This window comes from Pseudomonas sp. ADAK2 TE3594 (genome assembly GCF_053628675.1).
Map to the genome: position 1 here is coordinate 436431 of NZ_JBRJGV010000001.1, position 113655 is coordinate 550085.

100 protein-coding genes (2 of these 100 running past the window's edge) are annotated in these 113655 nt (G+C 59.5%); 42 read left to right on the forward strand and 58 right to left on the reverse strand.

Features of this window, described 5'->3' with window-relative positions:
- The 3 genes in view from AB7M22_RS01900 to AB7M22_RS01910 are tightly spaced (at most 44 nt apart) and all read right to left on the reverse strand, a layout consistent with a single transcriptional unit that may run on beyond the window.
- Positions 1-113: the start of a cytochrome-c peroxidase gene (locus tag AB7M22_RS01900; protein ID WP_454185054.1), read on the reverse strand. The gene continues 847 nt to the left of window position 1, outside the view; 113 of the gene's 960 nt are visible here — the first part of the coding sequence; it begins with the start codon at positions 111-113; its stop codon lies beyond the left edge, outside the window.
- A gap of 44 nt (positions 114-157) precedes the next feature.
- The gene (locus AB7M22_RS01905; protein ID WP_454185055.1) at positions 158-2029 is read right to left on the reverse strand and encodes a putative bifunctional diguanylate cyclase/phosphodiesterase; all 1872 of its coding nucleotides are present in this window, start codon (positions 2027-2029) and stop codon (positions 158-160) included.
- Positions 2026-4332: an EAL domain-containing protein gene (locus tag AB7M22_RS01910; protein WP_454185056.1), complete on the reverse strand. Its 2307-nt coding sequence runs from the start codon at positions 4330-4332 to the stop codon at positions 2026-2028. The genes AB7M22_RS01905 and AB7M22_RS01910 overlap by 4 nt, the downstream gene beginning before the upstream one ends.
- A 254-nt stretch (positions 4333-4586) precedes the next feature.
- Here AB7M22_RS01910 and AB7M22_RS01915 point away from each other — a divergent pair, with 254 nt between their 5' ends.
- From AB7M22_RS01915 to AB7M22_RS01930, 4 genes are all read left to right on the forward strand, one after another.
- A complete protein-coding gene (locus tag AB7M22_RS01915; RefSeq protein WP_454185057.1) occupies positions 4587-5945 on the forward strand; it encodes an HD domain-containing phosphohydrolase in 1359 nt (452 codons plus the stop codon).
- Between the two features lie 208 nt (positions 5946-6153).
- On the forward strand, positions 6154-6588 hold the full coding sequence (locus AB7M22_RS01920; protein WP_454185058.1) for an NUDIX hydrolase: 435 nt from the start codon (positions 6154-6156) through the stop codon (positions 6586-6588).
- Positions 6589-6611: 23 nt separating this feature from the next.
- Entirely contained in the window at positions 6612-7250 is a 639-nt protein-coding gene (locus tag AB7M22_RS01925; RefSeq protein ID WP_454185059.1) for a LysE family translocator, read from the forward strand.
- A 2-nt stretch (positions 7251-7252) separates the two neighbouring features.
- Positions 7253-7768: an N-acetyltransferase family protein gene (locus AB7M22_RS01930; protein ID WP_454185060.1), complete on the forward strand. Its 516-nt coding sequence runs from the start codon at positions 7253-7255 to the stop codon at positions 7766-7768.
- Between the two features lie 408 nt (positions 7769-8176).
- Here AB7M22_RS01930 and metR read toward each other — a convergent pair whose 3' ends face one another.
- Positions 8177-9094 carry a transcriptional regulator MetR gene (gene metR, locus AB7M22_RS01935; protein WP_007898547.1) on the reverse strand — a complete coding sequence of 306 codons (918 nt, stop codon included), beginning with the start codon at positions 9092-9094 and terminating at the stop codon, positions 8177-8179.
- Between the two features lie 120 nt (positions 9095-9214).
- On the opposite strand from metR, the gene metE reads away from it, so the two are divergent.
- Positions 9215-11527, forward strand: a complete 2313-nt coding sequence (metE, locus tag AB7M22_RS01940; RefSeq protein ID WP_454185061.1) for a 5-methyltetrahydropteroyltriglutamate--homocysteine S-methyltransferase — start codon at positions 9215-9217, stop codon at positions 11525-11527.
- Between the two features lie 55 nt (positions 11528-11582).
- Here the strand turns inward: metE and AB7M22_RS01945 are convergent, their stop codons facing one another.
- Positions 11583-17165, reverse strand: coding sequence for a dermonecrotic toxin domain-containing protein (locus tag AB7M22_RS01945; protein WP_454185062.1), 5583 nt, complete (start codon positions 17163-17165; stop codon positions 11583-11585).
- A 269-nt stretch (positions 17166-17434) separates the two neighbouring features.
- Positions 17435-18325 (reverse strand): hypothetical protein, encoded by an 891-nt coding sequence (locus tag AB7M22_RS01950; protein ID WP_454185063.1) that lies wholly within the window; start codon positions 18323-18325, stop codon positions 17435-17437.
- A gap of 244 nt (positions 18326-18569) precedes the next feature.
- Between AB7M22_RS01950 and AB7M22_RS01955 the strand changes: the two genes are divergently transcribed.
- Entirely contained in the window at positions 18570-19604 is a 1035-nt protein-coding gene (locus AB7M22_RS01955; protein ID WP_454185064.1) for an alpha/beta fold hydrolase, read from the forward strand.
- Between the two features lie 124 nt (positions 19605-19728).
- Here the strand turns inward: AB7M22_RS01955 and AB7M22_RS01960 are convergent, their stop codons facing one another.
- Entirely contained in the window at positions 19729-20085 is a 357-nt protein-coding gene (locus AB7M22_RS01960) for a DUF6124 family protein (RefSeq protein ID WP_007898541.1), read from the reverse strand.
- Positions 20086-20648: 563 nt separating this feature from the next.
- Between AB7M22_RS01960 and AB7M22_RS01965 the strand changes: the two genes are divergently transcribed.
- Complete coding sequence (locus AB7M22_RS01965; RefSeq protein ID WP_454185065.1) at positions 20649-21317, forward strand: DsbA family oxidoreductase; 669 nt, start codon at positions 20649-20651, stop codon at positions 21315-21317.
- Positions 21318-21544: 227 nt separating this feature from the next.
- Here the strand turns inward: AB7M22_RS01965 and AB7M22_RS01970 are convergent, their stop codons facing one another.
- From AB7M22_RS01970 to AB7M22_RS02010, 9 genes are all read right to left on the reverse strand, one after another.
- Positions 21545-21874 (reverse strand): GlpM family protein, encoded by a 330-nt coding sequence (locus AB7M22_RS01970; RefSeq protein ID WP_454188748.1) that lies wholly within the window; start codon positions 21872-21874, stop codon positions 21545-21547.
- An 8-nt stretch (positions 21875-21882) separates the two neighbouring features.
- A complete protein-coding gene (gene aauR, locus AB7M22_RS01975) occupies positions 21883-23211 on the reverse strand; it encodes a two-component response regulator AauR (RefSeq protein WP_454185066.1) in 1329 nt (442 codons plus the stop codon).
- A complete protein-coding gene (aauS, locus tag AB7M22_RS01980) occupies positions 23208-25109 on the reverse strand; it encodes a two-component sensor histidine kinase AauS (protein WP_454185067.1) in 1902 nt (633 codons plus the stop codon). The genes aauR and aauS overlap by 4 nt, the downstream gene beginning before the upstream one ends.
- 199 nt (positions 25110-25308) lie before the next feature.
- Positions 25309-26043 (reverse strand): amino acid ABC transporter ATP-binding protein, encoded by a 735-nt coding sequence (locus AB7M22_RS01985; protein WP_007898528.1) that lies wholly within the window; start codon positions 26041-26043, stop codon positions 25309-25311.
- On the reverse strand, positions 26040-26711 hold the full coding sequence (locus AB7M22_RS01990) for an amino acid ABC transporter permease (RefSeq protein WP_032835350.1): 672 nt from the start codon (positions 26709-26711) through the stop codon (positions 26040-26042). The genes AB7M22_RS01985 and AB7M22_RS01990 overlap by 4 nt, the downstream gene beginning before the upstream one ends.
- Positions 26711-27457 carry an amino acid ABC transporter permease gene (locus AB7M22_RS01995; protein WP_008009324.1) on the reverse strand — a complete coding sequence of 249 codons (747 nt, stop codon included), beginning with the start codon at positions 27455-27457 and terminating at the stop codon, positions 26711-26713. The genes AB7M22_RS01990 and AB7M22_RS01995 overlap by 1 nt, the downstream gene beginning before the upstream one ends.
- Before the next feature lie 191 nt (positions 27458-27648).
- Positions 27649-28563, reverse strand: a complete 915-nt coding sequence (locus AB7M22_RS02000) for a glutamate/aspartate ABC transporter substrate-binding protein (protein WP_123719542.1) — start codon at positions 28561-28563, stop codon at positions 27649-27651.
- A gap of 263 nt (positions 28564-28826) precedes the next feature.
- Positions 28827-29657 (reverse strand): SDR family NAD(P)-dependent oxidoreductase, encoded by an 831-nt coding sequence (locus AB7M22_RS02005; RefSeq protein ID WP_454185068.1) that lies wholly within the window; start codon positions 29655-29657, stop codon positions 28827-28829.
- A 32-nt stretch (positions 29658-29689) separates the two neighbouring features.
- On the reverse strand, positions 29690-30694 hold the full coding sequence (locus AB7M22_RS02010) for a zinc-dependent alcohol dehydrogenase family protein (RefSeq protein ID WP_454185069.1): 1005 nt from the start codon (positions 30692-30694) through the stop codon (positions 29690-29692).
- A 94-nt stretch (positions 30695-30788) separates the two neighbouring features.
- On the opposite strand from AB7M22_RS02010, the gene AB7M22_RS02015 reads away from it, so the two are divergent.
- The gene (locus AB7M22_RS02015) at positions 30789-31667 is read left to right on the forward strand and encodes a LysR family transcriptional regulator (RefSeq protein WP_454185070.1); all 879 of its coding nucleotides are present in this window, start codon (positions 30789-30791) and stop codon (positions 31665-31667) included.
- Positions 31668-31760: 93 nt separating this feature from the next.
- Here the strand turns inward: AB7M22_RS02015 and glpD are convergent, their stop codons facing one another.
- From glpD to AB7M22_RS02035, 4 genes are all read right to left on the reverse strand, one after another.
- A complete protein-coding gene (gene glpD / locus AB7M22_RS02020; protein ID WP_454185071.1) occupies positions 31761-33299 on the reverse strand; it encodes a glycerol-3-phosphate dehydrogenase in 1539 nt (512 codons plus the stop codon).
- 326 nt (positions 33300-33625) lie between these two features.
- Positions 33626-34381, reverse strand: a complete 756-nt coding sequence (locus AB7M22_RS02025; protein ID WP_007898523.1) for a DeoR/GlpR family transcriptional regulator — start codon at positions 34379-34381, stop codon at positions 33626-33628.
- Between the two features lie 83 nt (positions 34382-34464).
- On the reverse strand, positions 34465-35970 hold the full coding sequence (gene glpK, locus AB7M22_RS02030; RefSeq protein WP_007898522.1) for a glycerol kinase GlpK: 1506 nt from the start codon (positions 35968-35970) through the stop codon (positions 34465-34467).
- A gap of 76 nt (positions 35971-36046) precedes the next feature.
- Positions 36047-36898 carry an MIP/aquaporin family protein gene (locus AB7M22_RS02035; RefSeq protein ID WP_095632278.1) on the reverse strand — a complete coding sequence of 284 codons (852 nt, stop codon included), beginning with the start codon at positions 36896-36898 and terminating at the stop codon, positions 36047-36049.
- Between the two features lie 369 nt (positions 36899-37267).
- On the opposite strand from AB7M22_RS02035, the gene ybaK reads away from it, so the two are divergent.
- Entirely contained in the window at positions 37268-37738 is a 471-nt protein-coding gene (ybaK, locus tag AB7M22_RS02040) for a Cys-tRNA(Pro) deacylase (RefSeq protein ID WP_007898520.1), read from the forward strand.
- A gap of 236 nt (positions 37739-37974) precedes the next feature.
- Here the strand turns inward: ybaK and AB7M22_RS02045 are convergent, their stop codons facing one another.
- Entirely contained in the window at positions 37975-39084 is a 1110-nt protein-coding gene (locus tag AB7M22_RS02045) for an ABC transporter ATP-binding protein (protein WP_095051346.1), read from the reverse strand.
- On the reverse strand, positions 39081-40001 hold the full coding sequence (gene argF, locus AB7M22_RS02050; protein ID WP_454185072.1) for an ornithine carbamoyltransferase: 921 nt from the start codon (positions 39999-40001) through the stop codon (positions 39081-39083). Before argF ends, AB7M22_RS02045 begins: the two co-directional genes overlap by 4 nt.
- A gap of 405 nt (positions 40002-40406) precedes the next feature.
- Here argF and AB7M22_RS02055 point away from each other — a divergent pair, with 405 nt between their 5' ends.
- The 3 genes from AB7M22_RS02055 (at position 40407) to grxD (ending at position 43379) form a co-directional block, all read left to right on the forward strand.
- Complete coding sequence (locus tag AB7M22_RS02055) at positions 40407-40697, forward strand: hypothetical protein (RefSeq protein WP_454185073.1); 291 nt, start codon at positions 40407-40409, stop codon at positions 40695-40697.
- Between the two features lie 134 nt (positions 40698-40831).
- The gene (locus AB7M22_RS02060; RefSeq protein WP_454185074.1) at positions 40832-42940 is read left to right on the forward strand and encodes a molybdopterin oxidoreductase family protein; all 2109 of its coding nucleotides are present in this window, start codon (positions 40832-40834) and stop codon (positions 42938-42940) included.
- A gap of 97 nt (positions 42941-43037) precedes the next feature.
- On the forward strand, positions 43038-43379 hold the full coding sequence (gene grxD / locus AB7M22_RS02065; RefSeq protein ID WP_007898513.1) for a Grx4 family monothiol glutaredoxin: 342 nt from the start codon (positions 43038-43040) through the stop codon (positions 43377-43379).
- 224 nt (positions 43380-43603) lie between these two features.
- Here grxD and bfr read toward each other — a convergent pair whose 3' ends face one another.
- Both bfr and AB7M22_RS02075 read right to left on the reverse strand, forming a co-directional pair.
- A complete protein-coding gene (bfr, locus tag AB7M22_RS02070; protein ID WP_019651359.1) occupies positions 43604-44077 on the reverse strand; it encodes a bacterioferritin in 474 nt (157 codons plus the stop codon).
- 198 nt (positions 44078-44275) lie between these two features.
- Positions 44276-44494, reverse strand: coding sequence for a bacterioferritin-associated ferredoxin (locus AB7M22_RS02075; protein ID WP_007898511.1), 219 nt, complete (start codon positions 44492-44494; stop codon positions 44276-44278).
- 314 nt (positions 44495-44808) lie between these two features.
- On the opposite strand from AB7M22_RS02075, the gene AB7M22_RS02080 reads away from it, so the two are divergent.
- Positions 44809-45411, forward strand: a complete 603-nt coding sequence (locus AB7M22_RS02080; protein WP_007898510.1) for a peroxiredoxin — start codon at positions 44809-44811, stop codon at positions 45409-45411.
- 120 nt (positions 45412-45531) lie between these two features.
- Here the strand turns inward: AB7M22_RS02080 and rnt are convergent, their stop codons facing one another.
- Together rnt and pyrC are read right to left on the reverse strand one after the other, a co-directional pair.
- Positions 45532-46209 (reverse strand): ribonuclease T, encoded by a 678-nt coding sequence (gene rnt / locus AB7M22_RS02085; RefSeq protein WP_007898509.1) that lies wholly within the window; start codon positions 46207-46209, stop codon positions 45532-45534.
- Positions 46206-47252, reverse strand: coding sequence for a dihydroorotase (pyrC, locus tag AB7M22_RS02090; RefSeq protein ID WP_454185075.1), 1047 nt, complete (start codon positions 47250-47252; stop codon positions 46206-46208). The genes rnt and pyrC overlap by 4 nt, the downstream gene beginning before the upstream one ends.
- Positions 47253-47409: 157 nt before the next feature.
- On the opposite strand from pyrC, the gene AB7M22_RS02095 reads away from it, so the two are divergent.
- Complete coding sequence (locus tag AB7M22_RS02095) at positions 47410-48318, forward strand: flagellar protein MotY (RefSeq protein WP_008009298.1); 909 nt, start codon at positions 47410-47412, stop codon at positions 48316-48318.
- A gap of 129 nt (positions 48319-48447) precedes the next feature.
- Positions 48448-49665 carry an argininosuccinate synthase gene (locus AB7M22_RS02100; RefSeq protein ID WP_008009296.1) on the forward strand — a complete coding sequence of 406 codons (1218 nt, stop codon included), beginning with the start codon at positions 48448-48450 and terminating at the stop codon, positions 49663-49665.
- A 142-nt stretch (positions 49666-49807) separates the two neighbouring features.
- Here AB7M22_RS02100 and AB7M22_RS02105 read toward each other — a convergent pair whose 3' ends face one another.
- Positions 49808-50416: a hypothetical protein gene (locus AB7M22_RS02105; protein ID WP_454185076.1), complete on the reverse strand. Its 609-nt coding sequence runs from the start codon at positions 50414-50416 to the stop codon at positions 49808-49810.
- A gap of 566 nt (positions 50417-50982) precedes the next feature.
- Between AB7M22_RS02105 and AB7M22_RS02110 the strand changes: the two genes are divergently transcribed.
- A complete protein-coding gene (locus AB7M22_RS02110; protein WP_007898495.1) occupies positions 50983-51609 on the forward strand; it encodes a response regulator transcription factor in 627 nt (208 codons plus the stop codon).
- A gap of 91 nt (positions 51610-51700) precedes the next feature.
- Here the strand turns inward: AB7M22_RS02110 and AB7M22_RS02115 are convergent, their stop codons facing one another.
- The 8 genes from AB7M22_RS02115 to metG form a co-directional block, all read right to left on the reverse strand.
- Positions 51701-51880 carry a PA3496 family putative envelope integrity protein gene (locus AB7M22_RS02115; protein ID WP_007898493.1) on the reverse strand — a complete coding sequence of 60 codons (180 nt, stop codon included), beginning with the start codon at positions 51878-51880 and terminating at the stop codon, positions 51701-51703.
- Positions 51881-51987: 107 nt separating this feature from the next.
- On the reverse strand, positions 51988-52626 hold the full coding sequence (nth, locus tag AB7M22_RS02120; protein WP_007898489.1) for an endonuclease III: 639 nt from the start codon (positions 52624-52626) through the stop codon (positions 51988-51990).
- 25 nt (positions 52627-52651) lie between these two features.
- Positions 52652-53242: an Rnf-Nqr domain containing protein gene (locus AB7M22_RS02125; protein ID WP_454185077.1), complete on the reverse strand. Its 591-nt coding sequence runs from the start codon at positions 53240-53242 to the stop codon at positions 52652-52654.
- Positions 53235-53846: an RnfABCDGE type electron transport complex subunit G gene (locus AB7M22_RS02130; RefSeq protein ID WP_454185078.1), complete on the reverse strand. Its 612-nt coding sequence runs from the start codon at positions 53844-53846 to the stop codon at positions 53235-53237. Before AB7M22_RS02130 ends, AB7M22_RS02125 begins: the two co-directional genes overlap by 8 nt.
- On the reverse strand, positions 53843-54835 hold the full coding sequence (locus AB7M22_RS02135) for an RnfABCDGE type electron transport complex subunit D (protein WP_454185079.1): 993 nt from the start codon (positions 54833-54835) through the stop codon (positions 53843-53845). Before AB7M22_RS02135 ends, AB7M22_RS02130 begins: the two co-directional genes overlap by 4 nt.
- Complete coding sequence (gene rsxB, locus AB7M22_RS02140; RefSeq protein ID WP_454185080.1) at positions 54822-55829, reverse strand: electron transport complex subunit RsxB; 1008 nt, start codon at positions 55827-55829, stop codon at positions 54822-54824. The genes AB7M22_RS02135 and rsxB overlap by 14 nt, the downstream gene beginning before the upstream one ends.
- Positions 55826-56395, reverse strand: a complete 570-nt coding sequence (locus AB7M22_RS02145) for an Rnf-Nqr domain containing protein (RefSeq protein WP_454185081.1) — start codon at positions 56393-56395, stop codon at positions 55826-55828. Before AB7M22_RS02145 ends, rsxB begins: the two co-directional genes overlap by 4 nt.
- Positions 56396-56524: 129 nt before the next feature.
- A complete protein-coding gene (metG, locus tag AB7M22_RS02150; RefSeq protein ID WP_454185082.1) occupies positions 56525-58576 on the reverse strand; it encodes a methionine--tRNA ligase in 2052 nt (683 codons plus the stop codon).
- Between the two features lie 341 nt (positions 58577-58917).
- On the opposite strand from metG, the gene apbC reads away from it, so the two are divergent.
- On the forward strand, positions 58918-60012 hold the full coding sequence (gene apbC / locus AB7M22_RS02155; RefSeq protein WP_454185083.1) for an iron-sulfur cluster carrier protein ApbC: 1095 nt from the start codon (positions 58918-58920) through the stop codon (positions 60010-60012).
- A 131-nt stretch (positions 60013-60143) separates the two neighbouring features.
- Here apbC and AB7M22_RS02160 read toward each other — a convergent pair whose 3' ends face one another.
- Positions 60144-60902, reverse strand: coding sequence for an SDR family oxidoreductase (locus tag AB7M22_RS02160; RefSeq protein WP_454185084.1), 759 nt, complete (start codon positions 60900-60902; stop codon positions 60144-60146).
- A 170-nt stretch (positions 60903-61072) separates the two neighbouring features.
- Between AB7M22_RS02160 and AB7M22_RS02165 the strand changes: the two genes are divergently transcribed.
- From AB7M22_RS02165 to groL, 4 genes are all read left to right on the forward strand, one after another.
- On the forward strand, positions 61073-61804 hold the full coding sequence (locus AB7M22_RS02165; RefSeq protein ID WP_454185085.1) for a HugZ family pyridoxamine 5'-phosphate oxidase: 732 nt from the start codon (positions 61073-61075) through the stop codon (positions 61802-61804).
- 66 nt (positions 61805-61870) lie between these two features.
- Entirely contained in the window at positions 61871-62347 is a 477-nt protein-coding gene (locus AB7M22_RS02170; RefSeq protein ID WP_454185086.1) for an FxsA family protein, read from the forward strand.
- A gap of 247 nt (positions 62348-62594) precedes the next feature.
- Positions 62595-62888, forward strand: coding sequence for a co-chaperone GroES (locus AB7M22_RS02175; protein ID WP_429545740.1), 294 nt, complete (start codon positions 62595-62597; stop codon positions 62886-62888).
- 49 nt (positions 62889-62937) lie between these two features.
- Positions 62938-64581: a chaperonin GroEL gene (groL, locus tag AB7M22_RS02180; RefSeq protein WP_008009270.1), complete on the forward strand. Its 1644-nt coding sequence runs from the start codon at positions 62938-62940 to the stop codon at positions 64579-64581.
- 181 nt (positions 64582-64762) lie between these two features.
- Here the strand turns inward: groL and AB7M22_RS02185 are convergent, their stop codons facing one another.
- Positions 64763-65506: a phosphatase PAP2 family protein gene (locus AB7M22_RS02185; protein ID WP_454185087.1), complete on the reverse strand. Its 744-nt coding sequence runs from the start codon at positions 65504-65506 to the stop codon at positions 64763-64765.
- Positions 65507-65723: 217 nt separating this feature from the next.
- Between AB7M22_RS02185 and colR the strand changes: the two genes are divergently transcribed.
- From colR to AB7M22_RS02210, 5 genes are all read left to right on the forward strand, one after another.
- Positions 65724-66407 (forward strand): two-component system response regulator ColR, encoded by a 684-nt coding sequence (colR, locus tag AB7M22_RS02190; RefSeq protein ID WP_454185088.1) that lies wholly within the window; start codon positions 65724-65726, stop codon positions 66405-66407.
- Complete coding sequence (locus AB7M22_RS02195; RefSeq protein WP_454185089.1) at positions 66397-67677, forward strand: sensor histidine kinase; 1281 nt, start codon at positions 66397-66399, stop codon at positions 67675-67677. The genes colR and AB7M22_RS02195 overlap by 11 nt, the downstream gene beginning before the upstream one ends.
- Before the next feature lie 140 nt (positions 67678-67817).
- Entirely contained in the window at positions 67818-68486 is a 669-nt protein-coding gene (locus AB7M22_RS02200) for a class I SAM-dependent methyltransferase (protein WP_008009262.1), read from the forward strand.
- A gap of 4 nt (positions 68487-68490) precedes the next feature.
- Positions 68491-69204 (forward strand): lipopolysaccharide kinase InaA family protein, encoded by a 714-nt coding sequence (locus AB7M22_RS02205; protein ID WP_454185090.1) that lies wholly within the window; start codon positions 68491-68493, stop codon positions 69202-69204.
- A gap of 2 nt (positions 69205-69206) precedes the next feature.
- Entirely contained in the window at positions 69207-69434 is a 228-nt protein-coding gene (locus AB7M22_RS02210) for a hypothetical protein (protein WP_026331876.1), read from the forward strand.
- A gap of 209 nt (positions 69435-69643) precedes the next feature.
- Here the strand turns inward: AB7M22_RS02210 and AB7M22_RS02215 are convergent, their stop codons facing one another.
- From AB7M22_RS02215 to AB7M22_RS02245, 7 genes are all read right to left on the reverse strand, one after another.
- The gene (locus tag AB7M22_RS02215; protein ID WP_454185091.1) at positions 69644-72670 is read right to left on the reverse strand and encodes a multidrug efflux RND transporter permease subunit; all 3027 of its coding nucleotides are present in this window, start codon (positions 72668-72670) and stop codon (positions 69644-69646) included.
- A gap of 13 nt (positions 72671-72683) precedes the next feature.
- Complete coding sequence (locus AB7M22_RS02220; protein ID WP_008009257.1) at positions 72684-73832, reverse strand: efflux RND transporter periplasmic adaptor subunit; 1149 nt, start codon at positions 73830-73832, stop codon at positions 72684-72686.
- A 206-nt stretch (positions 73833-74038) separates the two neighbouring features.
- Positions 74039-75136: a DUF1513 domain-containing protein gene (locus tag AB7M22_RS02225; RefSeq protein WP_454185092.1), complete on the reverse strand. Its 1098-nt coding sequence runs from the start codon at positions 75134-75136 to the stop codon at positions 74039-74041.
- A gap of 14 nt (positions 75137-75150) precedes the next feature.
- A complete protein-coding gene (locus AB7M22_RS02230) occupies positions 75151-76215 on the reverse strand; it encodes an imelysin family protein (RefSeq protein ID WP_454185093.1) in 1065 nt (354 codons plus the stop codon).
- A 27-nt stretch (positions 76216-76242) separates the two neighbouring features.
- Entirely contained in the window at positions 76243-77670 is a 1428-nt protein-coding gene (locus AB7M22_RS02235; RefSeq protein WP_454185094.1) for a di-heme oxidoreductase family protein, read from the reverse strand.
- 270 nt (positions 77671-77940) lie between these two features.
- Positions 77941-79284, reverse strand: a complete 1344-nt coding sequence (locus tag AB7M22_RS02240; RefSeq protein ID WP_454185095.1) for an imelysin family protein — start codon at positions 79282-79284, stop codon at positions 77941-77943.
- A gap of 184 nt (positions 79285-79468) precedes the next feature.
- Complete coding sequence (locus AB7M22_RS02245) at positions 79469-81520, reverse strand: putative bifunctional diguanylate cyclase/phosphodiesterase (protein WP_454185096.1); 2052 nt, start codon at positions 81518-81520, stop codon at positions 79469-79471.
- 823 nt (positions 81521-82343) lie between these two features.
- On the opposite strand from AB7M22_RS02245, the gene AB7M22_RS02250 reads away from it, so the two are divergent.
- Positions 82344-82712: a DUF6124 family protein gene (locus AB7M22_RS02250; RefSeq protein ID WP_454185097.1), complete on the forward strand. Its 369-nt coding sequence runs from the start codon at positions 82344-82346 to the stop codon at positions 82710-82712.
- A gap of 289 nt (positions 82713-83001) precedes the next feature.
- Here AB7M22_RS02250 and AB7M22_RS02255 read toward each other — a convergent pair whose 3' ends face one another.
- The 3 genes from AB7M22_RS02255 to AB7M22_RS02265 all read right to left on the reverse strand — a co-directional run bounded on the left by AB7M22_RS02255 (position 83002) and on the right by AB7M22_RS02265 (position 84785).
- The gene (locus tag AB7M22_RS02255) at positions 83002-83598 is read right to left on the reverse strand and encodes a superoxide dismutase (RefSeq protein ID WP_007898423.1); all 597 of its coding nucleotides are present in this window, start codon (positions 83596-83598) and stop codon (positions 83002-83004) included.
- A gap of 176 nt (positions 83599-83774) precedes the next feature.
- Positions 83775-84377: a LysE/ArgO family amino acid transporter gene (locus AB7M22_RS02260; protein ID WP_454185098.1), complete on the reverse strand. Its 603-nt coding sequence runs from the start codon at positions 84375-84377 to the stop codon at positions 83775-83777.
- Positions 84378-84383: 6 nt separating this feature from the next.
- The gene (locus tag AB7M22_RS02265; RefSeq protein ID WP_454185099.1) at positions 84384-84785 is read right to left on the reverse strand and encodes an ACT domain-containing protein; all 402 of its coding nucleotides are present in this window, start codon (positions 84783-84785) and stop codon (positions 84384-84386) included.
- 96 nt (positions 84786-84881) lie between these two features.
- On the opposite strand from AB7M22_RS02265, the gene AB7M22_RS02270 reads away from it, so the two are divergent.
- The 4 genes from AB7M22_RS02270 (at position 84882) to AB7M22_RS02285 (ending at position 88938) form a co-directional block, all read left to right on the forward strand.
- On the forward strand, positions 84882-85775 hold the full coding sequence (locus AB7M22_RS02270; RefSeq protein ID WP_427622945.1) for a LysR family transcriptional regulator ArgP: 894 nt from the start codon (positions 84882-84884) through the stop codon (positions 85773-85775).
- 75 nt (positions 85776-85850) lie between these two features.
- Positions 85851-86843 (forward strand): NAD-dependent epimerase/dehydratase family protein, encoded by a 993-nt coding sequence (locus tag AB7M22_RS02275; RefSeq protein WP_007898415.1) that lies wholly within the window; start codon positions 85851-85853, stop codon positions 86841-86843.
- Positions 86844-86959: 116 nt separating this feature from the next.
- Positions 86960-87829: an ATPase gene (locus tag AB7M22_RS02280; RefSeq protein WP_454185100.1), complete on the forward strand. Its 870-nt coding sequence runs from the start codon at positions 86960-86962 to the stop codon at positions 87827-87829.
- 260 nt (positions 87830-88089) lie between these two features.
- On the forward strand, positions 88090-88938 hold the full coding sequence (locus AB7M22_RS02285) for a cache domain-containing protein (protein WP_454185101.1): 849 nt from the start codon (positions 88090-88092) through the stop codon (positions 88936-88938).
- A gap of 108 nt (positions 88939-89046) precedes the next feature.
- Here AB7M22_RS02285 and AB7M22_RS02290 read toward each other — a convergent pair whose 3' ends face one another.
- Both AB7M22_RS02290 and pobA read right to left on the reverse strand, forming a co-directional pair.
- A complete protein-coding gene (locus tag AB7M22_RS02290; RefSeq protein ID WP_454185102.1) occupies positions 89047-90564 on the reverse strand; it encodes an MDR family MFS transporter in 1518 nt (505 codons plus the stop codon).
- 78 nt (positions 90565-90642) lie between these two features.
- Entirely contained in the window at positions 90643-91827 is a 1185-nt protein-coding gene (gene pobA / locus AB7M22_RS02295) for a 4-hydroxybenzoate 3-monooxygenase (RefSeq protein ID WP_454188749.1), read from the reverse strand.
- Positions 91828-92015: 188 nt separating this feature from the next.
- Between pobA and AB7M22_RS02300 the strand changes: the two genes are divergently transcribed.
- The gene (locus AB7M22_RS02300) at positions 92016-92927 is read left to right on the forward strand and encodes a helix-turn-helix domain-containing protein (protein WP_454185103.1); all 912 of its coding nucleotides are present in this window, start codon (positions 92016-92018) and stop codon (positions 92925-92927) included.
- Positions 92928-92936: 9 nt separating this feature from the next.
- On the opposite strand, the gene AB7M22_RS02305 is transcribed toward AB7M22_RS02300, so the two are convergent.
- On the reverse strand, positions 92937-93158 hold the full coding sequence (locus AB7M22_RS02305; RefSeq protein ID WP_032835336.1) for a hypothetical protein: 222 nt from the start codon (positions 93156-93158) through the stop codon (positions 92937-92939).
- Positions 93159-93213: 55 nt separating this feature from the next.
- The gene (locus tag AB7M22_RS02310) at positions 93214-94119 is read right to left on the reverse strand and encodes a LysR family transcriptional regulator (RefSeq protein ID WP_454185104.1); all 906 of its coding nucleotides are present in this window, start codon (positions 94117-94119) and stop codon (positions 93214-93216) included.
- Positions 94120-94233: 114 nt separating this feature from the next.
- Between AB7M22_RS02310 and AB7M22_RS02315 the strand changes: the two genes are divergently transcribed.
- Both AB7M22_RS02315 and AB7M22_RS02320 read left to right on the forward strand, forming a co-directional pair.
- On the forward strand, positions 94234-95115 hold the full coding sequence (locus AB7M22_RS02315) for an MBL fold metallo-hydrolase (RefSeq protein ID WP_454185105.1): 882 nt from the start codon (positions 94234-94236) through the stop codon (positions 95113-95115).
- A 155-nt stretch (positions 95116-95270) separates the two neighbouring features.
- The gene (locus AB7M22_RS02320) at positions 95271-95885 is read left to right on the forward strand and encodes an NAD(P)-dependent oxidoreductase (protein ID WP_454185106.1); all 615 of its coding nucleotides are present in this window, start codon (positions 95271-95273) and stop codon (positions 95883-95885) included.
- Positions 95886-96040: 155 nt separating this feature from the next.
- Here AB7M22_RS02320 and AB7M22_RS02325 read toward each other — a convergent pair whose 3' ends face one another.
- Positions 96041-96922 carry a LysR substrate-binding domain-containing protein gene (locus tag AB7M22_RS02325; protein ID WP_008010011.1) on the reverse strand — a complete coding sequence of 294 codons (882 nt, stop codon included), beginning with the start codon at positions 96920-96922 and terminating at the stop codon, positions 96041-96043.
- 159 nt (positions 96923-97081) lie between these two features.
- Here AB7M22_RS02325 and AB7M22_RS02330 point away from each other — a divergent pair, with 159 nt between their 5' ends.
- The 6 genes from AB7M22_RS02330 (at position 97082) to AB7M22_RS02355 (ending at position 104579) form a co-directional block, all read left to right on the forward strand.
- Complete coding sequence (locus AB7M22_RS02330) at positions 97082-98719, forward strand: 5-guanidino-2-oxopentanoate decarboxylase (RefSeq protein ID WP_454185107.1); 1638 nt, start codon at positions 97082-97084, stop codon at positions 98717-98719.
- The gene (locus tag AB7M22_RS02335; protein WP_454185108.1) at positions 98716-100164 is read left to right on the forward strand and encodes an aldehyde dehydrogenase family protein; all 1449 of its coding nucleotides are present in this window, start codon (positions 98716-98718) and stop codon (positions 100162-100164) included. Before AB7M22_RS02330 ends, AB7M22_RS02335 begins: the two co-directional genes overlap by 4 nt.
- 218 nt (positions 100165-100382) lie before the next feature.
- Positions 100383-101486, forward strand: coding sequence for an ABC transporter substrate-binding protein (locus AB7M22_RS02340; protein ID WP_367372720.1), 1104 nt, complete (start codon positions 100383-100385; stop codon positions 101484-101486).
- Positions 101487-101752: 266 nt separating this feature from the next.
- Positions 101753-102661, forward strand: coding sequence for an ABC transporter permease (locus AB7M22_RS02345; protein WP_008010019.1), 909 nt, complete (start codon positions 101753-101755; stop codon positions 102659-102661).
- The gene (locus AB7M22_RS02350; protein WP_454185109.1) at positions 102658-103506 is read left to right on the forward strand and encodes an ABC transporter permease; all 849 of its coding nucleotides are present in this window, start codon (positions 102658-102660) and stop codon (positions 103504-103506) included. Before AB7M22_RS02345 ends, AB7M22_RS02350 begins: the two co-directional genes overlap by 4 nt.
- 17 nt (positions 103507-103523) lie before the next feature.
- Positions 103524-104579 carry an ABC transporter ATP-binding protein gene (locus AB7M22_RS02355; protein ID WP_454185110.1) on the forward strand — a complete coding sequence of 352 codons (1056 nt, stop codon included), beginning with the start codon at positions 103524-103526 and terminating at the stop codon, positions 104577-104579.
- A 129-nt stretch (positions 104580-104708) separates the two neighbouring features.
- On the opposite strand, the gene AB7M22_RS02360 is transcribed toward AB7M22_RS02355, so the two are convergent.
- Positions 104709-105638 (reverse strand): AraC family transcriptional regulator, encoded by a 930-nt coding sequence (locus AB7M22_RS02360; RefSeq protein ID WP_007898362.1) that lies wholly within the window; start codon positions 105636-105638, stop codon positions 104709-104711.
- Between the two features lie 427 nt (positions 105639-106065).
- On the opposite strand from AB7M22_RS02360, the gene AB7M22_RS02365 reads away from it, so the two are divergent.
- Positions 106066-106419, forward strand: a complete 354-nt coding sequence (locus AB7M22_RS02365) for a putative quinol monooxygenase (RefSeq protein WP_008010026.1) — start codon at positions 106066-106068, stop codon at positions 106417-106419.
- A gap of 41 nt (positions 106420-106460) precedes the next feature.
- Positions 106461-106691 carry a hypothetical protein gene (locus AB7M22_RS02370; RefSeq protein WP_454185111.1) on the forward strand — a complete coding sequence of 77 codons (231 nt, stop codon included), beginning with the start codon at positions 106461-106463 and terminating at the stop codon, positions 106689-106691.
- Here the strand turns inward: AB7M22_RS02370 and AB7M22_RS02375 are convergent, their stop codons facing one another.
- The 5 genes from AB7M22_RS02375 to AB7M22_RS02395 form a co-directional block, all read right to left on the reverse strand.
- A complete protein-coding gene (locus AB7M22_RS02375; protein WP_008010031.1) occupies positions 106692-107321 on the reverse strand; it encodes a flavin reductase family protein in 630 nt (209 codons plus the stop codon). It abuts the gene before it with no gap.
- A 240-nt stretch (positions 107322-107561) separates the two neighbouring features.
- The gene (locus tag AB7M22_RS02380) at positions 107562-108881 is read right to left on the reverse strand and encodes an MFS transporter (protein WP_008010037.1); all 1320 of its coding nucleotides are present in this window, start codon (positions 108879-108881) and stop codon (positions 107562-107564) included.
- Between the two features lie 317 nt (positions 108882-109198).
- Positions 109199-110533, reverse strand: coding sequence for a sigma-54-dependent transcriptional regulator (locus AB7M22_RS02385; RefSeq protein ID WP_454185112.1), 1335 nt, complete (start codon positions 110531-110533; stop codon positions 109199-109201).
- A complete protein-coding gene (locus AB7M22_RS02390; protein WP_454188750.1) occupies positions 110533-112293 on the reverse strand; it encodes a sensor histidine kinase in 1761 nt (586 codons plus the stop codon). The genes AB7M22_RS02385 and AB7M22_RS02390 overlap by 1 nt, the downstream gene beginning before the upstream one ends.
- 239 nt (positions 112294-112532) lie before the next feature.
- Positions 112533-113655 carry the 3' portion of a fumarate hydratase gene (locus tag AB7M22_RS02395; RefSeq protein WP_123719314.1) on the reverse strand. It continues 401 nt past the right edge of the window, so 1123 of the gene's 1524 nt are visible here — the last part of the coding sequence; its start codon lies beyond the right edge, outside the window; the stop codon is at positions 112533-112535.

The window sequence follows — 113655 nt, forward strand, 5'->3', positions numbered from 1 at the left end:
TGCTGGGGCACTGCGGGCAAGGGCTTGAGCGGTTCGTCCAGCGGCGCGCCGTTGGCTATCAGACAACATCCGAGTAGAGGCGCAAGAAGCAGGTAGTAGAAGGGGCTCGACATCTTTGATTCCTTGGCGCAGGGCCTTGGGTGTCGTTACACATCATTCATGTGGCGGCGGATGGCGGATGCACGGACGTCAGGTATTTCACGAAGGCGTCCGGCTCCACGGCTTTGCTGAAGTAGTAACCCTGGCCTTCCTCGCACTGGAGGGCCCTGAGAAAATTCAATTGTTCGAGGGTTTCCACCCCTTCGGCAATGACGGTCAGTTTGAGGCTCTTGCCCAGGCTGATAATGGCGCTGACCAGGGCCGCGTCATTGCTGTCACGGCTCAGGCCGCGAATGAATGACTGGTCGATTTTCAGCACATCGATGGGAAACCGTTGCAGGTAACTCAGGCTGGAATAGCCGGTGCCAAAGTCATCGATAGCCAGCCGTACGCCCAATGCCTTGAGCCGATTCAGCGCGACCATCGTGGCATCGACGTTCTGCATCAATACGCCTTCGGTGATTTCCAGTTCCAGCAAGGTGGGATCCATGCCGGTTTGCTTGAGTATCTGTTCAATACCCTCGACAAAATCCCGCTGGCGGAAATCAATGGCCGACACGTTCACCGACATGTAGAGCTTCGGCAGGCCTTTCGCCTGCCAGGCACGGGCTTGTTGGCAGGCCTGGGCCAGCACCCATTTGCTCAACGGTACGATCAAGCCGCTGTCCTCGGCTACACCGATGAAATCTGTCGGGTAAACCCAGCCTTGCCCCGGCTTTTGCCAGCGGATCAATGCCTCGGCGCCGACCACCTTGCCGCTGCCCAGGTCGAGTTTGGGCTGGTAGTGCAGGACAAATTCGTTGCGTTCCAGCGCCAGGCGAATACCCGACTCGATACTCTGCTGTTCCCGGGCGCGCTGGTTCATCTCATCGATGAAAAAACTGAAATCGTTCGGGCCGCTTTCCTTGACGTTGCGCATGGCGGTTTCGGCTTTTTTGATCAGTGCAATGGCATCGAAACCGTCCTCGGGGTAGATGCTGATGCCCAGGCTGGCCGTCACGCTCAGGTCGTGGCCGGCGATGTGTTGGGGCGCGCGTATGGCGTTCAAGAGCTTTTCGGCGATGCCCTTGGTCTGTTGAGGGTGGTGGATGTCAGCCAGGATCACCACAAATTCATCGGAGCCGTAGCGAAACACCGAATCGGACGCGCGTACACAGGCCACCAGGTTTTGCCCGACACGCTTGAGCATCTCGTCACCGGTCGGGTGACCCAAGGCATTGTTGATACGCTTGAAACGATCGAGCCCCAGAAACATCACGGCCAGTTGTTTGTCGTGGCGTCGTGACAGGGCCAGTGACTGGTTCAGCCGGTCGCCCAGCAAGGTGCTGTTGGGCAATTCGGTCAATACGTCGTACTGCAACAGGTGCGATACCTTGAGCAGTTCGTGGACCCGGGCCTCGATGGTTTGCTCCAGGGTCAGCACTTTCATGGCCGCGTCCTGCGCCATCTGCCACTTCCAGGTCAGGGCGCTGGCCATCTGGCGGATTTCCAGGCTGTCGAAAGGTTTTTTCAGCACCAGCAACTGATCACCGAACTCCAGTCGTTCGGCCATGGCTTCCCAGGTGTAATCGGAGAAGGCCGTGCACAGCGCGATTTGCAGGTGAGGATCAGCCTTCCAGAGCTGTTCGATGGTTTCCAGTCCGTCCCAGCCCGGGGGCATGCGCATGTCGGTGAACGCCATGGCGTAAGGGCGACCTTGTGCCTGGGCACGCTTGACCAGTTCGAGCGCTTCCTGGCCCTGGTAGGCGGAGTCGAGCTGGAATATCAGCCGTGCCGACTGCTGGCTGCCGAACAGCGCTGCTTCAGTGCCGGCGAGGGTTTGTTCATCGTTGGTATCGGCACCGAGAATCTTGCGAAAGTCCTGATGGATCGAGGGCGTGTCGTCGATGATCAGAATGCGCCGGTTGGCCTGCACGAACGGAGTCTTCATTTCTTGCCCTCCGTGGTGCGCCATGGAGCGCCCGGTACCGCTCCAGCTTCGGGGTTGGTGTGCACGATGCTCCCGGCCTTCAGCAGCTCGGCGGCCTGCTGGCTGCTGACCGCTTGGCTGAAGTAGTGCCCCTGGGCGTTCATCGGTGAGCCGGTGGCTATCAGCGAACGGCGTTGCTCCTGGGTTTCGACGCCTTCGGCGATGATGCCGATCCCGACGTCGCGGGCGAAATTGATGATTGCCCGCAGGGTGGTGGCACTGGCCGCGTCGTGGGCGGCGGTGTCGATGAACGCCTGAGCGAGTTTCAGGTGATTGACCTGGTAAGTCTTGAGGTAGTCGAACGAAGAGTATTCGGTGCCGAAGTCATCGATGGCGATCTTCACCCCCAGTTCATGCAGGCGCGGCAGGATATCGTTGTGCGTCCACTTGGTCTGGGCCAGGGTCGCTTCGGTGACGTCGAAACGCAGGTCCCACGGGCACAGTTCCCAGCGCGCGGTGGTGCGCAGCACGTCATAGATCAGCTCGGGACCACTCTTGAGCTGGGCCAGGGACAGTTTTATCGCCACCACCGGTGGCGCCATGCCTTCGTCTCGCCACTGGCGCATTTGCCGACAGGCGCGCTCCAGCACCCAGTGACCGAGGGCGATGATGATGCCGGTCTTTTCCGCCGCGGGCAGAAACGCAGAGGCTTCCAGTAAACCGCGTATGGGGTGGTTCCAGCTGACCTGCGCTTCCATGCCGAGGATCTTGCCACTGCTCAGGTCTACTTCCGGCCAGTAACGCAGTTCGAGCTCGTCGTGTTCGATGGCCTTTTTCAGGTCGTTGGCGATGGTCATGCGCTCGACCACTTCCTGATTGATCTCCTCGGAGTGGAAGTGGTACTGGTTGCGGCCCTTTTCCTTGGAGCGATACAGCGCCATGTCGGCCTGGGTCAACAGGCTGTCGGCGCTGAGGCTGACCGGGGCATAGCTGCTGATGCCGATGCTGACCGAGACCCGCACATCATTGCCGGCCAGGGAATAGGGCAGCACCAGTGCATCGCGGACCTTGGCGGCCAGGGCTGCTGATTGGGTCGGGTCGCCGACGTCCAGTTGCAGGATCGCGAACTCGTCGCCACCCAGGCGGGCGACCACGTCGTTTTCGCGCACGCAATTTTTGATGCGCCTGGCAACCTCTTGCAGCAACAGGTCGCCCACCGGGTGGCCCAGGGTGTCGTTGATGCGTTTGAAGTGATCCAGATCCAGATAGAACATGGCGAATGGAGTGGCCCCGCGCCGGGCGGCGGCGAACGCCTGGTGCAGCCGCTCGATCAGCGTCGCGCGGTTGGCCAGCCCGGTCAGCCCGTCGGTGCGGGCCAACAGGGCGATTTTTTCCTCGGCCAGTTTGCGTTCGGTGACGTCGATGATGATGCCTTCGACTTCCAGCAAGCGGCCCTCATCGTCGCGCACCGGGATATAGCGGTTTTCGACCCAGCGCCAGTCACCGTCGCCGGTGCGCATCCGGAATTCGATGGAAGCACCGGCCGCATGGCGGTCCAGCACCCGGGCCATGGCGGTGTCGACTTTCGATTGATCGTCGGGATGGATCAGCTCCTGCGCCCAGTTGGACGACGCCACCAGGGCCGCCGCGATGTGGCCGTATTTGGTGATGTTGTGGGAGATGTACATCAAAGGAAACGACGGTTCGCCCCGCAGCCGATACAGAATGGTCGGGCTGTTCTGCACGATGATGTTGGCGTCGGACAGCTCCCGGGTGCGTTCTTCGACCGCATGCTCCAGCAGCGACATCTTCAGCGCCGCGTCTTCGGTCATTTGCCACTTGGCGGTCAATGCGCTGGCCATCTGGCGAATTTCGATGGCATCGAAGGGCTTTTTCAGGATAAGCAGGCGATCGCCCAGTTCCAGGCGCTCGGCGATGTCTTCCCAGGAATAGTCGGAATACGCGGTGCAGAGCGCCACCTGCAACTTGGGATCGACCTGCCACAGGCGTTCGATGGTTTCCAGGCCGTCCCAGCCCGGCGGCATGCGCATGTCGATGAAGGCCATCGCGTAGGGCGAGTCATTCGCCAGCGCGGTCTCGACCTTGTCCAGCGCTTCGCGGCCCTGAAACGCGGAATCGATGACGAAACTTTGCAACGATACCGACGCCGGGGTACCGAACAAGGCGTTTTCGGCGCTGATCAGGCTGTCGTCTTCGATCGATGGCGGGCTGAGAATCTTGGCAAAATCCTCATGGATCGACGCCGTGTCATCGACGATGAGAATCCGACGATTAATACGCGCAAGCAGCGTATTCACTGACATGCGCCCGTACCGACTGCAGGTTGGTGCAATGAGTTCATAGAGGGTATCCCTTCCCTGATCGCTGGATGAAGCGGATATCGTTTGGATCCGAGTGATCTGAGCATAGTCGCCCGGCCAGAAATTCGCCCGGTTGACTGAAACGAATCATTTCCGGGGGCGGGCTGAAAATCATCTAGCCTGTAAGTCAGGCTCGGGGCGCCAGGACGTTTGCCCCGCGCGCGACATAAAGACACACGTTTTCTTGAGGTAATGCCATGGAAGAGCAACTCCCCACGACTGAGACCTATAAACCCAAGTTACTGCTGGTCGACGATGAGGAGTCGATTCTCAACAGCCTGCGCCGCCTGCTGCGCGGCCAACCCTACGAGGTGCTGCTGGCCACCAGCGGTGCCCAGGCGCTGGAGATCATGGCGCGGCAGCCGATCGACCTGGTGATGAGTGACGCGCGCATGCCCAATATGGATGGCTCGACGCTGCTGGCCCACATCCATCAACGTCACCCCGACACCCTCCGGATCATGCTGACCGGTTATGCCGATCCGTCGGTCATTATCAAAGCCATCAATGAAGGGCAGATTCATCGTTACATCAGCAAACCCTGGCACGATGAGGAAATGCTGCTGACCTTGCGACAATCACTCGCCTATCAGCATTCCGAACGCGAGCGCTTGCGTCTGGTGCAGGAGACGTGGGATCAGAACGAGAAACTGAAGCAGCTCAACGCCACCCTGGAAAAACACGTCGCGGCCCGCACCAGCGAGCTGCAACAGACCGCCGATATGCTGGATCTGGCCTACGAAGAGCTCAAACACAGCTATGTCACCGGCACCGAAGTGTTTTCGTTGCTGGCCAACCTGCGCCTGCCGCCCGCCAAACAGACCAACCGGCAGATCATCGAACTGGTGCGGGTGTACTGCAAACTCCATGGCCTGGACGAAGGCAGCAGTCGTGACCTGACCATGGCAGCGGCGCTCTACAACATCGGTAAGTTGAGCTGGACCGACAGCATGATGAGCACGCCCTCGGACCTGCTGCATCACAATGACCGCGAGCGCTATCGGGGTTATCCGAAGCAGAGTGAGTCGCTGCTGATGACGCTCGATCCGATGAAGGACGCCGCCCGGCTGATCCTGCATCACCAGGAGCGTTGGGACGGCAGCGGTTTTCCTGATCGGCTCAAGGGCGAAGCGATTCCGTTCGGTTCGCGGTTGCTGAAACTGGCGGTGGATTTCATCGAGTTGCAGCGCGGGCTGATCCTCGAACGGCAGATGAACAGCGATGAAGCCCTGGTGTATATCCGCCAATACGCCGGTCGCCTCTACGACCCGGAACTGGTGGAGGATTTCATTCAGGTCTGCGCGGCTTATCTGAGCGACGTGACGCTGGCCGATCCAACGGTCAAGGTGCTGAGCACCCGGGATCTGGTGGCGGGCATGATCCTGGCGCGCAATCTCAATGCCGACAATGGCATGCTGCTGCTCAATGCCGGCAAGGTGCTGAATGGGCCGCTGGTGGAGAAGTTGATCGCTTTCGAGGCGATGGAAGGTGCCAAGTACAGCATTTTCGTGAAAGTGCCGGAGGAAGTGGGGGGCGCGCTTCTCGAGACGAGCTGAGCCTTCAGACCGTAAGTAAAGACGCATAACCTGTAGGAGCGAGGCTTGCCCGCGAAGAATGCAGCGCGGTTTTTCAGGTATTACGCGTCATCGTTCTTCGCGGGCAAGCCTCGCTCCTACAGGGAAGGCCGCGGAGATTTTTTCGGCGTGACGAAGAACCAGCACGCATGTGATCCTTGCGTCTTTTACCCAAGGCCAATCCTGATCCATGACACTTCCATCTGCCGCTTCATCTCGCCTCATCCGCATTGCCGCTGCCCTGCTGATCGGCCCTGACGGTCGCACACTGCTGGTTCGCAAGCGCGGTACCCAGGCGTTCATGCAGCCAGGGGGCAAGATCGAGGCCCATGAAAAGCCGGTCCATGCCCTCGCTCGTGAGCTGGAAGAGGAACTGGGGCTGGTTATCGATCCGGCGCATGCCGCCTACCTGGGGCAATTCTCGGCACCGGCCGCCAATGAGCCGGGTTATGTCGTACAGGCCGAACTCTTTCAGCTGACCATCGATTCGTGCGTTTCCCCGGCGGCGGAGATCGAAGAGGTACGCTGGATCGATCCGGCCACCGACGGCGATGTCACGCTGGCGCCATTGACACGGGACCTGATCTTGCCGTTTTATCGAGCCTCACTGATCGAAACTGCCTGATCGTCCAAGGACGGAGGATGCCCATGATCCCGCTTCAAGATTTGTTGATTTTCGCCGCCGCGGCGTTTCTGATGGTGCTCACGCCCGGGCCCAACATGATCTACCTGATCTCTCGTTCAATCTGCCAGGGGCGCAAGGCCGGAGTGACTTCGCTGCTCGGCGTGGTCGCGGGATTCTTAGTGCACCTGTTCGCGGCCGCCGCAGGTTTGACCGCGGTGTTCGTGGCAGTGCCGATGGCCTACGAAGTATTGAAATGGGCCGGCGCGCTGTACTTGCTGTGGCTGGCGTGGCAGGCGGTCAAGCCCGGAGCGCGTTCGCCGTTCGAGGCGCAGCAGTTGCCGGCGGACTCGTCGCGCAAGTTGATTACCATGGGCTTTCTCACCAGCGCTCTCAACCCGAAGATCGCGGTGTTTTACCTGTCGGTGTTTCCGCAGTTCATTACCCCTGAGCACGGTTCGGTGTTCACCCAGAGCATCATCCTCGGCCTGACCCAGATCAGCGTGAGCTTCAGCGTCAACTTGCTGATTGCGCTGTTTGCCGCGGGCATCGCTTCCTGGTTCGTCAACAACCCGAACTGGCTGGCGATGCAACGTTACTTCATGGGCTTCGTGCTGTCCGGGTTGGCAGTGCGCTTGATGCTTGAGCAGCGGCGAGTGGCCTGAAGATGTGGATTCAACGGCTTGATGCCAGCCATGCCCTGGATTATCGGGCATTGATGCTTGAAGCCTATGACTCGCATCCCCAGGCGTTCACGTCCAGCGTGCGCGAGCGCGCCGTGATGCCGCTGAGTTGGTGGGAATCGCGCCTGACCAGCAAGCTGGACGTAGTGTTCGGGGCGTTCGAGAAGGGTGAGCTGGCGGGCATCGTCGGCCTGGCCTTCGAGTCTCGGGAAAAGGCCCGGCACAAGGCGACGCTGTTCGGCATGTACGTTTCGGGTGAGGTGCGGCAGCGCGGGCTCGGCTATCAACTGGTTCAGGCTGCGTTGGCTGAAGCACAGACCCATCAGGGCCTGAGGCTGATCCAGTTGACCGTCACCGCCGGCAATGAATCGGCATTCAGGCTGTATCAGCGTTGCGGCTTCGTGCCGTTCGGCCTTGAGCCGCTGGCAGTGCGGGTGGGCGAGGACTACTTTGACAAAATCCATATGTGGCGAGAGATCATCTCTGAGCCTTTGGCATAAGGGCTGTTGTGGCGAGGGAGCTTGCTCCCGTTGGGTTGCGAAGCGACCCCAACCTGCAATCGCATGTGTTCAGACACTGCGCATTCACCGTTTTTACGACTGCTGCGCAGCCGAACGGGGGCAAGCCCCCTCGCCACAGGTTCTTCGCTAGCATCGGGGACGACAAGCCTGTGCCGTGAGCTCTGAAACCACCTCGATCCCTTGTAGGAGCGAGGCTTGCCCGCGAAGACGGTTTCAAATCGAACATTGATGTCGGCTGACACACCGCTTTCGCGGGCAAGCCTCGCTCCTACAGTAATCGATGTCGTTCACAAGTTATCTAATCAAAGCAGGTATCTGTGGGAGCGGGCTTGCCCGCGATGAAGCCTGAACAATCACCCTTCAACTTTGATCAGAATCGACAGGATTTCAGCGAACTGCACTAACCCCATCCAGCGTCGAAAACGATGTGTCCTTGGCCGTCAGCAAAAAATCGCGCATGTACGGTGCATCCAGCATGTCGGCGCGAATCCCGGCATACAGCGTCGCGAACAAGCCTTTCTCGCCCAGTCGCTTGGCCTTCACATAGCCCCGTGAACTGTATTCATGCAGCGCCCAATGAGGCATGCCGCAGACGCCACGACCGCTGGCCACCAGTTGCATCATCATCACCGTCAGTTCCGAGGTGCGTACCTGGGCCGGTTCGATGTCGGCTGGCTCCAGGAAGCGGGTGAAGATGTCCAGCCGATCACGCTCCACCGGGTAGGTGATCAAGGTTTCCGTCAGCAAATCTTCGGGCACGATGTACGGCTTGCTCGCCAGGCGGTGCTGATTGGCCACCGCAAGCATGGCTTCGTAGGTGAACAACGGCACGTAAGTGATCCCGACCAGTTCCAGCGGGTCGGAGGTCACCACCAGGTCCAGATCGCCTCGGGCCAGCGCCGGCAGTGGGGCGAAGGAGAACCCCGAGGCCAGGTCCAGCTCGACTTCCGGCCAGGCATCGCGGAACTGGTCGATGGTCGGCATCAGCCACTGAAAGCAACTGTGGCACTCGATCGCCATGTGCAAACGTCCCGCAGTGCCACCGGCCAATCGCGCAATGTCACGCTCGGCGCCGCGCAGCAACGGCAGGGTGGCGTCGGCCAGTTGCAGCAGGCGCAAGCCGGCACTGGTGAAGCGCACCGGTTTGGTCTTGCGCACGAACAGCGGCATGCCCATGCGCTCTTCCAGCTCCTTGAACTGGTGGGACAGCGCCGACTGGGTCAGGTGCAGGCGGTCGGCCGCATCCACCAGGCTGTCGGCTTCGCGCAGGGCGTGCAGGGTTTTCAGGTGACGGATTTCAAGCACCGGGGGCTCCATGAGGAAAACTTGTGATCAACACGAAAAGGTTGAGTTTGTCTCATGTTGGGTGAGCTGTCGACAATAGCACCATGTTTTACAGCATCTTTTATAGAGAGAAATTTCACCATGGCTAAGGCCCACACACTTGGTTTCCCGCGCATCGGCGCCGACCGCGAATTGAAAAAAGCCCTTGAAGCCTACTGGAAGGGCGATCTGGATCAGGACGCGCTGAAAAGCGTCGGCCGCCAATTGCGCGCCACTCACTGGCAATTGCAGAAAGACGCTGGCATCGACCTGCTACCTGTGGGCGACTTCGCCTGGTACGACCAGGTACTGACTCACTCGCTGACCTTCGGCGTCATCCCCGAACGTTTCGACAGCGCCAAGGATTCCCGCGGCCTGCCGACACTCGACACCCTGTTCGCCATGGCCCGTGGCGCTACCGCAGCCTGCTGCGGTGGCGAGCATACCCAGGCGCAATACGCCCAGGAACTGACCAAATGGTTCGACACTAACTACCATTACCTGGTCCCGGAATTCACCGCTGATCAACAGTTCAAACTGAGCTGGGAACAGCTGTTCGACGAAGTCGACGAAGCCAAGGCCCTGGGCCACAACGTCAAACCGGTGATCATCGGCCCGTTGACTTATCTGTGGCTGGGCAAGGCCAAAGGCAATGACTTCGACAAGCTCGACCTGCTGGAGCGCCTGCTGCCGATCTACGGCGAAATTCTTGGTCGCCTCGCAGCCCAAGGCGTGGAGTGGGTGCAGATCGATGAACCGATCCTGACCCTCGACCTGCCACAGGCCTGGAAAAACGCCTTCGAACGCGCCTATCACATCCTCCAATACTCGCCGCTGAAAAAACTCGTAGCGACTTACTTCAGTGGTCTGGAAGACAACCTCGGCCTGGCTGTCTGTCTGCCAGTGCAAGGCTTGCACATCGACGCGGTGCGCGCGCCGGAGCAACTTGGCCAAGTGCTGGATCGTCTGCCGACTTACAAAATTCTCTCGGTGGGTCTGGTTAACGGTCGCAACGTCTGGCGCTGCGAACTGGAGCAAGTGCTGGCGCAACTGCAGCCAGCCCAGGAACGCTTTGGCGATAACTTGTGGGTCAGCAGTTCCTGCTCGCTGTTGCACAGCCCGGTGGACCTGGACCGTGAAGACAAACTCGACCCGGAACTGAAAAGCTGGTTGGCGTTTGCCGTGCAGAAGTGCGGTGAAATCGCCGTGCTGCGTGATGCCCTCAACGACCCGCAAGCGCCGAAGGTGCAAGCCGCCCTGGCCGAAAGCCGCGCCATTGCGGCCAGTCGCGTTCAGTCTCCGCGTATCCACAAAGCGGATGTTCAGGCCCGAATCAATGCCATCGGCGCAGCGGACAGCCAACGCCTCTCACCGTTTACCAAACGCATCGCACAACAACAGGCACGGCTGAAACTGCCGACGTTCCCGACCACCACCATCGGCTCGTTCCCACAGACCGCATCGATCCGTCTGGCGCGCCAGGCCTTCAAGCAAGGCAAGCTGTCGGCCAACGATTACACCGACGCCATGCACAGCGAAATCCGCCACGCCGTGCAAATCCAGGAACGCCTGGGCCTGGACGTGCTGGTGCACGGTGAAGCCGAGCGCAACGACATGGTCGAGTACTTCGCCGAGCAACTGGACGGCTACTTGTTCACCCGGTTCGGCTGGGTCCAGAGCTACGGTTCGCGCTGCGTCAAACCGGCGATTATTTACGGTGATCTGAGCCGTCCGAAGCCGATGACCGTCGACTGGATCACCTACGCCCAGAGCCTGACCGACAAGGTCATGAAAGGCATGCTCACCGGTCCCGTGACCATGCTGATGTGGTCGTTCCCACGCGAAGACGTCTCGCGCAAAATTCAGGCGCAGCAACTGGCCCTGGCCTTGCGCGATGAAGTGGTGGATCTGGAAAACGCCGGCATCAAGATCGTCCAGATCGACGAAGCCGCGTTCCGTGAAGGGCTGCCACTGCGTCGGGCGCAATGGCAGGAATACCTCGACTGGGCGGTGGAAGCCTTCCGCCTGAGTGCATCGGGCGTGCGCGACGAAACCCAGATCCACACCCACATGTGCTACAGCGAATTCAACGACGTGATCCAGTCCATCGCCGCCATGGACGCCGACGTGATCACCATCGAAACCTCGCGCTCGGACATGGAGTTGCTGGAAGCCTTCGAAGCGTTCGACTACCCGAACGACATTGGCCCGGGCGTCTACGACATCCACTCGCCACGGGTGCCGGACACGGCCGAGATGGTGAAGTTGATGAGCAAAGCCGTGAAGCGCATTCCGGCCGAGCGGCTGTGGGTCAATCCCGATTGCGGGTTGAAGACCCGGGCCTGGCCGGAAACGGAAGCCGCGTTGGTGAACATGGTCGCGGCGGCACGTCTGCTGCGCAGTCAACTGGCCTGACATCAAGCGGTTATTGACTGACAACGGAGCGCTTCGGGCGCTCCGTTGTCGTTCTTCATAGCTGTGGAAAATGTTTGAGTGCCAGCGGTTTGCCGATGTTGCCCCGCCAGATCGACTCCACCTGAGCGCCGCTGTGGGCTTGAGCCTGTTGCCATTGCAGGCCCAGGTTGCGTTGTTCAGGCAGTTTCAGATGGCCTTTGGTGAAGTCATTGAACGCAGGCTTTGCCGAGGTGTAGTGAAAGTGCGCATACCACAAGGTTGGCGCCGGCTCGCTCGTCAGATCACGTACCTCATATTCCTGCAGAAAATCCCGTCGACCGTCCGGGCGCTTGCCTATATCCCGCAATGCGCCTTCCTTGCGGATGTCCACCACCCGTTGCTCCAGCAGATAGTCCAGATAACCCTCGGTGGGGGTTCTGCTGTTCATGGACTGTTCGATGCGCAGGGTGCGCCCGGCACGCACCAGATCACGGGCCTTTTCCTTCAGTTGCACGATGATCGGATCGGTGGGTGACAGTCGTTCGATGTCCTGCGCCCGCGTGATGAGTTCGTCAGCTTCGCTGTTCATCATGTGCTCAAGGTCGACCGGCAGCATGCCCTGGTCGGCATATCCTTTGACCTTGCTCTGGTAGTTTTCTATGGCAGCAAGTCGTGTTCGGGACTCCACCAGTAACGGCCGAATATCCGTCTGCTGCGGACGTTGTACGGCGGCAGATTGCTCGCTGAGGTGATATTTACCGCTTGAGCGCGGCAGCCAGGTTTCCGTGTGTCCATCGACCCCCTCGATGGTGAACCGCTTCTGCTGAGTCACCGCATCGGTTTTTTCGACGCCGATCAGTAACTGGTTGTCTTCGGTCTCAAAAAACTTCTTACCGGATGCGGCTTCATTCGGCGAGGTGGAGGCGCGGTTACCCAAGACTTTTTGAGCAGATGTCTCGAGATTCGCCAGGTTATCCAGAAACTGGGTGACTTGTTCCTTATCCAGGTGTTGCGGATAGCCCAGTACCCAGGCATTCAGGTTGCGGCGGAATTTGGAGTAAGTCTCCAGACAGTCTTTCAACACTCTGTGGCGTTGTGTCACGTTGGCGTGCACGGTCGGAAGGTTGTGCTGGGTGATCATGGCACGATCCACTTTGATCCTGGCGTTTTTCACCTGTACATGAAAATACAACCAGGACTGGTCGTGGACGGCGTCGTATCGGGTAATGATTTCGAGGCTGTGTGCTGCCTTCAGGTAACGGTAGTTTGTCCCGGTGAACGCCTTGTTTACCCTCGCCAGATCATCGGCCATTTCCAGTTTTTGGTTTTTAAGGGTTATTCGACCATTCCACAGGTTGGCCTGTTCGGTCGCGGTGTAAGCGTATTCGAGGTCCTGAAGAAAAGCTTTACGGACCGCCGTGCGTTGCGCCATCAAGTCCAGGTGTTTGCGGATATCGCTGGCGGGTGTGGTGTTGGAAAGTTCATTGAGTTCATCGATCCGGTCGAGGCAGTCCTGTAGTCGCTTATTGGCCAGGTCGATCCGGCACAGGGTGCGATCAACGACTAAAAAGGCGCAGTTGTTTTTAACCTCCGCAATCTCACGGGCTTGTCCTCGCCCGCCCAAACTGCGCAGTTCTTCCAGATCGGCGTATTGGTTCTGGGCGATGTCGATGTCTTTGGCACAGGCAGCGTCGACGGAAGGTTGCAGTTTTATGCGTTGTTCGGTGTCGGCGTCATAGTATGCCAGGATGTCTATTTTAGTTTTTTTGGACTGCGTAGTGAGCTGCCGGGTACTCGCGTCGATGGTGTGTTTCAATGTCCCCAGACGACGCTGAGTCCGATCCGGCCACCAGCGGGGCAGCCAACCCCTGATAACGGCTGGCCAGAGCGGATCCATGCCGTCGGCCAGATGCCCGAGTGCCGCACCGCCGCCCATGCCACCTCCCTCCATCAATGTGCCGTACACCGCATAGTGGGTGTTCCAGTTGCCGGCCTCATCAAGGGCGATCGGCTGTTTATAGGCGCGGGCCCATGTGCCGTGCAAGCGCCAGCCCCGAGGGCCATCGCTCAACTCAATCCGATAGATACGCCCCTGGCTGATCATGAAGTCGCCCTCGGCATGCCGATAGACATTGCGATAGATGCCGTGTGTGGCGGGTTGCAGTCCAGCCAGAGAAATTTCGTGCTCGTATTCGTAGCCGTGGAAGTAATCACGGACGCGACGGGCCTGTTGACGCGAGGGCATCTGCAAGGCACCGGCCTTTCGAGCCATTGCCCGTAACTGACGATGGCGCGTTATCGCACGGGCAGTACCGGGAGCCGCGTTGGCACCCGGAAGCACATCCATGGCAGCGTCGATCAACGACAACAACACCGCTTCCACCTCGGCCAGACCATGACCGACGTCGCCACGCAGCAAAGCAGCGACCGCCAGATTGGCGCTGCCCCAAGCGTCATACAAGGCAATGGCCGAGCCCACGAATGGCACCAGGCCCAGGGCCATTTTCAGATAGTTGAACGTCGCGCCGGACTTCAGTGCGCAGTGTTCCAGGTACAAGGCGTCATTGGAGCGTGAGGTATTTCGATGGGCTTCCAGTAAACGCCCCATATGCACATTGAGCAGATGCGCCGCCAGCGATGTGGTGGCCGGCCACGCCATGCCGACGCCGATCAGCGTATTGAAGTTGCGCAGCAATGCCTCATTGATCCGACTGACGTGAAGGGCGAAGTCGCCTTGCAAGGCACGCCCGGCCAGATAGTTGACCATGCTGTTGTGCAGGCACAGGTTGAACAGGCTTTGGCGCGCCTGCTCAAGGGTGTCGTACTGGCGCAGGTAGATCCCGTCCGGGCCGTCCGGTAGGTAGAGCAGTGTCAGGCCGCTGACCTGTTCCTCGATGAAGGTGACACCGGACAATGTGCTCGGGCCTTGATGCGGGGTATCCTCACCGCCCACTGTCAGATGGGCCGGCAGCAGCACGATACGCTTGCCCTGAGCCGCAAAGGCTTCCCGGGTATTGGCGTCAATGGCGATATCCAGCACTTGCCGTCCATGGGCATCGATCTGCCGTTGCAACAAAGCAAACTCACCTTGCAGTTTCAGCATCAGGCGCCAGGGTTCGGTCAGGCTTTCACGGCGATATTCAAGATCGAAGGCCGAGGCGCCGGGAGCGCCAAGAAAAGCGTGACAGAGCTGTGTCTCATAGTGGCCGGCCAAATCCAGCTCGGTCACCAGTTTGCGCAGGTAAAACGGGGTGATGCCGTTTTCCAGTGCTATGCGTTCTGTCTCGGTATCCGCTGTGACGTCGACCTGCATGAACGACAGGCGCCACCACAGGGGTTGATCGATGTTCGATTGCGTCAGCTCGACGAGGGGCAGTTTGCTGCGCGATTCACTGGCAATCAGCACATTCTCCTGAGGCGTTCCCGGTGCGGCGCCTTCCATCACGACCTTCTGCCATTGCGTCGAGTCGGGCAGATCGATCGTCACCGCAAAGCCTTGCGTGAGGGAAAAGTCCTGGCGCAGGCGAGCGTCGATGCGTTTTTTGCTGAAATCATCCCGTGGCGGCAGATCCCTTTCGAGCAATTCATGGGAGCGCTTCATCGCCGCAATGTAGGTTTTGAACAGGTGCTTGAGCTGCAAGCGCCGAGCATCGGCCAGCGTGCCGAGCCATTGCGGCAGCGCTCGAGCCAGGGCGCTGCTGTGGTTTTGCTCGAGAAATTGCGCGAAGGCCAATTCCCGGGCGGCGGGTATTGGCACGGTCAAGCGGGCGAGGGTGTGTTCGCGCAGTTTTTCCAGCGCCGCCGTCCGCTGCCTGGCATGGGACGGCGCGGGGTTGTCGGCAATCAGTTGTGCAGCCTGTTGTTCGCAGCGGTAGAGCTGATTTTTCAGGGCGTATTCGAACGGGTCACCGACCAGCTCGCTAAGGTGCAAGGCCAACACGTCGTCGTTGGCGCTCAGCTTGAACAGTGCTTGTTCCAGCGCTCTTCGAGAGGCGAAACGCTGCAAGCCACCGAACCGGCCAGGCCAGTACAGCAACAGGGTGTGGGACGCGGCGCCATGCAGCACCGATGGATGCGTGATCAACAGCACGCCGTCCAGTTCCTCGGTTTGGGGGCTGCCGCCGTCGTCTTCGGTGGCCGACAGTGTCAGCCGCGCAACCGCGACCTCGGCATTGCGCTCCGCTCGAACGGGGGTATCCAGAACAGCCTTGAGCATTTGGTGCTCTTCGGGGCTGATCTGGTCCAGGGTCAGCTGAATATCTGCCTCGCTGCGCAACCCCGTCAGCCGTGCCTGATACAGCGCGGTGTAGTGTTGATTCGGTGCATGACGCAGCTCCAGCATCTTCAGCGCGTTGCGGGCGTTCAGCAATGTGGACGCGGCGGTGTGGCTGGCCTGTTCTGCTGTCGTCAGGGTGTCGAGGTGTTTTTTCAGATTCTGCAGGCGTGGATCATTCAGATCGCCCTCGAAGTTTTTGCCAAGCAGCGTTTCCAGCGCTGCGCAATGCAGGGCCATGGCTCTCTGGCGGGTGTCCAGCGCAATATCGGGGTTGAGCAAGCCGAACTGCGGGACACTGTCGCCGCTTTGCCCCTCGCTGTCGATGTCTGCCGGCCGTTCTGCAGGCTCGGCAAAAACCGCCTCCTGGCGATGTTGCCGAGCCAGCCGGTCGGCGGAGTCCAGCGCGGTGGCACCATGCTCGGCGATATCACTGCCGTTGCCCTGACGAACACTGTTCATCCAGGCGACCGATACGCGAGCGATCAGTTGTTCGCCAGCCCCCTCCAGCGGCGTGGTTTCGATCCGCGTGTATTCGAGGCTGACGTCATTGAGCCGGGACATCCCGACAGCGTTTTGCGGGTGTGCGATCAGCCAGTTTTCGACCTCATGACGCTCCTTGAAGTGTTTCCAGGCCGGCTGCTGCTCTGGCAAATACAGCAACTGCGCGGACGGTTGCTCGGTACTGATGAGCAAAACCCCGGGCAGCTCGACACGGCGGCCATCAGTGAACCGGAGCGCCATTTGGCTGACGGCCACCCGAGGGGAATCGACAGCCATGCTGTCGCCGGGCGCATCGATCAACGCCAGCAAGGGTTTCATCTGTTCGGCCGTCAAGGTGCGCAGGGCATGGGCGACCTGGCTGGAGGCTTCGAAGTGCTGACGATACAACCGGGCGGCCAGCGCTCTGCGTGATATCGCCGTGCCGGGCGCCCGGGCATTCCACCAACGCTCCCAGGCGTGATTGAGCAGACGCTCCGGGTTCAGGCTTTTGAGCTGTTTGAGCAGTTCGGCGGGGGACTTGCCGTAGAGGCGGTGTTCCCGTGCAAGCCCGATCACCACGCAACGCGCGTTGAGTGAAGCTTCGACCGCAGGATGTTGCAGCACAAAGGCGCAGGCATGGGTCAGGCTGACAAAGTGTTCTGGCCGATTGGCGGTGGCGAAGAAACCGAAACCGACCCGGTTGCCGTCAAGATCCCACTGTTCCTTGAGTAATTGACTGATCGAGGCGCGTGCCTGCGGGCTTTGCGTCATGAGTTCGAGCCACTGTCGGCGACAGTCGCTCCAGCGCTGCGAGGCGGTCAGAAGCAGGCTCTGATCCGGGTTGGGCGTAAGAGGGTGGGTGAGGCCGAAATCGGCCTGCATGGGTTTTGGGGCATCGGGCATGGCAACTGGTCTCCAGAGGCAAACAAGGCCCAGGTTGTCTGGGCACTCAGGCCATTAGAGGTCAGTTGCTGGAGGCGCTGGTGGTACATAGTTATAGGCTGACGTCTTGCCTGCGGAGGGTGCAAGCAAGACTGTTTCGGCACCCGCGCGGGTGAATCAGTCGGTTAAATAGATACGTCCCCTTTTAGAACTCGCAGTCGGCACCTTGGGTGCTATCGGCTCGGAGGAAAACGCAGCTTCGAGGTCAGCCTGATGGCCCAGCCCTTTTTTCACTGGATCGCCTGATCCTCGGGATGAAACTCAAAACGCGCATTTTTATTCTGTGGAGAGGTCGGCATGATCAATTTGATGATCGGAACAACTTTATTTGTCGTCTGGGCATAAAAGTCCCGTTGGTTGTATTGAGCCACCCCCAGGCCACCCGCTACATAGAAGAATGCCTCAATGGGAAGTTGGCGTGGGATGCCAGGGGACCACGTCTGGATAATGACTTCGCTGAAATCATTGATTGTCGGAAGTCCGACAGGCTTCAGTTCGATAGCACGAATGGCTTGGTAAAAAGAATCTGAGGCAAGTTCGTTCATCGCATCTCGCACATCAAAGCTGCATTGGTAGCGAAACGAATCAACCCCAGGCGTGAAGGTATGGCGGACCCATTGTTCGGCGGTGGTGATCCCCATGGTCTGGCATCGCTTGCTGTTCAAGGGATAAGTTACGGAAGCCCCGCAGCCTGGTTTGTCCCTCCCCCAGGTAGCGCCGTCGATGGGGAACACACACAGCACCATTGTTTGCAAGCTGCCCTCGGGACGGCTCAATACGGGGTACAGGATGTAGCCATTGGTTCGGTCCCAAGGCAGGCGTGGGAAACTTGCGTCGACCCTGAAAAAGGAAAATGACATGCCGCCCAGTTCAATGGCCATAGGGCTGGGATCCCAGACATGGAAGCCGTTCGGGGTGTCAGTCGCTCGTAGTAACACTCCGGAACAAAGGAATGCCGGCTGGCTTGGGGAGCCATTGCATTTATCAATTGTTTCGTTGTAACGCTTTTGAAGTGATGCGGCAACGCTGGCGCCCGAGGTCGTGTGGCTGACGTTAATCACCGGGCTGCTGCTGCAGCCCGTCAGCAAAACCAGAAGAATTAAAAACACTAAATTTCTCATAGGTGACCCCTTGGCTTTCCTTCGATGGATAGCGAGCCTCAATGTAATGAAGAGGTGGGTGTCGCGGTAACTATCACTTTTGACAGTTACGACAAGCGGTAGGGCAATTCGAACCGCACTGTGAGCATTCGACGAAACGACCACTCGGCAATCTTCATCAAACTGTCACGTAACTGTGGCAGCGCGCTTGAACAAACTTCATCAGACTCGCGCTCTACTGGAGTTCTGCGTTTCGGTGTTTTTCATGCGTGCTTTATTTTTATCGGCGACCACTTTTCTGGTCGCTTTATTGTTCAGCCTGCCGTCCCTGGCGGCTTCGCGATGTGATGTCAATGTTCCGACCGAGCGGGTCGATCTGGCGCAGGTGAGCCTGGCCTACCAGAGCATTGGCCGTGCCTCGGACCCTGCGTTGTTGCTGGTCATGGGCTTGGGTGGGCAGTTGATTCACTGGCCGGACGAGGTGGTGGTTGCGCTGTGTCAGCAGGGTTTTCGGGTGATTCGCTATGACAATCGCGATGTGGGCCTCTCGACTTGGCGGCAGACGCCTATCGAGGCCAACCTGACCTTTGAAGTGCTGCGTTACAAACTGGGTTTGCCGGTATCGGTGCCATACACCCTGACGGACATGGCCGACGATGCGCTTGGGCTGATGGATGCCTTGCACGTCGAGCAATTCCACGTGTTGGGCGCCAGCATGGGCGGGATGATCGCTCAGCATATGGCGGCCATGGCGCCACAACGTGTCGAGAGCCTGACGTTGCTGATGACCAGCTCGGGTGCCGAAGGTTTGCCGGCACCGAGTGCGGCGCTGGTGCAGTTACTCGCGCGACGTGGTGCACCGAATCGGGAGGTGGCGCTGGAGCAACAGGCTGATTTGCTGGCGGCATTGGGCAGCCCGGCGGTGAGCGATGACCGGCAGGCGTTGCTGCAGCAGGCGGCGCAGTCCTATGACCGGGCGTTCAACCCGGAGGGCGTGAAGCGCCAGATCATGGCGATCCTCGCTGAACGGAGCCGCGTGGCGCTGCTCAACCAATTGCGGGTGCCAACGCTGGTGGTTCACGGCACCGCCGATCCGTTGTTGCCGGTGATGCACGGCGTGCACTTGGCGGCACATATTCGCGGCAGTCAGTTGAAGCTGATCCCGGGGCTGGCCCATCGTTTCCAGGAAGCATTCAAAGCGCCGTTACTGGCGGCAGTGTTGCCGTATTTGCAGGCCCATCGCGAAGACACCTCACACTGGGCACAAATCGATCCAGTGGCCGAACGCAATCTTCTATAACACCCAAATCCAATGTGGGAGCGAGCCTGCTCGCGATGATGGCGGACCAGTCAGTATTGATGTAGCAGACAGACCGCTATCGCGAGCAGGCTCGCTCCCACAGGTTTTAGTACAGGCTCAGGCTTTACGTTGGAACGAAGTTATCGAGCATCCGGTTCACCGCCAGTTCACCCAGCATGACCGAGTTCTGGATGCCGAGCACGGTGTTGCGCTGCGGGCCGTTCAGCTGCCCGGCGAAATCACTCAACATCACGCTCGCCGCTGCCAGCGATTCGCAGGCGTTGACCAGCAGGGTTTCGTTATTGGCGTCGGGGGCGATCAAGTAAAGGGTGCTGGGTTTGCGTGGAGTGTCTTTGGGAATGACCGGTTTGAGGTAGTAATCGAGGGCGCGGTCGGCGGCTTCGTTGAGCTTTTTGGAGCTCGGGGTTTCGTAGGGGGAAACGTCGTCGGTTTCCGGTGGGTTGGGTGTGATCTTGAACATTGGGTATTCTTCCTAATAGTAGAGCCGCAACCTGTCTCGCTACTAAACGGAAGGGTGGCAGCTGTGCGCAAGTTAGTAGACCGGTAAAATTACCCAAAAACCCGGCGCGCCCGAGGGCGCCATGCGCACAGCTACCATCAAGCGCAGGTCGAAACCTGACTGGATGACACTTGTGCAACCGTGGATAAATTAGCCGGGCTACTAAACCCGATCACTGGGAATCAGTGATACGAACCAAGTTACCGACGGGCCTCCAGACGCACAAGCCGGCGGATTCTGACGTGGTTGTAGGCGACGGCGCAAGGCGCTGTAGCTTTCAGGAAGTAACGCTAAACAGAACTAAACACGCCCGCCCAAACACCCCAAAACCTGTGGGAGCGGCGGTGCGACGATTCGACTTGCCCGCGATGGCGGCGTGTCAGTCACCGCTGATGTCGTCTGGAAGGCCGTCATCGCGGGCAAGCCCGGCTCCCACAGGAATAGTGGAACGGCTGCCACACGGGCTCAGCCTTCGGGTGTATCGTTCGAACTTTCCGGCGCGATCCAAGCCTGCGAGGTAAATGATGAGTACCCCCCTGAAAATCGATTTCGTCAGCGACGTGTCCTGCCCCTGGTGCGTCGTCGGTCTGTATAGCTTGACCCGTGCCCTGGATATGCTGGGTGACGAAGTCCAGGCCGAGATCCGTTTCCAGCCGTTCGAGCTTAACCCGAAGATGGGCCCCGAAGGCCAGAACATCACCGAACACATCAGCGAAAAGTACGGTTCGACGCCTGAGCAATCGCAGAAGAATCGCGAAATGATTCGCGCGCGTGGAGCCGAGGTCGGGTTTGCCTTTCGCACGGACGGCAGCAGCCGTATCTACAACACTTTCGATGCTCACCGCTTGCTGCATTGGGCGGGGCTGGAAGGGTTGCAGTTCAACCTGAAAGACGCACTGTTCAAGGCGTATTTCACCGAGGGCGGCAACCCGTCCGATCACGCACAGTTGGCGCAGATCGCCGAAAGCGTGGGACTGGACCGGCAGCGGGCCGAGGCGATCCTGGCGTCCGACGAATTCGCCAAAGAGGTTCGCGAGGAAGAACAGTTGTGGTTATCGCGCGGAGTGAGCTCAGTGCCGACGGTAGTGTTCAACGGGCAGTACGCCGTCAGTGGCGGGCAGCCGGTGGAGACGTTTGTCGGTGCGATTCGCCAGATCATGAGTGAGGCGAAGGGCGGAACGGTCAACGGTTGAACTGACGTTACACGCTCGATCGTTCCCACGCTCTGCGTGGGAACGCCTCTAAGGACGCTCCGCGTCCAGTGACGCGGAGCGTCACGGGCTGCATTCCCACGCGGAGCGTGGGAACGATCAGTTAACTGTAGGAGCGAGGCTTGCCCGCGAATGTTTCGACGCGGTGTCCCTGAAACTCCGCTTTATCGTTCTTCGCGGGCAAGCCTCGCTCCTACAGAACGGAGGCGTTATCCGTGAAGACGCATCCACACGCTGACCAGCACCGTCGCCGCCATCAACCACGCCACCGCCGCCACTGCCAACGAAACCTCCAGCCGCATCCGGTCGACCATCACATACAAGGTCGCCAGGTAGACGAAGTACGGAATGATCGACCACATGCCAAACACGATGGTGGTTTTCAGATCATCCAGCGAGCGCCCCTTGCCGACGATGTAATGAGCGATCAGTGCAAAGGTCGGAAACAGCGGCACCAGGCCTGCGATGTAATAGTTTCTGGTCTTGGCCAGCATGGCGAGAATCACCACCACCGCCGCGCCCAGGGTTGCTTTGAAAATCAGGTCCATCAGTGGCTCAGCCCGTATTTCTTCACTTTGTCGAACAGCGTGGTCTTGGCCATCCCCAGTTCCAGGCTGGCCTGGGTCAGGTTGCCGCCGCTGCGCTGCAAGGCGTCGCTGAGCAGGTTGCGTTCGAAGGCTTCCACTGCTTCGGCGAAGGCCAGGCCCTGGTTGCTGCCGCTGGCGCCGGTTTTTTTGAAGGCCGGCAGGCCGAGGGCGAAGCGTTCGGCGACGTTGCGCAATTCGCGCACATTGCCTGGCCAGTCGTGGCTCATCAGGGTCGACAGGGTCTGGTTGTCCAGCTCTGGCACCGCGCGGTCGAAGCGCAGGGATGACTGCTGCAGGAAGTGTTCGAACAGTTGCAGGATGTCTTCGCGGCGTTCGCGCAGCGGCGGCAGCTCCAGGGTTACCACGTTCAGGCGGTAATACAGGTCGCTGCGAAACTCGCCGGCCTTGCTCGATTGATCCAGATCGGACTTGGTCGCGGCGATCACCCGGCAATCCACCGCCACGCTCTGGTTCGAGCCAAGGCGTTCAAGAGTGCGTTCCTGCAATACCCGCAACAGTTTGATCTGCAACGGCAGCGGCATGCTTTCCACTTCATCGAGGAACAGCGTGCCACCGTCGGCGTGCTCGATCTTGCCGATCCGCCGCTTGCCGGCACCGGTGAAGGCGTTGGCCTCGTGGCCGAATATTTCACTTTCGAACAGGTTCTCCGGCAGGCCACCGCAGTTCAGCGCGACGAACTGTTTGGTGTGCCGACGGCTGAAGTCGTGCAGGCAGCGCGCGACCAATTCTTTACCGGTACCGGTCTCGCCTTCGATCAGCACGTTGGCCGAAGTATCGGCGACGTTGGCGATCAGTTCCCGCAGGTTCTGCATGGCCGGTGAGCGCCCGATGATCCGGCCTTCGAGGGAGTCCCGCTCGAAAAGTTGACGACGTAACGAAGTGACTTCCCGCGCCAGGCTGCGTTGCTCCAGCGCCCGGCGGGCGACGTCCACCAGGCGTTCGGGGGAGAAGGGTTTCTCCATGAAGTCATAGGCGCCTTTCTGCATCGCGCCGACGGCCATCGAGATGTCGCCGTGGCCGGTAATCAGCACCACCGGCAGGCTGCGATCGCGGGCCTTGAGCCGGGTCAGCAGTTCCAGGCCATCGATGCCCGGCAGGCGGATGTCGCTGATGACGATGCCGGCGAAGTTATCGCCGACCCGCTCCAGCGCTTCTTCGGCGCTGCCGACGCCCATGCAGGGAATGTCTTCCAGGGTCAGCGCCTGTTGGCAGCCGAGCAGCACATGGGGGTCGTCTTCGACGATCAGCACACTAAGGTCGTTGTTCATATTGGCTCGGCGGGAGTGGGGCTTACCAACGGTAAACTGAGAACGAAGGTGGTACCACCGCTGGCCGGGTGCTCGACACCCAGATGCCCGCCAGTGGCGGCGGCCAGGCTTGCTGACAGCGTCAGGCCGAGGCCCAGGCCTTGTTCGCCGGGTTTGGTGGTGAAGAACGGTTCGAACAGATGCTTGCGCGCTTCGGCATCGATGCCGTGGCCATTGTCGCGCACCCGCAGGCGATACTTGCCGTTGAATTCTTCGGCTTCAAGCCATAACTCCGGCTGGGGCTGCGACTGCATGGCGTCGAGCGCGTTGCCGATCAGGTTGACCAGAATCTGCTCCAGGCGAGTCTGGTCGATCTGCACCTGCACGTCTTCGAGGTCGCGATGCAATTGCAGGTGCGCGCTTTCCATCCGGCTGCCCAGCAATTGCAGGGCGGCGTCGACGGCTTTACCAAAACTGGCCTGGCCCTTGTCATCACCGCGCCGGGCGAAGGAACGCAGGCTGGCGGTGATCCGGCCCATGCGGTCGATCAGTTCATTGATGGTCTTGAGGTTGGTGCTGGCCACATCCAGCTGACCGCGTTCCAGAAAGCGCACGGTATTGCCGGACAAGGTCCGCAAGGCGGCCAGTGGCTGGTTCAATTCGTGGGCGATGCTGGTGGACATCTGGCCGATGGCCGCCAGTTTGCCGGCCTGGACCAGTTCATCCTGGGCACGGCGCAACGTCTCTTCCGCCTGCCGGCGTTCACGGATCTGGCCCTTGAGCCGTTCGTTGCTGGCGCGCAGGTCGGTGGTGCGTTCGGTAATCCGACGCTCCAGTTGATTGTTGGCTTCCTGCAAGGCTTCCCGCGCCGCGAGGCGGGTGGCAATGACCTTGCGCCGCTCGTTCCAGGCGATCAGCAGAAACGCCACCAGGGCAAACGCCACTGCCACCAGGATCCCCTGATTGATCGCTTCACGCCGCAGGTCTTGCAGGGGCGTGAGCAGGGTGAAATTCCATGGTGTGTCGCTTAGAGGACGGGTTTGCGAGAGGTAGCTGATGTTCTCTTCATCGGACTCCAGTTCGCTGTTGGCGGGGAAGGTCAGTTTTTCCTCGCCTTCGGCCAGTTTCTCCCGCGCCAGCGGTTGCAGTTCGTTCAGCGGAAACCAGTAGTACTGCAGGCTACGGGCCAGTTTTTCCTTGGTTTCCTCGCTCAATGGCACAACCGATTTAAGCCGCCGCGCCGGGTCGCTGGAGAGAATGATGATGCCGTTCTCGTCGCTGACGAAGGCTTCCAGGCGCGCACGCTGCCAGCGTTCTTCCATGGCTTCGAGACGGACCTTGACCACGGCGACGCCGATGATCTTGCCGTGCTCTTCCAGGCCATGAGCCAGGTAATAGCCGGGTTCGCCACTGGTGCTGCCGATGCCATAGAAACGCCCCGGCTGACCGCGCACGGCGTTCTGGAAATAAGCGCGGAAGGACAGGTCTTCACCCAGATAACTGTCGACATCGCGCCAGTTGCTGGTGGCCAGTACGCGGCCGGTGGTGTCCATCACATAGATAGCCCGACTGCGGCTACGCCGGTTCAGGCCTTCAAGGTATTCGTTGACTGTCTGCCGGAGTTCCGGCGACGGGTCGGCCAACAGCTTGGAAACACTGGATTCGAGTTCCAGCAGGCTGGGCAGGTAGGTGTACTTGCTGATCTCGCTTTCGACGGCGCGGGCGTGCAGTTCCAGCTGGCGCTGGCCGTTCTCGCTGAGGCTGCGAATTCCGTAGTGTTCACTGACCCAGAAGCCGATGTAACCCAATCCGATCATCAGGGCGATGATCAGCGGCGGCAGGAACAGATGGCGAATCAAACGGGGTTTCACGGCGAGTGATGGCGGCGCGGCGCGATAGAGAGTGGAGTCGCATTTCATCACAGATGCCTTGGGTCAACCACAACACAAATATCCATATACCCACGAGCCCTGTGGGAGCTGCTGTGTGAGAGGGCAAGCCCAACCGGATCCCGTAGGAGCCAGGCTTGCCGGCGAAGGCGTCCTTAAGTGCGCCTTCGCCGGCAAGCCTGGCTCCTACGAAAAACGGTTCACTCCCACACAAGTGGTGCCCGGTGCCTTAGTGCTGCAGAATCTTCGCGAGGAAGTGCTGTGTACGCTCGGCACGGGCGTTGATGTCGCCGAAGAACTCTTCTTTCTTGCAGTCTTCGATGATCTTGCCCTGGTCCATGAAGATCACCCGGTCCGCTACCTTGCGGGCGAAGCCCATTTCGTGGGTCACGCACATCATGGTCATCCCTTCGTGGGCCAGTTGCACCATCACGTCGAGTACTTCGTTGACCATTTCCGGGTCCAGCGCCGAAGTCGGTTCGTCGAACAGCATGACGATCGGGTCCATCGCCAGCGCACGGGCAATCGCCACACGCTGTTGCTGACCGCCGGAGAGTTGGCCCGGGTGTTTTTTGGCGTGGGCGGAGAGGCCGACGCGCTCAAGCAGTTGCAGGGCTTTTTTGGTGGCTTCTTCCTTGCCGCGGCCCAGCACCTTGATTTGCGCAATGGTCAGGTTATCGATGATGCTCAGGTGCGGGAACAGTTCGAAATGCTGGAACACCATGCCGACGCGCGAACGCAGTTTTGGCAGGTTGGTCTTCGGGTCGGCGATGGAGGTGCCGTCGACCACGATGTCACCTTTCTGGAACGGTTCCAGCGCGTTGACACATTTGATCAGGGTGGATTTTCCGGAACCGGACGGTCCGCACACCACGATCACTTCGCCTTTTTTGACCTCGGTGCTGCAATCAGTCAGTACCTGGAAGTCGCCATACCACTTGTTGATGTTCTTGATAGAGATCATACGGCAAACCTTTTTTGCAGACGCTTGACCAGCAGCGAGGCGGCAAAGCTGATTGTGAAGTACGTGAGACCTGCGAAGATCAGGAACTCATTGGAGCGACCGATGATGTCGCCACTGGCGCGCGAGGCATTGAGGAAATCCACCAGGCCGACCGCGTAAACCAGCGAGGTGTCCTGGAACAGGATGATGCTCTGTTGCAGTAGCAGCGGTGTCATCTTGCGGAACGCTTGCGGCAGGATGATCAATCGCATCATCTGGCCGTAACCCATGCCCAATGCTTGGGCAGCACCCATCTGGCCCTTGGGGATCGATTGCACGCCGGCCCGGACGATTTCGCAGAAGTACGCCGCTTCGAACATCATGAACGCCACGATGCACGAGGCAAATGCGCCGATCGGGGTGTCTTCGCCGGTGATCCAGCGCAGTACGAACGGCACCGCCAGGTAGAACCAGGTGATGACCAGCAGCAGCGGGATCGAGCGGAAGTAGTTAACGTAGGCGCCGGCGATGTTCGACAGCAGTTTGCTGTGGGACAGGCGCATCAGTGCCAGGATCGTGCCGAGGATGATCCCGCCGACGACGCCCAGCGCCATCAGTTGCAGGGTCATGACCATGCCGTTCCACAAACCCGGCAGGGACGGGATGATGCCCGAGAAGTCGAATTCCATCATTTACCCCCTACGGAGATCAGGCCCGGTACGGCGACTTTCTTCTCGACCATGCGCATCAGCAGCATCAGGCCCATGTTCAGCGTGAAGTAGATCAGCGTGGCCAGGGTGAAGGCTTCGAACAGGTTGGCGGAGAACTCTGCGGTCTGTTTGGTCTGCGCGAGCAGTTCCATCAGGCCGATCAGCGATGCCACGGACGAGTTCTTGAATACGTTCAGGAATTCCGAGGTAAGCGGCGGAATGATGATGCGGTATGCCTGGGGCAGCAGCACATTCCAGTAGATCTGCGGCAGCTTGAAGCCCATGGCACGGGCGGCGGATTCCTGACCGCGAGGCAGCGCCTGGATACCGGTGCGCACTTGTTCGCAAACCCGGGCGGTGGTGAACAGACCCAGGCACACGACGACGCTGAGGAAGGCCGAGGTGGTCGGGTTGAGATCCTGCTTGTACCACTCCTGGATGTCCGCAGGCAGCAGGTCGGGCACCAGGAAGTACCAGATGAACAGCTGAACCAGCAGCGGCACGTTACGGAAGAGTTCGACGTAGCAGGTCGCGATGCCCGATACGATGCGATTCGGTACCGTGCGCATGACGCCCAGAATCGAGCCCAGCAGCAGCGCGATGATCCAGGCTGCGACGGCAATGGCGATGGTCCAGCCCAAACCGGAGAGGTACCAGTCGAAATAAATCTCGCTGCCCACGCCGGTGGACTTGAAGAACACGCCCCAGTCCCAGTTGTAATTCATTAGGGTCTCCCCTCGGATTCGTTCGATTTACAAATGCCCGCCTGGGGACTCCGTTCCCGCCCCAACCTTGACGGTCGGGCACACACGAGCGGCTCGACAACCACCGGTTCGAGTGTTTCCAGAAATGCCAGCAGGGAGTGACAACCCCTGAAAGGGCAAAGGCTCTCTCAGGGGATAAGGTTAGTCAGAAATCAGGATTTCTTTTCGTCAGCCGCTTTGTCGGTCGGATTGGCGATCAGGGCCTTGAGCTCTTCGCTCATTGGGAACATCAGGTTCAGGCCTTTTGGCGGAATTGGCTGCATGAACCATTTTTCGTAGATCTTGTTGATCTCGCCGGACTTGTAGGTCGCGATGATGGCGTCGTCGACTGCTTTCTTGAACGGCGCGTCGCCCTTGCGGACCATGCAGCCGTAGATTTCGAAGGATTGTGGTGTGCCGGTCACGGCCCAGTCATCCGGCTTCTTGGCCTTGGCCATTTCGCCAGCCAGCAAGGCGTCGTCCATCATGAAAGCAACGGCACGGCCGGTTTCCAGCATCTGGAAGGACTCGCCGTGGTCTTTGGCGGAGATCACGTTCATGCCCATCTGCTTGTCGGCGTTCATCGACTTGAGGATGCGCTCGGACGTGGTGCCGGCGGTGGTCACGACGTTCTTGCCTTTGAGGTCGGCGAAGTCTTTGTACGGGGAATCTTTCTTGGCCAGCAGCTTGGTGCCGATTTCGAAGATGCCGACGGAGAAGTCAACTTGTTGCTGACGCTCGACGTTGTTGGTGGTGGAACCGCACTCGACGTCCACGGTGCCGTTCTGCACCAGCGGGATACGGGTTTGCGAGGTCACCAGGTTGTATTTGACCTGGAGGTTGGGCATGTCCAGGTCTTTCTTGATGGCTTCGACGATTTTCAGCTGGATATCGTGGGAGTAGCCAACCGGTTTGCCGGAAGCGTCCGCGATATAGGAAAACGGAATGGAAGCGTCACGATGCCCGAGGGTGATGGTGCCGGACTCTTTGATCTTCTTCAGTGTGCCGGTGAGTTCGGCAGCGAAAACTGGAGTGCTAATCAGAGCGGCAGCAATGGCTGCGCCCAGGATATGGGGAACGATGCGCATCAAATTTTCCTCGACATTGTTTTTATATGGAGCCAGTTCATCGGCCCTTTTTGGTGCTTCGAATGCTTGCGGGCTCCTGAAGGGGTGGCGCAGCGAACATTCGTCCAAGAGTGTAGAGCATGACTCGTGCCAGGCCAGACTGAATAGATCAACCTATTGATTTATAAGGGGATTAAATATTTATGGCGAGGTTTTTGATGGCGGTGAAATCCGGTTAACCGAATCGACTGACAGGTCGTGTTCGGAAAACCGAATGTTCAATGTCAGGCGTGCTCGGCGACAAATTGATTGAACCAGGGGCGCAGTCCACCCAAGGTGAATCCACCATCGACCAATAAACTTTGTCCGGTCACGAAGCGCGCGTCCTCGCTCAATAGCCAGGCGACGACATCGGCCACGTCTTCGGGTTGGCCGACTCGTTGCAGGGGCGTGTGCTTGACGAAGGGTAGTGCCAACCGATCATTGGCCAGGACATCACTCGCCATCGGCGTCGCAATCAATCCCGGGCACACATTATTGACCCGGATCTGTTGCGGCCCCACTTCCTGCGCGACCGTGCGCATCATTGCATCCAGCGCGGCTTTGCTGGCGGCGTAGGCAGCCAGCCCCGGCATCGAGCCATGCGCGGTCCAGGACGAGGTATTGACGATCGATCCGGCAATATTGTGTTTGAGCATCGCCGCGATTTCATATTTCAGGCAGGCGAATACGCCGCGAAAATTGGTGGCGATCAACGCGTCGAAGTCCTCGAAACCCAGGTCCTGGAGCGGCTTGAACGGCCCCAATACACCGGCGTTGTTCCAGGCCATGTGCAGGCCACCGAATGTCTGCAGTGTCGTGTCGATCAGTGCTTCGACCTGTTCCGGGTCGGACACGTCGGTGACCACTGCCAATGCCCTGCCTCCGCTTGCGCTGATCTGCCGGGCAACGGCCTCCAGTTCGGCGCCGCGGCGCCCGGCGATCACCACATTGGCCCCCTCAAGCCCAAGGCGCAGGGCTGCGGCCTTGCCCATGCCGGTTCCGCCGCCGGTGATCAGGACGGTGCGGTCGATAAAACGCTGTTTAGTGATATTGGATGCGTGGGTGGTGGTCATATTGGCTCTCTCGGCGAACATCTAAAAAGGTTTCAGTGCGTAATGGCAATCTTGCCGAAATGCCGGCCACCCCCGGCGAGGTGTGCATAGGCCCGACTGACCTCATCAATGGAGTGGATGCTGTCGATCACTGGCAGGAGGCGATTAGCCTCGATCGCTCGAACGGCTTCTCCAAGATCAGCGACAGAGCCGGTGTTGTTACCGACCACTTTTAGCGCTTTGATAATGATCGGCAGCAAGTCCAGTGCGGGCTTCGTGCCGCTTAAAAAGCCGACCGTGAAAACCGTTCCCCCGTACGCCGCGGCATTCAGCGCACGGCCGATAGTTGCCTCTCCGACCGTATCGACAACCAGGTCTGCGCCATGGCCATTGGTGAGCTCCAACACCTGTTGGTCCCACTCGGGGAAAGCCCGGTAATTGATCAGGTAGTCCGCGCCCAGCTGACGGGCCCGCTCCAGTTTCTCGTCATCGGAAGACGTCAGGATCACCGTGGCTCCTGCCGCCTTGGCAAACTGCAAGGCAAAAATACTCACGCCTCCGGTTCCCAATATCACCACGGTGGAGCCGGGACGAATCTGTGCCGCGCGCTGTGCGTTCCATGCCGTGGTTGCGGCAATCGGCAAGGCCGCGCCTTGGGCAAAACTCAAGTGCTCCGGTAAGCGCACCAGGCTGCTGGCAGGAACCACGACGTACTCGGCGAGCGAGCCAGGCAGCGTCACCCCGCGCATGGCCGCCACGTTAGCGGCGCTGATAGGGCCCGCCTGCCAGCGCGGCATGAAATGCGGAATGACCCGTTCGCCCGGTGCGAAGCCCGGCGTGTCGGGACCTGACTGGACAACCTCGCCGGCACCATCGGCGACCGGAATCAAGGGAAACGCAGGGCCTTGAAACTGTCCCGTGGCGATCGCTACATCGACGTAGTTCAAGGTGGCTGCGCGTAACCTCACTAACACCTCGCCCGGGCCGGGGACGGGATCGGGCAGAACGGTGGCGCGAAAAGACTCAAGCGTGGGTGCAAACAGTTCGATGGCTTTCATGGTTGACCTCCTGTGTCGAAGGTTTTGAGTCTATTCAGAAATAAATAGAGATAAACTGGCCAAAAATTTATGCGCTAACAACCAGGACTGTGTAATGGATACGCTGGAAAGCATGCAGGCCTTCGTCGCTATCGTCGAAAAAGGCAGCCTGGTTGCGGCGGCGAAAGTCTGCAACATCTCCGCAACCATGGTGGGCAATCACTTGAGGGCCCTGGAAAAACGCTTGGGCGCGCGGTTGATCAACCGGACCACCCGTAGCGTGCACCTGACTGGATTCGGCGAGGAGTACTTCCCAAAATGTCAGCAGATACTGAGGTTGATCGCCCAAAGCGATGTCCTTGCTCAGGATCAATTGCTGGTACCGGCCGGGAAATTACGCATCAGTGCTCCCGTTTCGTTCGGGACCCAGGCGCTGGTGCCGGCATTGTCTGAATACATGGCCCTTTATCCCGAGGTGCGGGTGCAGCTCACCCTGGCTGATCGCGTCGTCGATCTAGTGGAGGAGGGCTTTGAGGCGGCGATACGCATTGGCACATTGCCCGATTCGGGCCTGATCGCGCGCCCTCTGGCGCCTTACCGAATGATCATTTGTGCATCGCCCGACTACCTGCAGCGTCGTGGGACGCCACGGGAGCCGGAGGAGCTTGGGCAGCATGAATGCCTGTCCTTTAGTCAGTCGGCGTTGACCGATTGGCGTCTGAAAAGTCGCGAGCGGACTGTCCGGGTGGCAATCGACGGGCATTTGCAGATCAATAACGGTCAGGCCCTGCGGATTGCCGCACTGCATGGGGTCGGGATTGTCATGCAGCCTGCCGTATTGCTCGAAGCCGATATTCGGGAAGGACGACTGGTGCAGCTGTTCGCCGACTATGAGTTGACCAGCCGCCCCATGCACCTGGTTTATCTACCGGACCGATACCGCTCCTCGACGCTGAGCAGCTTCGTAAACTTCATGCTGGAGCGGTTTGCCTGACCTTCGCGCGGTGTCAGTTTCTTTGATCTTCCCTTAAACAGAAAAGCCCCTGAATCTCACGATTCAGGGGCTTTTGTTTAACCGAATTGCCGATCAGGCCGCTTCGATCTTGCTGCGGTTCTGCTCGACCTTGTTCAGGTAATCCTTGAGCTTCTGCTGCTCGGCCGGCGTAGTGAACAGCCCAAGCTTGCTGCGGCGCCACAGAATGTCGTGGGCGGTGGTCGCCCACTCTTCGCTGCACAGGTAATCGACTTCGCGGGTGTAGAGACCGCCGCCGATGTGTTCGCCCAGGTCGCTGAGGCTTTCCACGCCTTCGAGCATGCGCCAGGTGCGGCTGCCGTAAGTGGTGGCCCAGCGTCGGGCGATTTCGGTGGGCACCCAGTCGAACTTGTCGCGGATCCGCGAGCTCAAGGCTTGCGGGGTGGTCATGTCTTCGCCGCCGGGCAGGGTGGCGCTGGCAGTCCAGCTCGGCTTGATGTGCGCGAAGTACGGGGCCAGTTGCGCCAGCGCCGACTCGGCCAGTTTGCGGTAAGTCGTCAGTTTGCCGCCGAACACCGACAGCAACGGCGCTTCTTCGGCACTGCCCGACAATGCCAGGGTGTAGTCGCGGGTGACGGCCGACGGGTTGTCGGATTCGTCGTTGCACAGCGGGCGAACACCGGAATAGCTGTGCAGGATATCGTCGCGGCTGATTTGCTTCTTGAAGTGGGCGTTGACCACTTTGAGCAGGTAATCGGTTTCGCCTTCGGTGATTGCAACTGCTGCCGGGTCACCGGTGTACTCGCGGTCGGTAGTGCCGATCAGGGTGAAGTGGTTCAGGTACGGAATGGTGAACACGATGCGCTGATCTTCGTTTTGCAGAATGTGCGCGTGTTCGCCTTCATACAGCTTCGGCACGATCAGGTGGCTGCCCTGGATCAAACGGATGCCGTACGGCGATTCCATCTTCAGGTCATCACGGATGAACTTGGCGACCCACGGGCCGGCTGCATTCACCAGCGCTTTGGCGCGGATCGAAAACAGGCTGCCATCGGCGCGTTCCAGATTCAGGTGCCACAGGCCCTTGGTGCGACGGGCACTGACGCAGCGGGTCTGGGTGTGAACGTGAGCGCCTTTCTCGCGGGCGGCCATGGCGTTCAGCACGACCAGGCGTGCGTCATCGACCCAGCAATCGGAATATTCGAAGCCTTTGGTGATTTCGCTTTTCAGTGCACTGTCCGGGCCGAACTTCAGGCTTTTCGAGCCTTCGAGTTTTTCCCGTTTGCCGAGGTGATCATAAAGGAACAGGCCGGCGCGGATCATCCAGGCCGGACGCAGGTGTGGGCGGTGCGGCAGCACGAAGCGCATCTGTTTGACGATGTGCGGTGCCTTGGCCAGCAATACTTCGCGCTCGGCGAGGGCTTCGCGCACCAGGCGAAATTCGTAATGTTCGAGGTAGCGCAGACCGCCGTGGATCAGCTTGCTGCTGGCGGACGAGGTGTGGCTGGCCAGGTCATCCTTTTCGCAAAGGAACACCGAAAGACCGCGACCGGCGGCATCCGCTGCGATCCCCACGCCATTGATCCCACCACCGATGACGGCGATATCGTAGACCTCGGCGAGAGGGGGCATAGGCAAGGTAGAAGTGGGCATCGGCTGGCCTCGGGTTTTTGAATTTCTATATTTGAATTCGAACATTAATGTTCATTTGCGAAAATATTAGCCCATAAAGACGCCCGCAGCCAGTGTGCTTCGATTGAAAATACTGATCGAAGGGCGGTTAAAGGAAAATTTTCGAACATTTAGACGTGCGGAGGAGCGCTAGAGGTGTGTTGCGAATGCGGCCGTCATCGCGGGCAAGCCCGCTCCCACAAGGTTTGCGCAATCCTTGTAGGAGCCAGGCTTGCCGGCGAAGGCGTACTCAAGGGCGCCTTCGCCGGCAAGCCTGGCTCCTACAGGTTGTTTAACCACCTTCGGTGTTAAACCACTTCCAACCGAATCTTGTGCTGGCTCAACAACTGCGCCAAGGCCGGCGAAGGCTGCTGATCGGTGACCAGGCAATCGATCAGGCTGATCGGCCCCAGGCGAATCATGGCGTTGCGCCCGAATTTGCTGGAGTCAGCCGCCAGAATCACCTGCCGGGCGTTGGCGATGATCGCCTGGGATACTCGTACTTCCTGATAATCGAAGTCCAGCAAACTGCCGTCTTCATCAATACCGCTGATGCCGACCAGCGCGAAGTCGACCTTGAACTGGTTAATGAAGTCGACACTCGCCTGACCAACCACGCCACCGTCACGCCGCACGTTGCCACCGGTCAGCAGCACGTCGAAATCGTCCTTGGCGCTGAGCATCGAGGCCACATGCAGGTTGTTGGTGATGATCTTCAGGTGGTTGTGGTTGAGCAGCGCCCGAGCGATGGATTCGGTGGTGGTGCCGATATTGATGAACAGCGAGGCGTGATCGGGAATCTGAGCGGCAATGGCTTCGCCGATACGCTGCTTTTCATCGCGCATCTGGTCGGCGCGCATCGCGTAGGCGGTGTTTTCGACGCTGGAGTCGTAGGCTGCGCCGCCGTGGTAGCGACGCAACAGATTCACTTCCGCCAGTTGATTGATATCGCGGCGGATGGTTTGCGGTGTAACGACGAACAGCTGGGCCATTTCCTCGATGCTGACATAGCCGCGTTCGCGGACCAGTTCGAGGATTTGCTGCTGACGGGGAGGCAGATTCATGGGGCTTCCTTTGGGCTGCCGTGCAAAATTTGCCCATGATGCCGGAGGAATCTGCTCCCTGCCAGTTAGAACCCGTCCTTGGCTTATTCAGCGCCTTCGTGCGGTTCCCAGTCGCGAGTGCGGCTGACGGCTTTTTTCCAGCCGGCGTAGAGTTTTTCCTTCGCGGTTTCGTCCAGCGTCGGTTCGAACTCGCGCTCGATCACTGCCTTGCCGCGCAACTCGTCCAGGCTGCCCCAGAAGCCACACGCCAGACCCGCCAGGTAAGCCGCGCCCAACGCTGTGGTTTCGCGCATTTGCGGACGCTCGACCTGAGTGCCGAGGATGTCGGCCTGGAATTGCATCAGGAAGTTGTTCGCCACTGCGCCGCCGTCCACGCGCAGGGACTTCAGGCGTTCGCCGGAATCCTGTTGCATGGCGTCCAGAACGTCGCGGGTCTGGTAGGCAATCGATTCCAGCGCGGCGCGAATGATGTGATCCACGCGTACGCCACGGGTCAGGCCGAACAGCGCGCCACGGGCATACGGGTCCCAGTACGGAGCACCCAGGCCGGTGAAGGCCGGCACCAGGTACACGCCGTTGCTGTCCTTGACCTTGTTGGCGAAGTATTCGGTGTCGTGGGCGTCGTTGATGATCTTCAACTCGTCACGCAGCCACTGCACGGTGGAGCCACCGTTGAACACTGCGCCTTCCAGGGCGTAGGCCACTTCGCCACGCGGGCCGCAAGCGATGGTGGTGAGCATGCCGTGTTTGGATTTCACTGCTTTGTCGCCGGTGTTCATCAGCAGGAAGCAACCGGTGCCGTAGGTGTTTTTCGCTTGGCCTGGCTCGACGCACATTTGGCCGAAGAGGGCCGCCTGCTGGTCGCCGGCGATGCCGCCAATGGCGATGCCGCTTTTGGTGTGGCCGTAGATTTCGGACGACGATTTAACTTCCGGGAGCATCTCACGCGGGATGTCGAGGACTTCCAGCATCTTCGCGTCCCACTCCAGCGTATGGATATTGAAGAGCATGGTGCGCGAGGCGTTGGTGTAGTCGGTGACATGTACCTTGCCGCCGGTGAATTTCCAGATCAGCCAGCTATCGATGGTGCCGAACAGCAGTTCACCCTTGCGTGCACGCTCACGGCTGCCTTCGACGTTGTCGAGGATCCACTTGAGCTTGGTGCCAGAGAAGTACGGGTCGGTGACCAGGCCAGTGGTGTCGCTGATGTACTGCTCGTGACCGTCGCGCTTGAGCTGTTGGCAGATTTCAGTGCTGCGGCGGCACTGCCAGACGATCGCGTTGTAGATCGGGCGGCCGGTGGTCTTGTCCCAGACCACGGTGGTTTCGCGCTGGTTGGTGATGCCGATGGCCGCGACCTGGTCGTGATGCAGGCCGGCTTGAGCCAGAGCCTCGACCATCACGGCGCTTTGGGTGGCGAAGATTTCCATCGGGTCATGCTCGACCCAGCCGGCTTGTGGGTAATGCTGTGCAAATTCGCGTTGGGCGGTGCAGACCACGTTCGCGTCACGGTCGAAAATGATCGCGCGGGAGCTGGTCGTACCCTGATCGAGGGCAATGATGTAGTTCTTATTCTGTATGTCGGTCATGTCGATTGCCTTGGACGAAAATTAGGAAGTGAGGTCAGGCGCGGGACCACATGGGCAGGATCACGCGCCAACGGTTTCAAGACGTTCTTGGTTTGCCGTCAATGGCCGGTGCTGCATCCTTTGTAGCAGGTATGGCGCTGGGCAGATGGCGGGCAATCAGCCCGCGATAAGCTGCAGCACCGAGGCAGGCACCGACAATCGGTGCAAAAATCGGGATCAGGAAGTACGGGATATCGCGCCCGCCGGTGAAGGAAATTTCACCCCAGCCTGCGAAGAAAGTCATTAGTTTTGGACCGAAGTCACGGGCCGGGTTCATCGCAAAACCAGTCAGCGGGCCCATCGAGCTACCAATAACGGCAATCAGCAGGCCGATCAGCAACGGTGCCAGCGGCCCTTTGGGCAGGCCATTGTTGTCGTCGGTCAGCGACATGATCACGCCCATCAGGATGGCGGTGATGATCACTTCAACCAAAAAGGCCTGAGCTGTGGTCAGGGCAGGGTTCGGGAAGGTGGAGAACACCGAAGCCAATTCAAGGCTGGCTTGGGTGCCACGAACCATTTGGTGAGTTTGTTCGAAATCGAAGAAAAGGTTGCTGTATAGCGTGTAAACCAACAAGGCTCCGCAGAAGGCGCCGGCCACCTGGGAGAAGATATAGAAAGGCAGTTTGCGCTTTTCGAAGTCAGCGAAAATGCTCAGCGCGATACTCACGGCAGGATTTAGGTGCGCACCGGAAACGCCGGCGGTGAGGTAGATCGCCATGCTGACGCCAACCCCCCAGATGATGCTGATTTCCCATAGCCCGAAGCTGGCACCCGCCACCTTGAGCGCGGCAACACAGCCAGTACCGAAAAAGATTAGCAGTGCAGTACCCAAAAACTCGGCCATGCATTGGCTCGAGAGCGACGGTTGTTGTAAAGCAGTTGTCATTGAAAACCTCGTTTTTGTTGTTGTCTGGCGCTTTTTCATCAAGGTCAAAGCGCGATTTTCACCGAGGAGGATCCCCATCCTGGGCTCGGCTTGCTGCTGGGTGCTGCAGTGAGACATTCGTACAGTATTCAGATTCGAAAAAATATAGACAAGAAACGCTGCTGTCAAAGGTCGAAAGTGAACTGTCAGTCATATTTCAACTATTAGTCACGTGAATGACCGCATCGTTCATCGGGCAGGCTGACCGTGGACGAACGGCACAGAAGCCCGGCCAAGCTTTTGAAATAGCGTTGTAATAGAGCCTTTTATCGATCAATGACCTAGAATCTGCGCAGTATTTTTTCTTCTGCCGCCAAGCTTGGAGCTGTCATGACCCCCGCATTGGATTTGTTGAAAAAAGTTCGTGCCGAACATCGCGTGCACAGTTACGAACATGATCCGAAGGCCGCGTCCTATGGTCTGGAGGCCGCGGAAAAACTGGGCTTGGACCCGGCCCAGGTGTTCAAGACTTTGCTGGCGGCCAGCGAAAAGGGGGAGCTGTTGGTGGCAGTGGTGCCGGTCGTCGGAAGTCTGGACTTGAAGGCGCTGGCGCATGCTGCTGGCGTGAAAAAAGTCGAAATGGCTGATCCCGCGGCTGCACAGCGATCGACAGGGTATCTGTTAGGGGGTATCAGTCCGCTCGGGCAGAAGAAGCGCCTGCGTACCTTTATTGACAGTTCAGCTCAGCCTTTTTCCAGCATCTTCGTCAGCGCCGGACGGCGTGGTCTGGAAGTTGAGCTGGCGCCCGCCGTATTGGCCGAGCACACCCAGGCGAAATTCGCCGATATCGGTCGCGCCTGAGCAGAAGGCCTCGGGCGTTCAGCCCGGCGCTGTGTGGGGGAAATTGATTCGCCCTGTCTCTGGAGAAGGACTCTTCGTGGCTCCATGCTCGTCGACCTGAAAAAGGGAGAAGTTGGGTTAACCAAAATCCAATGTGGGAGCGGGCTTGCTCGCGAAGGGGTCATAACATTCAACATCTTTGTTGACTGTTACACCGCTTTCGCGAGCAAGCCCGCTCCCACATGTGTCCGCGTTGTTCAGCTGGCAGTGCTGTACCGCCGAACACCGGATTCGATCACCGGAATTTGCGCCGCCGTGCTGCCGTTCGCCTGGAACAACACCAGGTGTTCAGCCGCCACCCGAATACCTACTTCAGCACCGACCAGATGATCGGCATGACTCGGGAAAATCGACTCCAGCTGTGCGCCTGTAGGCAACTGCAAGCGGTACAGGGTTGATGCCCCCTGGAAGCTCTTGCCGACAATCTGCGCCCTCAGTGGGCTGTCCGGCGCATAGACGATATCGTCCGGACGCAACAATACATCCACAGCACAACCGATTGGCCAGGTGTAGGCACGGTTGCCGCGCAATTCACCCAGCTCGGTCTGCACCGATTCCGGGCTGCTCAACTGACCGCGAATGAAGTAACCCTGGCCAATGAAACTGGCCACGAATGGCGTCAGTGGTTCGTGATAGAGGTTGTAGGGCGTGTCCCACTGCTCCAGGCGACCTTCCTTGAAAACGCCCACGTGGTCGCTGACCGCGAAGGCTTCTTCCTGATCGTGGGTCACCAGGATCGCACTGGTGCCGCGAGCCTTGAGAATGTCACGTACCTCATGACTGAGCTTGCGTCGTAGTTCACCGTCGAGGTTGGAGAACGGCTCATCGAGCAACAGCAGTTGCGGTTCCGGCGCCAGGGCGCGGGCGAGGGCGACACGTTGCTGCTGGCCACCGGACAGCTCATGGGGGAAGCGCTTGCCGAGGTTTTTCAGGTTGACCAGTTCGAGCAGCTCTTCGGTGATGCGATCCTTTTGCGGGTGCTTGCGGATCCCGAAAGCGATGTTCTCGGCCACGCTCAAATGCGGAAACAGTGCGTAATCCTGGAACACCATGCCGATCCGGCGTTTCTCCGGGGCGAGGGTGAAGCCGGCGCTGGAGATGGTCTCGCCCGCCAGCTGGATTTCACCTTCGTGCACCGGTTCAAAACCGGCAATTGCCCGCAGGGTGGTGGTTTTGCCGCAGCCCGAAGACCCCAGCAGGCAACCGATATCACCGGCATTCAAATGCAGGTTGAGGTTCTGCACGACCCGCTGGTTTTGGTAACCGCAGGCCAGATTGCGCAGGTTCAGCAGTAAGGTCTGGCTCATGCGTGGTGGTACGAAGGCGGGACCAGAAACTCAAGCAGGGCCTTTTGTGCGTGAAGACGGTTTTCGGCTTGATCCCAGGCCACCGAGCGCGAGTCGTCGAGCAGGTCAAGGCTGATTTCCTCGCCACGGTGGGCCGGCAGGCAATGCATGAACAGCACGTCCGGCACGGCCAGGTCGAGCAGGGCACGGTTGACCTGGAACGGTGCGAACAACTTCAGGCGCTTGGCGGTTTCCTCTTCCTGGCCCATGGAGGTCCAGACGTCGGTGCTCACCAGGTGCGCGCCGCGCACGGCTTCCTGCGGATCGCGGATGATGGTCACCCGATCGCCGGCTTTAGCCACGAACTCAGGGTTGGGTTCGTAACCTTCCGGGCAGGCGATGCGCAACTGGAAGTCGAACTGGATCGCCGCTTCTATATAGCTGTTGCACATGTTGTTGCCATCGCCGATCCAGGCCACGGTCTTGCCTTGAATCGAACCGCGGTGTTCGAGGAAAGTTTGCATGTCGGCCAGCAACTGGCATGGGTGCAGGTCATCGGACAGGCCGTTGATCACCGGCACGCGGGAGTTGGCGGCGAATTCGGTCAGGGTGCTGTGGGCAAAGGTACGGATCATCACCGCATCGAGCATGCTCGACATGACGATGGCGCAGTCGCCGATCGGCTCGCCGCGACCCAGTTGCGTATCGCGTGGCGACAGGAAGATCGCCTGGCCACCGAGCTGGATCATGCCGGCTTCAAACGAGATACGGGTGCGGGTCGAGGACTTCTCGAAGATCATCCCCAGGACGCGGTTCTTCAAAGGCTCGAACAGTACGCCGCGGTTACGCAGGTCCTTGAGCTCAACGCCTCGACGGATCACGCTGACCAGCTCTTCGGGCGTGCAATCCATCAGGGAGAGAAAGTGCCTTGCGCTCATCATTGACTACCTTTTTGCAACAGACCGCAGATACTCAAAGCCTTGTTTAACTGAAAAACGGGCGAGACCTGCGGCGTAAGCCGCACGGGGCGACGAAATAGGGGAAGGCGCGATATTGACATTAAATGTCGCGTTTTTCCAATGGGCTACGGTGTTTAGGGGATTTCAGAGGGGCTACGGGTGACCGCAGTAGCGCTTTTGAAGCCTGTTTCCTGACAGCAGCCAACCATTTGTACACCGCGCTCGCCGGGCTTGGCAATCAAACAGGGCGCGGGCGACACGCTGGCGGTCGGTTTTTGACCTGTCATTCGGGCCGTTGGCGGGCATTGTGTCTTGTCCGAAACATTTGCTAAAGCAAAGTGCTGGGTTATAACTAGAGCACGAGCGACGCAGGAAGCCCTTGGAATGGAATCGAAAGAACAGCTGTTGATAGAGCTACTTGGCCTTACGGCCCGCTCGCTGACCCACCTCACTGCTTCCATGACCTCGATGTCTTTCGAGCTGTTGCGCAGTGAAGACGAAGTCACGAAGGTAGCTGGCCGGCGCATGATCGACCGCATGGCGACCGTCAGCGCCGGGCTCGACGAGCATTGGCGACTGATCGGCGAGCTCACCGGCGTGCATGTTGCCCATGAGCAGATCGAAACCATCGAGGAGATCCAGTTGCAGGCGCCGCCGAGTCTGCCGTCGAACTGATCCCTTGCTGCCATTGGCTGGCCTGATGGCCGCCGATTCACAAGACGAACGTCGCTGGCCAAGGGGTGAGTCGCGCGCCATAGTTTTGTTCCCGCGGCCGATATTGCCCGCCCAGAACAAAACAGAGACTGGCCATGACCAAGACTCTCCATCACCGTGCGTGCCACCTGTGTGAAGCCATCTGCGGCCTGACCATCGAAACCACCGAGGTCGAAGGCAGCGGCGTACAGATCACCTCGATCAAGGGTGATCCACAGGACACCTTCAGCCGCGGGCATATCTGCCCCAAAGCGGTTGCCCTGCAAGACATCCAGAACGATCCGGATCGCCTGCGTCAGCCGATGCTGCGAGTAGGCAGCGAATGGCAGCCTATCGAGTGGGAAGATGCTTTCAGCCTTGTGGCCGAACGCCTGGCGGCGATTCAGGAGCGTTACGGGCAGAACGCGGTGGCGGTCTATCAGGGCAACCCCAGCGTGCACAATTACGGGTTGATGACTCACAGCAACTACTTCCTCGGCCTGCTGAAAACCCGTAACCGGTTTTCCGCGACGTCGGTCGACCAGTTGCCCCATCACCTGACCAGTCATTTGATGTACGGCCACGGCTTGCTGTTGCCGATCCCGGACATCGATCACACCGATTTCATGTTGATCCTGGGCGGTAATCCACTGGCCTCCAATGGCAGCATCATGACCGTGCCGGATGTAGAGAAGCGCCTCAAGGCGATTCAGGCGCGGGGCGGCAAAGTGGTGGTGGTCGATCCGCGTCGCAGCGAAACGGCGGCGATTGCCGATCAGCATTTGTTCGTGCGCCCCGGTGGCGATGCGGCGCTGTTGTTCGGGCTGCTCAATACCTTGTTTGCCGAAGGCTTGACCCACGACAGTCATTTACCGGTCGATGGCCTGGATGAAGTGCGTGAGGCAATCGCGGGTTTTACCGCCGAGGCCATGAGCCCGCTGTGCGCGGTGCCCGCCGAGCAGATCCGCCAACTGGCGCGCGACTTCGCGGCAGCGCCGACAGCGGTCTGTTACGGCCGCATGGGCGTTTCGACCCAGGCTTTCGGTACCCTGTGCCATTGGCTGGTGCAACTGATCAACCTGGTCACCGGCAATCTCGACCGGGTGGGCGGTGCGTTGTGCACCGAGCCTGCGGTGGATCTGGTGGCATCGACCTCGGGCGGGCATTTCAACCGGTGGCAGAGCCGGGTGTCCGGGCGTCCGGAATACTCTGGAGAACTGCCGGTATCGGCGCTGGCCGAAGAGATGCTCACCGAAGGGGAAGGGCAGGTCCGCGCGCTGATCACCGTGGCGGGTAATCCGGTGCTGTCCACGCCCAATGGCCGACAACTGGAGCAGGCGCTGGACGGGTTGGAGTTCATGGTCAGCGTTGACCTGTACATCAATGAAACCACGCGTTATGCCGACCTGATCCTGCCGTCGACGTCTGCGCTGGAAAACGATCATTACGACACTACGTTCAACATGTTCGCGGTGCGCAACGTCACCCGCTTCAACCGGGCGATCCTCGCCAAGCCCGAAGGCGCACTGCATGACTGGGAAATCTTCGTGGGGCTGGCCAAAGCCTTTGCGGCGAAGACTGGCAAGGAGCTGAAACCGACCATCGCGCCAGCGCAGATGATCGACCGAGGGCTACGGATGGGGTTCTATGGCGACGCTTCGGAACACAAGCTGTCGCTGGCGACCTTGTTCGATCATCCTCACGGTATCGATCTCGGGGCGCTCAAACCCAACCTGGCGTCACGCTTGAAAACGGTCAATCAGCGAGTCCAGGCGGCACCTGCCGAAATTCTCGCCGACCTTGCGCGCTTCGCGGCACTGCAAGCACCGGTCGCCGATGAGCTGCTGATGATCGGCCGCCGTCATGTGCGTAGTAACAACTCATGGATGCACAACTATCACCGCCTGGTGAAGGGCAAGCCGCGTCATCAACTGCTGATGCACCCGGACGACTTGGCCAGCCGCGGGCTCAGCGACGGGCAGCGGGTGCGCGTCAGTTCGCGGGTCGGTGTGATCGAGGTTGAAGTGATCGCCAGCCTGGATATGATGAAAGGTGTGGTCAGCCTTCCTCACGGTTGGGGTCACGCGCGACCGGGTGTGCAGATGACAATTGCCAGCGGCCAACCCGGCTCCAGCGCCAATGACCTGACTGACGAATGTCAGCTCGATGAGTTGTCGGGCAACGCGGCGTTGAACGGCGTACCGGTGACCGTGGCGGCGGCGTGAACATGACTGTCGGGGAGGCCGAGCATGGCGCTCGGGTTTCCGTTACAATGCGCCACCGTGCCGACCACTGAGTCGGAAAGTTCAGCCGAGGTGCTCCATGGATATCATCGAAACGATTAAAGAGCAGATTGCCAACAACACCATTCTGCTTTACATGAAAGGCTCGCCGAATGCCCCACAGTGTGGGTTCTCCGCGAAAGCCGCCCAGGCTGTTATGGCCTGTGGCGAAAAGTTTGCCTATGTGGACATCCTGCAGAACCCGGAAATCCGCGCCAACCTGCCAAAGTACGCCAACTGGCCAACCTTCCCGCAACTGTGGGTCGGCGGCGAACTGGTCGGTGGTAGCGACATCATGACTGAAATGGCTGCCGACGGTTCGTTGCAAGCGACGATCAAAGCTGCTGTTGAAGCTGCTGCTGCCAACAAGACCGACGCCTGATTCGGTACCTGTAGGAGCGAGGCTTGCCCGCGAAGAACGATAACGCGATTTATCAGTAACACTGCGTCATCGTTCTTCGCGGGCAAGCCTCGCTCCTACAAGAGCGTGTCTCGTCCTGAAATAGGTTTACACCCGTTTCGAGACGAGACAGCGCACATTAAAAAGCCCCGCCTCTTTAAAAGAGAGCGGGGCTTTTTATTGCATCGCGATTAGCGGCGTAGCATTTATTCTTCGCCCATCTGCGACTGCAGATAGTTTTCAAGACCGACTTTATCGATCAGGCCCAGTTGGGTTTCCAGCCAGTCGATATGTTCTTCTTCGGATTCAAGAATGTCTTCGAGCAGTTCACGGCTACCGAAGTCGCCGACAGTTTCGCAGTGAGCGATAGCGACTTTCAGATCGGCATGGCCGTCGCGCTCGATCTTCAAATCACACTCAAGCATTTCCTTGGTGTGTTCGCCGATGTGCAGCTTGCCCAGGTCCTGGACGTTCGGCAGACCTTCAAGGAACAGGATGCGCTTGATCAGCTTGTCAGCGTGCTTCATCTCGTCGATGGATTCGTGGTACTCGTGCTTGCCGAGCTTGTTCAGGCCCCAATCTTCGTACATGCGCGCATGCAAAAAGTATTGATTGATCGCGACCAGCTCATTGGCAAGGATCTTGTTGAGATGCTGGATGACTGTAATGTCGCCTTTCATGATGGGGTCCTGCCCTGAGTAGCTGTCTATAAGGCAGAGTTTGAGCCGCGTAATTAAGAGTGTCAAACCTAAGTTATTGAAACTTAAATGAAAATTAATCGGAATAAGAATGTTTGTGTTCCGCGTCTAGCGCCTAAGCGATTGATTTCCAGACATAAAAAAACCGGACATCAAGTCCGGTTCTTTGAAATACGGTAGTTATGCGGCGGTAAATTCTGCGGGGTAGGGGATCGCCGCCTGGGCCGATTGCAGTTTGCCCAGGGTTTCGCGGACCACTTCCTTGGCAAGGCAGGCGCATTTACCGCATTGGCTGGCAACGCCAGTGGCCTGACGGACTTCCCGATAGCTGCAGCAACCTTCATAGATTGCATCGCGGATTTGACCGTCGGTGACGCCAGTGCAGAGGCAGACATACATAAGTGAGAACCGTCGCTGGTTGTGACTCAATTGCGATGGATCTTAATGTTAACGAGAATGATTGTCAAAGTGGTTTCTGCAGGTTTTCGTCATAAGGGCGTGTGACTGACGAACGGCTTCTTCTCACGCCTTCCATGAGAAAAATATAGCAGCGGCCTTTCACTTGGCAGAAAAAACCGTTGAGGACAGGTCAAAAACGCGGTGTATGATGGTCGGCCTTTTGCGAAGGGGGATCGTGTCACAGGGCTGTCGCCTGAGGGTGGCAGGCTGATACGAACCCTGTACTTCACCGTTATTACACCAGGAGATATCCAATGAGCGTACTCGTAGGCAAACAAGCCCCTGACTTCACCGTACCGGCCGTACTCGGCAATGGCGAAATCGTAGACAGCTTCACCCTGTCCTCGGCCATCAAAGGCAAATACGGCCTGGTGTTCTTCTACCCACTGGACTTCACCTTCGTTTGCCCGTCCGAGCTGATCGCTCTGGACAACCGCATGTCTGACTTCAAGGCACGCAACGTGGAAGTGGTAGCCGTTTCGATCGACTCGCACTTCACCCACAACGCCTGGCGCAACACCCCGGTCAACAATGGTGGCATCGGCGAAGTTCGCTACACCATGGCGGCCGACCTGAAGCACGAAATCGCCAAGGCCTACGACGTTGAGTCCGAAGGCGGCGTGGCTTTCCGTGGCGCGTTCCTGATCGACGACAAGGGCGTTGTCCGCTCGCAGATCATCAACGACCTGCCGCTGGGCCGTAACATCGAAGAGCTGATCCGTCTGGTCGACGCTCTGCAATTCCACGAAGAGCACGGCGAAGTTTGCCCTGCCAACTGGAAAAAAGGCGACAAAGGCATGACCGCTTCCACCGAAGGTGTTGCGGCTTACCTGACCGAGAACGCTGCTGCGCTGTAAGGCACGTTCGAGGCATAAAAAAACCGGCTGCCAAGGCCGGTTTTTTTATGGGCGGGATAAACCCAGGCTGTTCACTTGTGGCGATAAGAGCAAGCTCTCTCGCCACAGATCAGTGACGGATCAGTCGTTGTAGTCTTCCCAGCCGCCCATTTGTTTCCAGCGATTGACGATGCCGCAGAACAGATCAGCCGTCTTCTCGGTGTCGTAGCGGGCCGAGTGGGCCTCGCGACCGTCGAAGTCGATATCGGCTGCCTGGCAGGCCTTGGCCAATACGGTTTGACCGTAGGCCAGACCGGCGAGAGTCGCCGTGTCGAAACTGGAGAACGGGTGAAACGGGTTGCGTTTCATGTCCAGGCGCGCGACAGCGGCGTTGAGGAAGCCCAGGTCGAAGCTGCTGTTGTGCCCGACCAGAATCGCCCGTTTGCAACCGTTGGCCTTCAGAGCCTTGCGCACACCGCGGAAGATATCGGTCAGGGCCGCTTCTTCACTCACCGCCATGCGAAGCGGGTGATCGAGCTTGATCCCGGTGAATTCCAGGGCTGCCGCTTCGATGTTCGCGCCTTCGAAAGGCTCGACCCGGAAGAAATAGGTGTGCTCAGGGTACACAAAGCCTTTTTCATCCATGCCGATCACGGTGGCGGCGATTTCCAGCAGGGCATCGGTGGCCGAGTTGAAACCACCGGTTTCTACGTCGACAACGACCGGCAGGTAACCACGGAACCTGGCTGCCATTGGATGGCGGGAACCGCCTCCGCCGCCATTACCGTCCTGTTCGTCGTCGAAATGGTCTTCACTCACGCGTGTTCCTCCAGCAGGCGCCAGCGCAGTTTTTCACCGGCGCGCAGCGGGATTACAGTCAGCTCGCCAAACGGCAGGCTGGTTGGGGCGGTCCACTCATCGCGGACCAGGGTGATGCGATCGGTGTTCGCCGGCAGGCCGTAGAAACGCGGGCCATTGAGGCTGGCGAAGGCTTCGAGCTTGTCCAGCGCGTTGCGCTGTTCAAAGGCTTCGGCATACATCTCGATCGCGGCATAAGCGGTGTAGCAACCGGCACAACCGCAAGCCGCTTCTTTGGCGTGCTGGGCATGGGGCGCCGAGTCTGTGCCGAGGAAGAACTTGTCGCTGCCGCTGGTAGCGGCGTCGAGCAGGGCTTCCTGGTGGGTATTACGCTTGAGGATCGGCAGGCAGTAGAAGTGCGGCCGAATCCCGCCCACCAGCATGTGGTTGCGGTTGTACAGCAGGTGGTGCGCGGTGATGGTTGCGCCAACGTTGGCCGAAGCCTCGTTGACGAACTGCACGGCGTCAGCGGTGGTGATGTGTTCAAACACCACTTTGAGGGTCGGGAAACGCTCGACCACTCGACGCATGTGCTCATCGATGAAGATTTTTTCGCGATCGAACACGTCGACATCGCCACGGGTGACTTCACCGTGAACCAACAAGGGCATCCCGACTTCAGCCATGGCCTCGAGTGCGGGGAAAATCTTGTCGATGCTGGTGACGCCAGAATCCGAGTTGGTGGTCGCGCCGGCCGGGTACAGCTTGGCGGCGTGAATGAAACCGCTGGCCTTGGCCTCGCGAATTTCTTCGGGCTGTGTGCGGTCGGTCAGGTACAGCACCATCAACGGTTCGAAGCGACTGCCGGCCGGGCGTGCAGCGAGAATCCGCTGGCGATAGCCGTCGGCTTCAGCGGCGTTACGCACCGGAGGTACCAGGTTGGGCATGATGATGGCGCGACCAAAGGTGCGCGCGACATCCGCAACGGTATTGGTCAACACAGCACCATCGCGAAGATGAATATGCCAGTCGTCGGGACGCAGCAGGGTCAGGCGGTCGGACATGAGGGGATTCCAGGCGGGTCAAACTCAGGGGAATGCTACCGGAAAAGACTCTTGCAGGCACTCGCTATCAAGTTTTGCGGCAAGCTTCCGATATCCAACAGGTACGCCGTAAATATGTGTGTCGGTCTTTTTGTTGCAGAAGCCAGTGGAGCCTCCCGTGCGCCAGCGTTATTTAGCCTTGCTCAGTGTGTTTGCCAGCCTTCCCGCGATGGCGCTCACTTTCCAGACCCGTCTGGAGAGCATCGAGTGGACGGTCGAAGGTGACAAGTTCGAATGCCGCCTGACTCAACCCATCACCGATTTCGGTTCGGGGGAGTTCGTGCGTCGCGCTGGCGAGCAGGCGACATTTCGTCTGAAGGCCTACAACTCGATGATCGGTGGCGGTTCCGCGACCTTGCTGGCGGCCGCTGCACCATGGCAGCCGGGGCGTGGCGACATCAACCTGGGCTCGGTGCGAATCGGCAGTGGCAACGTGCTGTTCAACAGCTCGCAAGTTCAGGCCGGGCGCCTGATCAGTGGGTTGATGGACGGTCGCAGCCCGGTCGTTCGACACTCCTCGGGGGACGGTCGGGTATCTGAAGTCCGCCTGCTGCCGGTCAAATTCAGCAAGGCCTACAGTGACTATCAGGGTTGTGTGGCCAAGTTGCTGCCGCAGAATTTTGAACAGGTGAAGCAATCCGAAGTCGGCTTTCCGGGGGAGGGCATCGATCTCGACGCCCAAGCCAAGGCCCATTTGCAGGTCATGCTGGAGTTCATGAAAGCCGATCCGACGGTCAACCACATTGAACTCGACGGCCATTCCGACAACAGCGGCAACCGCCTGACCAACCGCGAACTGTCGCGACGCAGGGCGTTGGCCGTGATGGATTTCTTCAAGGCCAATGGTATTCAGGAATCGCAGATCACCCTGCGTTTTCACGGTGAGCGCTATCCTCTGGCGCCGAACACCAATGCCGCCAATCGGGCGAAAAACCGCCGGGTTGCCGTACGTCTTGAACGGGTCGCGCCGACCGAGCAACCGGCGCCTCAAGCCACCGCTTCCGCGGGCAGCGCGAAGACCTCCTGAACCTGCTGAAATCGTCGCTCGCTCGACATAATCTGTCGCTTCGTCGTCATAAGCTGTCGCGCCTCTGTAAATTATCCTGCATGAGCGGTAGACTTGACGGCTTTCCGTAGAACCCCGTGGAGTGATGGCATGGCGGACGTAAACAAGGTCGTTCTGGCGTATTCCGGCGGCCTGGACACTTCGGTGATCCTCAAGTGGCTGCAGGATACTTATAACTGTGAAGTAGTGACCTTCACCGCTGACCTGGGTCAGGGCGAAGAGGTCGAACCGGCCCGCGCCAAGGCACAGGCCATGGGCGTAAAAGAAATCTACATCGACGATCTGCGCGAAGAATTCGTGCGCGATTTCGTGTTCCCGATGTTCCGCGCCAACACCGTTTATGAAGGCGAGTACCTGCTGGGTACTTCCATCGCTCGTCCGTTGATCGCCAAGCGCTTGATCGAAATCGCCAACGAAACCGGCGCTGACGCCATTTCCCACGGCGCGACCGGCAAGGGCAACGACCAGGTTCGTTTCGAACTGGGCGCCTACGCCTTGAAGCCAGGCGTGAAAGTGATTGCTCCTTGGCGCGAATGGGACCTGCTCTCCCGTGAAAAGCTGATGGATTATGCTGAAAAGCACAACATCCCGATCGAGCGTCACGGCAAGAAAAAATCCCCGTATTCGATGGATGCCAACCTGCTGCACATCTCCTATGAAGGCGGCGTGCTGGAAGACACCTGGACCGAGCACGAAGAAGACATGTGGCGCTGGACCGTCTCCCCGGAGAAGGCTCCTGATAAAGCACAGTACCTGGAACTGACCTACCGCAACGGCGACATCGTCGCACTGGACGGTGTCGAAATGACTCCGGCCACCGTGCTGGCGACCCTGAACCGGATCGGTGGCGAACACGGTATCGGCCGTCTGGACATCGTCGAAAACCGCTACGTCGGTATGAAGTCCCGCGGATGCTACGAGACCCCGGGCGGCACCATCATGCTGCGCGCTCACCGTGCGATCGAATCGATCACTCTGGACCGCGAAGTGGCTCACCTCAAAGACGAGCTGATGCCTAAATACGCCAGCTTGATCTACACCGGTTACTGGTGGAGCCCTGAGCGTCTGATGCTGCAACAGATGATCGATGCTTCCCAGGCCCACGTGAACGGCGTAGTGCGCCTGAAGCTGTACAAGGGCAACGTGATCGTCACCGGCCGCAAGTCCGACGAGTCGTTGTTCGACGCCAACATCGCGACCTTCGAGGAAGATGGCGGCGCCTACAACCAGGCCGATGCGGCGGGCTTCATCAAGCTCAATGCCTTGCGCATGCGCATCGCGGCGAACAAAGGTCGGAAGCTTTTCTGAGATCTTTGAGTCGGTAAAGGATGTGTGGCCTCGTTGATGAGGCCACATATCTGAAAGAGGGATACCCTGTCGTACACTGCGTATTCAGCTTTTCTTCTTGCCTTTGTTAATACCTTTCTTCGCTTCTTTCTCCAATGGCTCTTCAAGAGCTGGCTGCTGCGTGCCTGTAAAGATTTTGACCAATCATCGTCAGCTCGTGTGAATTCAAATTGTAAGCAATGCAGAACGTCGCACCGTTGCGTTTCTTGGTGTGCTTTGAATGCCTGAGTGCACTTTCCTTCAGCAACGTCTCCGACTCGGCACAGGTGAGAAATACGATCATCTGAGCAGGATTTTCCTGTGCTTGCTGGATGTTCTCCACCAAGGCGCTGAATGCCATTTTGTTGTTCATCCACCGTGCATCAATGATATGCAGGTCTTTCAAGTGCTGGGGCAGGCGTACGTGGTGCCGGGTCGAGCTTTCATGCGGTGCCGGGTCGTTTCCTGACCGATTAACGTTGCCCATGACCGTCATGAAGTGTTCCTCTTTTTCGAAATCGGAGGGCGCGTAAAGCGATCGATAGTTGAAATTGAGTGTGACGAAAAAAAGAAAAAGTAAATAAAAGGGGAAACTAATCAGAAACCAGACATAGAGTTCTCTATCCTTGTTGTCGAGAAAGGGGAGGGACACGGCGGCCGATGTTTCAGACAGTGCTGCAAATATTGCAATGATTGTCATGGGGTTGGTGATTCTTTTTTTGAGTTTTATCATGTCTTCTGCTCATGAGATATTATTTCTTCTCGATTTGTTTGTGGGTGTGGATCTTGGGGGGATAATTAATGAATGAGGTTTTTCTGTTGTTATGTCGGGCTCTTTTTTAGTGGGTGATATGGGTCGTTATAGTAACTGTATTGTTCTTGGTTCAGGTATGGCTATTCATTTGTTTTAAAGTTATATAGGTTTATTCTGTGGGTGAAATGTTGCTGTGTGTGAGCTTTCATAAGTCATTCGAACCGAGTTGTACAGGGGCTGGAAAATGCTCGTTACTTTTAAGAGTAGCTCAATAGCCGAAGTCTGTCGGATTACCAGTGTCAGACCCTGTTCTTGTGTTTTTTGGTTGAAAGTCGATACAAAAAACTGTCGAAGTGCTGAGCAGCGTTCGGCTAGTAGCAATCTCATGACTCATGATATGCAATGATTTTTTGTAGGAATAATCCGTGTTGTTTGTAGGCCATGTCTCTCGCTGCGGGTGGCCGGGGGTGACGGCATGCCATGGGTGAAACGACTAGGCTATGGTGCGGGCTCTAAAAATTCGAACAGCGAAATTGGACTTGCCCATGAATAAAGTGCTGATCGTGGATGATCACCCCGTCATTCGTCTTGCGGTACGTATGCTAATGGAACGTCATGGCTACGAAGTCATTGCAGAAACAGATAACGGTGTAGATGCATTACAACTTGCCCGTGAACTAATGCCGGATATTGTCATTCTGGATATTGGAATACCGAAGCTGGATGGGTTGGAAGTCATCGCGCGTCTGGCATCGACGGCGATGCCTCTTAAAGTACTGATATTGACGTCCCAGGCGCCAGGGCACTTTTCCATGCGTTGCATGCAATCGGGTGCCGCGGGATATGTCTGCAAACAACAGGATCTCACTGAGTTGCTCAGTGCAATAAAAGCCGTACTGTCAGGCTACAGCTATTTTCCTAATCAGGCTCTGCATACCGTGCGTTCCAGTCTTGGGAACGCCAGCGAAGCCGATATGGTGGATCGTTTGTCCGGGCGAGAGATGATGGTCCTGCAACAACTGGCCCGAGGAAAGACAAACAAGGAGATCGCCGATGGAATGTTCCTCAGCAATAAAACCGTCAGTACTTACAAAACCCGTTTGCTGTTAAAGCTTAATGCTCGTTCACTGGTCGACCTGATCGAATTGGCTCAACGCAATGGCCTGGTATGAAGCTGCCAGCGTTTGACGAGGCGCGATGAACGGGCGTTTATCAGGGGGCGGCACTTAGTAAAAAGCCTCCGTTTCGGGAGGCTTTTAGGTGTCATAAGTCAAAATCGTAATCGGCCAATTGCTTCTGCAGTCGGCGCTCCTCCAGCAGATTGTCGATGGTGCGGCGTTTGCTCAGGTTGGTCTTCGCCACTTCCACTACCGGCTCTGCGTCATCGGCCTCAACGGGGGTGAAGTCGTCTTCTACGTCCAATTGCTCTTTGCCAGTGCTCATAAGGTTAACTCCAGGCTAAGGCTGCCTTTGGCGCTCCTTATATCGACAATTTCCCGGCGGGTAAAAAAGATTTTTTCAATCGATCAATCAAAAAAACTAATAGAGCCTCAATCGTCCGAGGTCTTTTGCTTGTATTCGCACAAATCCTCGATCCGGCAACTGCCACAACGCGGCTTGCGGGCCAGGCAAACGTAGCGTCCATGAAGAATCAGCCAGTGGTGGGCGTCGAGAAGATATTCCTTGGGCACGAATTTCATCAGTTTCTGCTCCACCTCGACCACGTTCTTGCCGGGAGCAATGCCGGTACGGTTGCTGACCCGGAAAATGTGAGTGTCTACGGCCATGGTCAGCTGACGAAAGGCGGTATTGAGCACCACGTTGGCGGTCTTGCGACCGACGCCGGGTAAAGCCTCCAGCGCTTCGCGAGTCTGCGGTACTTCGCCTCCATGGCGCTCCACCAGCAAGCGACAGGTTTCGATCACGTTCTTCGCTTTGCTGTTGAACAGGCCGATGGTCTTGATGTACTCCGACAACCCTTCGACGCCCAAGGCATGGATCGCCGCTGGCGTATTGGCCACCGGGAACAGTTTGGCGGTGGCCTTGTTTACGCCGACATCGGTCGACTGCGCCGAGAGAATCACGGCGATCAGCAATTCGAACGGTGAGGCGTAGGCCAGTTCGGTCTTCGGTTCAGGGTTGTCTTCGTGAAACCTGCGGAAAATTTCAAGACGTTTTGCGGCATTCATGGGCGATGCGTTTCCTCGAAGGCAGTCAATGTGGGGCAGCCTGGCGGCGGGTCCAGGCTTGATGTGCGGCGATCAGCAGTCCCAGCAGAATAAACCCGCCAGGGGCCAGCGTGGCCAAGTGCAGGCCACCGTCGGCGATCAGCGTCCAGCCTTGCCAGTCCGGTTGCCTGGCTCCGGCCATCCAGGACAGATGGCTACCGAGTGTCCCGTTGCCGATGAACTCGCGCAGCAAGCCCAAGCCCGCCATCAAGGCGCCGAACAGGCCACACAGATGCAGTCGATCACGCCATGTGCCCTGGAAAAAACCGTTATGTTCCAGCACAACGCATTGCAGGGCGATCAACCCTGCGTAGAAACCCAGGTGCTGGTGCCATTGGAGCGACCAGGCTTGCGCGGCAAGTTCCGCGCAACTGGTCAGCGTGGCCGCCAGCAGCAGGCATGCCAGCAAATGTGTGGCCGGTATCAGTCGCGAGCGCAAAACGCCCATGCTTACACCATAAACACTGAGCACCAGGGCGAACATCAGCCACAGGCCCAGGGCCGTTACCAATGAATCAGTGACGCCGATCAACGGCGTAAGCATCAGCGAGTTCTGCAGGGTTGATGACTTATTCATGAACGCTGCTCCCGATCAGCAGTTGCCGGTGTTCATCGAAGTAGCGTAGCGCGTCATGGGTGGCATTGATCACCGCTCTTGAGGTGATGGTCGCGCCCGCGATCTGATCGAATTGCCCTTGGTCCTTTTTCAAGGCCCAGCCGTTGTCATCGGGGTCGGCTAGCGACTTGCCGGTAAACACCTGAAGCCAGGCATTGGGCCAGTCGGCGAGCTTGCCGCCCAGCCCTGGCGTTTCCGATTGCTTAAGGGTTTTGACCCCCACTAACTTGCCTTGGGGGTCGATGGCGATCAGCAAGTCAATGGAGCCGGCGTAACCCAGAGTCTGGCTACGCAGCAACACAGCGCTCGGTTGGCCGGCCTTGGAAGCCAGGTAGCCACCCAACAGTGTGCTGTTGGCCAGGCGAGTGCTTTCGACGCTGAGGGAGTGTTCCAGTGGCTGATTGTCGTAGCTGTCAGGTGGTAGCAGATCCAGTAACTGACGGCTGTCGATCAGGCGTTGTTCGGTGGCAATGCGCGCGGCGCTGGTGTGCTGCACGAGGTAAGTCGCGCCCATCCCCAGGCCTGCCAGCACTACCAGGATCACAACGCTCGTCGCTCGGTTCATGGGGCAACCTGCTCCTGTCTGGACGCGGCAAACCGCTCCAGCGCCGGTACACAGAGGTTCATCAGCAAAACCGCAAAGGCCACGCCGTCCGGATACCCGCCCCACGTGCGAATCAGGTAAGTCAGTAACCCCACGCCTGCGCCGAACAGTAATCGGGCGATGGGGCTTTTTGCACCGGATATCGGTTCCGTCACGATGAAGAAGGCACCGAGCATGCTCGCGCCGGTGAGCAGATGAAACAGTGGCGAGCCATGAGAATCGGAGCCCGTACCGTTCCAGCACAACAGGCTGATGATGAACAGGCTGGCGAGCATGCCGACCGGTGCATGCCAACTGAATACCCGTCGCTGCAGCAGAAACGCACCGCCTGCCAGAAACGCCAGGTTGACCCATTCCACACCTCGGCCGCCGAAACGGCCGAATGCCGGATTGCCGGCGAACAGTTCTTCCATGGTCAGGCTTTTGTTGATTCGCAGGCTGTCCAGCGCCGTGGCCTGGGCCCACGCATCGGGTGTCTGGCCGAAGCTGAAGCCGAACACCTGTTGCAGCCCACCGAACAAATCCATGCCATGGGACGACGGCCAGTGAGTCATTTGCTGGGGAAATGTCACCAGGACCAGCGCGAAACCGAGCATCGCCGGGTTGAACGGATTCTTGCCGACGCCGCCATACAAGTGCTTGCCGAAAAACAGTCCGAACGCCGCAGCGCTGACCGTCAGCCACCATGGGCAATAAGGCGGCAAGGCCAGCGCCAACAGGGTCGCACTGACCAGCGCACTGCCGTCGCTCAACGTCGGTTTTACCGGTTGCTTGCGCAGCTGCAACACCGCCGCTTCAACGGCCAACGCGGTTGCAGCCGTCAGAATCAGGTTGATCAACACCCCCCAACCGTACAGCCAGAACAACATCAGCATTCCCGGCACAGTGGCCAGCAATACCAGCTTCATGGCTTGCTGAAGGCGTTCGTCCACCGATTCAAGGGGCGGCATAGGCATCCACCTGACGCTCGGCTTCGCTGAGCGCATGTTGCAACGCTTCGATCTGTTCGGCCGGCGCCTCGCTTGTTTGAGCTTTCTTGAGTTCGGCGCGGCGCATGGCCAGCTGGATCTTCGCCCGTTTCAGCTCGGCATCTTTTGCCGGGACAGGTGGAGCAGAGACCGGCGGTGGGCTGCTTTCCAGTTGCGCCAGCGCCTGTTCGGCGGCGTCGAACTGCTGTTGCAGCACGATCAGTTGCGATTGCTGTTCGAAGGTCGGTGGATGCCCGAAGGCCTTGAGCGACTTGTTCAGCTGCGCCCGGCTCATCGCCAGATCGACCTTGGCCTTTTTCAATGCCGCATCGGCATTGGCGGCTTTCTGTGCGCGGACGCGCTCGAGTGCGGCCTGAACCGGGTCGAGCGTCACTTCGCTGTGCTGCACGGCGCGTTGGGCACGGGCCTGGCGTTCGGCGAGTTTCTGTTCCTCTTCACGATGCAAACGGGTATTGCGCTGTTCGAAACGGCGTCGCGCGTGATTGCGCTTGGCGGCCCGGGCCTGTTGTTCCTCCAGGCTGAACGCCAGCCCACCGACAATCGGCAGCACCGTGGCCAGCGGTAACGGATGCATCTCGATGCAATCCACCGGGCAGGGCGCTACGCAGAGGTCGCAACCAGTGCATTCGTCGACGATGACCGTGTGCATGAATTTCGCCGCGCCGACAATGGCGTCGACCGGGCAGGCCTGAATGCACTTGGTGCAGCCAATGCATTCGGCTTCGCGGATGTAAGCGATCTGCGCGGGTGCCGAACCGCGACTGACGTCCAGTTCCAGCACCGGCACTTTCAACAGGTCGGCCAGGGCCGCGATGGTTTCGCTGCCACCCGGTGGACACTTGTTGATCGGCTCGCCGCTGGCGATGCCTTCGGCGTAGGGTTTGCATCCGGGGTGGCCACACTTGCCGCATTGGGTCTGCGGCAAGAGGGCGTCGATGCGTTGAATCAGACTCATGTTTTGATCAGCCCGCTGAATCCGAGAAAAATCACCGCGATCAATCCGGCGCCGATCAATTCGATCGGCAGGCCGCGAAAGGGCAGGGGGATATCGTTGTCGAGTGTGCGCTGGCGCAAGTCGCTGAACAGACTCAGCACCAGCCAGAACCCCAGCCCGGCACCAAGGCTCAGGGCCATGGCGTGGAAAACTCCCTTGTCGTTCTGAGCGTTGAGCAACGTCAGCCCAAGCACCCCGGCATTCCCCAGCAGCAGGGGCCAGAGGCCATCGAATGAAAGCTTCGCCAATAACCGGGAAAGCAGCTTCAGCAGGGGGGCGATCAGCAGAACGCTCAACGGCAGGAACACGAACAGACGCAGCGACGTCAGCCCCAACGGCACCAGTAGCCAGTGGTAGAGCGCATAGCCGAGTGTGCCGACGATCAGCATCAGGCACGTTGTCGCGATGCCCAGCGCGTGGATCTGTGGTCGCTCGCTGCCCAACACCGGATCGACGCCCAGCGGCCAATGCAACACGAGGTTGTTGATCAGGGCAGTGCTGATAAGCGTTAAAAGCAGTTCGGTCATGATCGTGCCGGCAAAAGGAGGCCTGTCTAACAAGGTTAGGCATTATCCGGCAAGGAAGGAGGGTGGGCCATACATGAAAATCCCACAGTCGCACCGGGCACGACTGTGGGATCGGTTTACCGCAGAACTTTACTTGATGCGCTGACCCGGCTTGGCGCCGCTGTCGGGGCTCAGCAGGTAGATTTCTTCACCGCCAGGGCCAGCGGCCATCACCATGCCTTCGGAGATCCCGAATTTCATTTTGCGGGGCTTGAGGTTGGCGATCATCATGGTCAGGCGACCATTGAGCTTGGACGGGTCCGGGTAGGCGCTCTTGATCCCGGAGAACACGTTGCGTTGCTCGTCACCGATGTCCAGGGTCAGGCGCAGCAGCTTGTCGGCACCTTCCACGGCTTCGGCCTTGAGGATCAGTGCAACACGCAGGTCTACAGCGGCAAAGGTGTCGAACTCGATCTCTGGCGACAGCGGATCCTTGGCCAGTTCACCGTTGCCGGCGGGTGCAGCTTCGCCGGTGTCGGTTGCGCTGGCGGTCAGGTCTTCTTTCGAGGCGTCGGTCATGGCTTGTACTTTTACCGGGTCGATGCGGGTCATCAACGGTTTGAACTCGTTCAGCTGATGGTTGCTGAGCAAGGTGGCGTGATCGTTCCAGGTCAGCGGGGCGACGTTCAGGAACGCCTCGGCATCGGCGGCCAGCAATGGCAATACCGGCTTGAGGAAAATCACCAGTTGGCGGAACAGGTTGATGCCCAAGGCGCAAATGGCCTGGACTTCATCCTGCTTGCCTTCCTGTTTGTTCAGCGACCACGGCGCCTTGTCGGCGATCCAGGCGTTGGCGCGGTCGGCCAGGCCCATGATTTCGCGCATGGCACGTGCGAAGTCGCGAGCCTCGTAGGCATCGGCAATGCTTGGCGCTGCGGCCAAAAAGGCGTCGGTCAGTTCCGGCGCGGCGTTGCCGGCTACCAGTACACCGGCGTTGCCTTTATGGATGAAACCGGCGCAACGGCTGGCGATGTTGACGACTTTACCGACCAGGTCGGAGTTGACCTTCTGCACGAAGTCTTCGAGGTTCAGGTCCAGGTCATCGACGCCACGGCCCAGCTTGGCGGCGTAGTAGTAGCGCAGGTATTCCGGCGACAGGTGATCCAGGTAAGTCCGCGCCTTGACGAACGTGCCGCGGGACTTGGACATCTTCTGGCCGTTGACGGTCAGGTAGCCGTGTACGTTGATGCCGGTCGGTTTGCGGAAACCGGCACCATCAAGCATGGCTGGCCAGAACAGGGCGTGGAAGTTGACGATGTCCTTGCCGATGAAATGGTACAGCTCGGCGGTGGAATCCTTGCCCCAGAACGCGTCGAAGTCCAGATCCGGACGGCGGGCGCAGAGGTTCTTGAAGCTGGCCATGTAGCCGATTGGCGCATCCAGCCACACGTAGAAATATTTACCCGGCTCGTCGGGAATCTCGAAGCCGAAGTACGGCGCGTCGCGGGAGATGTCCCACTGTTGCAGGCCGGCATCCAGCCACTCGGCGATCTTGTTGGCCACGGCCTCTTGCAACGTGCCACTGCGGGTCCAGGCTTGCAGCATTTCCTGGAAGTCCGGCAGCTTGAAGAAGAAGTGCTGGGAATCCTTGAGCACCGGCGTCGCGCCGGAAATTGCCGATTTCGGATCCTTGAGGTCGGTCGGCGCGTAGGTCGCACCGCATTTTTCGCAGTTGTCGCCGTACTGGTCTTCGGTGCCGCATTTGGGGCAGGTGCCCTTGATGAAGCGGTCGGCCAGGAACATTTTCTTTTCCGGGTCGAAGTACTGAGTGATCGAGCGCGTGGCGATGTGCCCGGCGTCGCGCAGCTTCAGGTAGATCTGGCTCGACAGCTCTCGGTTTTCTTCGGCGTGAGTGGAGTGGAAGTTGTCGAAGTCCACCAGGAACTCGGCAAAGTCGGCGCTGTGTTCAGCCTGGACGTTGGCGATCAGTTGTTCCGGGGTGATGCCTTCCTTTTCCGCGCGCAGCATGATGGCCGAACCGTGGGCGTCGTCGGCGCAGACATAAATGCATTGGTTACCGCGATGCTTCTGGAAGCGCACCCACATATCGGTCTGGATGTATTCCAGCATATGGCCGAGGTGGATCGAACCATTGGCATAGGGCAGGGCGCTGGTGACGAGGATCTTGCGTGGCTCGGACATGGGGCTCGGCTACTTGATGAAACGGAGGTCGGCCACTATAAAGCGCTGGCGCATATTTTTCACCCCTGCGACCTGAAGGCTTATTGTTGCAAAAGAGCTTTTGTGGCGAGGGGGCTTGCCTGTGGCGAGGGGGCTTGCCCCCGTTGGGTGGCGAAGCCGCCCCCGAACCAACGACCGCGATTTGACAGACACTCCGCAGTATTGCGACTGCTACGCAGCCGAACGGGGGCGAGCCCCCTCGCCACAGGTAAGCTCTCTGGCCGCAGTAATCTGTTCGCCACAAATGTGTGTCCGGCGTACGATACCCGCCTGATTTTCCAGTCTTGCTATCGGAGTTGCCCATGAGCGCCGTCAATCGCGCAGCGGTGGAAGCCATCCTTCGCCAATACACCGACCCTTACCTGAACCAGGACCCGGTCAGCGCCGGGTGCGTACGCGGCATCGATATTCAGGGTGATCGCGTCAGCGTCCAGCTGGAGCTGGGTTACGCCGCCGGTCTGTTCAAGAGCGGCTGGGCGCAGTTGTTGCAACTGGCCATCGAAGGCCTGGACGGCGTCGTCACCGCGCGCGTCGAGATCACCAGCGTAATTGCCGCGCACAAGGCCCAGGCACAGATTCCGGGGCTGGCCAACGTCAAGAACGTCGTGGCCGTGGCGTCCGGCAAGGGCGGTGTGGGCAAGTCCACCACCGCTGCCAACCTCGCGTTGGCCTTGGCCCGGGAAGGCGCCAAAGTGGGGATTCTCGATGCGGACATCTACGGTCCGAGCCAGGGCATCATGTTCGGCATCCCTGAAGGCACCCGACCAAAGGTCAAGGATCAGAAGTGGTTCATTCCGATTGAATCCCATGGCGTCGAAGTGATGTCCATGGCCTTCCTGACCGACGACAACACGCCGATGGTCTGGCGCGGGCCGATGGTGTCCGGTGCCTTGTTGCAACTGGTCACGCAAACGGCCTGGGGCGACCTGGATTACCTGGTTATCGACATGCCGCCAGGCACCGGCGATATCCAATTGACCCTGGCGCAGAAAGTCCCGGTGGCTGGTGCGGTAATCGTGACCACGCCACAGGATCTGGCATTGCTGGACGCGCGCAAGGGCGTGGAGATGTTCCGCAAGGTCAACATCCCGGTGCTGGGCGTGGTGGAAAACATGGCCGTGCACATCTGCTCCAACTGCGGGCATGCGGAGCATCTGTTCGGTGAGGGCGGTGGCGTGAAGCTGGCCAACCAGTACGGTGTCGAACTGTTGGCTTCGTTGCCACTGTCGATGCTGATCCGCGAACAGGCCGATGGCGGCAAGCCAACCGTGATCGCCGAGCCAGACAGCCAGATTGCGATGGTTTACCAGGAACTGGCCCGCCATGTCGGCGCGCGGATTGTGTTGCAGGAAGCGGCGACACCAGCGATGCCGAACATCACCGTCAGCGACGATTGATTCGCTGAAGAAATGCGATCCATTGTGGGAGCGAGCCTGCTCGCGATGAGGGCATAACATTCACCATTGATGGTGACTGTTACACCGTTATCGCGAGCAGGCTCGCCCCCACATTCGTTTTGTGTCGGACTTTAGATCCGCAACCCGCCATCCAATTCCAGAATTCGACCGGTGTAGTAGTCGTTCTCGAAAATGTAGGCCGCCGACTGGGCAATCTCTTCAGGTTTGCCCATGCGCTTGAGCGGAATACCGGACGTCATTTTCTCCAGCGCTTCGGGCTTCATGCTCAGGGTCATCTCGGTTTCGATGAAACCCGGCGCAATGCCCGCCACGCGAATGCCGTAGCGTGCCAGTTCCTTGGCCCAGGTCACGGTCGCCGCAGCGACACCGGCCTTGGCGGCGGAGTAGTTGGTCTGGCCGATGTTGCCGGCGCGCGAGATCGACGAGATATTGATGATCGCGCCGCTGTTTTGCAGCTCGACCATTTTCGCCGCGACTTCACGGGTGCACAGGAACACACCGGTCAGATTGACGTCGATCACCGCCTGCCATTGGGCCAGGCTCATCTTGGTCATTTCGCCGTCCTTGACCTTCAGCAGCAGGCTATCGCGCAGAATGCCGGCGTTGTTGATCAGGCCATGGATCGCGCCGAAATCGTCGGCCACCTGAGCGGCCATATGGGTCACTTGCTCTTCATCGGCGACGTTGCACAGGTAGGCGCGGGCCTCGACACCCTTGGCTTTGCAAGCCGCGACGGCAGCGTCGAGTTTTTCCTGATTCAGGTCCACCAGTGCCAGCTTCGCGCCTTTGCCTGCAAGGTACTCGGCCATGGAGCGGCCTAAACCCTGGCAACCGCCGGTGATAATGATTACTTTGTCAGTGAGTTGCATTCGCATAGCCCCATAGCAGTTCGGAGTGGTTTTCCTTCTATTCTAGAGGACCTCTCGATCTGAGCCTGATATGGCCTGGCTGCACATGAGAACTGCCCCTATGGCGTGCTGGAACTTTTACCCAGTCGCCTGTCCGTTTTTTTGACGGATTCTATATAAGGAGTCATAAATTGAGCGTTGTAGTGGCTAAGCATGCCCGAGAATTGCTTCTCAAGGAATACCGTGGAGTGCTCTCGACGCACTCCAAAGCGATGCCCGGTTTCCCGTTTGGCTCCGTGGTTCCCTACTGCCTGGATGAGCTGGGCCGACCGCTGATCCTTATCAGCCGCATCGCTCAGCACACTCACAACCTGCAGAAAGATCCGAAATGTTCGCTGCTGGTGGGTGAGCGTGAAGCCGAAGACGTACAAGCCGTTGGTCGCCTGACTTACCTGGCCGAGGCGGAAAAGCTCCAAGACCCCGCTGCCATCGAGACGGCAGCCGAGCGTTACTATCGCTATTTCCCCGACTCGCAGAACTATCACAAGGCCCATGATTTCGATTTCTGGGTGCTCAAAGAGGTACGTCACCGCTACATTGGTGGCTTCGGTGCGATCCACTGGATCGATCAGTTGACCCTCGCCAACCCGTTCGCCGGCAAGGCCGAAGTGAGCATGGTCGAGCACATGAATGCCGATCACGCCAAAGCCATTGCGCACTACGTCGAGCTGGCGGGTCTGCCGAAAACCGCTCCGGCGCAATTGGCCGGCATCGACACCGAAGGCATGCACTTGCGCATCGGCCAGGGGCTCTACTGGCTGCCGTTTCAAACGTCCTGTAATACGCCGACACAAGTCCGGGAAGCCTTGGTTTTCCTGGCTCACGCCGAGCATTGGCCGAAAAATGAAGTGGCCGACGCTTGAATTCACGAAACGGCGACGTCATCTAAGGAAAACTGGCAAGGTATTCTTGCGTTGAGGAACCATTTGATGCGCCCTTTTTTATTGCTCTTTGTACTGTTCCCGGTGTTGGAGCTGTTCGTATTCGTCAAGGTCAGCGGGGCGATCGGGTTTTTCCCGGCCCTGCTGCTGATCATTCTCGGCTCGATGCTCGGCGTGTTCGTGCTGCGTGTCGCCGGTCTTGCTACTGCGCTGCGCGCCCGTGAAAGCCTGAACCGCGGCGAGCTGCCGGCCCAGACCATGCTCGAAGGCCTGATGCTGGCCCTGGCGGGCGGTCTGTTGATTCTGCCGGGCTTCGTCACCGACGTGCTGGGCCTGATCATGTTGCTGCCGATCTCTCGTCGACTGCTGGCCAACAAAATGCGTCTGCGCGCCGAGGAACAAGCGATGCGTCAGCGTGCGTTCGCCGATGACCTTCAGCCACGGGGCGGTCCTGCCCCGCAGCGGCCACTGGGCCGTGAGCCCAATGTGATCGAAGGCGAGTTCGAACACCGCGATTCCAAGTAACACTTCCATCGACACGGCACCTTCGGGTGCCGTGTTCATTTTCAGGGCATTGAGATAAAAATTTTTCGCTCCCCGCCCTTGAAATAAGCTTATGCGCCCTTATGTAACGGTCACCGCAAGGTTTCTGGCAATTGCGCCAGACAGACTTCCGCGGTTCGCTTGACGAACCGCACCCGGCACCGCCGGATTTGTTAAACCCGCCGGGAATACACCGGCCGATGAAAACCACAATTAGGAGAGATCGACAATGAAGCTTCGTCCTCTGCATGACCGCGTCGTCATCCGTCGCAGCGAAGAAGAAAAGAAAACCGCTGGCGGTATCGTCCTGCCAGGTTCGGCTGCTGAAAAGCCAAACCAGGGTGAAGTCCTCGCTGTAGGCCCAGGCAAAGTGCTGGACAACGGTGAAGTGCGTGCGCTGGCCGTGAAAGTGGGTGACAAGGTTGTGTTCGGCCCTTACTCCGGCAGCAACACTGTGAAAGTCGACGGCGAAGACCTGGTGATCATGGCTGAGAACGAGATTCTCGCTGTTGTCGAAGGCTGATTCCCCGCTCATTTTCCCGCTACTACAAAGTATTTAAGGAATATCGATCATGGCTGCTAAAGAAGTTAAATTCGGCGATTCCGCCCGCAAGAAAATGCTCGCCGGTGTCAACGTCCTGGCTGACGCAGTAAAAGCGACCCTGGGCCCTAAAGGCCGTAACGTGATCATCGAGAAGAGCTTCGGCGCTCCGACCATCACCAAGGACGGCGTTTCCGTTGCCAAAGAAATCGAGCTGAAAGATCGCTTCGAAAACATGGGCGCGCAGCTGGTCAAAGACGTTGCCTCCCGTGCCAACGATGACGCAGGCGACGGCACCACCACCGCTACCGTTCTGGCTCAATCGATCGTCAACGAAGGCCTGAAAGCCGTCGCTGCCGGCATGAACCCGATGGACCTGAAGCGCGGTATCGACAAAGCGACCATCGCGATCGTCAAAGAGCTCAAAGCCCTGTCCAAGCCTTGCGCTGACACCAAGGCCATCGCTCAGGTCGGCACCATCTCGGCCAACTCCGACAGCTCCATCGGCGACATCATTGCCGAAGCCATGGAAAAAGTCGGTAAAGAAGGCGTGATCACCGTTGAAGAAGGCTCGGGCCTGGAAAACGAACTGTCGGTTGTTGAAGGCATGCAGTTCGACCGTGGCTACCTGTCCCCGTACTTCGTCAACAAGCCAGAGACCATGACCGCCGAGCTGGACGGTCCGCTGATCCTGCTGGTCGACAAAAAGATCTCCAACATCCGCGAAATGCTGCCAGTACTGGAAGCCGTTGCCAAAGCCGGCCGTCCACTGCTGATCGTGGCCGAAGACGTTGAAGGCGAAGCCCTGGCGACTCTGGTTGTGAACAACATGCGTGGCATCGTTAAAGTCGCAGCCGTCAAGGCTCCAGGCTTCGGCGACCGTCGCAAGGCCATGCTGCAGGACATCGCTGTTCTGACTGGCGGTACCGTTATCTCCGAAGAGATCGGTCTGAGCCTGGAAAGCACTACCCTGGAACACCTGGGTAATGCCAAGCGCGTGATCCTGTCCAAAGAAAACACCACCGTGATCGACGGTTCCGGCGTTGAGGCTGACATCCAGGCTCGCGTGCTGCAGATCCGTCAGCAAGTGGCTGACACTTCGTCCGACTACGACCGTGAAAAACTGCAAGAGCGCCTGGCCAAGCTGTCCGGCGGCGTTGCAGTGATCAAGGTTGGCGCCGGTTCCGAAGTTGAAATGAAAGAGAAGAAAGCCCGCGTTGAAGACGCCCTGCACGCTACCCGTGCAGCCGTTGAAGAAGGCGTGGTACCTGGCGGCGGCGTGGCACTGGTTCGCGCTCTGCAGGCTATCTCCGAGCTGAAAGGCGACAACGATGACCAGAACGTTGGCATCCAGTTGCTGCGTCGCGCTGTTGAAGCGCCACTGCGCCAGATCGTTGCCAACTCCGGTGACGAGCCAAGCGTAGTGGTCGACAAGGTTAAGCAGGGTTCGGGTAACTACGGTTACAACGCTGCTACCGGCGAATACGGCGACATGATCGAAATGGGTATCCTGGACCCGGCTAAAGTGACTCGTTCGGCTCTGCAAGCGGCTTCGTCGATTGCCAGCCTGATGATCACCACCGAAGCCATGATCGCTGAGATCAAGGAAGACGGTCCTGCTGGCGGCGGCATGCCAGACATGGGCGGTATGGGCGGCATGGGCGGCATGATGTAAGCCAGCCTCACCCTGTACATAAAAACCCCGCCTGCATCGAGCAGGCGGGGTTTTTTATTGCCCGTCACAAAGGTGTGTTGTTCATGAGGGCCCCTTCGCGGGCAAGCCTCGCTCCTACAGGTATTGAATCCGCGTTCGCCATGAACTTGTAGGAGCGAGGCTTGCCCGCGAAGGCGTCAGCTCAGACGCTGACAGGTTCCGCGCTGTCTACTCGCTCAGCCTTGGACGCTGGTCGATAAAGGATGTAGTAATACGCCCCCAGACAAATCAGCCAGCAGAAAATCGCCGTCCACACGTTGTGCGAAAAGAAGTGCGCGCCCTGCATCATCCGGCTGATGGAAAACACCGAGCCCAACGTAAAGGCCAGGACAAACGCCTTGCGTGCCAGTCGCGGGCGACGATCACGCAACACGAAAAACAGCGCAAACAACGTGAAGCCAGTCGCCGCATGACCACCGGGCCAGCAGCGGCCCGGCTTGTCGGTGTGCGGGCGAGGGCTGAGCAGTTCGCTGTAGGTTTCGTGCCCGCCGAATTGCTCCAGGCTCCATGGGCATTGCACCGCCGTCACCGCTTTGACCGGGGTGACGAACGAGGTTGCCAGTGCCAGAGACAACACCAGGCAACCCAGTTCACGTTTGAACGGCTTGAGCCTTTCCATGAAAAAGGAGCCGACGAAGCCCAGAATGGAGAACACCGAAAAGGCGATGACCACTTGCTTGGCCCGGTCATGCAGGATGTTTTCCAGGAAGTAGCTGTGCCGTCCGATGAACGCCCCGGCGACCGGGTCATAGAACAGCTTGGCAAGGTCCATGTCCAGGGACGTCAGTTCGAGCAACAACAGGGTGATCGCCGCAATGGCGGGCACTCCCAGGCATAGCCATACATTCAATGGCCTGGAAGCGGGGCGGGCAGCGGTCGAAGCCATGGCAATTCCTTGGTGAGTGAAATGTTCTGAAGAGCGCAACCGCGGGAGTCTGAACACGCCTCTGTCGTCAGCTTGTGAATCGATGGTGAAAAAGTTGTTAAGGCCGTTTCAGGTTTTTTTCTCGGATTTACCCCTGCACGCCGCCACTATCCCTGAGCCACACTTGGCCTTAAGCTGCGCGCCAAGACAGCCGTTACTGTGTACGGAGGAGGTGCCGATGCGAATTCTATTGGTTGAAGACAACCGCGATATCCTGGCCAACCTGGCCGATTACCTTGGACTCAAGGGTTACACCGTGGATTGCGCGCAGGACGGTCTGTCAGGCCTGCACCTGGCGGCCACCGAACATTACGACTTGATCGTGCTCGATATCATGCTGCCTGGCATCGACGGCTACACCCTGTGCAAACGTCTGCGCGAAGACGCCCGCCGCGACACGCCGGTGATCATGCTCACTGCCCGCGATCAACTGGATGACCGTTTACAAGGCTTCAAATCCGGTGCTGACGACTATCTGATCAAACCCTTTGCCCTGTCCGAACTGGCCGCGCGGATCGAGGCGGTCATGCGCCGCGCCCAAGGGGGCGGTCGCCGTACCTTGCAGATCGGCGATCTGTGCTACGACCTCGATACTCTGGAGGTGACGCGTGAAGGCCGTCTGCTGAAACTTAATCCGGTGGGCCTGAAGTTGCTGGCCGTGTTGATGCAGAAAAGCCCTCATGTGTTACGCCGCGAAGTTCTCGAAGAAGCCCTGTGGGGCGATGACTGCCCGGACAGCGACAGCCTGCGCAGCCACGTCCATCAACTGCGTCAGGTGATCGACAAGCCGTTCGCCAAACCCTTGCTGCATACCGTGCACGGCGTCGGTTATCGCCTGGCCGAGGGCCGTGATGGAGTTTAAGCAGAGTCTTTCTCAGCGGATCATCATCGCCTTTGCGTTGATGAGCGCGCTGGTTGCGGGAGCCTTCGCCATAGGCATCATAGCGACCGTGCACCTGGTGGAAGAGAAACTGATTTCGGCAGGTCTGGGCGGCGATTTGCAACGTCTTTTGCTGATGGACAGCGTGTCGGACTGGAGCCACCGCCCCGAGCCGGACCAGCTGTTCTATTTCAGCGGCGGGCCGGGCGACTTCGAGTTGCCCAAGGATTTGCGGCACCTGGACTCAGGCTTTCATGAAGTCTTTCGCGAGCAGCTGTCGTACCACGCGATGGTCGAAATCGTCGACGGTCGGCGTTACGTGCTGTTGCAGGACCAGAGCGATTTCGAAGAGCGTGAGCGGGTGTTGTTTGCCGTGGTGCTGGTGGGTTTCGTGCTGAGCCTGGCATTGGCGGTATTTCTTGGCTGGGTGTTGGCGCGCAAGGTCATGGCGCCGGTGGTGCGACTGGCCCGTCAGGTGCGTCATCGCGATCAATTGCTGGGCCTGGCGCCACCACTGGCGCCGGATTATGCCGCCGATGAAGTGGGCGAACTGGCCGTGGCCTTCGACGCTACCCTGGGGCGCTTGCGCCAGGCGTTGACCCGTGAGCGATTGTTCACCAGTGACGTCAGCCACGAGCTGCGCACGCCGTTGATGGTGTTGGCCAGTTCCTGTGAGCTGTTGCTGGAAAACCCCGGTATCGATCAGCGCGGGCGTGCTCAGGTCGAGCGAATCGCCCGTGCGTGTGCCGAGATGCGCGAGCTGGTGCAAACCTTCCTCATGCTGGCTCGCGCTCAACATGAAGACGCCAGCATGGCCCCCCAGCAGACCCTGAGCCAAGTGGCCGACGGGCTGCTCTGTCAATGGCGCGAGCCGATCGAAGCCAAGGGCCTGGCGCTGAACGTTGAGCCGGGCAATCCGCCGGACACCCGCTATAACGCGACCCTTCTGCATGCGGTGATGGGTAACCTGTTGCGTAATGCACTGCATTACACCGAGCACGGGTTTATCCGTTTGGCGATGACGGATACGGGGTTCGTGGTCGAGGACAGTGGAGTCGGTATTCCCGAGGAAAAACGTGAGGCGATGTTCGAGCCTTTCGTGCGTGGCAACGAGAAACGTGGCGAGGGGCTGGGGCTGGGACTGTCGCTGGTGCAGCGGATTTGTGAGAACCAGGGCTGGAGCGTCAGCTTGACGAACATGGAACCCAATGGCTGCCGTTTTCAGGTGGATTTGAGTCCTTCCCGGATCTGATGGAAAAAACGAAATTCGGTCCTGTAAAACCCTGAAATACTTCCGGGTTTTACATGACAAATTTTTCACAAATGCACGACCTGACACTGACACCTCGCTACCTAAGGTGGTGGTCATCAGAAGTTCAGGAGACTGCAGTGATGGCTGGCCCGATCAAACTCGATTTTTCCGAAAAGTACGACGATCAACACGCCCAGAAGTATTTGCGCAAGCATCAGGCAGGTCTCGGTCGCCGACTGTCCCACTGGCGTGACGAACAATTGGCGCGAAAAGCGCTGACGCTGGCCGGTGAGCCAGGATTGGTCCTCGATTTACCGTGCGGCGCGGGGCGTTTCTGGCCGCTGCTGGCGGAAAAACACAACCGTGTCATCATCGGGGCCGACAACTCGGAGTCCATGTTGAAGACGGCCATGCAGGCGCAACCCGCCGACGTGGTAAAACGGGTACAACCCTTGCACACTTCTGCATTCGACATTGCCTTACCCGATAACGCCGTCGACAGCATTTTCTGTATGCGCTTGCTCCATCACATCGGTGAAGCCGAGCATCGACTGGCCATCCTGCGCGAATTCGAGCGCGTCACCCGCGACAGCGTGATTGTTTCGTTGTGGGTGGACGGCAATTTCAAGGCCTGGAAACGCAAGCGCGCCGAGAAAAAGCGTGGGCAGGAGGGTTACCAAAATCGATTTGTGTTACCGGCTGCCACGGTTGAAAAAGAATTCGAGCAGGCGGGTTTCCGTATCCAGGAGCAACTGGATTTTTTACCGCTCTACGCCATGTGGCGGGTCTATGTATTACGCAAGAGGTAACAGGATGGCAGCGCAGTGTGCAGCACAAACGGAAATTGCTTCTCAGGACCGCTTCGACTATTTCTGGAACCTGCGCGGTGAATGGGTAGAAGAACCCAATGTCCGTCGTGGTGGAGAAAGTGGCGTGCAGCGCGTCATGGGCAGTGATGGACAGCTGCTCTACACCAAGCGTCAAACCGGGCATATCTATCGCAGCGGGTTACACCCGTTCGGCCGGCCGACAGTGTTGCGCGAGCGCGATGCGCTCATCGGCCTGCGCCTGCTCGACGTTCGTGTTCCGGAAATCGTTTTCTGTGGGGCGCAGCGCGATCCTGTGCACAAATGGCGCGCATTGCTGGTTACCAAGTCCCTGGATGGCTTCGAAGAAATCGAACACTGGTACGCGGGTGGCGGTCGCGAGCGTTATGGTGAGGTAGTGCATGATCGCGTTTTGAAGGATCTGGCCGACAACCTGGCCCGCATGCACAAGGGCCGTTGGCAACACAGTTGTATCTACATCAAGCATGTATTCGTGCGGGTCACCGGCGAGGGCGAGTCAGCCAAGGTCGAAATTGCCTTGATCGATCTGGAGAAATGTCGGCAGCGTTTGACCGCCCGTCAAGCGGCGGGCCATGACCTGAAACAACTGCGTCGCCACTCGTCGTTCAGCGATACAGACTGGAAAAAACTCGTCTATCTTTATGAAACGGCGTTTGGCAGCGCTATCAAAGGCTTATAACAATGAAACTCGAAATTGCACGAGGTTTGTTTTTAGCCGGAGCCTTGGCAGTTGCTTCATTGGCGGTGGCTGCCTGGGAGCAGCCCCGCACTCAAGTCCTCAGCTCCGTGCACGGTGACGCGCATTGTCCGTTGCCCCGGGTTGCCAAAGCACCCGTGGCCACTCAACCCGATCATGATTTATTACTGTTCATGTTCGGACTTTCTCAGGGACTGAGGCCACAAAGTTGAACAGATTGAAGCCCAAATAAAAGGCCTCGCAAATGCGAGGCCTTTTGCTTTTTGATCAATGCCGATCGTTCCCACGCTCTGCGTGGGAATGTCTCCACGGACGCTCCGCGTTCGGCTTTTGATGGGACGCGGAGCGTCCCGGGCTGCATTCCCACGCAGAGCGTGGGAACGATCATGCAGGAGCTGCCGAAGGCTGCGATCTTTTGACGTTAAGGTTTATCGGGCTTGGCCAGCAACGTGTAGATGCACGGCAACACGAACAAGGTGAACAGCGTCCCGATCGACATCCCCGTCGCGATCACCGTGCCGATGTCGAACCGGCTGACGGCACCCGCGCCCGTGGCGATGATCAACGGCACCATGCCGAACACCATCGCCGCCGTGGTCATCAATACCGGACGCAGGCGAATGGCCGCCGCTTCCTCCACCGCTTCGCGAGGTGACAGGCCCTTTTCCTTGCGTAGCTGATTGGCGAACTCGACGATCAGGATCCCGTGCTTGCTGATCAGCCCGATCAACGTCACCAATCCCACTTGGGTATAGATGTTCATGCTCGACCAGCCAAGGAACAGCGGGATCAACGCGCCACAGATCGACAGCGGTACGGTGACCAGAATCACCAGTGGGTCGCGGAAGCTTTCGAACTGGGCTGCCAGCACCAGGAAGATAATCGCCAGCGCCAAGGCAAAGGTGATCCACAGCGCGCTGCCTTCCTGAATGTATTGCCGTGATGCACCGGCATAGTCGACGGCAAAACCCGCCGGCGCTTCTTCCCGGGCGATCTGGCGCACGGTGTCGATGGCTTCACCCATGCTGACCAGCGGGACCCCGGAAAGAATCGCCGAGTTGAGTTGCTGGAACTGGTTCAACTGGCGCGGTCGTGCCCGGTCGGTCACGGTGATCAGGGTCGACAGGGGCAGCAATTCGCCCTTGGCGTTCTTGACGTAATAATGGTTCAGCCAGTCGGGGTTATCCCGGAAGGGCCGTTCCACCTGGGCGATGACTTTGTAGCTGCGACCTTCGATGGTGAAACGGTTGATCTCTGCTTCACCCAGCAACGTTGCGAGGGTGCCGCCCAGGTCCTGCATCGATACACCCATCTGTGCAGCCTTGGCCCGATCGATATCCACCACGACTTCGGGTTTGTCGAAGGCCAGGTCGACGTCGACGAAAGCGAACTTGCCGGATTCCATCGCTCTTTTTTTAACCCGGTCCGTCACTTCCAACAACGACTCATAGGTGTTGGCCGAGTTGATCACGAATTGAAACGGCAAGCCTTCGCCGGTGCCCGGCAAGGACGGCAGGTTGAAGCCGAAGATTTGCAGCCCGGGAATGCTCTCCAGTTTGCCCTGAACCTCGGGCAGGATCTGCATTTGGGTCCGGTCGCGTTCGTTCCAGGGTTTGAGCAGGAAGCCGCCGATCCCCGATTGCACGCCGTTGAAGCCGTTGATCTGGAACGAGGAGTAGTACTCGGGGAACTCCTTGAAAATCGCGAGGAACTCGTCGGTGTAGGTGTTCAGGTAGTCGAGGTTGGCCGGTTGCGGGGCACTGGCCATCATGAAGATGACGCCCTGGTCCTCGTCCGGCGCCAGTTCCGACTGGGTGAATTTGAGCAGCACCGGAATCAGGCACAGCACGATCACCGCGAACACCAGCACCACCGGCCGGGTGTTGAGGGTGCCGTGAAGCACACTCTGGTAACGACGCTTGAGGCCTTCGAAGATCACGTCCAGGCGATGAGCCAGGCCGCTGGGGTTTTCATCGTGGCGCAACAGCAGGGCGCACATCATCGGCGACAGTGTCAGGGCAACAACGCCGGAAATCACCACCGCCCCGGCCAGGGTCAGGGCGAACTCCTTGAACAGCGCCCCCGTCAGGCCGGTCAGAAAGCCGATCGGCGCATAGACCGCCGCCAGGGTAATGGTCATCGACACCACCGGCATGGCGATTTCCGCAGCGCCTTCAAGCGCGGCATCCAGCGGTGTCTTGCCTTCTTCGATGTGTCGATGGATGTTTTCCACCACCACGATGGCGTCGTCCACCACCAGCCCGATGGCCAATACCATCGCCAGCAAGGTCAGCAGATTGATCGAGTAGCCCATCATCTGCATGAAGAACATCACGCCGATCATCGACAGCGGAATGGTGACCACCGGGATCACCACCGAGCGCAGGGCGCCGAGGAACAGGAACACCACCACGATCACGATCAGCACCGCTTCGAACAGGGTTTTCACCACTTCGTCGATGGAGGCCTGGATGAACAGCGTGGCGTCGTAGGCGATTTCACCTTTCAGGTTCGGCGGCAACTGGGCTTCCAGCTCCGGCATGATCTTGCGCACTTCCCTGATCACATCCAGCGGGTTGGCGCCGGGCGTGGCCTTGATGCCGATGTACACCGAGGGCGTGCCGCCGAAGGAACTGACGGAGTTGTAGTTCTCCGCGCCCATTTCGACCCGCGCCACGTCCCGCAGCAGTACGCGACTGTCGCCCTCTACCTTGAGCGGGAGCGCGCCAAAGGCCTCGGCGGATTTGAGTTCGGTGTTGGCGTTGATGCTGGTGACCACGTACTCGCCTTTCACTTCGCCGGCGGCGGAGAGGAAGTTGTACTGGCGCACAGCGTTGGTCACGTCGCTGGCGCTCAGGCCATAACCGGCGAGTTTCACCGGGTCCAGCCACAGGCGCATGGCGAACACCTGATTACCAAGAATCTCGGCTTCGGCCATGCCCGGCAGGGTCGCCAGTTTCGGCTGGATAACCCGTGACAGGTAATCGGTGATCTGCGGATTGCTCAGCTCCTTGCTGAAGAAACTGATGTACATCAGCGCCGAAGCGTCGGCGGCTTCCTTGCTCAGCACCGGGTCTTCGGCGTCCTGGGGCAGCTGGTTCTTGACCTCGTTGGCCTTGGCCAGCAACTCGGTGAACAAGCGGTCGCTGTTGGAACCGATGCGCGCGTAGATCGAGATCACCGAGAAGTTCTGGCGACTGACCGAGGTCATGTAGTCGATGCCTTCGGCGCTGGCCAGGCTCTGCTGCATCGGTTGGGTGATGTAGCCCTGGATGGTTTCGGCGTTGGCCCCGGGGTAAGCGGTGGTCACCGTGATCAGGGCGTTTTCCATTTGCGGGTACTGGCGCAGCGGCAACTTGCTCCAGGCCTGGAAGCCCAGCAGCACAATCAACAGGCTGACCACGGTGGCGAGCACCGGGCGGCGGATGAACGGGTCGGTAAAAGCCATGGGGATTCCTTGATCAGTCAGCGCGCGGCTGACTGCTCTTCTCGGCTAGGGTCTTGTCGTCGCTGATGGCAATGTGTGCGCCGTGGTCCAGTTTGATCTGGCCCCCCGTGACCACTTTTTCGCCGTTCTGCACGCCTTTGGTGATCATGACCATCCCGTCGCGGCGTTCGCCGGTTTCGATGAAGCGCCGCTCGGCGATCAAAATCGGCTCGCCCTTGTCGTCTTTTTCGAGGCTGCCGTCTTCGGCCTTTTTCTGCGCGACGACGTACAGCGAGTTGCCATAAAGGGTGTAGGTGATCGCGCTTTCCGGCACGACGATGCGTGGCTGCGGATCAGGCAACATCACCTGCAGGCTGGCGAACATCCCCGGCAGCAGTTTGTCATCGGGGTTGGCCAGGGTTGCGCGTACCAGCACGTTGCGGGTGCTGCTCTCGACCTTCGGGTTGATCGCACTGATAGTGCCGGGGAAGCTCTCTGTCGGGTAGGCCGAGACAATGACTTGTACCGGTTGGCCGAGGGCGATTTTCGGCACCGATTGTTCGGGTACAAAGAAGTCGACGTAGAGGCTGCTGATGTCTTGCAGGGTGGCGATCATCGTGCCGCTGGCCACGTAGTCGCCGACGTCTACCTGACGAATGCCGATGGTCCCGCTGAACGGGGCGAGGATGCGTTTTCTCTCCAGTGCCGCCTTGAGCTGATTGACCGTGGCACGACTTTTTTGCAACACCGCCGAGAGTCGGTCGAACTCGCCTTTGGAAATGGCCTGGCTGCCCACCAATTGGCTGCCGCGACCGTAATCCAGTTGCGCCAGTCCCAGGTCGGCTTGAGCGGTTGCCAGCAGGGCCGTTTCAACGGCGGTATCGAGTTGCAGGATCGGCTGACCGGCCTTGACCTTCTGCCCCGACTCGAACTGCACCTCTTTGACAGTGCCGGCGATCTCCAGGCTCAGGTCGACCCCTTGCAGCGCCGTGAGGGTGCCGACCGTTGGCAAACGGCTTTGCCACGGACGTTCGGTGGCGGTGGCCACGGCGACACTTATCGGCGGTTTCGGCACGGAGAAGCCTTGCATCATCGTGTAGATGGAGAAGGCTTTGTAACCGGCCAGGACCAGCACGATTAGCAGAACAACACCCAGCATGATCAGCATGCGGCGACGCAGCATATTTCCATTTCCTTGGAGAAAATCAGGTGAGACAGGCGGGAACATTACTCCGAGTGTGGCAGTGAATCCAACTGCCACTTTTTACAGGCGAGCACAAAACCTGCAGGAGCGAAGCTTGCTCGCGAAAGCGGTGTGCCAGTCAGCGGGAATACCGACTGATACATCGCTTTCGCGAGCAAGCTTCGCTCCTGCAAGGGCGGGTGAGATCAGATGAGATGCAGATGGTTGTCCCAGAGCCCCGCAGGTAACTCCAGAGGTTTTGCAACCAGGGTTGTCTGGCGACAATCGTAGTACCGGCAACGGCCTTGGCCGGAAGTCACGACAAAACCATCGGCCACGGCCCCGACGCCGGCGCAATCGGGAAGTGGCGCATCCAGGCGTACTTCACCGCTGTCCAGGTCCCAGATAAAAAAGCGGTTGCCCCGCGGCGCGGTCAGGGCGACCAGACGCAGTTCGCTGTGCACGGCGACGCTGGCGGTGTAATGCCCCATGGCCTGCAATTGATGCTCGGGCACCGGGAACGCCACGAACGGTTGGCCGGGACGCTTGATTGCCAGCAGCTCCGATGACTCGTGGGCAGCGCCCATGAACTGCTGGCCGGCGACGATGGTGCCATCGCTGGCGACGCCCAAATGCCGCACGCTGTTCATCTGCTGGGCCAGTGTTTCCTTGCTCAACAAAGTGCCATCGCGCTGCATCAACACCAGGCTCGGCTCCATCGCGTTGAGGTTCATCTCGACCCGGCTTTCGGCCTCGGTGCGAATGCCGCCGTTGGCCACGATCAGCGTCTCGCCATCGGGCATCCACGACACCTGATGCGGGCCGACACCGTGGGTGGAAAGCTCGCCGCTGTGGATAAGTCGCTCACCTTCGAACTTATACACACCGAGCAGGCCACGGCCCGGGCCGGTGGTGTCGTTTTCGGTGGCGTACAGCCAGTCGCCGCTGTGGTGAATCACTGCGTGACCGTAGAAGTGCCGGTTCGGCTGCGACACCACGGTTTGCAGCAACGTGCCGTCGCGCAGGTCGATCAGGTAACTCTCGGTGCCCGGACGCCGGGCGACGAATAGCGCTATCGGCAGCGTCGGATGGTTGATGATGTCGTGGCAACGCTGGCCGACCTGGGTGGCAAACACCCGGGTGCCATCCAGCCGATAACCGACGGCGTAATGCTTGCCGTCACCATCGTCCCGCGCCGAGAGCAGCAGCGGGCTTTTGTCCTTTTGCTTGAACAGCGTCCAGCCGCCCAGTGTCACCGCACCCAGCAGCAAACTCCCTAATGTCAGAGCCTGGCGTCGCAGCATGGCACTTGCCCTCATCAGTCACCGTCGTTGGCGTTGAAGCCCAGTTGGATGCCCAGCGCCTTGGCCAGTTCGCCTTCGTGCAGGCGATGGACGACATTGAGGCTTTCATAGATGGCGTTGAGCTGCTGGCGCCCGGCATCGTCAGTGAGCATATCGGTCAGCGAGCGCTGGTTGCTGGCGAGCAGTTTCAGGGATGCTGCGTAGGCCGCGTCGATCTTGTCGGCCAAGGGTTTCTGCTCGCTCGGCAACAGACCGCGCAGGCCTTTGTTGTCGACACCGACCCAGACCGTTTGCGCCGCGCTCAGGCTCGCTTCCAGGCTTTTCAGCGACGATTGGCTACGCCAGGCATCGGCCTGGAACGGCTGTGGCGTGCCCTTGCTCTGGCGACCCATCGGCGTGCCGAGTTTTTTCTTCAGGGTGTCCAGCGCCGTCACTTGCACGCGCAGCAGATCGGCGATCGCTTCGTGGGAGTCGGCGTAGCGCTGGTTGGGGAATTTGCTCATCTGCGCGAGCATGCCGTCGTTGGTGTTCCAGCGCGACAGGATATCTTCGGCCAGTTGCTTCTGACGTTCGCCAATGGCGGTCAGCAGCGGGCAGTATTTAGCTTTCTGAGCGCTGTCGGCCATGTCGATCTTGCTGTCGAACAGAATGTACTCATAGGCCGAGAGGCCTTGCACCACAACGCTGGATTTGGTCAGGGCGGCGGCATCGATCTGTGGCTGCGCGGTGACCAGTTGCTCGACCTGACGGCCGACAAGGTTTTTCTTGTCCGGCCAGAACTGCACTTGCCACGAACGGTTGCCCTCGGCCAACGGCCCGATCAGCAGCGGTTGCAACTCGGCCCAGGCTTTCTGCGCGTGCAGGAAGTCGGCGCGGGCGGTATCAAGATTTTCCTTGCCTTGGCAGAACGCCAAGGCGCTGACCGCCAATTGACGGTCGGCTTCGACCCAGCGGCTGTAGGTCGGCAGGATCACTTGCTTGGCGATGGCGGCCGACGTGACCGCTTGCGGGTCCTGGGGCGAACAGGCGCCCAAGGCGAGGGCGGCAAGGCTGGTGAACAACAATTTGGGACGGAACATGTCGGGCTCCCGCTGAAGGAAAACGTATTAAAGGGAATTCAAAAACGCCAGCAACGCCGCGCGCTGCTCGGCATTGAAAGACAAAACCTGTTGCTGCGCCGCCTTTGCCTCGCCGCCATGCCAGAGCACGGCTTCAAGCAAGTTGCGGGCGCGGCCGTCATGCAAAAACTGGGTGTGGCCGCTGACCGCCTGCGTCAGGCCGATGCCCCACAACGGCGGGGTGCGCCAGTCGCGGCCGCTGGCCTGGAATTCGCTGCGGTTGTCGGCCAGGCCGTCGCCCATGTCATGCAGCAGCAGGTCGCTGTAAGGGCGAATCACTTGATTGGCCAATTCAGGTTCCGCGGCGTTGGCGGCGGTGGTGTATTTCGGGGTGTGGCAGGACTGGCATCCCGCCTGGAAAAACAGATTCTTGCCGGCCAGCACTTGCGGTGCGCCGACATCGCGACGGGCCGGTACCGCGAGGTTACGGCTGTAGAACAGCACCAGACGCAGGATGTTATCGCTGACTTCCGGCTCGCCATCCGGGCCATTGCCGTTGGGTGCCTGCTTGCAAGCGGTTTGCGCGTCGGTGCAGTCATCAACGGATCTCAGGCTGGTGGTGAGCCCCATATCACCAGAGAACGCGTGAACGTTTTGTTGATTGAGGTTCGGTTGCCCGGCTTTCCAGCCAAATCGCCCGAGAACGGTTTTCTGCTGCGCGTCGTCCCAGACCCGGTTCGGTCGCCCGGCGATGCCGTTCTTCTCGCGCGCCTGAGCCTCGGCGTTAGCCAGGATGGCCTCGTCGGGGATCGCCTCAAGCAAGCCCAGGCCAATCATCGGCGGTGCGATGCGCGCCGAGAAACGCGTGTCGGGGTGCATCGGGCCGTAGCCGAGCTGGGTCATCTGCAAGGTCGGTTTACGCAACTCGATTTCGCTGCCGTCCTTGAACCGCACCGGGACCGCTGTGTAATCGACGCGCACCTTGCCTTCCGGAACGACGCCGGGCACCGACATGTCCTGGAACTGCCCGCCGTAGACCGGCTCGGGGACCACGCCCAGTTGTTCGATGACCTTGGCATAGGCCGGCGCATCGGGGATCGACAGACGCACCAGCATCGACACCGCATTCGGCGCATCGGGCGCGGGCGGGTGACCGCGCCCGTCCTTGATGTGGCAGTTCTGGCAGGCGTTGGTATTGAACAGCGGGCCAAGGCCATCGCGGGCGGTGGTGGTCGACGGCGCGATCACCCAAGGGCTGCGAAAGAAACTGTTGCCGACGCTGAAATCGACGCGCCGTGACGGCGGCAGATTGGCGGACGGCAGGGAGAATGCGTTCTGATCGGTCTTGCGCACCGTTGCGCTGCCGCCGGAGCGGGCCTCACCGGGTTCGGCCTGGGTAAAACGCGGGGCGTCATCGCAGGCACTCAGGCCCAGGGCCAGCAGCAGTGCAGACAAGCGAAGAGGCAGCGAGGGCATCGGACATCCTGCAAGACGAGCAAAACAAGGGCGCAAAGTCTAACAGGGCAGGGGAGTTTGAATAAGAGGAATTATCGTTTGGTTGACTTGGCGCAGGGTTTGATTTGAGACCGAGTCGCGGCCATCGCGGGCAAGCCCGCTCCCACAGGATCTTGCACTGAACCTGTGGGAGCGTGGCTTGCCCGCGATGAGGCCATCAGCATCACTCAAAAATCAGGCATGAAAAAGGCGACCCGAAGGTCGCCTTTGTATTCACTCAGCCAGCGTTGATCAGAACTCGTGATCAGCGTTGTCCGGGTTCAGGTCGCTGATGCCCAGTTTGCCGGCGGCCGCTTCGATCGAACCGGTCTGCTTGACCAGCGAAGCGATGGCGTCGCGCACGATCTGGTTGCCAGCCGTGTTACCGGCAGCGATCAGTTGGTCGTAGTGCTCACCCTTGTTGGCGTGATCGACCATGATCTGAAGCTTGGCTTCGGTGGCGGCCAGGTCGGCTTTCAGCGCGGTGTCGGCTGCCGGGTCGGCTTTGGCGACCAGCGACGACAGGCTGGCGCCGGTCATTTTGCTGCCATCGGCACGGGTGTATTCGCCCAGGTACACGTTACGCACGCCTTTGGCGTCGTAGAAATGCGAGTTGTGGGTGTTGTCGCTGAAGCAATCCTGTTCGTCTTCCGGGGAGTTGGCTTCCAGGGAAACCTTCATGCGCTCGCCCGCCAATTCGCCCAGGGACAGACTGCCCATGCCGAACAGCATTTTGCGCAGGCCGGTTTCAGCCGGTTCCGCTTCCAGGGTGGCGCGGTAGTTGTCGGCCACGTTCGGCTTCCAGTTACCGACCATTTCTTGCAGGTCGTTGACCAGCAGTTGGGTCACGGATTTCAGGTAAGCGCGACGACGATCGTTGTGACCGCCGGTAGCGCCTTTGCCTTCCAGGTAGTCGGAAGCCGGACGGTTGCCGGCGCCAGGGCCGGTGCCGTTCAGGTCCTGGCCCCAGAGCAGGAATTCGATGGCGTGGTAGCCAGTGGCAACGTTGGCCTCGGAACCGCCCAGCTCGTTCAGGCTGGCGAGTTTTTCCGGGGTGATGTCTTTCACGTCGACCTTGTCTTCGCCGACCTGAACTTTAGTGTTGGCGATGATGTTGGCGGTGGCGCCCGGGTTACCCAGTGCGTGTTCGTAGGATTTGTCGACGTAGTCGATCAGGCCTTCGTCCAGTGGCCAGGCGTTCACCTGACCTTCCCAGTCGTCGATGATGGTGTTGCCGAAGCGGAACACTTCGCTCTGCAGGTAAGGCACGCGGGCCGCGACCCAGGCAGCCTTGGCGGCTTTCAGGGTGTCGGCGTTCGGCTTGGCGAGGAATGCGTCGACGGCGGTTTGCAGGGTTTTCGCGGTGGATTCGGCATCGCTGTAAACGGCGAAGACGATGTCGGCGTAGTGCGCGACCACAGCCTTGGCGGCGGCTTCATCGACTTTACCGGTAGCAGCAGGCGCAGCCGGGGCAGTGGTGCTGGCGGCCGGGGTCGGCGCTTGTGGAGCGGCAGCCTTGTCTTTGCCTTCGCCACAACCGGCGAGGGAAATAGCGATGGCCAGCAGACTGGCGGTAGCCAGAGGCATACGAATCATGGCGAACATCCTGCTTCGGTGATTGATGGACGCGCGTGGAGGGCGCGCAAAACTGCGACATAATGCAAATCTTTCGCATTATGTGTAAAGGGTTGTTCCTGTAAATATTTCTTATTCACGCAATGATGCGGGGCGCATTAAAAGATCGCAGCCTTCTACAAAGAGGCTGCGATCTTTTGACCTTCTACAAAATAGCCGCGTTACTGCGTTGGGCTTGCTTGAGGTAGGCGCTCAATTCCCGTGCCGGCAGCGGTTTGCTGTAGTGATAGCCCTGACCTTCGTGGCAGCCTTCGGAGATGATGTAGGCCTCTTGCTCGGCGGTTTCCACGCCTTCGGCAATCACCTGCATACCCAGGCTCTTGCCCAGCTGGATGATGGCGCGAACGATGGTTGCATCGTCGTCGTCATCGAGCAGATCCTGAACGAAGCTCTTGTCGATCTTGATCTTGTCCAGCGGCAGGCTTTTCAGGTAACTCAGTGATGAATAACCTGTGCCGAAGTCGTCGATGGCGATCAGCGCGCCGGAGCGACGCAGGCTCAACAAGTGCTGGGCGGCGGTGCTGATGTCTTCCATCAGGCCGGTTTCGGTGACTTCCAGTTCCAGGCTGCGCGGTGGCAGGCGGTACATCTGCAGCAGGTTATTGACCACCCGCGGCAACTCGGCGTGGTGGAGTTGCACGGTGGACAGGTTCACCGCCATGCGCAGGTCGACGAAACCCTGATCGTGCCACTCGCGCAATTGTTTGCAGGCCTGATCCAGCACCCATTCGCCGATGGCGATGATGGTGCCGTTCTGCTCGGCCAGCGGAATGAACAGGTCCGGGGGCACTAGCCCGTGTTCGGGATGTTGCCAGCGAATCAACGCCTCGACGCCCACCACGCGATGATCGCGGTAGCTGATCTGCGGTTGATAAACGAGGTAGAACTGGTCGCGGATCAAGGCATCGCGCAAGTCTTTTTCCAGCTCGCGGCGCCGACGCATTTCCGTGTCGACGCTGGCGATATAGAACTGATAGCGGTTGCGCGAGCGAGTCTTGGCCAGGGTCATGGTCTGCTCGGCTTTTTGCAGCAACTTCTCGGTGCTGTCACCGTCCTCGGGGAACAGGGTGATGCCAATGGTGGCGCGCAGGCGGATTTCCTGATGATCGAGGGCGAACGCCGCTTCCAGATCATCGAGAATGCTTTGGGCCAGTTCGGCCGCTTCATAGGGTTGTTCGATGTCGGCCTGGACCAGTGCGAACTGGTCGCCCCCCAAGCGGGCGAGGGCGCCGAGGCGACCGCTATGGGCCCGCAGGCGATCGGCCAGGGCCAGCAGCAATTGGTCGCCGGTCTGATAACTGAACTGTTCGTTGATGCCTTTGAAATCATCGAGCCCGACACACAGCACCGCGACCCGACGCTGTAATTTGCCGGCGTCGACGAGGATTTTGTCCAGTTGTTGCTGTAATTGCTGGCGGTTCGGCAAACCGGTGAGGAAGTCGTACTGGGCCATGCGCAGCAGGCTGTTTTCCGCTTCGTGGCGCAGGTGAGTGTTGCGCTCGATGGATTCAAGCAACTGGTTGGCGGTGTTGATCCAGACGCCCAACTCGTTTTTCTCATGACCCTTGAGCTGCGGAATCTTGTGGGCGCTGGGCCGGTCCGGGTTGATTTCGGTCAGGTGTTCGATAATCCGCGACAGCGGTTTGGTCAGTAGCCAGTGATAGACCAGATACAGCACCAGGGCCATGGCCAAGGCGCGCAATACGCCAGAGATGAAGATGATCACCGAGCTGACAATGAAGCCCTTGCCGTAGGTGGCGGTGTCGAGGGTAATGCTCAGGTCGCCGTAGTACTCGCTGTAGGGCCCGCGACCCACCAGTTGGGTGGTGAAGGTGCGTTCCTGGCCGAGGATCAGATCGGTCAGCCAGCGGCTGTTGGAGTGCTGCAACTCACGGGTTTTTTGCGCCAGCATGGCTTCGTGAGGATGGCCAATGGAGGCCATGCGCACGGCGTCGTCCTGAAACAGGCCTTCGATCACCTGCATACCCATTTCCCGGTCCAGGCTGTAGACGGCCTGGGTCGAGGGGTCACGGAACATATCGAGGATGCGCTGAGCATCATTGGCCACGGCCTGGCGTGTTTTATAGGCATCGAAAACGATCTGAGCGCAGCTCAAGACCACGCCGACGATCAATGCCGACAGGAGCACGACCCGGAGCAACTTCACCGACAAGCTGTTCTTGAGTTCCAGCTTCAAAGGGTTATTCCTTGTTCCGTGCGGGTAGCGTCAAGTTGCCATGAGTATTGGCAATCCCGTGATGTCAGTCAAAGGGACAATCCAACCCAGGGGATTTTGCCGGTAGCTTGGCGGATATGCTGTTGTTTGGAGTATTTGCCCTATTAGCACTGTGTCGGTTGTCTGGGGCTTCAACTTGAGGGGGATCGGGACTATTTTTCCTTTGAGGGCAGGGAAGGGCGTCATGGTGGCGGCATTGGCGGGTGATTCGGGCGCTGATACACCGCAAACCCTGTGGGAGCGGGCTTGCCCGCGATGACGGCGGCACCTCCAACATCCACGTGCCTGACACACCTATTGTCGTTCACAGATTACGAGTACGACACACCTCTACTGTGGGAGCGAGCCTGCTCGCGATAGCGTCCTGACAGACGACTAATCTTTTTCTGCTGCACTCGACCGATCGTTCCTACGCTCTGCGTGGGAATGCCGCCAGGGACGCTCCGCGTTCCGCTTTTGAATGTTTAATGGATGTGTCAAAACCTAGAACTTTCCCACGCATTTTTCAGGTTGTTCGTCGGAAGCGAGCCCTCTAGCCTTGGGCTGTCGCTGAAAACTCAGCGATCGGGTGTGAGAGCCCGGCAACTTATGGTCATCCAGTGTCTGTACACGCATAATCGCCGCCAGCTTATTTGCTGCCGGCAAATGCGTTATGGCGGCTGTGTGCGGGCGGACTTCGGTCCGGCCGGGTGTCCATAACCGGTCTTCTCACCTCGCACATAGCTGCCACCTTTTCGCCGTGTGAGAAGCGGCAAGTGGAGGCTCCAACGCTGGAGAATTTCCAATGGACAAATTGATTCCCGACCCACCTTTCAACACCACCACTCCCAACGCCGAAGCCTTGCGCACCGAAGAATTGCTCAAAGACCGCGAAGCCATCAAACGCGCCCTCGACTACTACCTCGATCCTCCGGCGCAATACACCGAAAAACCCCGTCGTCCCAGCCCCCTGTTCTTGGTCGCCCCGGATGCCGGCACCGAAAGCCTGCTGGCCCACGCCTGTGAATCGTTAGCCTCAGCGAGTGTCCTGGCCAGCGATTTTGCCAACAATCTGATCGGCCCGCAGCGCCATGCGGCGATGGCGATTCAGCAGGTCATCATGCTGGCGGAGCTGGCGGTGAATCGGGCGTTGGATAACGTCGATCCGGCATAGACCGCGTTATCGTTCTTCGCGAGCAAGCCTCGCTCCTACAGGGGAAGCGGTCATATACAAAAATCTGTGTACGACACAAAACCTGTGGGAGCGGGCTTGCCCGCGATGACGGCGGCACCTCCAACATCCACGTGCCTGACCCACTGCTATCGCGGGCAAGCCCGCTCCCACAGGGTTTGTGTTGTTCATAGATTATGAGTACGACACACCTCTACTGTGACAGTCGACACACTTTCCCTAGCCCACAAAAAAACCCGGCAAAAGCCGGGTTTCTTGACTGGCACGAAGCTTAAGCGGTGAAGGTTTTGCCTTCGAACTGCTCAGCCACGAATTTCCAGTTGACCAGGTTCCAGAACGCTTCGACGTACTTCGGACGAAGGTTGCGGTAGTCGATGTAGTAAGCGTGTTCCCAGACGTCGCAGGTCAGCAGCGGGGTGTCGCCGCTGGTCAGCGGGTTGCCGGCGCCGATGGTGCTGGCCAGGGCCAGGGAACCGTCAGCCTTTTTCACCAGCCAGCCCCAACCGGAACCGAAGGTGCCGATGGAGGTTTTGCTGAACTCTTCCTTGAACTTGTCGAACGAACCGAACGCTGCGTTGATGGCATCAGCCAGCGCGCCGGTTGGTTGACCGCCGGCGTTTGGCGCCAGGCAGTTCCAGTAGAACGTGTGGTTCCAGACCTGAGCGGCGTTGTTGAAGATACCGCCCGAGGAAGTCTTGACGATTTCTTCCAGGGTCTTGCCTTCGAACTCGGTGCCTGGCACCAGGTTGTTCAGGTTCACGACATAGGTGTTGTGGTGCTTGTCGTGGTGATACTGCAGAGTTTCCTCTGAAATGTGCGGCTGCAGGGCATCGTGTGCGTAAGGCAGCGGCGGCAATTCGAAAGCCATGATGATTCTCCTAATCAGGTCAGTTGCGGTGAGCGCAAGGCCGATCACGGGCGGCCAGACATGCGCCGGGGAGTTTGTACTCTTTGCGGCGCAGGGATCGGATCATAGCACCGGGGGTGCGGCATAACCACGCAACAACTGTGTGGAATAGAGGTTCCAGAGCCTTTTGGAATAAATCACCCGGCGCTGATTAACTGGAACGCTACGGTGAACATCATGGCGGCGACCAACAGGTCGAGGATTCGCCAGGTGCCTGGCCGTGCCAGCCACGGCGCCAGCCATGCCGCGCCAAGGGCCAAAGTAAAAAACCACAGCAATGACGCACTGGCCGCGCCCACCACATAAGCACCGGGCTCGGTTTGTTGTGCGCCGAGAGAACCGATCAGCAACACGGTGTCCAGATAAACGTGCGGGTTGAGCAGCGTCACCGCCAACGCACTGAGCAGCACCGCCCGCAGCGAGCGCACGGTCTGATTTTCACCCTGTTGCAGGCTTTGTTTCGAGCAGGCCCGGCGCAACGCCAGGCTGCCATACCACAGCAGAAACGCGGCGCCTCCCCAGCGGGCGATGGCCAGCAGGGTCGGGTTTTGCGCCAGCACCGTCGCCAGGCCGAACACCCCGGCAGCCACCAGCAACGCATCACAGGTGACGCAGAGCGCCGCCACCGGCAGGTGATGTTCACGCCGAAGGCTCTGCGCCAGCACAAACGCATTCTGGGTGCCGATCGCCATGATCAGCCCCGCGGCCACCAACAGGCCGTTCACATAGCTTTGCCACATACGTTTTTACTCCGCGTTGGTCGCCAGGTCCCGCAGTACCTGCAGGGCGCGTTCGGCATCGGCCTGGCCGACGAACAAATGGTCGTGGTAATACCCGGCGATCACGTTGCAACTGATGCCGGCCTGGCCCAGTGCCGTGGCGAACGCGGCGGTCAGGCCGACGGCTTCGAGGGCCGAGTGCACGTTCAAGGTGATCCACGCGGCGACGTAGTCGAAGTTGAAACCGGCCTTCTCGGCGTGGGAACGTTCCAGAATCACCGTCAGGCCTTCCCGTTCACGAAAACTGCCGACAATCTCAAGGCCGGCGGGCAACTTGCCGTCGCGCAACGTGCAGAACACGTATTCGCCGTCGTTGAGTTGCGGGCTCATGCTGCGCAGCAGGGTTGCCAATGACGTTTCGCCAGCCATGTCGGTGATCCTTGTTCAAGAGTTCTTGCTGGTCATTCTCCGGTTGAAGGCTGTATAAGAAAAACCAATAGTGCTGATCGCCCATTAGGAAAACTGATGTTCGACTACAAATTGCTTTCTGCGCTCGCCGCCGTCATCGAGCAGGCCGGATTCGAACGCGCCGCGCAGGTGTTGGGTTTGTCCCAATCGGCGATCTCCCAGCGGATCAAACTGCTGGAGGCACGGGTCGGCCAACCGGTGCTGGTACGGGTCACACCTCCGGCGCCGACGGAGATTGGCCGGCGATTGCTCAACCATGTGCAGCAAGTGCGATTGCTTGAGCGGGATCTACAGACGTTGGTCCCGGCGCTGGACGAAGAAGGCCTGCCGGAACGCCTGCGTATCGCTCTGAATGCCGACAGTCTTGCCACCTGGTGGGCCGAAGCGGTGGGGGACTTTTGCGCGGAACAACATCTGTTGCTCGACTTGGTGGTGGAAGACCAGACCGTCGGCCTCAAACGCATGCGCGCAGGTGAAGTGGCGGGATGTCTCTGCGCCAGTGAACGGCCGGTGGCCGGCGCGCGCAGCGTCCTGTTGGGGGCGATGCGTTACCGTGCGATGGCGAGCCCGGCGTTCATTGCCCGGCATTTTCCCGAAGGTGTGCGCGCCGATCAGTTAGCCAAAACCCCGGCCCTGGTGTTTGGCCCGGATGATTTCCTACAGCATCGCTACCTCGCATCCCTCGGTGTGGACGGCGGTTTCGAACACCATTTATGCCCATCGTCCGAAGGCTTTCTTCGTCTCACGGAAGCAGGGCTTGGCTGGGGCCTCGTGCCTGAATTGCAGGTGCGCGAGCAACTTGAGCGCGGTCAATTGCAGGAGCTTTTGCCAGATAAGCCGATCGATGTGCCGCTGTACTGGCATCATTGGCGCAATGGCGGTCAGCTGTTGGGGTTACTCACCGACCAATTGGTGCACTCGTCGAAGCAATGGCTGGTGCCGTTGGACTGACGGGCAGCGTCAAGACCTCACGCCCTACGCAATATGCAAAGCGCAAAACGTAAAACGAAATATTCGGAGCAATTCATGAAGATTCTGGTCACCGGCGCAAGCGGCTTCATTGGCGGACGCTTTGCGCGTTTCGCCCTGGAGCAGGGCCTGGACGTGCGGGTCAACGGTCGCCGGGCCGAGAGCGTCGAGCATCTGGTGCGCCGTGGCGCCGAGTTCATTCAGGGCGACTTGAGCGACCCGCAACTGGCGCGCGACCTGTGTTCAGACGTCGAAGCCGTGGTCCATTGCGCCGGCGCGGTGGGTTTGTGGGGGCGGTATCAGGACTTTCATCAAGGCAACGTCGAAGTCACCGAGAACGTGGTCGAGGCCTGTCTGAAACAGCGGGTCCGGCGTCTGGTGCACCTGTCGTCGCCGTCGATCTACTTCGATGGCCGCGATCATCTGGGGTTGACCGAAGAGCAAGTGCCCAAGCGCTTCAAGCATCCCTACGCCGCGACCAAATACCTGGCCGAGCAAAAAGTCTTCGGGGCGCAGGAATTCGGCCTCGAAACCCTGGCCCTGCGCCCGCGTTTCGTCACGGGCGCCGGCGACATGAGCATTTTCCCGAGATTGCTGAAAATGCAGCGCAAAGGGCGGTTGGCGATTATCGGCAATGGCCTGAACAAGGTCGATTTCACCAGCGTGCAAAACCTCAATGAAGCATTGCTCAGCAGCTTGCTGGCCAGCGGTTCGGCCTTGGGCAAGGCCTACAATATCAGCAACGGAGCGCCGGTTCCGTTGTGGGATGTGGTCAATTACGTGATGCGCCAAATGGATGTCCCACAAGTTACCCGCTACCGTTCCTACGGTTTGGCCTACAGCCTTGCCGCGCTCAACGAGGGTGTGTGCAAGCTGTGGCCCGGTCGTCCCGAGCCGACCCTGTCGCGGCTGGGCATGCAAGTCATGAACAAAAACTTCACCCTGGACATCAGCCGCGCACGCCATTATCTGGACTACGATCCGAAAGTCAGCCTCTGGACCGCCCTTGATGAATTCTGCGGCTGGTGGAAGGCTCAGGACATTCGCTGACACACAAGGGTGGCCCTGACTGAACCGAGTTCGGGGTTCAGGGTCAACCGGTGCGGCAGCGGGGGTTATACTTCGCCGCATCAAGCCATCACCGCGTTCCACAAAGGTTGACCCTAATGCCCATGCGTAACGATGCCAACGACGACTTCGACGATGTCCCGAGCCTGCGCGCCGACAGCCTCGATGACGATGATTTTCCGACCACCGCTCGCACTTCCGTGCATTCGCGCACCACACCGGTGGTCAAGGTCAAAGGCCCGAGCACCGGCCCTCTGTGGGCATTGGTCGGCGCGTTGTTCTTTGCCTTCGCCGGCCTTGCCTGGTGGAGTTTTCAGCAGATCTCGCTGATGGAACAGCAACTGGTGGCGACTCAGGAAAGTTTCGCGCGCATCAGTGAGGAAGCCGCGGGGCGCTTGCAGGACATTTCCGGCAAGGTCGTGGCCAGCCAGTCCAACGTCAACACCGGCAGTGAAGCGTTGAAGCTGCAAATCAAACAGCTTGAAGGCAAACTCCAGGACCAGAGCAAGCAGCTGGAAAGCAAACTTCAGGACCAGAGCAAACAGCAGCTGGGCGTACTCGGCCAGACCTCCGATCTGGACAAGCGCCTGGCGCAAATGACCGCGCAAGCCACCGAACAACAAACCGCCAATGTTCAGTTGCAGGCCCAGGTCAAAGCCTTGAGCGGCGAACTGGCCGCGTTGAAGAACGCGTCGGCCGATAGCAGCCAAATCGATGCCCAGCTCAAAAGCCTGGGTGCCGACATTACAGCGCTGAAGAGGCAAGGCAACCCGAGCGCCGCCATCGAGCGCCTGGAGCAAGACATGATCGTGCTCAAAAGCCAACAGGACAACCGCCCGGCCGCCGCACAAGGTGGCACCAACACCGCCGAGTTCGACGCCTTCCGCGGCCAGGTCACCCGCAACATCAACACCCTGCAGGCGCAGATTCAGAATCTGCAGCAACAACTGCGCCCCCGGCCTCAATAGCCCGAAGGCGAGTCAGTCAGTTAAACGCAATCCATGTGGGAGCGGCGGTGCGGCGATCCGACTTGCCCGCGAAGGCGGCGGCACAGCCAAAATTGATGTCGTCTGACACACCGCTTTCGCGGGCAAGCCCGCTCCCACAGGTTTTGTATCTTAACCAACTGGTATTGGGGCAAGCCTCTACGCCACCGTTTCCTGAATATTCATACATAGCCCCAAGCCGTCTACGCTCTTGAAACACTAACAAGAACGGGGAATGCACCATGGGGGTTCTTCACAGGCTGGCCTGGCTGGGCGGTTTGCTTTTGCTGTGCCTGGGGCCGGTTCATGCCGCCACGACGGAAAAGGCTGACAGCCAGGCCGCCAAAGCCTTGCTGGAAAAAGCCCTGGCCTATTATCACGAGCAGGGTGACAAGGCTTTTGCGGCGTTCAGCCGTCAGGGCGAGTTTGTCGACAAGGATCGATATGTCTTCGTGGTCGATACCAAGGGCGTGATGCTCGCCAGCGGCGGGCCATCTTCGGCGTTGATCGGTCGCGATGTGTCCGAGGTGCTCGGGCCGGATGTGCAGAAAGCCTTCAAGGACGCCTTGAAAGTGCCGGAGGGCAACGGCATTCAGCAGGCCGAATACCGCTGGCAGAACTGGGCCGACGGTAAGGTTGAACGCAAGCATGTGTTCTATCAGCGCGTCGGCCAGCGGATTCTGGCGGTCGGTTACTACCTGCCACGGGCCTCGCCGCAACAGGCGCAAGCGTTGCTCGATAAAGCAGCGGTCGATCTGGCCAAAAACGAGAAGGACACGCTCACAGCGATCAACTCCCTCAAGGGCGGTTACTTGCAGGATGACCTGTACGTGTTTGTCGTCGACCTGGATACCCAGCGTTATGTCGCTCACGGCACCAACCTGCGATTGATCAATACCGACTTCGGCAAGATCAAGGACCCTGAAGGTAAACCGGTGGGCGAGCCGATTTTGGCGCTGATGGCCAAACAGGCTGACGGCGAATACGAATACCGCTGGAAAAACCCGGTCACCGGCAAGGTCGAAGACAAGCATGCCTACCTGAAAAAGGTCGGGCATTTTCTGGTGGCGGTGGGGTATTACAGCCCTTGATTCGGTGGTGTCCGGGCTGACGTCTTCGCGGGCAAGCCTCGCTCCTACAGGAATTCACGATCCCTTGTAGGAGCGAGGCTCGCCCGCGAAGGCCGCACCTCGGTCTATCTACCGAACCGTGTCCTCCCGCCCCCGCAACACTCTATTCGGCATGGCAATCGCTGCCGCCAGCCCCAGCAGCGACACCGCCGCGCTGACCATCAGCAAATGCCGGAAAGTCAGCAGCAATTCTGCGCGCAAGGCGTCCTGCGCATCCCCCGGCGCGGCGTTCAAACCGTCCAGCAAGACATTCCCCGAACTCCCCTCGGCCATCAGCGAAGAGTTGGCCAGGTGCGCGAAACTCGAATCCTGCAACAACGCCAGCAGCAGCGCCGACATTAACGCCACACCCACTGCGCCGCCCAGAGAGCGGAACAGATTGGTGGTGCTGGTGGCGACGCCGATGTCCCGTTGTTCCACCGAGTTTTGCGTGCCCACCAACGATGTCGGAAACTGCATGCCGCTGGCAATGCCGCTGAGCAACATGAACAGACTGCTCAGCACAAACGCCTGAGGCGCGCTGAACGCCATGCCGAGAATCGAGAACGGCATCAGCAGGGCACCGGTCAGGATCATCGGTTTGTAACGACCGCTTACCGAGGTCTGGCGTCCGGCGAAATACGCGCCTATCGGCAAGCCCATGGCCAGCGGCAACAGATGCAGCGCGGCGCTGTCAGCCCCGGCGCCGGTGACGCTCTGGAAGCGCAGCGGCATCAGCACGATCAAGGAAATCGCCTGGAAACTGGTGAAGAAAATCGTGCACCAGCAAAAAATCGCACTGCGGTTGGCAAACAAGTGCATCGGCAGCAACGGTTCCAGCGCCCGCCGTTCATGCCAGACGAACACGGCCAGCACCACCACCGCACAACCGAGCAAACCCAAGACTTCGGCGCTGCGCCACGAATGGCCCTGGCCAACCTGAGTAATGCCCAGCAACAGCGCTGTCAGGCCAATGATCATCAGCAATGTGCCGAAGTAGTCGATGACCGGTTTGCGCTGCGGCACCGGCAGCCCCACCAGCGTGCGGTAGGCCACCAACCAGGCACCCAGGCCCAAGGGAAGGTTAATCAGAAATACCCAGCGCCAGGACAGGTATTCGGTCATGTAGCCACCGAGTACCGGGCCGGCCACGCTGGCCACCGCGTACATGCTGCTGAAGTAACCCTGATAGCGACCGCGCTCGCGGGGTGGAACGATGTCGCCGATGATCGCTTGGCTCACCGAAATCATCCCGCCGGCACCGATGCCCTGAAGGATCCGCGCCAGCACCAGTTGTTCCATGCTTTGCGCCATGCCGCAGAACAATGACGCCAGGGTGAACACCCCCATGCCGAACAGCATCAACTTGCGGCGGCCATACAGATCGCCGAGTTTGCCGTAGATCGGCACCGCCACGGTCATCGCCACCATGTACCCGGAAATCACCCAGGCCAGCAGGCTGACATCCTTGAATTGCGCGGAAATGGCCGGCATCGATACAGCGACGATGGTCTGGTCCAGCGCGCCCAGAAAGATCGCCAGCATCAGGGCGATCAACACGCTGCGAATGGCCGGTTTGGGCGTTTCAGGCTGGTTGAGATTGGTCACGGGTAAAACCTGTGGGCAGTAATGGACCCGCAGCAGGCAAGGCGAGCGGGATGCTGGCCAGTGTAGATCGGTAGGAGGCTATTCGATAGCCTCGTATGGAAGGCCAACGTAATTTTCGGCGATGGTTTTTCGGCCCGCCTCGGAGTCCACGAAATAGGCCAGCTCCGACTCGCTGATGCGCTGGCTGAACGCGTCGTGCTCGTCGAAGCGATGCAACATCGAGGTCATCCACCAGGAAAATCGCTCGGCTTTCCACACCCGCCGCAAGCAAACCTCGGAATACTTCTCCAGCAGATCCACACGCCCTTCGCGGTAAACCTTCAGCAGAATATTGAACAACGTACTGACGTCGCTGGCCGCCAGGTTCAGGCCCTTGGCGCCGGTGGGCGGGACGATGTGCGCGGCGTCGCCGACCAGGAACATCCGCCCGTACTGCATCGGCTCGACCACGAAGCTGCGCAGCGGCGCGATGCTTTTTTCGATCGACGGGCCGGTCACCAGCGTGTCGGCGAGGGCGGCTGGCAGACGGGATTTGAGTTCATCCCAGAAGCGTTGGTCAGACCAATCCTCGACTTTGTCCTGGGCCGGTACCTGGAGGTAATAACGGGTACGTGTCGGCGAACGCATGCTGCACAGCGCAAAACCGCGTTCATGCCGCGCGTAGACCAACTCTTCGTGCACCGGCGGCGTGTCAGCGAGAATCCCCAGCCAGCCGAACGGATAAACCCGCTCGAACACCTTCAGGCAGTCGGCAGGAATCGACTGCCGCGCCACGCCATGGAAACCGTCGCAACCGGCGATGTAGTCACAATCGAGTCGATACGTTTCGCCGTCCTTGTCGAAGGTGACGAAGGGTTCGGCGGTTTTCATGCCCTGTGGGACGACATTGCTGGCTGCATAGATCGTCTGCGCACCGACGTCCCGACGAGCGGCCATCAGATCGCGGGTGACCTCGGTCTGGCCATAGATCGTTACGGTTTTGCCGCCGGTCAGCGCCTGCAAATCGATGTGTACCCGGCGCCCGTCGAGGGCCAGTTCGAAGCCTGCATGGACCAGCCCTTCGGCGTCCATGCGCTGACCCACCCCGGCCTGACGCAACAGCTCTACCATGCCTTGTTCGAGGACACCGGCGCGGATGCGTCCGAGCACATAGTCCGGGGTCTGGCGTTCGAGGATCAGGGTGTCGATGCCGGCGTTATGCAGCAATTGGCCGAGTAGCAAACCAGAGGGGCCGGCACCGATGATCGCGACTTGGGTTTTCAGTGTTTTCATTGTTTTTATGACTCGCAAGCTCCACGCGACCAAGGCCGGTGAATGATTTTTATGGATCGAGTACTTGCATTTTTCACTTGCGAGTCTGTCAATTGAAGGGGAAAACTGAGCCGATACCTGTACATTCTGCCAATCGGTGCGATTATCGCCCCGTTACCCTCGAGGCCTGGATTGAAGTGATGAACAAGCCTGACCTGCCATCGATTCCGGTGTTCAAACTCTACGGTGAAAGCCTGGACTGGCCGACCCCTGATTTGCTGCATTGTGAAACCATTTCCAAACGCAGCCGCGAACATCAATGGGAAATCAAACCCCACCGCCACGCCGATTTGTGTCAGTTACTCTTCGTTTTCAAAGGTCAGGCAGAGCTTGAGATCGAAGGCAAACGCTCACAATTGACTGAGCCGGCAATCCTGATTCTGCCGCCGTTATCGGTGCATGGTTATCGGTTTTCCGAGGACGTCGAAGGTTTCGTCGTCACGCTGGCCGCGCCGCTGATCGCCCACCTGCAAGCACAACTGGGCAATTCGGTGAACGCCCTGGCACAGGCCGAAAGCTACCCGGCGGGCAAGGACAGCGAGTACCTCAACAGCCTGTTTTCAGCGCTGCAAAGCGAGTACACCGGCCATCAACCGGCGCGGGAAATGCTCATGCATTCGCTGGTCAGCGTGATTATGGTGTGGATCAGCCGCCAGGTGATTCAGCGCCAAACCGCCACCCAGCGTCCGCAGCGGGCTCGGGAATACCTCAACGGCTTTATTCAGCTGGTGGAAGAAACCTATCGCCAGCACGTCAAGGTCGAGGACCTGGCTCATCGGCTGGGGATTTCCGTGTCCCACCTCAATGGCACGTGCCGTGAACTGGCGGGGCAACCGGCGTTGCAGATCATGCATGAGCGTCAATTGCTGGAGGCCAAGCGCTTGCTGACCTACACCAGCATGACCATTTATGAAATGTCCGACGTATTGGGGTTTTCCGATCCGACCAACTTCACACGCCTGTTCAGGCGTCGCGTGGGGATTTCGCCCAAGGCCTTTCGCGACCGCTTGAAGGCCGATCAGGACCATGCCGATCAGCACAACGAGACCTGAATCCCTTCCTTACCGGAGGGCGTTGAGGCTTGCGTTGTGGGGGATGCAGCGTTCGAAGTTGCAGCTCGCGAAGTCACGGGGCTGTTGTCGCAACTGCTCGACACGCCAGGCGGCTGTGCCATACAGCGCCAGCGTCGCCGCGCAAGTGATGAAAATGGCGAGGTATCTTTTTGTTTTGATGTTCATGGCGTTGACCTCTGAACGAATACCCTTGGGTACTGCTTTGAGCATAGGTCAGCGCGGGTGAGTTGTGTAGGAGCTGGCGAAGCCTGCGATCTTTTGATGTTTAAAGACCTGCATCCCACTCCGGCTCTTCCGGAAATCTCAACACCAGAAAATCCAGCATGCTGCGCAACGCCGCCGGCATGTGTTTGCGTGAGGCATACACCGCATAGATATTCAGCTGCCGGGGCTTGGCCTGGGGCAACAGGCGGATCAGTTCGCCGCTGTGGATATGCACGCCGGCCAGGTAACTGGGCAGCATCACCACGCCAGCCCCGGCCATCGTCGCGCGCAACAGCGTGCTGGCTTCGTTGGCGCTGATGTTGCCCTGCACCGGTACTGAGACGGGCTCGCCGTCCTGTTCGAAATGCCACAGGCTCTTGCCGAAGTAGGAGTGGGTCAGGCAGTTGTGCAGGCTCAGGTCCTCGACCCGTTGCGGCGTGGGGTGCTCGCGCAGGTAAGCGGGGGAGGCGCAGATCACCGAGCGGCAGACCGTCAGGCGCCGGGCAATCAGGTTCGGGTCTAGGTCGTTGCTGGTGCGAATCGCCAGATCGATGCGTTCATCCACCAGGTTCACCGTGCGGTCGAGCATTTGCATATCGATGCTGACGCCGGGGTAACGTTTGACGTAAGCCGCCATGGCATCCGCCAGTTGCGCCTGGCCGAACGAGGTGCTGACGCTGATCCGCAGCAGGCCTCGCGGTGCGTCGTCCGGCTCGCTGACGGCGGCTTGCATGTCTGTGGATAAATCGAGCATCTGCCGACAGCGAGGCAGCATTTCCATACCGGCGGCGGTCAGGCTCAATTTGCGCGTGGTGCGGTGCATCAGGCGCGCGCCGACCCAATCTTCCAGCTCCGCCAGATAGCGTGAAACCACCGGCCGTGACAGGTCCAGGTGATCGGCGGCGGCCGATTGGCTGCCCAGGTCCACCACCGTAACGAACACGCGCATTGCTTGTAGACGATCCATGATTTGCCCGCTTTCAGAAACAAACTATGTTCAAGCATCGCATTTTTTGTATCGAGTCAGGCAACTAAGCTCTGTCCCATCGCCAAGCATGGCATTCGGACAACGGAGCAACAGATGATCGGCTTCACTTCAATCAAACGCATTCTTCTGGCAACCGCCGCGCTCGGCTTCGCGGCCCATGCCGCTGCGGCGTCGACCCTGACGCTGGACGTCTACAACCCCGGCACCAACGCGATCTTCCCGGTGACCTCGGTGCTGGTCAGCGGCGAGAAGGACGCGATTCTGCTGGACGCGCAATTCGGCAAAGCCCAGGCCGAACAGGTGGTGGAAAAAATCCGCGCCAGCGGCAAGCAACTGACCACCATCTACATCAGCCACGGTGACCCGGATTACTACTTCGGCCTCGACACCGTGACCAAAGCGTTCCCGAAAGCCAAAGTGCTGGCCTCGCAACCAACTGTTGATCACATCAAAAAAACCGTCGACGGCAAACTGGCGTTCTGGGGCCCGAAAATGGGCGCCGACGTGCCGAACAAAACCATCGTGCCGCAGGTGCTCAAGGGCGACAGCCTGATGCTGGAAGGGCAGAAATTGCAGGTGATTGGCCTGGACGGCAAGCAGCCGGATCGCAGCTTTGTGTGGATCCCGTCGATCAAGGCTGTGGTCGGTGGCGTGGTGGTCGCTGAGAACATTCACGTGTGGATGGCCGACACCCAGACCCCGCAATCCCATGCCGATTGGCTGACGACGCTGCATACGATCGAAGCGCTGAAGCCGAAGACCATCGTGCCGGGTCACTACCTCGGTGAGAGCGCCCGTTCTCTGGCAGCGGTGCAGTTCACCGCCGATTACATCAAGGCGTTCGACGAAGAAACCGCCAAGGCGAAAGACGCCGCCGAACTGATCGCCGCGATGAAAAAACGCTACCCGACCCTGGGCGAAGAAAGCTCGCTCGAGCTGAGCGCCAAAGTCGCCAAGGGCGAGATGAAGTGGTAATCCGCTGAGATGATCGTTCCCACGCTCTGCGTGGGAATGCAGCCCGGGACGCTCCGCGTCCCATCAAAAGCCGAACGCGGAGCGTCCGTTGAGGCATTCCCACGCAGAGCGTGGGAACGATCAACAGATTCACCCAAACCAACTGGAGAAACGTCATGAGCAACATCGCAATCATCGGTGCCACCGGTCGTGCCGGTAGCCAACTGTTGGAAGAAGCCCTGCGTCGCGGTCACAGCGTTACTGCCATCGCCCGCGACACCTCGAAAATCGCCCCGCGTGCCGGTGTCGTGAGCAAAAACGTCGACGTACTCGACGCTGCTGCATTGCAAGCCGCCGTGGCCGGGCATGATGCGGTGATCAGCGCTGCGCATTTCTCCACTATCCCCGCCAGCGCGATCATCGAGCCGGTGAAGAAGGCAGGGGTCAAACGTCTGCTGGTAGTCGGTGGTGCCGGTTCGTTGTTACTGCCGAATGGCTCTCGGGTGATCGACAGCGAAGGCTTCCCGGAGGAATACAAGGCCGAGGCCAGCGCTGGTGCCGCGTTCCTGAATACCTTGCGTCAGGAAAAGGACCTGGACTGGACCTTCCTGTCACCGTCGGCAGAATTTGTCGAAGGTGAACGCACGGGTACGTTTCGGGTCGGCAAGGATGACTTGCTGGTGAGTGCAGAGGGCCGCAGCTGGATTACCTTTGCAGACTTCGCGATTGCGTTGCTTGACGAAGTGCACACGCCAAAGCATTCCCGCCAGCGGTTTACTGTCGGGTATTGAGTTCACTGATCACTTGTGGGAGCGAGCCTGCTCGCGAAGACGGACGTACATTCAACATTGATGTCGACTGTTCGGCCTCCATCGCGGGCAAGCCCGCTCCCACAGGACAGCGGATATCCTGTGGGAGCGGGCTTGCCCGCGATGCTTTTTGGCTTTCAGCGGCTCTGAGCCTGCTCCACCAACCACCCCATCAATTCGCGCAACTTCGGTGAAGGCGCAGGTTTCTCGGGGAACACCAGGTAATACGCCAACCCGGTTTTCACCTTCAGGTCAAAAGGCATGACCAGCCGCCCGGCACTCAGGTCATCGCCGATCAACGACCAATCGCCAATCGCCACGCCCGTCCCCTGGGACGCCATCGACATCGCCAGGTCCAGGGTTTCGAAATGCTGCCCTTTGCCGACATTGCTCAGCCGAATATCCGCAGCCTTCAGCCAGGCGTTCCAGTCCCGTTCATCACGGGTGGGGTGCAGCAGCAAGTGCTGTTGCAGATCGGCCGGTGTCTGCAAAGCCATCGGCCCTTCAAGCATCGGTCGGGAACACACCGGCGTCAGTTGTTCATCGAACAGATGCTGGGAGGCCAGTGAGCTGTCCGGCGGCGGGCCATACATCACCGCCGCATCGAACTGCTCGCGATGAAAATCCACCCCGTGTTTGACCGTGGTGGTCAATTCCACCGGCACATCCGGGCGTTCCTTTTGCCACTGCAACAGGCGTGGCAACAGCCAGCGCATCACACAGGTCGGGGCCTTGAGTTGCAGGGTTTCGCGCTTCTCGCCGATCTGCTCCACCGCCTCGTCGATCAGGCCGAAAATCTGCTGCACCCGTGGCAGCCACTCCCGTCCTTCGGCGGTCAGGCTCAAGCCCCGCGCCTGGCGAATGAACAACTCATAACCCAGATGATCTTCCAGCCCGGCGATCTGCCGGCTCACCGCGCCTTGGGTGATGTGCAGTTGTTCGGCGGCCCGGGTGAAGTTGCAGCACTGCGCGGTGATCAGAAAAGTGTGCAGCGCCGGCAGGGGAGGCAATCGTTTCATTGGGATCCAAGGTATGACGTGAGGACATGGCTAGTATGACTTTTTATCCATTGTTGCGGCTACGTGTCGCCCGTTCCAATGAGGCCATCCCTGGACCTGCCAACCCATCATAAACACTGCGCAGGCCCGGCGTCTCAAACGAACAAAAAGGGCAAAGACATGGCGACGTGCGGCGAAGTATTGGTCAAGTTACTCGAAGATTACGGGGTCGAGCAGGTGTTCGGCATTCCCGGGGTGCACACCGTGGAGCTGTATCGCGGGCTGGCCCGTTCGAGCATCAACCACGTCACTCCGCGTCACGAACAGGGCGCCGGCTTCATGGCCGACGGTTACGCTCGCACCAGCGGCAAACCGGGCGTGTGCTTCATCATCACCGGCCCTGGCATGACCAACATCACCACCGCCATGGGTCAGGCTTACGCCGACTCGATCCCGATGCTGGTGATCTCCAGCGTGCAATCGCGCAGCCAATTGGGCGGCGGTCGCGGCAAGCTGCATGAGCTGCCAAACCAGAGCGCACTGGTCGGCGGCGTGGCAGCGTTCTCCCATACCTTGATGTCGGCGGCTGAATTGCCGGGCGTCCTGGCTCGCGCCTTCGCGCTGTTCCAGGCAGGCCGTCCACGTCCGGTGCACATCGAAATCCCGTTGGACGTATTGGTCGAAGAGGCCGATGACTTGCTCGCCAGCGTGCCGGTGAACATCGACCGCGCCGGTGCTTCGCCCAGCGCGATCAGCCGCATGACCGACCTGCTGGCCGGTGCCAAGCGCCCATTGATTCTCGCCGGTGGCGGCGCCATCGATGCCGCGGCCGAATTGACTGAACTGGCCGAACTGCTGGACGCGCCGGTGGCCCTGACCATCAATGCCAAGGGCATGCTCGAATCCCGCCACCCGCTGCTGATCGGTTCGACCCAAAGCCTGGTAGCCACTCGCGCGCTGGTCGCCGAGGCCGACGTGGTGCTGGCCATCGGCACCGAACTGGCCGAAACCGATTACGACGTCACTTTCGCCGGTGGCTTCGAAATTCCTGGCGTGCTGCTGCGCGTGGACATCGACCCCGACCAGACCGTGCGTAATTACCCGCCGAAAGTCGCGTTGGTGGCCGACTCGCGCAACGCCGCTCAGGCCTTGCTGAGTGCGCTGTCCCACAAGTCGCTGGCCGAGCGTCGCAACGATTGGGGCCAGGTGCGTGCCGCACGTTTGCGCGATGAATTGGCCGCATCCTGGGACGCCCCGACGCTGGCCCAGACTCGCTTCCTGGAAACCGTTTTGCATGAATTGCCGAACGCGGTGTTCGTCGGCGATTCGACCCAACCGGTGTACACCGGCAACCTGACCTTCAACCCGGAGCGCCCGCGCCGCTGGTTCAACTCGTCCACCGGTTACGGCACCCTCGGTTACGCCTTGCCAGCGGCGATTGGCGCCTGGCTCGGTGGCAGCGTCGAAGGCGGCGCACGCCCTCCGGTGGTGTGCCTGATCGGCGACGGTGGCCTTCAATTCACCCTGCCGGAACTGGCCAGCGCGGTGGAAGCACGCACCCCGGTGATCGTCCTGCTGTGGAATAACCAGGGCTACGAAGAGATCAAGAAATACATGGTCAACCGCGCCATCGAGCCGGTGGGCGTGGACATCTACACCCCGGACTTCATCGGAGTGGCCAAGGCCTTGGGCTGTGCGGCCGAGGCGGTCAGCGGTGTTGACGGATTGCGTGATGCGTTGCGCCTCGCCACCGATCGCCAGGGCCCGACGCTGATTGAAATCGATCAGACCCAGTGGATGAAGGCGGTGTCGAAATGAGTTTTCCAACTACTTTGGATGGCCTGTACATCAACGGCCAATGGGCCGCCGGCCACGAACACTTGCGTGTGATCAACCCGGCGACCGAAGCCCTGTTGACCACCGTTAATGGTGGCGATGCACACGCTGTCGATCAGGCCGTCACGGCGGCGACCAATGCTTTCAAAGCATGGTCGAAAACCACCGGCGCCGAGCGCGGGGCGATCCTGCGCAGAATCGCCGCGGGCGTGCAGGCCGGTCGTGAGCAATTGATGAAATTGCAGTCGAGCAACAACGGCAAACCGCTGTTCGAAGCGGCCATCGACGTCGACGACGTGATCGCCACCTTCGAGTATTACGCCGATCTGGCCGAAGGCCTGGACGCGAAGCAAGACAGCGCCGTGGCGTTGCCGAGCGATGATTTCAGTGCCCGTTTGCGCCGTGAACCGTGCGGTGTGGTGGGGCTGATCGTGCCGTGGAATTTCCCGATGGTCACCACCGCCTGGAAACTCGCTCCGGCACTGGCCGCCGGTTGCTGCGTGGTGCTCAAACCGTCTGAAGTGACGCCGCTGCCAGAGCTGGAGCTGGCGACGATCATTGCCGAAGCAGGTCTGCCGAACGGTGTGTTCAATCTGGTCTGCGGCACCGGCCTGGCTGTTGGCGCGCCGCTGTCGGCTGATCCGCGCATCGCCAAGATTTCCTTCACCGGCAGCAACGCGGTGGGCGTGCAGGTGATGCAGCGAGCGGCAGAAACCGTGAAGGGTGTGAGCCTGGAATTGGGCGGCAAATCTTCGCTGCTGGTACTCGCCGATGCCGACATCGAACTGGCCGTGGAAGTGGCCTGTGGCGGTGGTTTCTTCAACGCCGGGCAAATGTGTTCCGCCACCAGTCGCGTGCTGGTTGCCGATGAGCTGGCGGATGAGTTTGTAGCGCGATTGAAGGCCCGCGCCGAAGCCATTCGCGTGGCCGACCCGTTCGACCCGAACGTAGAAATGGGCGCACTGGTCAATCAGGCGCAATACCAACGCGTGCTGGGCCACATCGATCGCGGTTTGAGCGCTGGCGCGAAGTTGATCTGCGGCGGTAATCGTCCGGCAGAACTTTCACGCGGCTATTTTTTGCAGCCGACCATTTTCATCGACGTGCCCCTGGACAGTGCGCTGTGGTGCGAAGAGATTTTCGGCCCGGTGATTTGCGTGCGCAGTTTCAGCTCTGAAGCCGAGGCGATTGCCTTGGCCAACGACAGCCAGTTTGGTCTGGTGGCCAGCGTGGTCACTCGCGATAGCGAGGCCGCCGATCGGGTCGCCAACGCTTTGCAGGCGGGGCTTGTGTGGATCAACGCGCCGCAAGTGATCTTCCCGCAGACCGCCTGGGGTGGCTACAAACAGAGCAGCATCGGCCGCGAATTGGGGCCGTGGGGCTTGCAGGCTTTCCAGGAAATGAAACACGTGATTCGGGCCGTCTGACAGCACGAAAAAGGTGAGCGCATGCCTCGTCATGAGGCATGCGCCAGCGTCATGGCTTCAATGAGTTTTTATCGATAGTCAGGTGTTTTGCACGACCTCAGGATGAAGCTGTCGGCGCCGCTCTTGCCCTTTGAAACCGGGGGCTTGGAGCTGATCTGACCGCGCGGATGCAAGGGTTGCGACCAACCTCATACTTAAAAAAACAAAGGGAGTCCTTCATGGGCGAGCACGATCTGAACAGACGTCAATTCATCAAAACCGTGGGCGTGGCGTCCGTGGCTGCGGCGGCCATGAGCATGCCGTTCATCAAGGCCAATGCCAGCGACACACGCTTCCAGGGCAAGACCCTGCGCTTGCTGACCTGGTCCGATGACACTGGCCTTGCAGCATTGCGCAACATCGCGGCAACCTTCGAAGCCAAGTACGGCTGCAAGGTCATCGCTGACCGCACCGGCAGCACCTCGGAAATGGTCGCCAAACTCAAGGCCGGCGGTGATCGTCCGCAGTACGACATCATCACGCTGGCCGGCGTCGGCGCCGAAGGTCTGGCCGCCGCCAACCTGCTGGAAAAACCCGATCTCAACCGCATCCCCAACCTGATCGACGTGCCGGAGAAATACCGCACTGGCGCCAACGGTCACGGCATCGGTTACCTGCTGTGGTGCAACAGCCTGGTCTACAGCACCCGCACCATCAAAGAAGCGCCGGACAGCTACGCCGCCCTGTGGGACGCGGAGCTGTCGCCGAACATCTTCCTGCCGCCGCCGAACTGGACCGAGGCCATGGACCTGATCATCATCGCCGCCAAACTGGCCGGTGGTGACGAACACAACATCGAGCCAGGCTTCAAGAAACTCGCCGAGCTTAAAGATCGCGTCGTGACCCTGGGCGAAAACCCGAACCAGATCGCCGAGCTGTTCCGCACCGGTTCGCTGGACATGGGTGGCCTGTATGCGCCGGCGTTCTTCCCGAAACAGATTCGCGATCCGGCCTACGGTCTGGGCGCCACCTTCGGCATGAAGGAAGGCTTCTACACCGACCTGATGCTGTCGGTGATGCCGAAGAATCGTCCGGGCGATACCGACCTGGCCTACGCCTTCATCAACCACTCCCTGGACCCGCTGGTGCAGGGCAAGATGGCCGAAGACATCTACAACGGCCCGGTCAACGCCAAGGCGATCATCTCCGCCGAAGCGCGCAAGAGCCCGTACATCCTCACGCCGGAGCAGATTGCCGAGAAGGCGATCATGCACGACAACGCCTTCCTGGCCACCGTGCATGACCAATGGATTCGTCGTTACACGGAAATCTTTTCTTCCTGATCGAGTGGCGAACACAGGTCTTTAGAACACTGCAAAACACTGTGGGAGCGGGCTTTTGTGGCGAGGGGGCTTGCCCCCGTTGGGGCGCGAAGCGGCCCTAAATCCTGTCATCGCGGTGCATCAGGTGCACCGCATGAAATGGTTTACGACTGCTTCGCAGTCGAACGGGGGCAAGCCCCCTCGCCACAAAAGCCCGCTCCCACAGGGTTCGCGGTGGTTTTGAGGGCTGTGTTTGTCAGCTGCTTTCCATTGACGAGACCCTTGCTATGGAACACCAACCTCTGACCCATCCGGTAAGCGCCGCACCCGTGCGCGTCAACCGGGGTGTCTCACCGACGGCGCGCGCCTGGCTTTTCCTCTCGCCGTCGATGCTGTTTCTCGGCGTGCTGATTGCCGCGAGCCTCTTGGTACTGCGCATGAGCGTCGGTACCAAAGGCGCGGAGTGGACCGGGTTCAGCCTGGCCAGTTACGCCCAATTGCTGGAACCCTATTACCTCAAATCGTTGCTGCTGACGTTGCGCCTGGCGCTGATCAGCGCGGTGATTGCGGTGTTGCTGGCGATCCCGGTGGCCTACACCATGTCGCGGCTGACCTCACCGTTTGTGCGGCGGATCTTCCTCGCGGCGGTGCTGCTGCCCTTGCTGGTCAACCTGCTGCTGCAAAGCTACGGCTGGCTGGTGATCCTCGGCCCCGGCGGCATGCTCAATCAGGCGCTGATGGGCCTGGGCCTGATCAAGCGGCCGATCATGCTGCTGTACAACCAGAACGGCGTGTTGATGGGCCTGGTGCAAACCGCGTTCCCGTTGGCCGTGCTGCCGATTGCCAGCGCCATGCGTGGCGTTGCCCGCACTTACGAAGAAGCAGCCGCCACCCTCGGCGCCAGTCGCTTGCAGGTGTTCCGCCAAGTGGTGTTGCCGATGAGTTTGCCGGGAATTATCACTGGCGCGACGCTGGTATTTGCCTACAACGCCAGCAGCTTCGTGGTGCCGCTACTGCTCGGTGGTCGGCGCGTGCCGATGCTGGCGGTGATGGTGCATGACCAGATCGCCCCGCTGATGAACTGGCCCGCCGCATCTGCCGCCGGTGTGGTACTGATCGTTACCACCCTGGCGATCATGACCTTGTCTGAATACATCACTGGCCGTCGTCGGCGCATGCTGGAGGCTTCCCAATGAGCACCCTGATCAAGAAGCGCCATTCGCTACTGCCAGGCGATACCGGCAAGTTCGCCGGCATCCTGTCAGGCTTCATTTTGCTGCTGGCGGTGCTGCCGATCCTGACCATGATCGTCATGTCGTTCAGCGGTGCGTCGAACCTCGACTTCCCGCCCAGCAGCTATAGCCTGCAATGGTACAAAGCTGCCTGGAACACCTTCGTGTCGCCGGACTCCAGCGATGTGCTGAGCCTTGGCAAAGCCATGACCACCAGCCTGATGGTGGCCTGCCTGAGCATGGTTTTCGCCACGATTATCGCGGTGCCGGCAGCTTATGCCCTGACCCGTTGCGAGTTTCGCGGCAAGGCCGTGGCGCTGCAATTGATGTCGCTGCCACTGGTGTTCCCGATGGTGGTATTGGGCCTGGCCTTGCTGCTGGTGTTCGACAGTCTGCCGTTCCAGATCACCACCTCGCGGCTGGTGATTGCCCACGTGATCCTGGCGCTGCCGTTCGTGGTGAAAAACTGCACGGCGGCGATGCTCTCCATCGGCAGCGAAGTCGAAGAGGCCGCGCAGATGCTCGGTGCTTCACCGACTCGGGCGATTGTCGATGTGGTGGTGCCGTTGATGAAATCGGGGATTCTGGCGGGCATGCTGCTGGCGTTCATCGTTTCGTTCAACGAATTCACCGTGACCTATTTCCTCTACACCATCGACGTCATGACCGTGCCGATCTGGATGTACAGCCGCACCGTGTCTTCGCTCGACCCTACCGTTTTCTCGTTTGCCGTGCTGATCGTGCTGATCGACTTCGCCCTCATCTGGGCGTTGGAGAAGCTGGTTGGCGAAGGTGGCGTTTCGTTCTGATTCTTGAGGTGATTCACATGACTGGTCTGATTCTGGAAAACGTCGAGAAACATTACGGCTCGGCCTGCGCGGTAAAGGATGTGAACCTGCATTTGCCCGAGGGCAAACTGGTGTGTTTCCTCGGCCCTTCGGGCTGCGGTAAAACCACCTTGCTGCGGATGATCGCCGGGCTTGAAACCCTGACCGGTGGCGAGATTCGCCTGGATGGCGAAGACATCGGCCATACACCGGCGCATCAGCGTAATTTCGGCATGGTGTTTCAATCGCTGGCGCTGTTCCCGCACATGACAGTGGGGGAGAACATCGCCTATCCGCTGAAATTGCGCGGGGTCAGCAAGGCTGATCAGCAGGCGCGGGTGGTGGAGTTGCTGGAGCTGATTCAGCTGCAGGAAATGATTGATCGCCCGGTGGCGAAACTCTCCGGCGGTCAGCGTCAGCGCGTGGCGATTGCCCGGGCGATTGCCTCGCGGCCGAAAATCCTCCTGCTCGATGAGCCGCTGTCGGCGCTGGACGCCAAGCTGCGCGAATCGATGCAGGTGGAAATCCGTCAGCTGCAACAGCGTTTGAACATCACCACCATCATGGTCACCCACGACCAGCGCGAAGCCATGACCATGGCCGATATCGTGGTGGTGCTGGGTGAGCATAGGGTGCAGCAGGTGGGTACGCCGATTGAAATCTATCGGCATCCGGCGAATGAATTCGTCGCGGACTTTATTGGTTCGGGCAACATTTTCCCGGCCACGGCGCTGGGCAATGGCAAGGTCGGGCTACCCGGTGGCGATGCCCTGGAAGTGCCGATCTGCAGCAGCATTGTGGTGGGGGAGAAGGTGAAAATGCTAATTCGCCCTGAGGATCTGCAACTGTCGCAACCCCAAGCCACGGCGGGCAATCGCTTGCTCGGGAAGGTGACGTTTGTGCGCGATATCGGCGCGACGATTGAAACGACTGTCGAGTGTTCCGGGGTGTCGTTTACCGCGTTGAGCACGCCGTGTCAGGGGGTTGGGTTGAGCATTGGCAATCCGGTGTCGGTTACGTTGCCGGCCGAGGCGTGCCGAGTGTTGAGCGCCTGATCCAGATTTGATGTTGGCCTTCCGGGCCTCATCGCGGGCAAGCCCGCTCCCACAGGGGCTGTGTACACCGGTCCTTGTGGGAGCGGGCTTGCCCGCGATGGGGCCATCAGCCACACAACAAATGCCGGATCAAACCGACAACCGCAACCGCGCCAAATCCCGGAGCGGCGGCGCCCCGAACAATCGGCTGTACTCCCGGCTGAACTGCGAAGGGCTTTCATAGCCCACTCGATAACCCGCCGCCGAAGCTTCCAGGCCTTCAGCGAGCATCAACCGCCGCGCCTCCTGCAGGCGCAACTGCTTCTGATACTGCAGCGGACTCATCGCCGTCATCGCCTTGAACCGGTGATGCAATGTCGACACGCTCAGGTTCACTTCCCGCGCCAGATCATCAATGCGCAACGGTTGCTCATAATTGCCGTTGAGCCATTTGATCGCCTGGCTGATGCGATGGCTCTGGCTGTTGGCAATGGCAATCTCATACAACCGATGCCCCTGCTGGCTGCGCAACAGCCGATACAGAATTTCCCGGCGAATCAGCGGCGCCAGCATGGCGATGTCTTTGGGTGTATCCAGCAAACGCGCCAGACGCAACACGGCATCGAGCATTGCCGTGTCGATCTGCTCCACATACAGGCCACGGCCGGTGGGCCGTGTGGGTACGCCGATAGGGCCGGCGTCGGCAATCAGCGCGGTGATTTCTGCCGGGTCGATGTCCAGCCGCACGGCGAGGATCGGTTCCTCGGGCGAGACATTCACCACTCGCCCGCTCAAAGGCATCGAGACCGACACCACCAGGTAATTCAGCGGGTCGTAATTGAAGTATTCATCCGCCAGCCGCACTTCCTTGCGCCCCTGGGCCATGATGCACAGGGCCGGTTGCGCCAGCACTGGGGCGAAGTCATGGTTTTGACTGTGGCGCGACATGAACAGCGAACCGACGGCGGTGGCATAAGTGCCATCCTCCATCGTGTTACGGCGGATGAGGGCGGCCAGTTCCGCGCGCTGTTTTTCCATGTCGGCATCCAGCGGGGCTTGAAAGTGATCGAGCGACGACATGCAGGACATCCTCGGTGACGCGTTGGTAATGGGCTGAGCTTAAATTTGTGCAAGGGACAGCGGTAGACACATCCTGCCAAAAGCTTGCCTGATTCTGCATGGGCTTCGGGTGTCGCCCCGTCATGACGTGACGCAGATGGGCAACGGCTGACGCAAACTTCCCCCTGTAGGAGCTGCCGAAGGCTGCGATCTCTGGATCTTGAAAACAGAAGTCAAAAGATCGCAGCCTTCGGCAGCTCCTACACAAAGCTCGTGTGACAGTGGTGTGACGGGTTTTACCGGTTGTTACAAGTGTTGAGCCAAGTCTCGCAGGATTGTGCAATGCGTCGGCAGGAATCGACTAACGGCGACTGCGACACGCCGCCTAATCTTGGATCCTGTCGCAGCCCGTCCCCGGCTGCCACTGGATGACCTGGGAGGGTTGAACATGTCTACGCAAATCCCCGTCAGTCATATGGCCTTCGTCCGCGCCCGCGCCGGGCGTTCGGCAGAGCTCGGTGCACGCCTGAGCGCCCTGATCGAGCCGTCGCGCAACGCGCCGGGTTGCCTGAGCTTCGCCCTGCAACACTCGCAATGCGATCCCGAGCTGTGGCTGGTGTCCGGTTTCTGGACCAACCAACAGGCCATGACCGCTTACTTCGGCAGCCCGGCGATGCAGATTTTTGCCGAGCTGGTGCAGGAGCTGGTGGTCAATAGCCTGGATTTCCATACCTTCAAGGATGTCTCGGCGGCCCAGGCCCTTGGCCAGTCCCAGGCAGCGGTACACAAACTCGCCGGTTGAGGGTTTAATGGCGCAATTCTCCATTAGCCAGGATCCGCGACATGGCACGCAAAGCCTTTGAACACTTCGAAGCCGTTTCAGCAGTAGTACCGGGCGAGGGCGGTTACCACGCCGCGATTGCCGTCAAAGCCCTCGGCGGTTCCGGTGCCCCGGTTTTTCACAAAGTGCTGGAAGGCCAGATCTTCAAGACCGCTCATGAAGCCGACGAGGCCGCAGCCAAAGAGCTGACCCGCCTCAAAGATGTTAAAGAAGACGCCGACCTGCTCTGGTAATTACTTGACTGCCCCCGGGCGGAACATCTTGAACAATGCCTCAGGCCCCAGCTGAAAATAATCCGCCGGCCCGCCGCCGCGCAGAATCGGTTCTGCCGCGGCGGTGTCGTACACCCCGTCCTTCAACAGCCACTTGGCGATATGTACGGCGACCACTTCGCCGAGAATCAGCCAGCTCGGCACTACTTCCTTGTTGGCGCGCTGCAACTGAATAATCTGCGTGACCTTGCACTCAAAGGACACCGGGCTTTCGGCAACCCGTGGCACCTGAATGATTTTCGACGCAACGGTGGTCAGCCCGGACAATTCGAACTCGTTGACCTCAGGCCCGACCATGGCGCAGCTCTGGTTCATCTGCTCGGCCAGTGGACGAGTCGCCAGGTTCCAGGCGAATTCGCCGGTTTGCTCGATGTTGTTCAGGCTGTCTTTGCGCCCGACGCTGGAAAACCCAATGATCGGCGGGATGTAGTTGAAGGCGTTGAAAAAGCTGTAGGGCGCCAGGTTCAGGCGACCGTTGGCATCCTGGGAAGAAATCCAGCCGATAGGACGAGGGCCGACGATGGCGTTGAACGGGTCATGTGGCAGGCCGTGGCCGTTGGCGGGTTCGTAGAAGTGGATGTCGTCGGGCATACAGTGAATTCCTGGGTCGTTCGGGAGGTGATCATGGTGCAAGGGCCAGCGGCATATTTCCAGCCCATCCTCGATCACTGTGGGGCGGGCTTGCCCGCGATAGCGGTTTAACAGTCAACACAGATGTTGAATGTTACGGCCTCATCGCGGGCAAGCCCGCTCCCACAGGGTTTGGGTTGAGGCAAATAAAAAGGGGCAGACCCGTTAAGGTCTGCCCCTGTTTTTATTGCGCGGGCGGACTCAGTCCGTCTCGATCCGCGAATGTTTGCGGGTGTCTTTCATGGTGATGTACACCAGCAACGACACCGCGATGCACGCCGTGACATACCAGTAGTAACCGGTTTCCATGCCGATGCTCTTGAACCACAGCGCGATGTATTCAGCAGTACCGCCGAAGATCGACACGGTCAGTGCGTACGGCAGGCCGACGCCCAGCGCACGGATCTCGGTCGGGAACAGTTCAGCTTTGACCACCGCGTTGATCGAGGTGTAGCCGCTGACGATGATCAGCGCCGCCATGATCAGGAAGAACGCGCCCCACCAGCTCTGGATAGTGTGCAGGGTGGTCAGGATCGGTACGGTGAACAGCGTTCCCAGAATACCGAAGGCAATCAGGATCGGACGACGACCGACCTTATCCGACAGCCCGCCGATGATCGGTTGCAGGCACATGAACAGGAACAGCGTGGCCGCGGAAATCGTGGTGGAGTCGGAAATGCTCATGCCGACGGTGTTCACCAGGTATTTCTGCATGTACGTGGTGTAGGTGTAGAACGCCAGCGTACCGCCCATGGTCAGGCCGACCACGGTCATCAGTTCCTTTGGATGGCGCAGCAAGGTGCGCATGGCGCTTTCCTTGGCTTTCTCTTTCTTGGTGAACGACTCGGTTTCTTCCATGCCACGACGCAGGTAGAGCGCGACCACGGCACACAGCGCGCCGATGGCGAACGGAATGCGCCAGCCCCAGGCGTACAGCTCTTCGGTGGTCAGGACATTTTGCAGCACGATCAGCACACCCAAAGCGATGAGCTGGCCGGAGATCAACGTCACGTACTGGAAGCTGGAGTAGAAGCCGCGACGTTCCTTGGTCGCCATCTCACTGAGGTAAGTGGCCGAGGTGCCGTACTCACCCCCGACCGACAAGCCTTGCAGCAGGCGGGCGAACACCAGCAGGATCGGCGCGCCGATGCCGATGGTTTCATAACCCGGGCTCAGGGCGATCAGCAGCGAGCCGAAGCACATCAGGTAAACCGAAGCCATCAACGCACGTTTGCGACCGGCCTTGTCGGCGTAGAGGCCCATCAACCAGCCACCGATCGGGCGCATCAGGAAGCCCACGGCGAAGATCGCGGCGGTGTTGAGCAGTTGTGCGGTGGTGTCGCCTTTGGGGAAGAAGGCTTTGGCGAAGTACAGGGAGAAGGCGGCGTAGACGTACCAGTCGTACCACTCGACCATGTTGCCGACAGAGCCGCTGAAGATCGATTTGATCCGGCTAGCAGTGGTTTTTTCTTTGACCGGCAGGGCAGCCGACCCAAGGGGCAGGGTGTTGGAGTTATCCATTGAAGGATCCTCGTTTAATTGTTTTTGTGGAGCGCGTGTAAACGCAGCCTGCTGGAGCTATAGCAGGAGCTGTGCCAAGGAGAGGAGGGCCGGTTTAGAGGGGGTAGCAGGTTCTGTTGAGCGGAAATCCGCTCATCGTAGAGGGTCGGTGAGCGGAAAACTGCTTATTCTTAGCTAGGATTTGCTGTGCCTGTGCTGACCTCATCGCGGGCAAGCCCGCTCCCACAGGATTGGTGTCATGCATAAAATCTGTGTTCGACTCGGTCATTGTGGGAGCGGGCTTGCCCGCGATGGGGCCCATAGAGACACCACAAAACTCAGCTGTCTTGCAAAAACATCTCCCGGCTCAACCCATGCCGCTGCATCTTTTCATTAAAGGTACGGCGCGGCAGTTGCAGCTCTTCAAGCACCGCTTTCACATCACCCTTGTGCCGGATCAGTGCCGCGCGCAAACAATGCGCTTCGAAGGCTTCTTGCTGCGCTGCCAGTGACTGGCCGGGGTCGATCCCCGCCGGTTCCGGTTCGCCGAGGCCCAGCACTTGTCGCTCGGCGACGTTCGCCAGTTCGCGCACATTGCCCGGCCAGTCGTGGCTCAGCAGATGGCTCAGTTGCGGCCCGCTCAAGGGCGCAAAGGTGCGACCCAAACGCTCGGCAGCACTTTGCGCGAAGAACTCGAACAACAGGGGAATGTCTTCACGCCGATCACGCAACGGCGGCAGACGCAACTCGGCGACGTTCAATCGATAGGCCAGATCTTCGCGAAAACGTCCGGCCCGGGCTTCATCCAGCAAGTCGGGTTTGGTCGCGGCGATGATCCGCAAGTCCACGTGGATGCTCTGGTTGGAACCCAATCGCTCAAGCTTCTGCTCCTGCAACACCCGCAGCAGTTTCACCTGCTGGGCCAGCGGCATGCTTTCGATTTCATCGAGAAACAGCGTGCCGCCGTCGGCGTATTCGAGCTTGCCGATACGTTTGCCCTGGGCGCCCGTGAACGCGCCGCTCTCATGGCCGAACAGTTCGGCCTCGAACAACTGCTCGGGAATCGCCGCACAATTCAGCGCCACAAAGGCTTTGTCGGCGCGCGGACCGAAGTCGTGCAGGCAACGGGCAACCAATTCCTTGCCGCTGCCGGTTTCGCCACGGATCAGCACATTGACCGGCAACGTCGCCAGGTCCAGCACCTGCCGACGCAACGTCTGCAAGCCACGGGACACCCCCAGCAGGGTGGCATCGAGTTTGGCGCGATTGTCCGCCTGCTCATGCAGGGCACGGTTTTCCAGCACCAGCCGGCGCTTGTCCAGCGCCCGACGCAGACTGCTCAGCAGGGTTTCCGGGCTGAAGGGTTTTTCGAGGAAATCGTAGGCGCCATCGCGCATCGCTTCGACGGCCATAGGCACATCGCCGTGACCGGTCAGCAAAATTACCGGCAAGTCAGCATCGCGGCGCTGGACTTCGGCCAGCAGCTCCAGCCCCGTCATGCCGGGCATGCGCACGTCGCTGAGAATCACCCCGGGGAAATGCTTCGGCAACTGCGCCAGGCACTCGTCGGCGCGACTGAACAGCTGCACTTCGAACCCCGACAGGCTCAGCCACTGTTCGACAGCGCTGCGGATGCTGCTTTCGTCATCGACCACCATCACCGAATTGAGCATCAGGCAGGCACCTCCAGATCAATGGGCAACGTCAGGGTAAACACCGCGCCGTTTTCGCCATTATCGGCACTCAGGCGTCCTCCCGCTTCGTGAACGATAGCGAAGGAGACGGCGAGGCCCAGACCCAGGCCATCACCCACCGGTTTGGTGGTGAAGAACGGATCAAAGACTTGTGCCAGGTTTTCTTCGGCAATGCCGCCACCGTTATCGGCGACGGTCAGGTGCCACAATTGTTCATCGGCTTCGAGGCGGATTTCCAGACGCTTGCAGGGTTTGTCGTGCATCGCATCCAGGGCATTGCGCAGCAGATTGATCAGCACTTGTTCCAGACGAATCGCGTCGCCACGCACCCACGCCGGGCGAGTCAGATGTAGCACGGTGCTGATGTGCTCGTCACGCAGGCGCGCCTCCAGCAACTGCAAGGATTGATCGACCACCGCCGCCAGGTCCAGCCGTTCGCGCAGGCCGCTGGGGCTTTTGCGGGCGAAGGTTTTCAGGTGGCCGGTGAGGGCGGCCATGCGCGTGAGCATGTCGTCCACCGGTTTGAGCGCCTTGTAAGCGTCTTCGACCCGGCCGTGATCGAGCAGCAGGCGCAAGGTCGCCAATTGCATGCGCTGGGCGGTCAGCGGTTGGTTGATTTCATGGGCCAGCGCCGCGGACATCTGGCCGAGGGCGGCGAGTTTGGCCGATTGCACCAAGCCGTCTTGGGCCGTGCGCAAATCCCGGGTGCGTTCTTCCACCAGTTGTTCGAGTTCTTCACGGCTGCGCTGACGCAGTTTGGCCAGGCGCCAACGCTGGTTGAGGAACAGCAACAGAAACACCAGCGTCAGCCAGGCGCCGGCGGCGGCGAGCCCGGCGTTGCGGCGGTCTTCGAACGCGACTTGCGGGCGACGCAGCAGGTGCAAGGTCCAGTCTTCAGCGGCCAGTGGCAGCGACTCCCAGAGGTAATCCGCCGTCCCGTCGGGGCCTTCGACTCGGGTCAGGTCGCTGTTGTCGTCGAAGCGCCGCACCGATTGATAGTCAAGCGGGGTCAGCGGTTGTTTGTCGTATTGGCGGGTGGCTTTGAGCTCGGCGCGGTCGCTGTCGCTCAGCGGTTTCAATTGGCGATAACGCCAGCCCGGCTGGTTGGCGATGAAGATGATCCCGCGCGCGTCGCTGACCAGCAACGTGTCGCTGCCCTGACGCCATTCGCGCTCAAGTTCCGGGAATTCGAGTTTGACCACCATGGCGCCGAGGAACTCGCCACTGTCGCTGGTCACCGCGCTGGACAGGAAGTAGCCGGGAATGCCGCTGGTCACACCCACCGCATAAAAGCGTCCGGTGCCTTGGGTTCGGGTCTGGCTGAAGTAAGGGCGAAAGCCATAGTTGTGGCCGACGTAGCTGCTGGGCAAGCGCCAGTTGCTGGCGGCCACGGCCAGACCGGTGCGGTCGAGCAGTTCCAGGGTCGAGGACTGCGCGGCTCCGTTGATTTTTTCCAGTTTGCGATTCAACGCAAGCTGCTGTTCAGGGCTCACTTCACCGCTTAGCGCGGCGCGCAGTTCCGGGTCCAGCGCCAACACGGCGGGCAGGGCGCGGTAGCGGTCGATCAGGGTGTGCAGCGAGTTGGCGTACAGCGCCAGTTGCTGATTGGCACGTGCGGCGTCTTCGACCAAGGCCTGGCGTTCGGCGTGGCGGATGGCCAGGATCGCGGCGAGCACCGCACCGGCGATGATCAACAGGGTGTACAACGACAGACGCAAGGTACGGGAAGTCGGCAGCATGCTGTAGGAAATAGGTTGAAGGATGGGCTGGCACCATACCATGAGGCCGCGCATCCTTCGTCCCGGCATGACGTGGTCAGGCGGTAGTGAATTTACTCGATCGACAGCACAACATGGTCTGGGTATACGCCAATTCGTTAGTCACCTCTGCTTAGATCAAAGGACTAAATCGATATCCAAAAAAAAGACCGGGTCGTCTGGGGAGACGGCCCGGCCTTTTCAGCAGGAGAGGGAAGCGCTTACTGCACTTCCACCGCCAGGCTTTCACTGATCTTTTTCTGCCAGATCGCAGGACCGGTGATGTGTACCGACTCGCCCTTGCTGTCGACCGCAACAGTCACAGGCATGTCTTTAACGTCAAACTCGTAGATCGCTTCCATGCCCAGTTCGGCGAAAGCCACCACGCGGGATTTCTTGATGGCTTGTGCCACCAGGTAAGCCGCGCCGCCGACAGCCATCAGGTAAACGGCTTTGTGGTCCTTGATCGCTTCGATCGCGGTAGGGCCGCGCTCGGATTTGCCGATCATGCCCAACAGGCCGGTTTGCTCGAGGATCTGACGGGTGAACTTGTCCATCCGCGTCGCGGTGGTAGGACCAGCAGGGCCGACCACTTCGTCACCGACCGGATCGACCGGGCCGACGTAGTAGATGAAGCGACCTTTCAGATCTACCGGCAGGGTTTCACCCTTGTTCAGCATCTCGACCATGCGCTTGTGCGCAGCATCGCGACCGGTGAGCATCTTGCCGTTGAGCAGGACGGTTTCGCCCGGCTTCCAGCTCTGCACTTCTTCCGGCGTCAGGGTGTCGAGGTTGACGCGACGGGCCGACGGGCCGGCTTCCCAGACGATTTCCGGGTAGGCGTCCAGCGGTGGCGCTTCCAAGGATGCCGGGCCGGAACCGTCGAGCACGAAGTGTGCGTGACGGGTGGCGGCGCAGTTGGGGATCATGCACACCGGCAACGAAGCGGCGTGGGTCGGGTAATCCATGATCTTCACATCGAGCACGGTGGTCAGGCCACCCAGGCCCTGGGCGCCGATGCCCAGTTGGTTGACCTTCTCGAACAGCTCCAGACGCATCTCTTCGATACGGTTGGACGGGCCGCGCTTCTTCAGCTCGTGAATGTCGATGGATTCCATCAACACTTCCTTGGCCATGACGGCGGCTTTCTCGGCGGTGCCGCCGATGCCGATGCCGAGCATGCCCGGTGGGCACCAGCCGGCGCCCATGGTCGGAACGGTCTTCAGTACCCAGTCGACGATCGAGTCGGACGGGTTGAGCATGGCCATTTTCGACTTGTTCTCGGAGCCGCCGCCCTTGGCCGCCACGTCCACTTCCACGGTGTTACCCGGAACGATGGAGTAG

What these genes read in the sequence shown, in the direction of transcription:
- AB7M22_RS02160 (WP_454185084.1), bottom strand. Translation starts at nt 60,902, where the DNA reads ATGCAACTCACTGACAAAGTAATCATTATCACCGGCGGTTGCCAGGGT.
- AB7M22_RS02355 (WP_454185110.1), top strand. Translation starts at nt 103,524, where the DNA reads ATGACTGGTCTGATTCTGGAAAACGTCGAGAAACATTACGGCTCGGCC.
- AB7M22_RS01995 (WP_008009324.1), bottom strand. Translation starts at nt 27,457, where the DNA reads ATGAATTACAACTGGGACTGGGGCGTGTTCTTCAAGTCCACCGGCGTG.
- AB7M22_RS02200 (WP_008009262.1), top strand. Translation starts at nt 67,818, where the DNA reads ATGGCTGGCCCGATCAAACTCGATTTTTCCGAAAAGTACGACGATCAA.
- AB7M22_RS02235 (WP_454185094.1), bottom strand. Translation starts at nt 77,670, where the DNA reads ATGCCCTCGCTGCCTCTTCGCTTGTCTGCACTGCTGCTGGCCCTGGGC.
- AB7M22_RS01960 (WP_007898541.1), bottom strand. Translation starts at nt 20,085, where the DNA reads ATGTTCAAGATCACACCCAACCCACCGGAAACCGACGACGTTTCCCCC.
- AB7M22_RS02195 (WP_454185089.1), top strand. Translation starts at nt 66,397, where the DNA reads ATGGAGTTTAAGCAGAGTCTTTCTCAGCGGATCATCATCGCCTTTGCG.
- AB7M22_RS02220 (WP_008009257.1), bottom strand. Translation starts at nt 73,832, where the DNA reads ATGCTGCGTCGCCGCATGCTGATCATGCTGGGTGTTGTTCTGCTAATC.
- AB7M22_RS01950 (WP_454185063.1), bottom strand. Translation starts at nt 18,325, where the DNA reads ATGAGAAATTTAGTGTTTTTAATTCTTCTGGTTTTGCTGACGGGCTGC.
- AB7M22_RS02145 (WP_454185081.1), bottom strand. Translation starts at nt 56,395, where the DNA reads ATGACCGAACTGCTTTTAACGCTTATCAGCACTGCCCTGATCAACAAC.
- AB7M22_RS02390 (WP_454188750.1), bottom strand. Translation starts at nt 112,293, where the DNA reads ATGCTGCCGACTTCCCGTACCTTGCGTCTGTCGTTGTACACCCTGTTG.
- AB7M22_RS01945 (WP_454185062.1), bottom strand. Translation starts at nt 17,165, where the DNA reads ATGCCCGATGCCCCAAAACCCATGCAGGCCGATTTCGGCCTCACCCAC.
- groL (WP_008009270.1), top strand. Translation starts at nt 62,938, where the DNA reads ATGGCTGCTAAAGAAGTTAAATTCGGCGATTCCGCCCGCAAGAAAATG.
- AB7M22_RS02345 (WP_008010019.1), top strand. Translation starts at nt 101,753, where the DNA reads ATGGAACACCAACCTCTGACCCATCCGGTAAGCGCCGCACCCGTGCGC.
- AB7M22_RS02185 (WP_454185087.1), bottom strand. Translation starts at nt 65,506, where the DNA reads ATGGCTTCGACCGCTGCCCGCCCCGCTTCCAGGCCATTGAATGTATGG.
- AB7M22_RS02015 (WP_454185070.1), top strand. Translation starts at nt 30,789, where the DNA reads ATGGATACGCTGGAAAGCATGCAGGCCTTCGTCGCTATCGTCGAAAAA.
- AB7M22_RS01925 (WP_454185059.1), top strand. Translation starts at nt 6,612, where the DNA reads ATGATCCCGCTTCAAGATTTGTTGATTTTCGCCGCCGCGGCGTTTCTG.
- AB7M22_RS02060 (WP_454185074.1), top strand. Translation starts at nt 40,832, where the DNA reads ATGACCAAGACTCTCCATCACCGTGCGTGCCACCTGTGTGAAGCCATC.
- AB7M22_RS01930 (WP_454185060.1), top strand. Translation starts at nt 7,253, where the DNA reads ATGTGGATTCAACGGCTTGATGCCAGCCATGCCCTGGATTATCGGGCA.
- AB7M22_RS02010 (WP_454185069.1), bottom strand. Translation starts at nt 30,694, where the DNA reads ATGAAAGCCATCGAACTGTTTGCACCCACGCTTGAGTCTTTTCGCGCC.
- AB7M22_RS02350 (WP_454185109.1), top strand. Translation starts at nt 102,658, where the DNA reads ATGAGCACCCTGATCAAGAAGCGCCATTCGCTACTGCCAGGCGATACC.
- grxD (WP_007898513.1), top strand. Translation starts at nt 43,038, where the DNA reads ATGGATATCATCGAAACGATTAAAGAGCAGATTGCCAACAACACCATT.
- AB7M22_RS01920 (WP_454185058.1), top strand. Translation starts at nt 6,154, where the DNA reads ATGACACTTCCATCTGCCGCTTCATCTCGCCTCATCCGCATTGCCGCT.
- colR (WP_454185088.1), top strand. Translation starts at nt 65,724, where the DNA reads ATGCGAATTCTATTGGTTGAAGACAACCGCGATATCCTGGCCAACCTG.
- AB7M22_RS01910 (WP_454185056.1), bottom strand. Translation starts at nt 4,332, where the DNA reads ATGTCAGTGAATACGCTGCTTGCGCGTATTAATCGTCGGATTCTCATC.
- AB7M22_RS02260 (WP_454185098.1), bottom strand. Translation starts at nt 84,377, where the DNA reads ATGTGGCAAAGCTATGTGAACGGCCTGTTGGTGGCCGCGGGGCTGATC.
- AB7M22_RS02115 (WP_007898493.1), bottom strand. Translation starts at nt 51,880, where the DNA reads ATGAGCACTGGCAAAGAGCAATTGGACGTAGAAGACGACTTCACCCCC.
- AB7M22_RS01985 (WP_007898528.1), bottom strand. Translation starts at nt 26,043, where the DNA reads ATGATCTCTATCAAGAACATCAACAAGTGGTATGGCGACTTCCAGGTA.
- AB7M22_RS02035 (WP_095632278.1), bottom strand. Translation starts at nt 36,898, where the DNA reads ATGACAACTGCTTTACAACAACCGTCGCTCTCGAGCCAATGCATGGCC.
- AB7M22_RS02330 (WP_454185107.1), top strand. Translation starts at nt 97,082, where the DNA reads ATGGCGACGTGCGGCGAAGTATTGGTCAAGTTACTCGAAGATTACGGG.
- AB7M22_RS02315 (WP_454185105.1), top strand. Translation starts at nt 94,234, where the DNA reads ATGATCGGCTTCACTTCAATCAAACGCATTCTTCTGGCAACCGCCGCG.
- glpD (WP_454185071.1), bottom strand. Translation starts at nt 33,299, where the DNA reads ATGCCCACTTCTACCTTGCCTATGCCCCCTCTCGCCGAGGTCTACGAT.
- nth (WP_007898489.1), bottom strand. Translation starts at nt 52,626, where the DNA reads ATGAATGCCGCAAAACGTCTTGAAATTTTCCGCAGGTTTCACGAAGAC.
- AB7M22_RS01915 (WP_454185057.1), top strand. Translation starts at nt 4,587, where the DNA reads ATGGAAGAGCAACTCCCCACGACTGAGACCTATAAACCCAAGTTACTG.
- AB7M22_RS02045 (WP_095051346.1), bottom strand. Translation starts at nt 39,084, where the DNA reads ATGAGCCAGACCTTACTGCTGAACCTGCGCAATCTGGCCTGCGGTTAC.
- bfr (WP_019651359.1), bottom strand. Translation starts at nt 44,077, where the DNA reads ATGAAAGGCGACATTACAGTCATCCAGCATCTCAACAAGATCCTTGCC.
- AB7M22_RS02255 (WP_007898423.1), bottom strand. Translation starts at nt 83,598, where the DNA reads ATGGCTTTCGAATTGCCGCCGCTGCCTTACGCACACGATGCCCTGCAG.
- rsxB (WP_454185080.1), bottom strand. Translation starts at nt 55,829, where the DNA reads ATGAGTCTGATTCAACGCATCGACGCCCTCTTGCCGCAGACCCAATGC.
- AB7M22_RS02305 (WP_032835336.1), bottom strand. Translation starts at nt 93,158, where the DNA reads ATGCTCAAAGCAGTACCCAAGGGTATTCGTTCAGAGGTCAACGCCATG.
- AB7M22_RS02100 (WP_008009296.1), top strand. Translation starts at nt 48,448, where the DNA reads ATGGCGGACGTAAACAAGGTCGTTCTGGCGTATTCCGGCGGCCTGGAC.
- aauS (WP_454185067.1), bottom strand. Translation starts at nt 25,109, where the DNA reads ATGAAATGCGACTCCACTCTCTATCGCGCCGCGCCGCCATCACTCGCC.
- AB7M22_RS02215 (WP_454185091.1), bottom strand. Translation starts at nt 72,670, where the DNA reads ATGGCTTTTACCGACCCGTTCATCCGCCGCCCGGTGCTCGCCACCGTG.
- AB7M22_RS02175 (WP_429545740.1), top strand. Translation starts at nt 62,595, where the DNA reads ATGAAGCTTCGTCCTCTGCATGACCGCGTCGTCATCCGTCGCAGCGAA.
- AB7M22_RS02335 (WP_454185108.1), top strand. Translation starts at nt 98,716, where the DNA reads ATGAGTTTTCCAACTACTTTGGATGGCCTGTACATCAACGGCCAATGG.
- AB7M22_RS02205 (WP_454185090.1), top strand. Translation starts at nt 68,491, where the DNA reads ATGGCAGCGCAGTGTGCAGCACAAACGGAAATTGCTTCTCAGGACCGC.
- AB7M22_RS02380 (WP_008010037.1), bottom strand. Translation starts at nt 108,881, where the DNA reads ATGGATAACTCCAACACCCTGCCCCTTGGGTCGGCTGCCCTGCCGGTC.
- AB7M22_RS01905 (WP_454185055.1), bottom strand. Translation starts at nt 2,029, where the DNA reads ATGAAGACTCCGTTCGTGCAGGCCAACCGGCGCATTCTGATCATCGAC.
- AB7M22_RS02265 (WP_454185099.1), bottom strand. Translation starts at nt 84,785, where the DNA reads ATGGCTGGCGAAACGTCATTGGCAACCCTGCTGCGCAGCATGAGCCCG.
- AB7M22_RS01955 (WP_454185064.1), top strand. Translation starts at nt 18,570, where the DNA reads ATGCGTGCTTTATTTTTATCGGCGACCACTTTTCTGGTCGCTTTATTG.
- AB7M22_RS02240 (WP_454185095.1), bottom strand. Translation starts at nt 79,284, where the DNA reads ATGATTCGTATGCCTCTGGCTACCGCCAGTCTGCTGGCCATCGCTATT.
- AB7M22_RS02105 (WP_454185076.1), bottom strand. Translation starts at nt 50,416, where the DNA reads ATGATAAAACTCAAAAAAAGAATCACCAACCCCATGACAATCATTGCA.
- AB7M22_RS02340 (WP_367372720.1), top strand. Translation starts at nt 100,383, where the DNA reads ATGGGCGAGCACGATCTGAACAGACGTCAATTCATCAAAACCGTGGGC.
- AB7M22_RS02275 (WP_007898415.1), top strand. Translation starts at nt 85,851, where the DNA reads ATGAAGATTCTGGTCACCGGCGCAAGCGGCTTCATTGGCGGACGCTTT.
- AB7M22_RS02130 (WP_454185078.1), bottom strand. Translation starts at nt 53,846, where the DNA reads ATGAACCGAGCGACGAGCGTTGTGATCCTGGTAGTGCTGGCAGGCCTG.
- AB7M22_RS02210 (WP_026331876.1), top strand. Translation starts at nt 69,207, where the DNA reads ATGAAACTCGAAATTGCACGAGGTTTGTTTTTAGCCGGAGCCTTGGCA.
- AB7M22_RS02170 (WP_454185086.1), top strand. Translation starts at nt 61,871, where the DNA reads ATGCGCCCTTTTTTATTGCTCTTTGTACTGTTCCCGGTGTTGGAGCTG.
- AB7M22_RS02310 (WP_454185104.1), bottom strand. Translation starts at nt 94,119, where the DNA reads ATGGATCGTCTACAAGCAATGCGCGTGTTCGTTACGGTGGTGGACCTG.
- apbC (WP_454185083.1), top strand. Translation starts at nt 58,918, where the DNA reads ATGAGCGCCGTCAATCGCGCAGCGGTGGAAGCCATCCTTCGCCAATAC.
- AB7M22_RS02025 (WP_007898523.1), bottom strand. Translation starts at nt 34,381, where the DNA reads ATGAATCTGCCTCCCCGTCAGCAGCAAATCCTCGAACTGGTCCGCGAA.
- AB7M22_RS02270 (WP_427622945.1), top strand. Translation starts at nt 84,882, where the DNA reads ATGTTCGACTACAAATTGCTTTCTGCGCTCGCCGCCGTCATCGAGCAG.
- AB7M22_RS02320 (WP_454185106.1), top strand. Translation starts at nt 95,271, where the DNA reads ATGAGCAACATCGCAATCATCGGTGCCACCGGTCGTGCCGGTAGCCAA.
- aauR (WP_454185066.1), bottom strand. Translation starts at nt 23,211, where the DNA reads ATGAACAACGACCTTAGTGTGCTGATCGTCGAAGACGACCCCCATGTG.
- pyrC (WP_454185075.1), bottom strand. Translation starts at nt 47,252, where the DNA reads ATGTCCGACCGCCTGACCCTGCTGCGTCCCGACGACTGGCATATTCAT.
- AB7M22_RS02365 (WP_008010026.1), top strand. Translation starts at nt 106,066, where the DNA reads ATGTCTACGCAAATCCCCGTCAGTCATATGGCCTTCGTCCGCGCCCGC.
- argF (WP_454185072.1), bottom strand. Translation starts at nt 40,001, where the DNA reads ATGAGCGCAAGGCACTTTCTCTCCCTGATGGATTGCACGCCCGAAGAG.
- AB7M22_RS02055 (WP_454185073.1), top strand. Translation starts at nt 40,407, where the DNA reads ATGGAATCGAAAGAACAGCTGTTGATAGAGCTACTTGGCCTTACGGCC.
- AB7M22_RS02125 (WP_454185077.1), bottom strand. Translation starts at nt 53,242, where the DNA reads ATGAATAAGTCATCAACCCTGCAGAACTCGCTGATGCTTACGCCGTTG.
- AB7M22_RS02250 (WP_454185097.1), top strand. Translation starts at nt 82,344, where the DNA reads ATGGACAAATTGATTCCCGACCCACCTTTCAACACCACCACTCCCAAC.
- AB7M22_RS02370 (WP_454185111.1), top strand. Translation starts at nt 106,461, where the DNA reads ATGGCACGCAAAGCCTTTGAACACTTCGAAGCCGTTTCAGCAGTAGTA.
- AB7M22_RS02325 (WP_008010011.1), bottom strand. Translation starts at nt 96,922, where the DNA reads ATGAAACGATTGCCTCCCCTGCCGGCGCTGCACACTTTTCTGATCACC.
- AB7M22_RS01990 (WP_032835350.1), bottom strand. Translation starts at nt 26,711, where the DNA reads ATGGAATTCGACTTCTCGGGCATCATCCCGTCCCTGCCGGGTTTGTGG.
- AB7M22_RS02300 (WP_454185103.1), top strand. Translation starts at nt 92,016, where the DNA reads ATGAACAAGCCTGACCTGCCATCGATTCCGGTGTTCAAACTCTACGGT.
- AB7M22_RS02110 (WP_007898495.1), top strand. Translation starts at nt 50,983, where the DNA reads ATGAATAAAGTGCTGATCGTGGATGATCACCCCGTCATTCGTCTTGCG.
- AB7M22_RS02360 (WP_007898362.1), bottom strand. Translation starts at nt 105,638, where the DNA reads ATGTCGTCGCTCGATCACTTTCAAGCCCCGCTGGATGCCGACATGGAA.
- AB7M22_RS02005 (WP_454185068.1), bottom strand. Translation starts at nt 29,657, where the DNA reads ATGACCACCACCCACGCATCCAATATCACTAAACAGCGTTTTATCGAC.
- AB7M22_RS02225 (WP_454185092.1), bottom strand. Translation starts at nt 75,136, where the DNA reads ATGCTGCGACGCCAGGCTCTGACATTAGGGAGTTTGCTGCTGGGTGCG.
- AB7M22_RS02000 (WP_123719542.1), bottom strand. Translation starts at nt 28,563, where the DNA reads ATGCGCATCGTTCCCCATATCCTGGGCGCAGCCATTGCTGCCGCTCTG.
- ybaK (WP_007898520.1), top strand. Translation starts at nt 37,268, where the DNA reads ATGACCCCCGCATTGGATTTGTTGAAAAAAGTTCGTGCCGAACATCGC.
- AB7M22_RS01965 (WP_454185065.1), top strand. Translation starts at nt 20,649, where the DNA reads ATGAGTACCCCCCTGAAAATCGATTTCGTCAGCGACGTGTCCTGCCCC.
- AB7M22_RS02075 (WP_007898511.1), bottom strand. Translation starts at nt 44,494, where the DNA reads ATGTATGTCTGCCTCTGCACTGGCGTCACCGACGGTCAAATCCGCGAT.
- AB7M22_RS02280 (WP_454185100.1), top strand. Translation starts at nt 86,960, where the DNA reads ATGCCCATGCGTAACGATGCCAACGACGACTTCGACGATGTCCCGAGC.
- AB7M22_RS02230 (WP_454185093.1), bottom strand. Translation starts at nt 76,215, where the DNA reads ATGTTCCGTCCCAAATTGTTGTTCACCAGCCTTGCCGCCCTCGCCTTG.
- AB7M22_RS02080 (WP_007898510.1), top strand. Translation starts at nt 44,809, where the DNA reads ATGAGCGTACTCGTAGGCAAACAAGCCCCTGACTTCACCGTACCGGCC.
- AB7M22_RS02385 (WP_454185112.1), bottom strand. Translation starts at nt 110,533, where the DNA reads ATGCTCAATTCGGTGATGGTGGTCGATGACGAAAGCAGCATCCGCAGC.
- AB7M22_RS02375 (WP_008010031.1), bottom strand. Translation starts at nt 107,321, where the DNA reads ATGCCCGACGACATCCACTTCTACGAACCCGCCAACGGCCACGGCCTG.
- glpK (WP_007898522.1), bottom strand. Translation starts at nt 35,970, where the DNA reads ATGACCGACATACAGAATAAGAACTACATCATTGCCCTCGATCAGGGT.
- AB7M22_RS02135 (WP_454185079.1), bottom strand. Translation starts at nt 54,835, where the DNA reads ATGCCGCCCCTTGAATCGGTGGACGAACGCCTTCAGCAAGCCATGAAG.
- AB7M22_RS02285 (WP_454185101.1), top strand. Translation starts at nt 88,090, where the DNA reads ATGGGGGTTCTTCACAGGCTGGCCTGGCTGGGCGGTTTGCTTTTGCTG.
- metG (WP_454185082.1), bottom strand. Translation starts at nt 58,576, where the DNA reads ATGTCCGAGCCACGCAAGATCCTCGTCACCAGCGCCCTGCCCTATGCC.
- metE (WP_454185061.1), top strand. Translation starts at nt 9,215, where the DNA reads ATGGCTAAGGCCCACACACTTGGTTTCCCGCGCATCGGCGCCGACCGC.